This is a genomic window from Pedobacter steynii, assembly GCF_001721645.1.
GTDB lineage: Bacteria > Bacteroidota > Bacteroidia > Sphingobacteriales > Sphingobacteriaceae > Pedobacter > Pedobacter steynii_A.
On sequence record NZ_CP017141.1, the window covers coordinates 4,844,401 to 4,959,743 of the forward strand.

Below are 115,343 nucleotides of genomic sequence, written 5' to 3' on the forward strand. Positions count from 1 at the left end.
CACAATCCAGCTGATTTAACAATTGCCAGGAATCAGGGATCTTTGGAAGGTCACCAATCGCATACACAATTTCATTGGGTTTCATCCAGGCTTTCAGTTGTTCTAAAGGTTGTTCTGAATCAAGGTCAAAACCTATAAAAGGCAGGATTTGGGAGGGGTATCTTTTTGCGTATTCGTTGCCAAGCGCAAAACTGGCATGTTTACTGTTTAAGGCATTCCAGATGGGGCGGTCAAGCAGACTCACCTGATCTTGCACCTGATTTTCGTTTGTATCTGTATTCATTATTTTAAAGTATCATGAAATCTTCTGTAATATGATTTTTCATCTAAGGTTTGCTCAATGGCATCGAGTGTTTGAAGCAGCTGGTGTTGTTGTTCAAAAAGTTGCTGATTCAGCTGGCCAAGTTTTTCCCAGACCTTTTCAAAAGAAGGAAGGCTTTTTTTTCCTTTTGCGGATAAACGAAGCATCCGTTTCCGTTGGTCCTCAGGAGCAGTGATGGATTCAATATATCCTTTCTTTTCCAATTCTTTTGCCAGGTGAATAATGGCAGGGTGGGTAAGGCTTAATTCTTCTGCAATGTCCATAATTCCAATCTGTTTTCTTCTGCTGATCAGATAAAAAATAGGGAAGTATTTGATGTCGAATTGTAATTCATACTCCTCATATATTTTTGATGCATCTCTGGATAAAGCATCGTGAAGCCTACGCATTCGGCTTCCAATGGCTAAAGCGCCCAGTTCATTGATGATGTTTTGTTTCATATAGGTAAGTATTTACGTAAATATTTACCAAATGTAATTCCCTTATAGATAACCTCAAAATTAAAAATGCAATTCCGGGGAAATTATCGTAAATTAAACAGGTAAATGACAATACTTAACTGTGGTTTTTAAAGGAATTGCAATGAAAGATTTACAGGAATTTGCCGGCCTCCTAGAAGTCCATGATGTAGCAGGAATCCGCGCAAGTTTTACCAATGGACTTGACCCCAATTCATCTTTCACCGATGAACCTTTGATCTATGAATTGACCAGTGAATACACCAGAAGTCCTGCATTTAAATCCATCGTGAAGGTATTTGTAGATCATGGGCTTCAGTTTGAAGACAAGACACTCTTAGCAGTACTGCTGGATGATGCAGCCGCTCTTGAACAGGAGCTTAAAAAAGATCCGGGACTAACCTTTAAAAAATACAGTCTTCGCTGTGCCTATACTCCTTTATATGAAGCCTCTTTATTGCACATTTCCGCTGAATTTAACCATTGTGCAGCCGCAGAAGTCCTGCTAAAATTCGGAATGGATATCAATGTAAAAGCGGGGATTGATGAAAATGGTTTTGGCGGACAAACACCCATTTTTCATACGGTAAATCAAAATGGTCATCAATCAGCAGAGATGATGGATTACCTGATTTCCCGGGGAGCTGACCTTAAAATAACCCTTCCCGGACTGATCTGGGGGAAAGGCTATGATTGGGAAACACTGATTCCCGCAGTCAACCCAATCAGCTATGCCATGATGGGCTTATTGCCCCAAATGCACAGAAATGAACGGATTCAATCAGAGATCGTTATCAGATTACTGAAAAAAGCCTACGATATTGACTATGAGCCCCAAAATGTTCCCTGTAAATACCTGAAACATTAATGCAGACTAAACCTTTAATCCGTATTCTGCGAAAGCCAGACGCGTATTTTCTGTTGTCGTGTGATGAATCCCGGTAATGCCCAGCTGTTGCGCTGCCTGAATAAAAACCAGCCTGTCGTCCAGGTAAATAACTTCATCTGCTTTTACCTGCGCAAGGTCAAGGGCGATCGTATAAAAGTCTTTATCGGGCTTACGGGTGTGGACGAAGCAGGAAGAAGAAAAGATATCAAAAAAGCTTTTCAACTCAAACTTGCTCACCCGATATTCGTTTAACTCTCTGCCTTCATTATTCACGGCAATCACCTGTAAGCCATATTGCTGCTTAAGCTGTTTGATGAGGGCAATGGTTTCCGGATAGGCTTGTGATTGACCAAACATGAAGTCCTTAAATTCCTGCATGCTAAAATCTCGCTCCTGACAAAATACAAGCAGATTCAGATACTCATCCAAAGTCATTTTCCCCGATTCATAAGCATCAAAAATGATTCGGTGACGGTCGTTCATATCTGCAAAATCAATCGCAAAATGTTCTGCTGCAAGTCTTCTGGAAGCACTATCCCAGCCATTGGTTAATAATACGCCGCCAATATCCAGGAGTAAAGCTTTTGTGGTCATAGGTTTCATGTCCTAAAGGTATTAAAATTATAATTTATGATGCTGAATGTATAATTTTAACCCTAAAGGCTTTCAGACCGGAAAGCCCTACCAGATCCTCTACCTCTAAATGCTCGGTTTCAGCTGTTAACAAACCTTCTGCGCTTAAGGTATGGATATGTCGGAGGTATTCCTGTTCTTCTGAGTCATTGGAGTAAACAATGGTGACTTTTCCACTTGCTGTGATCCTTTCAGTTGTATTTTTGATATTGGCTTTATCAATTCTTTTTTTCGCGATTTCGAATCTGGCATTGTAGCTGCCGTCAACGTCAAATCTTTTTTCATCCATTCTAAAACGTATGGTAATGGCCGAATGGTAGCTGAGCAGGAGTGTGGTGACATCTAAAGGATAAGGCAGGCCTGCTTTTAGACGATTGTGGGCAATTTCCATTTGCATCAGTGTTCTGAGCTGCCATAGGCGGAGTTCATGGAGCTTTTCAAAATCAAAGTTCAGGCCTGGTGATATGGAAGAACCAATATATAAGTTATGTTCTATACCATCTGTTTTAAAACGTTCATAATAATGAGGAAATATTTGCTGCGCCCTGATCTGGCTATGGTCAAGGATTTTCGCCATTTCTTCATTAATCTGAGAAATGGTGTTCTCATATCGCCTTCTGCTGGTATGGAAATCTCCTGTTTCTTCGTTAGTCGATAAGAAATAATGTTGGATCAGTGGTAGCAGGGCAGGAGTCCTCGCCTCCCGAAAAAGGGGATGGATAATGGTTTCGATATAAGTGCTGATATGTTGCTCTGTACTTGCCTGAAGCGGAAAAGACAGTTCTTTAAGAAAAGCTTCAATTGATCTTTTTTCTTTTTGACTATTCTCAAAAGAAAGGGGGGCAGTCATTTGATCCAGAATAAACGTTATTCCGTTTAGCTGGGTTCTGAAATCCTGTTGAATGCTATGGTTACGTGCCTCCGAAGAACCTTTAATATCTACCTGACCATATAACGGATAAACTTCAGGAAAAATGATCTCTCTTACTGTTGCATCGAAACCCAGTTGCCGGTCGTAAATTAACCTTTGGGCCTCCGCATGAAATTTCCAGTAAACACTGGGATGAATCGTAGTGAACTTCTCCTGAATGACCACCTGGACCTGATTTTGAAGTTCAGAGATCAGTCGCTCGATGGTATCGGTCAGAAATGGGACCACCTCTTCTAACTTGTTTACATTGATGCTGTTAAAATCTTTTGAACGGGGAGAAACTACTTCTAACACCCCTAAAAGAGTTTCATTTTTAACGATGGGCATCAATATAAAACTCTTAATACCCTGTGCTAAAAACCGGTTGGCCAGGATATTATCCGGCTCGGATTCCTGGAATTTAAGGCTGTCAGAAATGACCACACTTGCTTTCTGCTCCACTATTCTACGGTAAGAATTCGGGCAAAGTACATCCTGATCAACCCTTTGCTGACGGTCAGGTAAAATGAAACTTTTTACAGGCTCCCCAATGGTGGTAATTCCAAATTTATGTTCCGCAGGATGGTAAAGTGTAATCCCAACCTGTAAGTCGGGGATTCTGTAGATCGATTGAAAAATAGATTCAATACTTGTTTGGAAATCATTGGCTTTGAGTTTTAACAATTTCTCTTTAAATATTGAAACCGCATTTTCAATGGTGGCATCAAACAATGTCATTAGCGCAAATCCTTTAAGAATCCAACTTCCGGATGGAAATTTTTCTCTCCATAATTCCAGGTCATCATAGCTGTTGATCAATAAATCAATTTCTTCCTGGCTCAGTTTAACTACGTTTTCCGTTGGTTCCACTTCCAGATAATCCGCATTGTACATGATTCTGTAGTGCTTGGCAACACCATTCTGCATGGGAATATCGTAGAATAAAGGCTTCCCAAAATCCAGTTTGGTCCCATAATATTGATTGAGAATAAGGCAGCAGCTCAGCACATAGAACTGATGCTCGTCAAAACCTCTGATATTGATCTGGAATGAATCGCCCGCTGCTTTCAAAATAGCCTTGAAGCGATCAGTATGATTAAAAATAGTTTCTGTATAAGGGATGCTGACTGCTTTAATTTCATTCAGGGATAACCCTCTTGGAAAAAAATCAGCCAGTAAACGGGAGATCAGCTCCTGGTGTTCCTCGATTACAGATAGCTCTGTCATACCTGTCCGGAGTTCCGGATATTGAGCCACTTCTTTTAACAATTCCCTGTGGTTTTCCTGAGTAGATGTTGCTATGGTCCCGATGTATTTATCGAAACTCAGTTTTACAGTAAATGGGGAGTCCTGAAAGGAAAGCAGCGTCATGTTTTTTTTAATTAAAAGTAAAGTATTTTTTGCTGTACTGCTCATACAACTCAAAAAAACTACCCGATTTTAAAATCCAAACTCCGAATAAGTGCTGCGCTGATAGACATTGTTGACAAATTCAAAGCTAAAAGTCGACCATAAACTACTGATTTCGTTATTGGTGCTGACATTGGCAATAAAGAGGTGCTGTAAAAAATAAACTCCTTCTATATCTAACTTCACCGTCAACATTCCCTCAGCATCAGACCTCAGTAGTTCACTTATGATATTTCCGGAACGGGCCTTAACATAGAGGATCACGGGCGCATTAGGAAGGGGTTTACCACGCATGGTCAGTACAGCGGTTAGCTGATCTCCGTAAGTGGCTCCAAAAGGATTGCTTTTGAGGGTGATTTCATGATCATTTGTAATGGGATCTTTTGAAAAAGGTTTCTTTTTATCTAATGAAACAAGTGATTTCGTGTAAAAAGTGGCACTGTCTTTTACCTTGTCCTTTCCATTGAGAATAGACTCCAGCTCCTTTGCAATCGGAACTAAACCTTGTTCCTTAAGATTGCTCAGGTATTCTTCTTTTGAATATTCCGCGAAACTCTTTTGAGAAATTTCCAATAAGGCCGGTCCTGTCAGTTCGGGTTTGTATTTTAGTATGGTATGATCTGCGGAGATAAAGGAATTGAGGTTTATCTTTTTTGATTTCTGGAACAGATTGATGTCGGTAGAAAGGGTAGTGGCAGAACGGGGGGCAGATTCGGATTGCAGGTGAACATGGCTGGATAGATTTGCCTGCAACGTATCTCCCTTTTTCAGGTTATATTGATCTAAAACAATTAACCGGATCTGGGAATTTGCCTGATAACCAGACAAAAGAAATAAGAGGATTAACAGAGGGTAAGTAGATCTCATAGCGACAAATCTATTTCTTATTCTTCATTTTTCTAGTACTTTTGCCACTATAAGACGATTTATAATTCTATGAACAACCTCACTATTGGCGCTTTAATCCTGACTGCTATTGTCATCCTACCTTATCTCTTCCTCTCTTACCGAAAGTTATCGGGACATCAGATGCCATTTTTTAAGGCATTTAATCCCTTCTATAACCTGAAACGTTACGAGGCCGATGAACTGAAAAAGAGCCTGAGCCCGATTGTAAAGGAAATGGAAACCAGACAGCTGTCTGATTTTATCAATTACTGGACGGAAAAATTTGAAAAAAATACCCTGAATGCAGAAGATGTAAAGCTGTTGAATGAACAACTTGCTGTAGGAAATACCGACCAGGTAAATGGAATTCTCGCCCTGCATCCCGAAGCTTTAGACAGATATAAAGCCATAAATAAAGAGATAAGCCTTGTTGATCAGGCCGAAAATCCTCATTATGAAAAGAGCTCCTCTGTTTATTAACCTTTTCTGTAGGGATTGGATCATTTAATTTGTTTTTCAAATACCGATCGGTATATTTGTGCCGTGGAATTTGTAGCAAAATCAGAAAGTACCCGTCAGTTTATTGTTGAATCCACTTCAGGGCTCTTCAATAAGAAGGGCTATGCGGGCACTGCACTTTCCGATCTTATCGAAGCAACGAAACTTAGCAAAGGAAGTATTTACGGTAATTTTGAAAATAAAGAAGCGGTAGCAATTGCCGCCTTTGATTATAATTTATCACAGGTAAAGCAATTGATCCAGGCAAAAGTAAGTCAGTTTCCGGGATATAAAGAGAAATTATTTGCCCATGCCCAGGTGTATCACAGCTTTGAACAGACTCCTTTTCCGGAAGGAGGATGTCCGTTGATGAATGCAGGTGTGGAGGCGGATGATACCAATGAAGTTTTAAGGGAAAAAGCTGCCGACGGGATTATGAGCTGGATGAGCAATCTGGCTACGCTGATTGAAAAAGGAATGGCAACCAATGTATTTCGTCCTGATACCAATAGTAATGAAACTGCAACCACCATTATCGCCTTGATTGAAGGCGGATTAATGATGTCTAAAGTTACCCGTAGTTCCGGAATGATGGACAGCATTGTCTCCGTGATCGGAGAATTGATCGAAAGAATTTCCAACCCTAATGAATCTTATTAATATGCTTAAACCATCAGAATTTTTTACGCAGAATATCGGCAAGGAGATGACAACATCACCTTCTCCGGTGCTAAATTGGTTAAAGCCTGTTATTCTGTCCGTAGAAAAAGGAAAGTTAATTTTGCAATATACCATCAGAAAAGAAATGACCAATCCAATGGGGATTCTTCATGGCGGGATGACGGCTGCCATCATAGATGATGCAATGGGGGCAACCTTATTCGGGTATGACGAGCCTCATTATTACGTAACTGTAAACCTGGCCATTGATTATTTTTCTTCTGCGAAAGAGGGTGACCTCATCGTCGCAGAAACAACTATGATTAAGAAAGGAAGGCAGATTGCAAATGTACAATGTGAAGTATGGAATGAGGGGCGTACAAGAATCATCGCGCGGGGATATAGTAACCTGTTGCGTACGGAAAAAAGACAGGCACCAGAAGCGCCTTAGTTAAATAGATAGACCGGTATTTTGCCACTAACAATATTAAATAAAAACAAATAAAATAGGATGAAAAGAGTAGTCGTAACCGGAATGGGAGTTATTAGTCCATTAGGAAATTCAGTTGATGAATTGTGGAAAAATATCCTTGCAGGTAAAAGTGGAGTAGGACCAATCACCAAGTTTGATTCTGCCAAATTTAAAACTCATTTTGCCTGTGAAGTCAAAGACTTTAATGCAGAAGATTACCTGGAGAAAAAAGAAGTCAGGAAATATGACGTTTTTACCCAGTTTGCTATTGCAGCAAGTGACCAGGCCATCAAAGATTCGGGCCTTGATTTCTCCACTATGGAGGAAGCAGACCGTTATGAAGTAGGTGTGATCTGGGCAACAGGAAACGGAGGAATAGGTACTTTTGAGCAACAACTGAAAGAATATCACCTGGGTGATGGTACCCCTAGATTCAATCCTTATTTTATCCCTAAAATGATTGTAGACATTGCTGCAGGTGTAATTTCCATTCGCAACCAGCTGCATGGACCTAACTACTGTACGGTTTCTGCCTGTGCTTCTTCCAACACTGCAATTATCAGTGCTTTCGATACCATCAGATTGGGGAAAGCAAATGTGATGATTGCCGGTGGTTCTGAAGCTGCGATTACTGATTCTTCAGTAGGTGGATTCAATGCTGCTCAGGCCTTGTCAAAAAATAATGATGATGCAGTACACGCTTCACGTCCTTTCGATAAAGATCGCGATGGTTTTGTCATCGCTGAAGGTGCTGCAGCATTAGTTTTGGAAGAATACGAGCATGCGATAAAAAGAGGAGCAACAATTTATGGTGAAATGGTTGGAGGTGGCATGGCCGCCGATGCTTACCACTTAACCGGTACCCATCCGGAAGGATTAGGTGCAATCCAGGGAATGAAAAAGGCATTGGCCGATGCTGGAATTCAACCGGAACAAATTGATTATATCAATGCACATGCAACTTCAACTGGCCTTGGTGATTTAAGTGAACTTAAAGGAATTAAGGCGGTCTTTAAAGATTCACAGGTGGCCATCAGTGGAACAAAATCTATGACAGGCCATTTGCTGGGAGCTGCAGGTGCGCTGGAAAGTGTGATCAGTATCCTTTCTGCAAAACATGATATGATTCCGGCTACTACGAATACAGTTACCCTGGATGAAGCTATTCCTGAAGGATTAAACATCGTCTTAGGTAAATCAATCGCTAAAAAGGTGAACTACGTGATGAACAATACCTTTGGTTTTGGTGGTCATACCGCAACTTCTATCTTTAAAAAATACGAAGCTTAAAAATCATAACATGAATAAAAAAGAGGGGCTTATCATCTGATAAGCCCCTCTTTTTTGTTATGTAGTTCTAAATTAAGGTAGCGTAACTACAATCTTGCCAATCGTTCTTCCGTTTTCAATATGCTGATGTGCAGCAGCCATCTGATCAAAAGGATAGCTTTCGGAAATATGTGATTTAATGCTTCCTTTTTCCAGTAGCCCGGCTATTGTTTTCATGTCTTCGCCATTCGATTCAACAAAGGTGGCATAACCGTTGACGCCTTTCGCGCTGGCTTTTTCTGCCACTTCATCATTTAGTCCGCTGGGGATGCTCACCAGTGTTCCACCAGTTTTGATGACTTTCAGAGAGCGGTCAATATATTCGCCGCCCATGGTATCCAATACAAAATCCAGATCTTTGACCTGTGTTTCAAATGCATGGGTCGTATAGTCGATATGCTCATCTGCGCCGAGTGATAAAACGAAATCTTTATTTTTTCCTGAAGAGGTGCCAATGACATAAGCCCCAAGATGTTTTGCCATCTGAACGGCAAAATGACCTACTCCGCCTGCTGCAGCATGGATCAGCACCCGGTCGTCTTTTTTAATCCTGCCATAATTTATCAATAGTTGCCAGGCGGTAAGTGCCGCAAGAGTAGCTCCGGCAGCTTCCTCGTGGCTAATGTTATCTGGTTTCAGCGATAAATGGGCAGCCGGAGCAGCCACATATTCTGCATAAGCTTTTCCATGTCCGGGGAAGTTAACCATTCCGAAAACCTCATCACCGACATTAAATAGGTCAGACTTTGATTCCTTTACTACCCCGGAAATGTCCCAACCGAGGATGATCGGGTTTTCCTCCTTTAGTTTTGCATAACGGCCTTTTCCCTTCCTGGTTTTGATATCAACAGGATTGATGCTGATCACTTTTACCTCAACCAAAATCTCTTCAGCCTGAATAGCTGGTATTGATATTTCTGAAATGACCAGCTGATCTGTAGTTCCTGGTTCTTTTAATACGATTGCTTTCATTTTGTTCTCTTATTTATGATAAGGCAAAGTTATACCAGATTTGTCGCTGTAAAATGGTATATGTTTTCTATAATTTGGTATTTTTGTAGCATGATCAAGGAAAACTTACACGAACCCTTTTCTATCACGTTTAAAAAGATCGGGGAATGTCTTAAGGACGACCACCAGCATAGCTTTTTTGAATTGATTTATGTCATTTCCGGTACCGGATTACAATCTATCAATAAAAATAATTTTTCTTATCATCCGGGGCACCTCTTTTTAATTACTCCGGAGGACTATCATTCCTTAGAGGTGGAGACCAGTACCGAATTCTTCTTTCTCCGTTTCAACGACATCTACATCCGTAACAATAGTCTCCTGGCCGAAAACGTTAAACGATTAGAGTACATCTTACATAACGCCAATCATCAGCCGGGTTGTATCCTTAAAAATAAAACCGATAAGGTGCTGGTTGGAGCAATGGTTGCAGCAATAGAGCAGGAGTTTCTAAATAAGGATCTCTATAATAAAGAACTCATTCAGCAACTAATCAATACTTTAATCATCGTTGTTGCCCGTAATATTGCAAAATATCTGCCGGAGCAGGTCAATATGAAGAATGAAGAGAAAGCATTGGATATCCTGCAATATATTCAGAGTAATATCTATGAGCCGGATAAGTTAAAAGCGGAACATATCAGTAATAATTTCGGTATTTCGAACGCTTATCTGGGCAGGTATTTTAAAAAGCACGCTGATGAAACCATGCAACAATACATCACCAATTACAAAATTAAACTGATCGAACATCGCCTGCAGTTCAGTGATAAAAGGATCAACGAAATTGCTTACGAATTTGGCTTTACTGATGAGAGTCATTTGAATAAATATTTCCGAAAGCAAAAAGGAGACAGCCCAAAGGAGTATAGAAAAAGAACTAGGCTTGCTACTGAAAATAGTAAGACAACATCTAAACCTAAAACCTCAGGTATAGCAGGTCCAACAAAATAGTGGAAGGCAAGCGCGGTATTAATAACAATGATTTGTCAAATAAGAGTAGGTAATGCAGGTTTGTAAAATTGAAAAGGGCCGCTAAACAACGGTCCTTTTCAATTTCTTATCAAATTTACTGCGCTCCAAGAGCTGGTGCGGGCGTATCGGATATCACATGGATCTCGCGCTGCGGATAAGGGATGCCAATATTGTTCTTATCCAGTTCCTGTTTGATCAATTGATAGTTCCTGTGGTAAGTTGGCCAGAAATTAGCATTTGCCGACCAGGCCCTCGTGGTTAAGTTAACCGCATTATCTCCCAGAGCGCTGACAAGTACTACCGGTGCCGGTTCTTTTAATACCAGTGGGTCAGCAGCTAAAACTTTGAGGATAACATCTCTTGCAACATCAATATCCGAATTATAAGATACGCCAATCACGTATTCTGCCATCCTGGTCTCATTATCAGAAACGTTGTTGATCACCGCATTTGCCAGGGGGCCGTTTGGAGCATATAAGGTTGTGCCATTTTTAGCCTTTAATGTCGTGTAAAGGATGTCGATCTTTTGAACCGTTCCTTCTACGCCATTACTGGAAGAAATGAAATGGCCGATTCTGAAAGGTTTGAATAACAGAATCAATACGCCACCGGCAAAATTGGAAAGACTGCCCTGCAGTGCAAGACCAATAGCCAGACCTGCAGCACCCAGAACAGCCACAAAAGAAGTGTTGGGAATGCCAAGGGTTGAGGTTACGGTAAGCAATAAAAGAATATATAAGATGGCTTTTAAAATGCTGAGGAGAAAATTGGTAAGAGAGCTGTCAATTTTTCCTTTGTTAAGGCGATTTGTTAAAACACGAAGCAGAAACTTGATCAGCCAGACGCCAATTACTAAGATGAGAATCGCAGAAACAAAAGAAGGGAGGCTGTCAACTAATCTGGTCATTAAGCGTTCTATAACGATTTCTAATTTATTCATATGGTATTATTTTTCAATTTTAATGCTGATTACACATTTATGGTGCCATTTATTTAGTAATAATGTATAACCTATCAGATGTTTTTCATTTTTTAAAATTCATAATGAACCTAGAGAAGAAACTGTAATTCTGCAACATTTTTGTAGTTCTCAGAATTTTATTGCATTTTGAAACCTCAGAATGATTGTCAGTTTGATGTTTGATTGTTTTTCCTGAAGGATAACTTCAGATTTCCTACAAAATTAGGACATAGTTTTGATTTAGAATTTTATGATGATGTTGAGATTGAGATGCGCCCTATTAATGATCCTGTGCTTCCCTTTTTTTAGCATGGCACAGCAAGCGGATTCTTTGGCAAAGAAAAATACTTTTCGCATAGCACCTTTTATTATACCTACCGTATTTATCAGCTATGGACTAATGGCAAAAGGTGATAATTTTATCAGAGATCTGGATCGTACCACACAAAGCGAACTTCAGGAGGATCATCCTAAATTTTCAAAAAGCGCAGATGATTTTATGCGTTACGTACCTGCTCTGGCTGTTTATGGATTAAATCTGGCTGGTGTAAAAGGGAGAAATAATTTGTTGGATGCTACAGGAAATTATGCCGTTTCCATGGGAATCATGACGGCTGTGGTAGCTATCGCCAAAAAACAATCACATCGTCTTCGCCCTGATGGAAGCAGCTACGATTCTTTTCCTTCCGGGCATGCTGCAGCTTCCTTTGCTTCCGCAGAATTTCTGAAGCAGGAATACAAAGATGTTTCGCCATGGTTGGGTTATGCAGGGTATGTGGTGGCTACTACTACCGGGGTTTTCAGGCTCTATAACAATAAGCATTGGGTAAGTGATGTAGTTGCAGGTGCGGGGGTAGGGATTTTGTCTGCAAAGCTGGGATATCTGGTATATCCTCCTTTGAAAAGGCTGATTATGGGAAGAAAGCAAACCAACTTCAACCTTATGCCTGCTTATCAGGAAAAAGCGCTTGGCTTTTCTTTTTCGGGAAGATTCTAAACGAAAAAATCAAAACATCATTGGCCTCATATTGTCTACAGAATTGCTACATATTTAGCGCATAACTTTGGACTGGTAATTCTATAATATGATAAAGTTACGTCTCCTTTTAATTGCGTGTTGTATCCCTGGATTAATGTATGCCCAGGTTCAGCAATCAGATTCTTTAGCAGTAAAAAATGCAGCCGGAAATTCACTAAAAATGAAGTCGTTAATTGTTCCTGCCATATTTATTGGGTATGGAGCGGTATCTTTAGGTAATAATGTGGTCAGAAATCTGGATAAGACAACTAAAAATGAACTTCAGGAAGATCATCCTTTGTTTGCAGCTCATGTGGATGACTATTCCCAGTTCGCGCCGGCACTCGCCGTATATGCCTTAAATCTTGCCGGGATCAAAGGCAGACATAGTCTGGCTGATGCGACCGGGATTTATATATTGTCTTCTGCGATTATGGGTGGAACGGTTTCTGTTTTGAAAAATACTTCATATCGATTGAGGCCTAATGGGAATGGATATCATTCTTTTCCTTCAGGACATACTGCAAATGCCTTTGCTGCTGCTGAATTTTTAAATCAGGAGTATAAAGATGTCTCTTCATGGTATGGTTATGCCGGATATACCGTTGCGGCGGCTACAGGAATCTTGAGAATGTACAACAATAAACACTGGTTTAGTGATGTAGTTGCAGGGGCGGGGATAGGAATTTTGTCGACAAAAGTTGCCAGCTACGTTTATCCTCATTTAAAGAAATTAGTGTTGGGTAAACAAAATGTGAATTACAACATAGCACCCTTGTATCAGGATAAAGCAATCGGACTTTCTTTTCGTGGTACACTTTAGCTACAAAAGAACAAGGGGTTGAACTTCCCGGAACAACCCCTTAATCGTCGACATCCATCGAGTCAGAATAAATTATATTCAAATATATCATCGGGCTAAAGTCAAAAAAATGATCTTCGTCACATTGTGATTTTCCGGTCATTACCAGGGAAAAAACTCTTTGCTTACAGTGGTGTAAATAATAAGATACCTATTCATACTGGAAGTCTGTTATCGCGGAAGATGATTCCGAAGCCGATAGGAGAGCGGAGTGTCGTGAAAAATATTACAATTTGCAATTGTAATAATATCTTGTAAATTTATTAAGATTACTTATTGAAATATTATGTATACTTCATGTGGTGATTTTATATCATTATTTGTTTTTATTACTTTTTTCGCTCTCTAATGAAAAAAACAGCACTCTATATTGCCGGATGTATAATTGCTGTATGCAGTATGTTTCTATCTACCTTCCTTATTTCCTTTTTTTCCGGAGATCCGATGCATTATAATTTTGATCGCTTCTTTTGGATCGCAGCTCTTTTTTTTGGGATATGTCTTGGATATTTTTTTTCAAGAGATAAAATTTCTGATTATTGGCACGAAGACTAGTTCATTTGCCTTAAATTTTCTTTGTTTTTCTTTTATAATGGTATTTGACTATTCTGTTCGTTGGTTGTAAGCATATTTTAAAAAGATAAATTGATATTTTATTTCTTATTATGTTAATACTTGGTTTTTATTGGTTATTATATTATACGTATATGGATTTTTTTGTTTCACATATTTCTTGTTGATTATGGTTTTGTTAAGTTTTAGTTGCATTAACAATTTTCATAATCTTAAATTTAGGTTGGGTTATTAGACCTGATGAATTGATTTGTGTAATATTTCCGGTATTTATCACCTCAAATTGGGGAACTATTTCCACTATGTTATTTGTATATTATCTTTTTTATATTCCTGTTGGTTTTACTGATCCGTTGTTTTTGTCGCTTTTGAGGCTATTAATAGCATATTTTGTGTTCTTTGTGATTGTTGGTCTGGTTTTTATTGAGAAATTTTCAATTTTTAGATATTTTTTAGTGTAATAATCAAAATTCTGAGTAATTTGGTAGCAATAAATATAGTTAATCTTTAAGAAAGTTTGCTGGGGGGCTGATCATCTGGAGAGATAAAAACATTCGTTTAATCGGAGAGTATCCGTTTTTTATGAATGCTCTTAAGGAGAATAAGCCTGTATGATCAACATTATGCTAAAAATGCGCTCACGTATTGCTCCATCATTATTTAAGAAATTACACTTTCTGTTTATATTTTGTTTATTGATTAATTTTTCTGCCGCGTATGCGGAGGGAAGTAAGGATTTATACCCTTCAGGAGCGAAAGGAAACAGGGCTTTTCTATATTGTAATACGAGCTCAGACGCTTCTGAATCCTGGCCTTTCAAAACTCCCGGAACACATTATATTTACGTTAAAGCGGGAGAAGTGATTGCAGCCGGATCGAGTGCGCAGGGGTATAGTAACGGAATTATTCGTTTTATTGCTCCAAATGGTGATATTTTTACTTCGACCAGAGGAGAGCGCACTATTGGCAGAATCAAAACCCGGACTGAGGAGCTGGCTGGTGCTAAAATTGGAAGTGCCGGAAATCCAACTGGTTATACTCCTTTTGAAATGGATGTGCCTGCCGGTGGGGAAGGTGTTTGGAAAGTTGAATTTATTTCTCCATTGGGCACCGGAGACAGTGATACGAATGTTCCTGATATATTGGCAGATGCTTCCTGGACTCAACCAAATTCCAATAATAGCTTAAACCGGAACTTAATTGCAGCATGGGATGTTTCAGTAAGGAAAAAGACGGCTACAGAATGGTTATCAGGAAGGTTGTTCGCCAACGTCCTGAACCTGCATTTAAGCGCGAACTTTTTAGAAGAACGTTCTTACTTTGCTAAGCATTATGTGCTGACTAAAGATGGGCGGGCTTACCGCGTGCAAACCAATGGAAGTAATGGAGTTGGTTTTACTTTTTTTTCCAATAGCAATGGTTTCGCTAAGAATTCTGTCCCTACCTATAAAAGTTTAAATAAATCGGCTTATGCGGATATTCTGGAATACACGCATAATCCAACCAGTCCGGATCAGGGAACAAATGTAACCCATAAAATCTTTTATAATAAACCAAACCCGGACTTACCTGCAAAGGCCTTTATAGCTGGGTCAACAGGACAGGAGACCTGGTTGAAAAATCAGGCCGAATTGCCGAAAATCAGCAATCTGATGGTAATTGGTGTAGAAGGAACTACCGGAATAGCAGGTAGAAATGGGGCATACATTAAGTTTAAGTCCAGCGCAGCAGGTACTTATCGGATTACCATACCTGTTTTAACCCCATCCGGCCCTGCAGACCGGGTCATTATTGGTCTGGCTAAAGAGGGAGATAATAGCGTGCTTTGGGATGGCAAGGATGGCAATGGTGCATTTTTGAAGGAAGGTACGCTGATCAGTAAGCTTAAAACCAAATTGCTGTCTGCCGAAGTGCATTTCCCATACATTGATATGGAGGTCAACCCCTTAGGTTTAATTATTGAACTTACAGACAATACGACTGATTATAATTTACTTGATCAGTCTAAAGATGAGTCTGTATACAGCGACCGGATTTATTGGGATGATTCAGATGTCACGGGAGCAGGAGTTTATGACGAATCTTCCGACCCATTTTACAATGCGATTAATGGACGCTCCAGTAAAGAAAATGGTCATAAATGGGGACGCTACAAGCCTACTGGTGGTTCAGGTAATTCAGGTACAGGCTTAAACAGTTTTGGAAATGTCAAGTCCATGGATACCTGGGCGTATATACAAGGAAGTGAGGAAGATACCCCGGTGGACCTGACCATAAAGGTCGCCGATTTGAAAATAGAAAGTATTGTTCCGGATGTGACCACATTACTTTCAAATCGTCAAATCACTTATACCATCAGGGTAAAAAACAGCGGTCCCAGTTCTGTAATAGGGTCCATTTTTGCCTTTAAAGCTCCTCCTGGATTTGAAATCACAGGGGAAAGCTATACGGTTGTTAGTGAGGTAGGGGTGGTTCGTAATATCCAAAAGACGGCAGGTGATTTTAATGCGGTTCTGGATATGAATAATGATGCTGTGATTGAATTTAAAATCATAGTTAAATCCAGCAGCTCATCATTAACCTATCCATTGGCGGTGGAGGCAAGTATTCTTCGCCCGGCGGATGTAACCGATCCGGATGCTACAAACCCAATTTTAAATCCCGATCCAAATCATATTCAGGCCCCATCGGACCCTCATTTGGAATGCCTTAACGGGACTTTAAATGAGTCCTGTAATAACATTAAATACAATGGTGTCATTGTTCAGGAGCTTTGTGCTGGTGCTGAACTTACACCAGTTGAGTTTATTGCCGCTGCTGGTGGGCAGGTTGAAATTATTGGAACTCTTCCTGCTGGTTTAAGCACAGTTTTCAGTTCGGGCAATAGTGTCCTGAAAATTATAGGTACCCCGCAGACTTCTGGTGTTTTTACATTGGGTACATTAGGTAATGAAAGAGAAAGGACCACTTATCTTATTCGTATAAATCCTATTCCGGAACTCGTTGTTCCCCTGGATAAAGTAAATGCCTGTGAAGGAAAAAACATCTCTGTTGCCGTGAGTTCCACTACAGAAGGAAATACCTTTCAATGGCAATATTTTGATAACAGTACTTCAGCATGGACTGATTTTGTAGCAGGTGGTAGCATTTCCGGAGAGAATACATCAACCCTAAATATTACGAGCGTTCCATTAAGCTTTAGTAATACAAAATTAAGGGTGCTTGCAACCTCTTCATCTGGTTGTGTTGGAACTTCTTCCGAAATCACCTTAATCGTAAATAAATTGCCTGATAAAGCGGTTGTTACACCGTCTAAACCGGCATTTTGCGTTGGTTTTTCGGTGAAACTGGTATCGAGCGTTGCTCATGGAAACCAGTGGTATAAAGACAATCAAATCCTGGAAGGAAAAACGGAGCAGTCTTATGAGGCCTCGGAAGAAGGGGAGTACTACGTGATTATCACCAATGATCAGGGTTGTGAAAGCGAACCATCCGCAAAAAGAAAAGTCACGGTTTACCCGATACCACCAACCCCTGTTATTAAAATTGAAGGAGGGACTTCTACATGCGTTGGAACACCAGTAAAATTGACTTCAGATGCGCTAACGGGCAATCAATGGTATAAGGATAATGATATCATTGAGGGAGAAGAAGGACCTACCTACTGGGTTACTGAAACTGGTAAGTACAGGGTCATGGTAACTAATGAAAATAAATGCGAAAAGTTATCTGACGAGATTTACATAACTGTAAATCCGATTCCGGAAAAGCCAACTATCAGCGCCAGTACTTCTACTGAATTCTGTTTTGGCGGTAGCGTGCTGCTGACTTCTTCTGCAGCTACCGGCAACCAGTGGTACAAAGATGAAGAGCTGATCGAGGGAGCCACGAACCCAACTTATCTTGCTGATGCGAACGGAAAATATAAGGTGATTGTGACACTTATAGGTTGCAGTAGTCCTGCATCTTTAGAAACAGAAGTAAAGGTTAACCCGATTCCGGAAAAACCAACCATCACTGCCAGCACCTCTACGGAGTTCTGTTTTGGCGGTAGTGTGTTGTTGACTTCCTCAGCTTTGAATGGAAATCAATGGTACAAAGATGAAGAGTTGATTCAGGGTGCAACCAATCCGACATACCTTGCTGATGCGAGCGGAAAATATAAGGTGATTGTGACACTTATAGGTTGCAGTAGTCCTGCATCTTTAGAAACAGAAGTAAAGGTTAACCCGATTCCGGAAAAACCAACCATCACTGCCAGCACCTCTACGGAGTTCTGTTTTGGCGGTAGTGTGTTGTTGACTTCCTCAGCTTTGAATGGAAATCAATGGTACAAAGATGAAGAGTTGATTCGGGGCGCAACCAATCCAACCTATTTAGCAGATGCGAGTGGAAAGTATAAAGTGATCGTTACCCTTGTTGGTTGCAGCAGTCCTGCATCTTTGGAAACGGAAGTAAAAGTTAATCCGATTCCAGAAAAACCAACTATCAGCGCCAGTACTTCTACAGAGTTTTGTTTTGGAGGCAGCGTGCTGCTGACTTCTTCAGCAGCTGCCGGCAACCAATGGTACAAAGATGAAGAGTTGATTCAGGGTGCGACAAACCCAACTTACCTTGCAGAAGCCAGCGGAAAATATAAAGTAATTGTGACCCTTATTAGTTGTAGCAGTCCTGCATCTTTAGACACGGAAGTGAAGGTTAACTCGATCCCTGAAAAACCAACCATTACAACTAGCACTTCTACAGAATTCTGTTTTGGTGGTAGCGTGCTATTAACTTCTTCAGCGGCTACCGGCAACCAGTGGTATAAAAACGGGAGCCTAATTCCAGGTGCAACGAACCCAACTTACCTTGCCAATATCAGCGGAAAATATAAGGTAATTGTTACGCTAAATACTTGTATTAGTCCAGCCTCTTTAGAAACAGAAGTAACCGTTAACCCAATTCCGGAAACTCCAACCATTACTGCCAGCACTTCTACAGAGTTCTGTTTTGGAGGTAGTGTGCTATTAACTTCTTCATCAGCCACCGGCAATCAGTGGTACAAAGACGGGAACTTAATTCCAGGTGCAACGAACCTAATTTACCTTGCAAATGTTAGTGGAAAATATAAGGTGATTGTTACACTAAACAGCTGCATTAGTCCCGCATCTTTAGAAACAGAAGTAACAGTAAACCCGATCCCTGAAAAACCAATCATTACTGCCAGTACTTCTACAGAGTTTTGTTTTGGTGGTAATGTGCTGCTGACTTCTTCAGCGGCTACCGGCAACCAGTGGTACAAAGACGGGAACCTAATTCCAGGTGCAACGAACCCAATTTACCTTGCTAACACCAGCGGAAAGTATAAAGTGATCGTTACCCTTGTTGGTTGCAGCAGTCCTGCATCTTTGGAAACGGAAGTAAAAGTTAATCCGATTCCAGAAAAACCAACTATCAGCGCCAGTACTTCTACAGAGTTTTGTTTTGGAGGCAGCGTACTGCTGAGTTCTTCAGCTTTGAATGGCAACCAATGGTATAAAGATGAAGAGTTGATTCAGGGTGCAACCAATCCAACTTACCTGGCTGATGCGAGCGGAAAATATAAGGTCATCGTTACCCTTGTTGGTTGCAGTGGCCCTGCATCCTTAGACACAGAACTAAAGGTTAATCCGATTCCTGAAAAACCAACTATTACTGCCAGTACTTCTACAGAGTTTTGTTTTGGAGGCAGCGTGCTGCTGACTTCTTCAGCTTTGAATGGCAACCAATGGTATAAAGATGAAGAGTTGATTCAGGGTGCAACCAATCCAACTTACCTGGCTGATGCGAGCGGAAAATATAAAGTAATTGTGACCCTTGTTGGTTGCAGTGGCCCTGCATCCTTAGAAACAGAAGTAAAGGTTAATCCGATTCCTGAAAAACCAACCATTACTACCAGCACGTCTACAGAGTTCTGTTTTGGTGGTAGCGTGTTACTGACTTCTTCGGCAGCTACCGGTAACCAGTGGTACAAAGATGAAGAGTTGATCCAGGGTGCAACCAATCCAACTTACCTGGCTGATGCGAGCGGAAAATATAAAGTAATTGTTACCCTTGTTGGTTGTAGCAGTCCTGCATCTTTGGAAACGGAAGTAAAAGTAAACCCGATTCCAGAAAAACCAACTATCACGGCCAGCACTTCTACAGAATTCTGTTTTGGTGGTAGCGTGCTGCTGACTTCTTCTGCAGCTACCGGTAACCAATGGTACAAAGATGAAGAGTTGATTCAGGGAGCCATCAATTCGACTTACCTGGCTGATGCGAGTGGAAATATAAAGTGATTGTGACCCTTATAGGTTGCAGCAGTCCTGCATCTTTGGAAACGGAAGTAAAAGTAAACCCGATTCCAGAAAAACCAACCATTACTGCCAGCACGTCTACAGAGTTCTGTTTTGGAGGCAGCGTGCTGCTGACTTCTTCAGCAGCTGCCGGCAACCAATGGTACAAAGATGAAGAGTTGATCCAGGGTGCAACCAATCCAACTTACCTGGCTGATGCGAGCGGAAAATATAAAGTAATTGTTACCCTTGTTGGTTGTAGCAGTCCTGCATCTTTGGAAACGGAAGTAAAAGTAAACCCGATTCCAGAAAAACCAACTATCACGGCCAGCACTTCTACAGAATTCTGTTTTGGTGGTATCGTGCTGCTGACTTCTTCTGCAGCTACCGGTAACCAATGGTACAAAGATGAAGAGTTGATTCAGGGTGCGACAAACCCAACTTACCTTGCAGAAGCCAGCGGAAAATATAAAGTGATTGTGACCCTTATAGGTTGCAGCAGTCCTGCATCTTTGGAAACGGAAGTAAAAGTAAACCCGATTCCAGAAAAACCAACCATTACTGCCAGTACTTCTACAGAATTCTGTTTTGGCGGCAGCGTGCTGCTGACTTCTTCGGCAGCTACCGGTAACCAATGGTACAAAGATGAGGAGTTGATTCAGGGTGCAACCAATCCGACATACCTTGCTGATGCGAGCGGAAAATATAAAGTAATTGTGACCCTTGTTGGTTGCAGTGGCCCTGCATCCTTAGAAACAGAAGTAAAGGTTAATCCGATTCCTGAAAAACCAACTATCAGCGCCAGTACTTCTACAGAGTTTTGTTTTGGAGGCAGCGTGCTGCTGACTTCTTCAGCTTTGAATGGCAACCAATGGTATAAAGATGAAGAGTTGATTCAGGGTGCAACCAATCCAACTTACCTGGCTGATGCGAGCGGAAAATATAAAGTAATCGTTACCCTTATTGGTTGCAGCAGTCCTGCATCTTTAGACACAGAAGTAAAGGTTAATCCGATTCCTGAAAAACCAACTATTACTGCCAGTACTTCTACAGAGTTTTGTTTTGGAGGCAGCGTGCTGCTGACTTCTTCAGCTTTGAATGGCAACCAATGGTATAAAGATGAAGAGTTGATTCAGGGTGCAACCAATCCAACTTACCTGGCTGATGCGAGCGGAAAATATAAAGTAATTGTGACCCTTGTTGGTTGCAGTGGCCCTGCATCCTTAGAAACAGAAGTAAAGGTTAATCCGATTCCTGAAAAACCAACCATTACTGAGAGCGCCTCTACGGAGTTCTGTTTTGGAGGCGGCGTGCTGCTGACTTCTTCAGCTTTGAATGGCAACCAATGGTACAAAGATGAAGAGTTGATTCAGGGCGCAACGAACCCAACTTACCTGGCAGACGCCAGCGGAAAATATAAGGTCATCGTTACCCTTGCTGGTTGCAGCAGTCCTGCATCTTTGGACACGGAAGTGAAGGTTAACCCGATTCCAGAAAAACCAACTATCAGCACCAGTACTTCTACAGAGTTTTGTTTTGGAGGCAGCGTGCTGCTGACTTCTTCAGCAGCTGCCGGCAACCAATGGTACAAAGATGAAGAGTTGATTCGGGGCGCAACCAATCCAACCTATTTAGCAGATGCGAGTGGAAAGTATAAAGTGATCGTTACCCTTGTTGGTTGCAGCAGTCCTGCATCTTTGGACACGGAAGTAAAAGTTAATCCGATTCCAGAAAAACCAACTATCAGCGCCAGTACTTCTACAGAGTTTTGTTTTGGAGGCAGCGTGCTGCTGACTTCTTCAGCAGCTGCCGGCAACCAATGGTACAAAGATGAAGAGTTGATTCAGGGCGCAACCAATCCAACCTATTTAGCAGATGCGAGTGGAAAGTATAAGGTCATTGTGACCCTTGCTGGTTGCAGCAGTCCTGCATCTTTGGAAACGGAAGTAAAAGTTAATCCGATTCCAGAAAAACCAACTATCAGCGCCAGTACTTCTACAGAGTTTTGTTTTGGAGGCAGCGTGCTGCTGACTTCTTCAGCAGCTGCCGGCAACCAATGGTACAAAGATGAAGAGTTGATTCAGGGTGCGACAAACCCAACTTACCTTGCAGAAGCCAGCGGAAAATATAAAGTAATTGTGACCCTTATTAGTTGTAGCAGTCCTGCATCTTTAGACACGGAAGTGAAGGTTAATCCGATCCCTGAAAAACCAACCATTACAGCTAGCACTTCTACAGAGTTTTGTTTTGGTGGTAGCGTGCTGCTGACTTCTTCAGCGGCTACCGGCAACCAGTGGTATAAAAACGGGAGCCTAATTCCAGGTGCAACGAACCCAACTTACCTTGCCAATATCAGCGGAAAATATAAGGTAATTGTTACGCTAAATACTTGTATTAGTCCAGCCTCTTTAGAAACAGAAGTAACCGTTAACCCAATTCCGGAAACTCCAACCATTACTGCCAGCACTTCTACAGAGTTCTGTTTTGGAGGTAGTGTGCTATTAACTTCTTCATCAGCCACCGGCAATCAGTGGTACAAAGACGGGAACTTAATTCCAGGTGCAACGAACCTAATTTACCTTGCAAATGTTAGTGGAAAATATAAGGTGATTGTTACACTAAACAGCTGCATTAGTCCCGCATCTTTAGAAACAGAAGTAACAGTAAACCCGATCCCTGAAAAACCAATCATTACTGCCAGTACTTCTACAGAGTTTTGTTTTGGTGGTAATGTGCTGCTGACTTCTTCAGCGGCTACCGGCAACCAGTGGTACAAAGACGGGAACCTAATTCCAGGTGCAACGAACCCAATTTACCTTGCTAACACCAGCGGAAAGTATAAAGTGATCGTTACCCTTGTTGGTTGCAGCAGTCCTGCATCTTTGGAAACGGAAGTAAAAGTTAATCCGATTCCAGAAAAACCAACTATCAGCGCCAGTACTTCTACAGAGTTTTGTTTTGGAGGCAGCGTACTGCTGAGTTCTTCAGCTTTGAATGGCAACCAATGGTATAAAGATGAAGAGTTGATTCAGGGTGCAACCAATCCAACTTACCTGGCTGATGCGAGCGGAAAATATAAGGTCATCGTTACCCTTGTTGGTTGCAGTGGCCCTGCATCCTTAGACACAGAACTAAAGGTTAATCCGATTCCTGAAAAACCAACTATTACTGCCAGTACTTCTACAGAGTTTTGTTTTGGAGGCAGCGTGCTGCTGACTTCTTCAGCTTTGAATGGCAACCAATGGTATAAAGATGAAGAGTTGATTCAGGGTGCAACCAATCCAACTTACCTGGCTGATGCGAGCGGAAAATATAAAGTAATCGTTACCCTTATTGGTTGCAGCAGTCCTGCATCTTTAGACACAGAAGTAAAGGTTAATCCGATTCCTGAAAAACCAACTATTACTGCCAGTACTTCTACAGAGTTTTGTTTTGGAGGCAGCGTGCTGCTGACTTCTTCAGCTTTGAATGGCAACCAATGGTATAAAGATGAAGAGTTGATTCAGGGCGCAACCAATCCAACCTATTTAGCTGATGCGAGCGGAAAATATAAAGTAATCGTTACCCTTATTGGTTGCAGCAGTCCTGCATCTTTAGACACAGAAGTAAAGGTTAATCCGATCCCTGAAAAACCAACTATCAGCGCCAGTACTTCTACAGAGTTTTGTTTTGGAGGCAGCGTGCTGCTGACTTCTTCAGCTTTGAATGGCAACCAATGGTATAAAGATGAAGAGTTGATTCAGGGTGCAACCAATCCAACTTACCTGGCTGATGCGAGCGGAAAATATAAAGTAATTGTGACCCTTGTTGGTTGCAGTGGCCCTGCATCCTTAGAAACAGAAGTAAAGGTTAATCCGATTCCTGAAAAACCAACCATTACTGAGAGCGCCTCTACGGAGTTCTGTTTTGGAGGCAGCGTGCTGCTGACTTCTTCAGCTTTGAATGGCAACCAATGGTACAAAGATGAAGAGTTGATTCAGGGCGCAACGAACCCAACTTACCTGGCAGACGCCAGCGGAAAATATAAGGTCATCGTTACCCTTGCTGGTTGCAGCAGTCCTGCATCTTTGGACACGGAAGTGAAGGTTAACCCGATTCCAGAAAAACCAACTATCAGCACCAGTACTTCTACAGAGTTTTGTTTTGGAGGCAGCGTGCTGCTGACTTCTTCAGCAGCTGCCGGCAACCAATGGTACAAAGATGAAGAGTTGATTCGGGGCGCAACCAATCCAACCTATTTAGCAGATGCGAGTGGAAAGTATAAAGTGATCGTTACCCTTGTTGGTTGCAGCAGTCCTGCATCTTTGGACACGGAAGTAAAAGTTAATCCGATTCCAGAAAAACCAACTATCAGCGCCAGTACTTCTACAGAGTTTTGTTTTGGAGGCAGCGTGCTGCTGACTTCTTCAGCAGCTGCCGGCAACCAATGGTACAAAGATGAAGAGTTGATTCAGGGCGCAACCAATCCAACCTATTTAGCAGATGCGAGTGGAAAGTATAAGGTCATTGTGACCCTTGCTGGTTGCAGCAGTCCTGCATCTTTGGAAACGGAAGTAAAAGTTAATCCGATTCCAGAAAAACCAACTATCAGCGCCAGTACTTCTACAGAGTTTTGTTTTGGAGGCAGCGTGCTGCTGACTTCTTCAGCAGCTGCCGGCAACCAATGGTACAAAGATGAAGAGTTGATTCAGGGTGCGACAAACCCAACTTACCTTGCAGAAGCCAGCGGAAAATATAAAGTAATTGTGACCCTTATTAGTTGTAGCAGTCCTGCATCTTTAGACACGGAAGTGAAGGTTAACTCGATCCCTGAAAAACCAACCATTACAACTAGCACTTCTACAGAATTCTGTTTTGGTGGTAGCGTGCTATTAACTTCTTCAGCGGCTACCGGCAACCAGTGGTATAAAAACGGGAGCCTAATTCCAGGTGCAACGAACCCAACTTACCTTGCCAATATCAGCGGAAAATATAAGGTAATTGTTACGCTAAATACTTGTATTAGTCCAGCCTCTTTAGAAACAGAAGTAACCGTTAACCCAATTCCGGAAACTCCAACCATTACTGCCAGCACTTCTACAGAGTTCTGTTTTGGAGGTAGTGTGCTATTAACTTCTTCATCAGCCACCGGCAATCAGTGGTACAAAGACGGGAACTTAATTCCAGGTGCAACGAACCTAATTTACCTTGCAAATGTTAGTGGAAAATATAAGGTGATTGTTACACTAAACAGCTGCATTAGTCCCGCATCTTTAGAAACAGAAGTAACAGTAAACCCGATCCCTGAAAAACCAATCATTACTGCCAGTACTTCTACAGAGTTTTGTTTTGGTGGTAATGTGCTGCTGACTTCTTCAGCGGCTACCGGCAACCAGTGGTACAAAGACGGGAACCTAATTCCAGGTGCAACGAACCCAATTTACCTTGCTAACACCAGCGGAAAGTATAAAGCGATCGTTACCCTAAACACTTGTAGCAGCCCTGCCTCTTTAGAGGCGGAAGTAATCGTTAACCCAATTCCGGAAACTCCAACCATTACAGCCAGCACTTCTACAGAGTTCTGTTTTAGAGGCAGCGTGCTGCTGACTTCTTCGGCCGCTAGCGGCAACCAGTGGTACAAAGACGGGAACCTAATTCCAGGTGCAACCAACCCAACTTACCTTGCCAATACTAGCGGGAAATATAAAGTGATCGTTACGCTAAACAGCTGTAGCAGCCCTGCCTCTTTAGAAACAGAAGTGAAGGTTAACCCAATTCCGGAAACTCCAACCATTACAGCCAACACTTCTACAGAGTTTTGTTTTGGTGGTAGCGTGCTGCTAACTTCCTCGGCAGCTACCGGCAACCAGTGGTATAAAAACGGGAGCCTAATTCCAGGTGCAACGAACCCAACTTACTCGGCTGATGCGAGTGGAAAATATAAGGTGATTGTTACGCTAAACACTTGTATCAGTCCAGCTTCTATGGAGACAGAAGTAAAAGTAAATCCGATCCCTGAAAAGCCAACTATCAGCGCCAGTACTTCTACAGAATTCTGTTTTGGAGGCAGCGTGTTGCTGACTTCTTCAGCGGCTACCGGCAACCAGTGGTACAAAGACGGGACCCTAATTTCAGGTGCAACGAACCCAACTTACCTTGCTGATGCGAGTGGAAAATATAAGGTCGTTGTTACACTAAACAGCTGCGTTAGTCCTGAATCTTTAGAAAAAGAAGTAAAAGTAAACCCGATTCCTGAAAAGCCATCCATTACAGCCAGCACTTCCACGGAATTCTGTTTTGGAGGCAGCGTGTTGCTGACTTCTTCAGCGGCTACCGGCAACCAGTGGTACAAAGACGGGACCCTAATTTCAGGTGCAACGAACCCAACTTACCTTGCTGATGCGAGTGGAAAATATAAGGTCGTTGTTACACTAAACAGCTGCGTTAGTCCTGAATCTTTAGAAACAGAAGTAAAAGTAAACCCGATTCCTGAAAAGCCAACCATTACAGCCAGCACTTCCACGGAATTCTGTTTTGGAGGCAGCGTGTTACTAACTTCTTCATCAATAACTGGCAACCAGTGGTACAAAGACGGGAACTTAATTCCAGGTGCAACGAATCCAACTTACCTTGCTAATACCAGCGGAAAATATAAAGTGATTGTTACGCTAAACAGCTGTAGCAGTCCAGCCTCTTTAGAGACGGAAGTAATCGTTAACCCAATTCCGGAAAAACCAACCATTACTGCCAACGCCCCTACAGAGTTCTGTTTTGGAGGCAGCGTGCTGCTGACTTCTTCGGCAGCTACCGGCAACCAGTGGTACAAAGACGGGAACCTAATTCCAGGTGTAACCAACCCAACTTACCTTGCCAATACTAGCGGGAAATATAAAGTGATCGTTACCCTAAACACTTGTGTCAGTCCGGCTTCTTTGGAAACAGAAGTGAAGGTTAATCCCATTCCGGAAAAGCCAACTATTACTGCCAGTACTTCTACAGAATTCTGTTTTGGAGGTAACGTGCTGCTGACTTCTTCAGCGGCTACCGGCAACCAGTGGTACAAAGACGGGAACCTAATTCCAGGTGCAACCAACCCAACTTACCTTGCCAATACTAGCGGGAAATATAAGGTTATTGTTACGCTAAACAGCTGTAGCAGCCCTGCCTCTTTAGAAACAGATGTAACCGTTAACCCAATCCCGGAAAAGCCAACCATTACTGCCAGTACTTCTACAGAATTCTGTTTTGGAGGTAGTGTGTTGCTGACTTCTTCATCAATCACCGGCAACCAGTGGTACAAAGACGGGAACCTAATTCCAGGTGCAACCAACCCAACTTACCTTGCCAATACTAGCGGGAAATATAAAGTGATCGTTACGCTAAACAGCTGTAGCAGCCCTGCCTCTTTAGAAACAGAAGTAACCGTTAACCCAATCCCTGAAAAGCCAACCATTACCGCCAGTACTTCTACAGAATTCTGTTTTGGAGGTAGCGTACTGCTGACTTCTTCAGCGGCTACCGGCAACCAGTGGTACAAAGACGGGAACTTAATTCCAGGTGCAACCAACCCAACTTATCTTGCCAATACCAGCGGAAAGTATAAAGTGATCGTTACGCTAAACACCTGTAGCAGCCCTGTATCTTTAGAAACAGATGTAACCGTTAACCCAATCCCGGAAAAGCCAACCATTACTGCCAGTACTTCTACAGAATTCTGTTTTGGAGGTAGTGTGTTGCTGACTTCTTCATCAATCACCGGCAACCAGTGGTACAAAGACGGGAACTTAATTCCAGGCGCAACGACCCCAACTTACCTTGCAAATGTTAGTGGAAAATATAAGGTCATTGTTAGGCTAAACAGCTGTAGTAGTCCAGCCTCTTTAGAGACGGAAGTAACCGTTAACCCAATTCCTGAAACTCCAACCATTACCGCCAGCACTTCTACAGAGTTTTGTTTTGGAGGCAGCGTGCTGCTGACATCTTCGGCCGCTACCGGCAACCAGTGGTACAAAGACGGGAACTTAATTCCAGGTGCAACTAACCCAACTTATCTTGCCAATACCAGCGGAAAGTATAAAGTGATCGTTACGCTAAACACTTGTATCAGTCCGGCTTCTTTGGAAACAGAAGTAACCGTTAACCCGATTCCTGAAAAACCAACCATTACCGCCAGTACTTCTACAGAATTCTGTTTTGGAGGTAGTGTGTTGCTAACTTCTTCATCAGCCACCGGCAACCAGTGGTACAAAGACGGGAACTTAATTCCAGGCGCAACGACCCCAACTTACCTTGCAAATGTTAGTGGAAAATATAAGGTCATTGTTAGGCTAAACAGCTGTAGTAGTCCAGCCTCTTTAGAGACGGAAGTAACCGTAAACCCAATTCCTGAAACTCCAACCATTACCGCCAGCACTTCTACAGAGTTTTGTTTTGGAGGCAGCGTGCTGCTGACTTCTTCGGCCGCTACCGGCAACCAGTGGTACAAAGACGGGAACTTAATTCCAGGTGCAACTAACCCAACTTATCTTGCCAATACCAGCGGAAAGTATAAAGTGATCGTTACGCTAAACACTTGTATCAGTCCGGCTTCTTTGGAAACAGAAGTAACCGTTAACCCGATTCCTGAAAAACCAACCATTACTGCCAGTACTTCTACAGAATTCTGTTTTGGAGGTAGTGTGTTGCTAACTTCTTCATCAGCCACCGGCAACCAGTGGTACAAAGACGGGAACTTAATTCCAGGTGCAACCAACCTAACTTACCTTGCCAATACCAGCGGAAAATATAAGGTCATTGTTACGCTAAACACCTGTATCAGCCCTGTTTCTTTGGAAACAGAAGTAACCGTTAACCCGATTCCTGAAAAACCAACCATTACTGCCGGTACTTCTACAGAATTCTGTTTTGGAGGTAGTGTGTTGCTGACTTCTTCATCAATCACCGGCAACCAGTGGTACAAAGACGGAAACCTAATCCCAGGTGCAACAAACCTAACTTACCTTGCCAATACCAGCGGAAAATATAAGGTGATTGTTATGCTAAACACCTGTAGCAGCCCTGTTTCTTTAGAAACAGAAGTAACCGTTAACCCGATTCCTGAAACCCCAACTATTACTGCCAACACCTCTACAGAGTTCTGTTTTGGAGGCAGTGTGATATTAACTTCTTCAGCGGCTACCGGCAACCAGTGGTACAAAGACGGGAACTTAATTCCAGGTGCAACGAACCCAACTTACCTTGCCAATACCAGCGGAAAATATAAAGTGATCGTTACGCTAAACACCTGTAGCAGCCCTGCCTCTTTAGAAACAGAAGTAACCGTTAACCCGATCCCTCAGATTCCTCAGATATCAGCCTCAGGACCAACAACCTTTTGTGTCGGCGGTAGCGTTATCTTAAGTTCCAGCCAAACTCATGGCAACCAATGGTACAAAGATGGAACCTTAATTCAAGGCGCAGTTGATCAAACCTATACCGTCAGAGAATCTGGAAAATATACCCTAAGCTTTACCGATAAAGGTTGTGTAAGTCCGGTTTCAGCCAGCCTGACCGTGACTGTCAATCCGCTTCCTCAGGTCCCCGTTATTACCGCTTCAACCCAAACCTCATTCTGCGAAGGCGGAAGTGTACTGTTAACCTCTTCCGCAACAACAGGGAATCAATGGTATAAAGACAATATCCTTATTCCTGGCGCTATAGCCAAGACCTATACTGCAAGCGCTTCCGGTATTTATACCGTTGCGGTAACCAATACCAATGGATGTATTAGTCCGGTTTCTTTACCTCTTACCGTTACCGAAAATCCATATCCTGTAACACCAGGTATTTCTCCCTCCAATACAACCACCTTTTGCGAAGGGGGAATGGTTACACTAACCTCTTCGTCTGCCAGCGGCAATCAATGGTATAAAAATGGAACTCTGATTCCAAATGCCATCCACCAGACTTACGATGTAAATGAGATTGGGGTATACACCGTAAAAGTGACAAGCAGGGCTGGTTGTACCAGTGCCAGTTCAACGGCAACCACAGTAACCGTAACCCCCGTGCCACGAGGATTTGACGATGAATTGAACACTTTAAGCTGTGCGCAGTCTTCATTTACTTATCACCTGCAGACCGGCAACATCAACAATACCGTAAAAGGAGGAAATGCAGTGCCATCGTCTTTTACCTGGACTGTAAATTCTCCACTGACCGGCGCCCGTAATGGTTTTGGAAATTCGATCGATGCCACGTTGATCAATACAGGAACAAGCCCGCAGGAAGTCATCTATACCGTAACGCCAAGAGCCCTTAACGGAGGCTGCAGTGGTACACCTTTTAAAATTAAGGTTCATGTTCCGGTATGTCTGGGAATTTCCATTATCAAAACCGCCGACCGGAATCTGGTTTCCTCAGTAGGAGATCGGATCAATTACACCATAACAGTCAAAAATACAGGAAATGCCAATCACCATCAGGTGTTGGTTAATGATGCCTTAACAGGTGGCCGTCTCCATAATCCTGCCGGCGATAATGGCAATGGTATACTGGAAAAGGGCGAATCCTGGATCTATACCACATCTTACATCCTTAGTCAATCTGATTTTGACAATAACGGTGTGCCGCTTGCAAACCTGGGGAAAGTGCAGAATATAGCTACCGTACAATCAACGGAATCTCCTTCACCAGTGCAGGCTTCTGCAGAGGTGGCCATCCGTCAGAATCCAATCATTCGTCTGGTAAAGACAGGAGTATTCAATAATGATTTAAAAACAATCACCTATACCTTCCTGATTACAAATAAAGGCAATGTAACCCTCAGGAATTTAGAGCTTAAGGATCCGAAAATACCAGGTCTTCTGGTTTCTAATGCAACGATACTTTCACCAGGTGCAGCTACAACCGTTACTGCAAATTATACCATTACAGAGCCGGAAAAAAAGATCGGGAATGTAAGGAATACCGCAACGGCAACAGGGGAGTATAGTCCAGGCAGCAGGGTTGCCGATATTTCAGGAACAAATGCCAATAATGACGACCCTACAGATGTTGATGTGATCAGGTATCCGCAGGCGATTGATGATTTTGCCACAACCAAAGCAGATGTGGAAGTCGTTGTGCGGGTTGCAGCCAACGACAGGGCAAGTTTATTTCCGCTGGATGTCAGTACGATAGAAGTGAAAACGCAGCCTGCAAACGGGGGATTACAACTGAATAAAGATGGCAGAGTGGTTTATCATCCGAATAAAGGTTACTCGGGAATAGAAAGGTTTACCTATAAGATCAATGATGCCAATGGACTGCATTCCAATACGGCGGTGGTTACCGTTAATGTTGTTCCTCCGGATCTGGATATCCCGAATACTTTTACCCCTAACGGAGATGGAAAGAATGATACTTTTCAGATTAAAGGAAGAGAAAACTATGATTCTATTGAGATTTCCATATTCAACCGCTGGGGTGATGAAGTCTATAAGAACAAAAATTATAAAGATGAATGGAGCGGGGAAGGCCTGAATGAAGGAACCTATTTCTATGTCATAAAACTTAAAAAGGGAGGACATGAAGAATCCCGCCGAAGTTGGGTGCTCATAAAAAGATAACAAAAATACTTAACAATGAAGCTAATCAGATATACAGTAGTACTTGTTTATATTTATTGCAGCTCAATAGGGCAGGCTGTTGCACAACAGAATATTCAGTTTTCCCAGTATATATTCAACAGCCTGAGTATAAACCCGGGATATGCCGGATATAAGGAAGAATGGTTTGCACAGCTGGGACTGAGGGCACAGTGGCTGGGGGTAGAAGGAGCTCCGCAAACAGCAATAGCCTCTATTGATGGGATCCTGGATCCAAGAGACCGTAAAATGGGACTGGGGCTGCAGATTACCACAGATAAAATCGGGGCACAGTCTGCCACCTCTGCAACAGCGAATTACGCCTATCGCCTGCAACTTAACGGAGAGGATACCGAACGTTTAAGCTTTGGTCTGGGGGTAGGGATTGCTCAATACAGTTTAAAGGGACAGTTACTCCATACCATCGACAATGGAGACGAGGCCGTACCGGTAGGAAACCAAAGCAATATCGTTCCCGATATGCGTTTTGGTGTATTCTATAATTCCGATTTCTGGTATATAGGAGTTTCTGCTCTGGATATCTTCTCCGGGCCAAAAGATAACCGCAACAGAAACCAGTCGGCTTATTTAAACATTATCCGGAGCCGTCATGCCTACCTGATGGGAGGTGGATTGATCAACCTTTCTCCCGACCTCAGGATCAGGCCCAGCATTTTAATTAAAGAGGATTTCAGAGGCCCGACAAGTGCAGACCTGAATGCAATGGCCATCATTAATGATAAAATATGGGTTGGAGCATCCTTGCGGACGGGCTTTAACCTCTGGAAAAAACAAAGTTCTGCCCTTTCTCTGAGTAAACAGAATTCCATTTCAGGGATCTTTCAGTTCTTCGTTAATGATCGCTTCAGAATCGGATATTCCTATGATCATGTAACCAGTAAACTGGGAAGCAATCAGAATGGCTCTCATGAGTTGACAATGGGCCTGGCCTTTGGCAGGGTCCCAAGGGCATTGATCTGCCCAAGGGTTTTTTAACAGCCATCCTGATCTGAATACCTTGCTAATGGGTCAGTGGCGAGAAATGCTGTCCTGTGTTTTTTGTACCGGATATCATTTTGCCGGGAATTCCTATATCTCCTGGCTGATTGCTGACCTGGCTCAGCAAATCATTGTGTTTCTCGAGCAAGGTGATGTATTTGCTCATCCAGTACTGAACCGAATTGTCGTAATGTTGCTGCTGATCAAGGTTTCCTGTGATCAGATCAGCCATAATCCTATTTTCGGCTTTAGCGAATTCCTCAGGAAACTCATTTGCAAAATCATGGCCTATCGCATGCCCGATTTTACAAACGATCTCGATGCTGAGGTATTCCTGCTCAAACCAATTGTAAATAGATGTTCTGCTCACATGTAATATCCGGGAGAGTTCGCTGATACCAATTTTGGTTCTTACGATGCGCTCAATCAAGCTGTCTTTGTTTAAAATCATAGAATAATAGATTACTTCCAGGTTTATAGGAAAACCAGCTCTATTAACTAACATACAGATCAGTGGGAACTAATCTTAAGAAAGGTAGGGAAATTAATTCTTAATTCCCAAAATGAATAAAGTAAAAATTTATTCCAATAGTATCTGGTCAAGGTCTTTAGTCGGGTTCAGTTAATTTGCGATATGAGTTCAAATTTTTTATATTAGGATAAGCCTAACCAAATGCTAATCTTAATATAAACGAGCGGAATCTATGTTTGATGAACTGAGCAAATACAAACAGGGGAATTTCTTTTTTCAGGCTACGGATAGCTTGGTGGAAGTTTGTAATGTGGACAGGAACAAATATGGACTTTATCTGGTCTATGCCCTGAGGAAGGGCAGGGTGGAGTTGATTTATATTAATAAATCAGGTCCACCGGAAAAGCCGGGCCTTGTGGCAAGCCCGGGAGATATTGCAGATGACCTTCGTGAGAATCTGCTGAACGGTTATCAGTTTGGTGAAATTGAACGTAAGAATTCCTGGCCGGTCCAGATGATGATTGAGGATATAGAGGCTTTACATGTACACTGGTACGTAACCTATGACGACAAAAACAAGGACCTGCCTGCAACAATGAAATCCAGGATACTACAAATTTATCAGGGAATATATAGTTGTGTTCCCCGCTGGAATAAAATTTAAACCGTCTTTATTTGAGGTAAACTGTTTTGATGTTTACAAATTCCCTGATTCCAAATGAGCTGAGCTCACGCCCGTAACCAGATTGGTTGATTCCTCCGAATGGTAGTCTCGGATCTGACTTAACGAGTGAGTTTACAAAACAAGAGCCTGCATTCAGCCGTTTCGCTGCCAGCTCTTCCCCATGTTGCTGATTACCGGTAAATACCGCTGCTCCTAAACCAAAGGGACTGTCGTTGGCAATCCGGATGGCTTCTTCCTCATTTTTTGCTGTAAAAATCAAGGCTACCGGTCCGAATATTTCTTCTTCGTAAGCCGGCATTCCTTTTTTGATTCCGGTTAATATGGTAGGGGTGTAATAAGCGTGTTTACCTTTAAGCCCGGGGATTTTTCCGCCGAGAATACATTTCGCCCCGGCTTTAATATTTTCCTCTACCTGCTGATACAATTCATCCCTCAGGTCTATCCTGGCCATAGGGCCAAGGTCGGTGAGCTCATCAAAAGGATCACCGGTTACTTTGGATTGCATTTTCTCCAGAAAGATCCTCGTAAATTCTTTTTCGATCTCTTTTACAAGAATAAACCTTTTGGCGGCGATACAACTTTGTCCATTGTTAATCAGCCGGCTTTGCATGCAGATTTCCGCGGCCTGTTCCAGATCTGCATCTGCTAAAACAAGATAAGGATCACTTCCACCCAGTTCCAGAACGGTCTTTTTTAAATTAAAACCTGCCTGCTGGGCCACTTGTTTTCCGGCTTCGGTGCTTCCGGTAAGGGTAACTGCCTTCACCAAAGGATGGGCAATTACCGGTTTCACCTGTTTGCTGCTGATGACCAGTACATGGAAAATATCTTTAGGGAAACCGGCTTCCAGGATGACTTCTTCAATGGCCAGGGCGCATCCGGTTACATTAGAAGCGTGTTTTAACAAAGCTCCGTTTCCCGCCATTAATGCCGGGGCCAGGAAGCGGAACAGCTGCCAGAAAGGAAAATTCCAGGGCATTACGGCCAGTACCACACCTAATGGCTGGAAACTGACATAGCTTTTTGATGCTTCTGTTTTGATCGTTTCGTCCTTCAGGAAATCTGCTCCGTTTGCTGCATAATAATCACATACAGCCGCACATTTTTCAATCTCTGCAATTCCCGGAGCAATGGGTTTCCCCATTTCTTTAGCCATCAATGTAGCCAGCTCCAGCTTGCGTTTTAACAGGATAACCGAAGTGTTCCTGAGCAGTTCCGCACGTTCCGGAAAAGAGGTGTCTTTCCATTTTAGCCATGCAGAATGTACTTTTTCTATTTTTGAAGAAACCTGTTTTTCGGAATCTTCTTTGTAGGACCGGATTAATTTACCGTTAGCCGGATTAATGGAAAGAATGCTCATTTTTAATTTCTATTGATCATCAATACAACACTTATTAGGGCTTCAGGTTTTCCTTAATAAAAACAAGTGGATTGAAAAAGCGGAGATCCAGCTGTTTTTTGTTCATGGTCAGCCAGCTGGCACAACCATAATCGTCAAAACTTTTTCTGATTTCCAGGTGTAAATGATGGTAATCACCTCCATATTTCTTTGACTCTACAGGAGTAAATAAACGGGCAATTTTTACGTTTTCGTCTACTTGCTGGCCATTGCTGACATAAACTTCTTTTAAATGCTTGTAAGAAGTAAACATGATTTTACCATCAGGCAATTTATGTTTAAGCACTACTGTGCGCTGATTTTCGCCAAGGTGTACGGAGCAGACAATGCCTTTTGCCATTGGATAAACGCTAACCAGTTTACTTTTAGGCTTTAAAGGATTGATGTCTATAGCGGTATGTACATGGCCTTTCAGGTAGCTGTCGCGATGGTCTCCGAAAATACTGACCACCCTGATTTGTCTGGCGTCTTTGCGGTTAGCCACATCAAAAGGGAGATACCATTTACTGGCTACTGCATTTGGGGCAGTATCGGTATAATAAGGTTTCCACCGGTCACGGTCGCGCTCAATGGTCATTGGCGGGTCCGGGGCCAGCCATAGCAATATCATGGGGAAGAGTAATAGTTTCATAGCTTTATTTTAAACGAGGTGTTTCAATGCCATAATATATCCAAGATGCATGCTTTCATGTAAGGGGAGATAGCTGAGGATGTCATTGATGTTGTTCAGTTCTAGTCCGTAGCTGTTTACCCATGCACTGTAATGGTCAAACTTAGGCGTGTTAAGGTCTGCTTCCAATTGTGCTGTAGTGCTAATCAGAAGTGCTTTAATGTGTTCAATCTCTTCGGCAGAGACCGGTTTTTCGGGTTTGCTGCCTGGTTTATAGGATTGGATAAAGGAATCAGGGACAAGAGCCTCCTGTCCGGATTTTACATAACAAAGGTTCTGCTGGCTGGCGATTAAATGAGCCACATTCCAGATGATATTGTTGTTAAAACCTTCCGGGATCCGGTTTAACTGTTCTGTATTCAATTGTTCCACACTTTTCAGTATGGCAGACCTTAATTTTGTTAAGGTGATGATCTGAGGGAAATTTTCGTTGGGCATAGTCATGTAATCACCTATTTAGAAATGAAGAATGGGCTGTCTGTAATTATTTTGAAAGATAGTTATTTTCTTATTTTTTTCGCTTTTTTCAGCTGGGTTTTCCTGGCAGATGTTCAAGCTTCAGTTTGAGTGCATTATACTCTGTTTCCAGGTTCCGGAAGGCTTTGGTGTTCAGTTCAGTAGTGATACGAAGGTCGATAATCCTGAAATATTCTGCGGAGATATGATCAAACCTGTTTTTTAGTAACTGATACTTTTCCTGTTGTGCTTTTTCTTCAGGACTGCCTGCCTCGCCATTGAAATTGCCCAGGTATACACTGTCAGAAATTTGCTTTCCATCAGCCGATTTAAAGCAAATATAGGCTTCCAGTTGTTGTGCCAGATCTTCCTTGGAAAGGGGGAAGAAATGGGCTCCTGCATCCCGCCGGCAGGCGTTAATGCTACCGCTGGATAAGCCTTTTAATGGATGGCAAATCAGCACCATGACCATGTCATCCCGTCTTCCATTACCGGTATCCCAGCTGATTTGCAGGCCGGTATCTGTCTTCTGCATTTTCAGGTTTTCTGCAACCGGTAAATTGCCATAACTCAGTACCACCTTGCTGTAATCCACTCTGATGTTGGGATATTCGCCTTTTAAGGCCTGTTTTTTATTGTAGGAAGTAGCCAGGTTGTGCTGATTTTTAACTGTTCCTCTTGCTTCAATTTCAAAACTGGAATTGATAAAAGCAGTGATGGGCCTTAACAGGTTCATCGTTACCGTCATAGCCTGATAATTGGCCAGCTGGTCTTTACTGTGTTTATTGCGTTTGTGGCCAATGGTGCGTGTAACGACCTGCCCGTTTAAGATATAGGAAACCAGATTTCCTACTTTTCCGATAACTGGTCCATGAGGACCATAAGGAGATAATGCCATAATCAATAGGTTAATTGTTTTAATCCAAGTTACTCAAAGTTCTCTGTAAAAACAATATGATGACGACCGGAATTTACCTTGCAGACGTACGTTGTTTATACCAGCTTTCCATTTATCTGAGTTTTTTTTCTACTAATAGTGTGCCATTAATCAGTGTTGAATTGGCTATCAGCTGTATTAAGGCCCTGTCAACCCTCAGCAAATATCCATTAAAAGCTCATATAAATAAAAGCCTGGTGCAAAGGAGAACCCAGCTGGTTTCTGGCCGGCCTGAAACTAAAAATGACAAAGAGATGAGCAAGAGGATGAGATAGGGTATTTCTATTCTATTTGTGAATATTACAGAATTGAAGGAAAGAAGGGTGTCAACATACGCAATAAAATTAGATGGAATGAAATTTCACCTAAAATGGGTATTGTGTTTTTGGATCCGTTCAAAAAAAGAGAAGAATAATTAGGAAAACATCTGATTTTTTGAAGTATTATTTGATTATGTATTGTATTTTTGCAAAAAAATTCAAATAAATGACTCGTAAGAATAGTAATTCGGAAAAAACTGCGGATGTGGTATTGATTGGAGCGGGGATAATGAGCGCGACCCTAGGGATGTTACTCAAAGAATTGCAGCCGGATATCACCATAGAAATTTTTGAAAGACTGGACGTCGCTGCTGCGGAGAGTTCTGATGCCTGGAATAATGCAGGTACGGGACATTCTGCCTTTTGTGAATTGAACTATACCCCTCAAAAGGAAGATGGTTCTGTAGAAACCGCAAAAGCAGTAGCCATTGCCGAATCTTTCGAAGTATCCAAACAGTTTTGGTCTTTCCTGGTTCAGCATAACCTGGTAGGATCTCCGGAAACATTTATTAAGAGCATTCCTCATATCAGCTTTGTCTGGGGAGAGAAGAATGTTGAGTTTTTAAAAGAACGTTATTCAAAACTTCAGCAAAGCCTCCTTTTTCAGGGAATGGACTATTCTGAAGATCCTAAGGTGTTAAAAGAGTGGATGCCATTGGTCATGGACGAACGTGATCCTGCCGAAAAGGTAGCTGCTACAAAAATGACATTGGGAACGGATGTGAATTTTGGTGCCTTAACCCGAATGATGTTCAATCACCTTCAGAAAAAAGAAAATGTAAACATGCATTTTCATCATGAAGTTAAAAAGTTAAAACAAAAGAACGGTCTGTGGGAAGTTAAAGTGAAAGATGAGGCAACCGGAGATAAAAGAGTAGTAAAAGCAAAATTTGTATTTATCGGTGCTGGAGGTGGTTCTCTTCCATTATTGGAGAAATCTGATATTCCTGAAGGTAAAGGTTTTGGTGGTTTCCCGGTAAGCGGGCAATGGCTGAAATGTATCAATCCGGATGTCATTGCACGTCATGATGCAAAGGTGTATGGTAAAGCCTCGGTAGGAGCACCTCCGATGTCGGTACCTCACCTGGATACGCGTATGATTGATGGCAAAAGAGCATTGCTTTTTGGTCCTTATGCCGGATTTTCTACCCGTTTCCTGAAACATGGTTCTTTGCTGGACCTTCCTCTATCCATTAAAGTAAACAATATCCGTCCGATGATTTCCGCCGGATTGGATAACCTGCCGCTGACTAAATATCTGATCAACCAGGTACGTCAATCTCCGGAAGACAGAATGGAGGCGTTGAGGGAATATCTGCCAACTGCTAAAATGGAAGACTGGGAGCTGGAAACAGCAGGCCAGCGTGTTCAGGTGATCAAAAAGGATGAAGAGCATGGTGGAATTCTGGAGTTTGGAACGGAAGTGGTAACCGCTGCTGACGGATCTATTGCAGCATTGCTGGGCGCTTCACCTGGTGCTTCAACTGCAGTATCAATTATGATTACCTTAATGGAACGTTGTTTCGGAGAAAAAGTGAAAAGCCCGGAATGGCAGGCAAAATTGAAAGAAATGATTCCTTCTTATGGACAGTTGCTCAGCAATAATGTTGAAATGACAAAAGTAATCAGATCAAATACAACAGAGACTTTAAATTTGCAGACTGCAGGGTAGTGTTGATGAAAACTTATAAAAATGGCCATGGTGTAAAAACTATGGCCATTTTTTTACAAGTTTCTCGTCTGGTGCTTTCTTATCACAAAACTGCAGATCAACAGCAGTATGTTTATCATAAGAATGATACCCATCATTCCAGCATAGTTCTCAAAAGCTAACGCGCCAAGGTAATGCATTTGAGGTATTCCCTGAAAAACGATATAAGTCAATGCAAAAAACAGAATTTCGAATAGTTTTTTGCTGCCGCTAATGATGCCAAGGCAGGTGCTGAGCAATATAATAAACAGGGATCCATTGATGACCTGGAGCATAACCATGTAGTTGGAGGCCAGTAACAGGCGACAGATGACCGGTAAAGCCAATATCAGCAATAAGCTGAAACCTGCAATAATTTGCGCCGGTAGCATTCTTTGCAGGGGTTTATAGGAGGCATAAGTGAAATAATGAATCCGGTTGGTTTTCTCCTTTGTGCTGAGGTCTGATATTCTGCTCACCTGAAGGAACAACAGTACCGGAAGCAGAAAGGAACAGGCAAATGTTAAAGGGACAAACAGCGTGGCGATCCACAAGCCGATATTTATCGCCCATAGCCATTTTGAATCTTTTCTGATCATGAGCAACAGCTCCGTTTTGAAGAATGGAAAAATGCCATAAGCCGGTATGATGGCCGGAAGCGCAGATTTATGAAAAATGGTTCGGGTAGCAATTGTTCCTGTTGAAGCTGTTTCTTCCTCTTTTTTTCTTTCTTTTTTCATCGCTTGTTTAAAATCGAACCGGTGGAAGAAAAAGGAGGACAGGTAGACCATTGAAAGTATAAACCCCATCCATAGCATCCTGCTGAAGAGGTAAAATCCAGTCCAGGAAACGCCTTCCCAAACAAAAGTTTTATAGTCATTTCTGCTATGAATCGTATAGCCAAGGGATATCTTTTCAATATGTTCATTGAAATCGGTATTCACTTTGTTTTTTACACTGTTGACTACCGTTCTTAATCCAAAAGCATCAGTAATTACCTCCACCTGATTTTCATTGTTGTTATTGACATTACTCATGATTCCACCGAAAAGCAGAATGTAGATGAGGTATTGCAGAATGCTTTTCCTACCCAGAAATACCTCGGCCAATATGGCGAGGCCGGAGACCAGAAACATCGCAGGAACGACCATCAGAAAGTAAGGCAACAGAAAATCACTGAGCTGAAAAGGATAACCATGACTTCGGACAAAAAACATCAGAATGGCCACTAAAAGTGCAAAACCGGAAATGGTAAGCAGGACCAGCAGATTACTCAGGAGTTTGCTGAGCAGGTAACCAAAATTTGAAATTGGTGTGGTGGCAATGATCAACCCAACTTCTGTTTCAATGTCTTTTTTTATCCCGCTGTTTACCAGGAAGAAACCACATAAGGAAAGGATAAGCGTACTCATCATAGCCGATACGTGGCCTACCCATGCGGAATTGTAGACTCCCCGATACCCGGCCATGGTAAAGGTGGTGTAGTTTGCATCGGGGGTTGGAACAAAAGACCAGGCGGCATAAATGGTTACGGCAAGCGTAATGAGGAAGGCATAACTACGGCTGCGTTGCAGGTAGTCTGCTTTAATGATGGGATATAGATAGTTCAAAGCCTTAATGCTGATTTTGGGTTAAAAATAAATAGACATCTTCTAAACCGGCGGTTACATTTCTGGCTCCGGCTTCCATCTCCGTAGCATTGGAAATGTAGCGCAGTTGTGTTTTTTCTGCCTGTCTGCTGGTATTGATCACCTGGTGTCTGGCTTTAAAAGCTTCCAGGTCAGTATGAGCAATGGTGGTTTCAAAAACCCTGTTTTCAATTCTTCCGATGATTGCCGAAGGGATGGCTTTATCAATCAGCTTTCCGCTTTTCATGATGGCCACTTCGTCGGCTATGGTTTCAATATCGGAAACAATATGTGAAGAAAGGATAACGATTGCCTCACTGGCCATTTCCGAGATCAGGTCACGAAAACGGACCCGCTCTTCGGGGTCAAGACCTACGGTAGGTTCATCAAAGATCAATACTTTCGGGTCATTGAGCAGTGTCTGGGCAATTCCGATTCTTTGCTTCATCCCTCCGGAATAACTTCCTATGGGGCGTCTGGCATCTGCCGTCAGGTTCACGCCATCGAGCAGCATATCAATCCTTTTGCGCAGGCCCGGTCCTCCGACACCTTTCATTGCGGCAATATATTCCAGGAATTCATAGGCATTCAGGTTGGGATAAACCCCGAAATCCTGTGGCAGATAACCCAGTATTTTTCGGATGCTGTCTGGATTTTTGGCGATGTCTTCTCCGTTCAGAAACAAGGTGCCGCGGGTTGGTTTGCTGATGGTCGCAATAATCTTCATCAGGGTGGATTTTCCGGCGCCATTCGGGCCAAGCAAGCCCAGTACCCCTTTATCAATGGTAATGGAAAAATCAGATAGTCCTGTTTTTTGCTGGTTGTATTGTTTGGTTAGGTTTTTAATCTCTAAGGTCATGGTTTTCGTTTCTATAGGCATGAGACGTAAGCATAGAGAAGAAGGTTACCGGCGGCAGGTTAATTAAGGCATATTTTTCGTATTATTGATTATACTCCAGCTTTATGCCGGTTTGAAAACAATTTGCAGCTCAAAAATGTTAGCTATTTAAATGGAAAAACTGCCTCGCTGGTCTAAAATAGCCCTCAAAATATTCGCAGGCCTCGTAGCCTTAGTCCTGATTGTCTTCACTGCACTTGGATTGTATGTCAATGCCAACAAGAAAGCCCTGCTGGAAACCATCACCAAACAACTGAACAAGAACCTCAATGGTAGTCTGACCATCGGAAATATGGAGCCTACTTTCTTTAAAGGTTTCCCCGGCGTTTCCATCAGTCTCAAAAATGTGGTGATGAAGGACAGTCTCTGGAAACAACACCAGCATACTTTACTGGATGCGAAAGACTTTGACGTTTCCGTAAATACCATGGCTTTGTTGACGGGTACGATTGAGATTAAGAAAATAGGCATCAGTAATGCCACCATTTACCTGTATACCGACAGCAATGGGTATAGCAATACGGCAATCTTCAGAAAGAAAGATAAAAAGAAAAAGCCCGAAAATGAGGAGGATAGTTCAGATGCAAGATTGAAAAAATTCAACCTGAGTAAGGTGAATTTTGTGGTGGACAATCAAAAAGGACATAAACTTTTTCAGTTTGATGTAGATGAGCTGAAGGGGGATATGGATTATTCCTTTTCCGGCTGGGAAGCAAAATTAAAGCTGAAGACCCTGGCCAGAAGTCTGGCTTTTAATACCAGGAGGGGAAGTTTTATAAAGGATAAACTGTTGGAAGGTCCTTTTAAGATCAACTATAATGAAGATAGCGGAATAATTGATGTGGCACCTAATCAATTGAATATTGGAAAAGACCCTTTCCTGATTGGTGCTAAATTTGATACCTCAAAAGAAAACACGGAGTTTACCATTAATATTAAAGCTCCTGGTATTCTTTGGAAGGATGCTGCGGCGCTATTGGCTCCGAATATCAGCGCTAAACTAAATATGTTTGACCTGAAGGTACCTATAGATGTCACCTGTACGCTTGCAGGAAATATGGGGCCGGGTGGTGATCCTGAGATTAATGTAACGGCATTGGTAAAGGATAATGTGCTGACTACCCCAGGTGCGGTTGTCGATAGCTGCAACTTTAAAGGGGTTTTTACCAATAATTATGAAAAGGGCAAGGGCTTCACAGATGCGAACTCCGCCATAAAACTCTACCAGTTTAAAGGAAGTTATAGTGAAATGCCTTTTTCAATTGATACCATGTTTATCCATAATCTGGATAAACCTATTGCTACAGGCGTATTCAAATCGAAATTTGAAATCTCTAAGCTCAATAAAGCTATTGGAGAAGAGACTCTGAAATTTACTAAAGGGGTTGCGAATGTGAGGCTGGCTTACCGGGCAGATATTGTAGACTTTAAATTGTCGAAACCCATTGTGACCGGGGTGGTAGACATTGTAAATGCAGATGTAAGCTATGTGCCCAGAAAGTTGAATTTTACGAATACCGCGATTTCACTTAATTTTACGAGTAAGGATCTTTTTATTAAAAATATCCGCTTGCAGAGCGGTAAAAGTGTGGTGTTGATGGATGGGACGATCCGCAATTTCTTAAACCTGTATTATACCGCTCCGGAAAAAATCCTGTTGAACTGGCAGATCACCAGTCCGGAACTGCATCTTGGGGAATTTTTTGGGTTTCTGGGCAGCCGCAAACCAGCGAGGAAAGCGAAGCGAAACACCAGGCACAGTAATTTTTCGGATGATATGAACGACCTCTTTGAAAAAAGTATGGTCGATATGCATTTAAGGGTGGCAAAAGTGTATTACAATAAGTTTGTGGCCACGGACGCTACCGCAGATCTTTTTCTTTCAGAGTCCGGAATAGGATTAAAAAACATCAGTGTTAAACATGGGGGAGGTTCATTGAAAGTAGATGGAAACATCTCTCAAAAAGGAGGTTTGAATCATTTTTCTATCAATACCACCCTAAGCAATGTAGACATTAAAAATTTCTTTTATTCTTTTGACAACTTCGGACTGAAAAGTCTGACCTCGAAAAACCTGAAAGGCTTTTTGTATTCCAAAACAAAGATTGGGGGATCGATTACCGATCAGGGTAAATTGGTAACCAACTCCCTGAGGGGGAATATTGCATTTGACGTTAAAAGAGGGGCTTTACTAAAATTCGATCCCATCAGAAACGTGGGTAAATTTGCTTTCCCTTTCCGGGATCTGGATAACATTACTTTCGAAAACCTGAACGGCAGATTTGACATCATGGGACCCCGGATTAAAATCAATCCGATGCAGATCAATTCGAGCATTCTCAATATGGATGTTGCCGGAATTTATTCGATGTCTACCGGAACGAATATAGAGGTGGATGTCCCACTTAGAAATCCAAAAAAAGACGAGGACATTACCGATAAAAAAGAAATTCAGGAACGCCGGATGAAGGGTATTGTACTTCATTTGCTGGCAACCGACGGGGAAGATGGGAAGATCAAAATCAAATTGGTACGGAACCACAATAAAGGGAAATAACCGGCCTTTTTTATACCTGTAATCAATTCCACAAAATATTTCATTAAATTTCAATATGCAGGCAACCTATTCCAGGTTGCCTGCGTACTTGTGTATATAATGATTTAACTTTTTTACGTGGACGACTCAATCATTCAGGATTTAATAGATGGCTGTAAAAAGAAAGACCGGAAAAGTCAGAAAGGACTTTATCAGGGATATTATAGCTATGCCATGAGGATGTGTATTCGTTACGCGAAGGATAAAGATGAAGCGATTGAACTGGTTAATGATGGTTTTCTGAGGGTGTTCATCAATATTCACCGGTATGATAAATCAAAACCATTTACACCATGGTTGAGTACCATTATGATCAATACTTCAATAGATCATTACAGAAAGCAAATAAGGCGTATGGAAATGGAAGAATTAAATGCAAAACATGAGATGGAGGATCAGGAAAGTATCCTTGCTCATATTCATTATGAAGAACTGATTAAACTGGTACAAAAGCTTTCCGTTGCATACAGAACTGTTTTCAATCTGTTTGCCATTGATGGTTATTCTCATGAAGAGATTTCTTCAATGCTTTCGATTTCCGTAGGAACGTCTAAGTCAAACCTTTTTAAGGCCAGAGAACAATTGAAAAAAATGCTTAAAACCACCTGATCAGATGTTGATCATAAAGTAAAATATAAAATAAACCAAGTTAAAACACCATTATGGAATTAGACGATAACGAGTTTGATGCCGCCTTTAGAAAAAGGGTGTTCGATGCTGATCCACAGTTTGAGGAAGCGGCATGGGACAAAATGGAACATAAACTCAGAAGAAGAGAACGTGTAGTTCTGTTCAGGAAGGGGAGTGTGGTGTTATCGCTGTTGCTTTTAGTTGGATTGATCGGATATTATTCTTTTGATAAATCAGGCCCGAAAAAAAATAAACCCGAGCTGGTTAAAGAAATAAAAGGAGTTCAGGAGAAAAAAGAGTCGATACCTGGAAATGAAGAACTGAGGTCTGGAAATAAAGAGGTATTGCCTGAAGATGATGGGTTAAAGATTGGAAATGAAAGTCTGTTGTCTGAAAACAGATCAGGAACTCAGCATCAGCTTAATGGAACAAGGCTTATCGAAGAAGAAATTGCTGCAAATGGTGCAGAGCAGGTTAACAGGGCAGGGCAAACTAAATATCTGGCTGAGCTGAAAAAAACGGATTTGAATGCTACCCATGTATTTGGAGAATCAAAACTTGCAGGACTTTCTTTAACTCCTTACGACCATACAGGCCCGTCCGGATTATCCAAACAAACTGAACCTGTTGTAAATAAAGCTGCGGAGGCCGACAAAAAGAAAATCAGGACAAATTTAAAAAGACCTGTTCCGATGAGCCTTGCTTTAAGCGCAGGACCTGAGTTTAACTCTGCTTCGTCACTCATTGGTGGTAAGGGAGGTTTTAATGCAGGACTGACTTTCAGTATGGGAATTGCAAAGAATTTCAGGCTTCAGACCGGACTTAAATATAGTGTTAAAGATTATGCAACGGATAGTTATGCCTATCGCATGAGAAATTCAAAAATTCCGGGATTGATATCCGGAATTGATGCTTCCTGTGCGGTGTTGGAAATTCCGTTGATCGCCTCCTATACGGTGGCAGAGAATCAGCAAAGGAGTATAGACCTGAACCTTGGGCTTTCCAGTTATCTGATGCTGAAAGAAGATTATACATTTAAATATACACCCGGATCGGGAATAGCAGATCGTCTGGTGGAGAAAAGGAATGCGAATCAACACCTGATGAGTGTGGTTGATCTTTCCGCTACTTACTTTATCAAACTGAAAACCGAGAAATTTAAAATAGGAGTAGAGCCTTTCGTTAAGATACCATTAACGGGGGTTGGTGAAGGTAAAGTGAACCTGAAATCAAGTGGGATTTCTTTAAAAATACGCTATGACCTGGATAAATAACATAAAAAGGCTGCTCCTTGCAGGAGTCTTTTTAGCCATTCAGCTAAATGCTACAGCACAGAACTTTCTCGGCAAAAATATTAAGCTGGCATTGTATTCCTCTACACCATTGGAAGACATCCGTGCAGTGAGTAATAAGTGTAGTGGGGTAATCATTAAGGAGCGAAGGGAAATCGCTTTTCAGGTACCGATAACGAGTTTTGAGTTTGATCGTAAACTAATGCAGGAGCATTTTAACGAGAATTATATGGAGAGTGAACGCTATCCACAGGCAAAATTTAAGGGGGTTATTGATCCGGGACCGGATCTGGGTAAAGATGGGGTGTATCAGGTAACGGCGACTGGAATATTAACCGTTCATGGCGTAGATAAAAAAAGAACAATTCCTGGAAAGATCAGCATCAGTAATGGAGAAATACAGGTTTCTGCAGCATTTAAAGTAGCCTGTGTGGACCATAAAATTAAGATTCCAAAGCTGATGTTCACGAAAATTGCAGAGCAGATCAATATCAAAGTAGAGGGTAAGTTTAATCAGTTAAAATAATAAGCATCATGAAAAAGTTTAGACGATTTCTGGTTCCCATATTGCTGATCGCTGCCGGTGCCCATGCACAGGATGCAGACTCGCTGTTGAAGACATTGGACAGTGTAGATAAGAAGGAAAAAATAGCCGCTACCTTCAAATCAACACATGTGGTCTTGTCTCATTCTACAGAAACGGAAAAGAAACATGACCTGGATTTACGCATCAGGCACCACTTTGGTGATATTGGCGGAAAATTTGGAAGTGCACATACCCTATACGGCCTGGATGTAGCTTCCGATTTGTTTATCGGATTGGATTATGGAGTGTCTGATCGTTTTACCGTAGGAGTGGGCAGAAGCAAACAGGAGGAAATGTTTAACTTCTCCGGGAAATATAAGCTGCTGCAACAGGATCTGGCCAAAACGATGCCGATAAACCTGACCCTGTTTGCACAAATGGGCTGGATTGCCCGAGAGCCGTTTAGCGAAAACGAGTTTTCTAAATATAGCGACCGTTTTTCCTGGATTTTTCAATCCATCATCTCCAGGAAAATTTCTTCCAGGCTTTCTTTACAGGTAATGCCGGGGCTGACGCTCAGAAAGAATGTCTCTGATACCAGAGATCCGGAAGCCCTGGTTTCTGTGGGGTTTGCCGGAAGAATGAAACTGACTAAACGTTTCTCTTTTGTAGCAGATTATACCCTGGTAAATGGCTTGTCGAGACCTACTGATCTGAGTCAGGCTTATTACAATCCGCTGGGGGTAGGGTTGGAAATTGAAACAGGCGGGCATATATTTTCCCTCAACTTTATGAATTCCGAATATATTCTGGAGAATAACTTTATCACCAATACTAAAAAATCATGGACCAAGGGCGGCGTCAGGTTCGGCTTTACGATCTCCAGGAATTTCACCTTGTTTAAATCTAAAAATAAAGACCCGGATAAACGGTCAGATATCTACTAAACTAAAAATTATGGAACGCGACGAATTTATCAAATCATTAGGATTTGGGCTGGCATTGGTATGCTCAGGATCCTGTTTTCAGGCATGTGGTGGCAAAGGTGATACTGGTACACCGGACCCCACTCCAAATCCACCAGGAGGTGGCGGAAATACCGCTTCTGTGAACCTGGCTTCTCAACTGTTAGCCGTCGGCGACCAGGCGACGGCAAATGGGGTGTTGTTCTTTAGAATTGCGGCAGGAAACACCAGCAGCTCTTTTGTAGCTACTGAAGCGCTCTGCCCGCATCAGCAAGGGGCATTGGTCTGGAAACAGAGCTTAAATAAGATCCAGTGTCAGTTGCATGCTTCAGAATATAGTACCAGCGGTGCCGTACTTCAGGGGCCACAGAATACAACCGGTACGACGAGGACGTTGAAAATATACGCTACGGTAATCAGCAACAATACACTAACGGCAACTATTGCCTAGGTTTTTAGGGGAGGGGGATTGGGAAGAGACTTACTGTCTCTTCCTTTTTTCTTTTATTTTCCCTCCACGGACTGTTTTTCCTCAATGGGAATCTCGAAAAGCGCAAGCTCAATGTCTTCATAATGCTTCGGCAATATGCTGGAAGCAGTAGGGATAATGTTTCCTAGATAACTGAACCCACATTTTTCATAATAGGCAATCAATCTGGGATTGTCGCCCCAGGTATCCATACGGATATATTCTTTACCCTTACCTGCAGCAAATACTTTTGCCCATTCCACAATTTCATTGACAAAATTGGCACCCCTGAATTTCGGATTGGTCACAATACGGTGAAGGTATATGGAAGGATCTGCGTCTTTCTCTTTCCAGATCAAAGGGTCATTGAAGTCTATGGCGAAGATACAGGCGATCTGTCCGTCGATGAGGATTTTCCATTGTCGCTGTTCGCTGAGTTCCCGCTCAATCAGGCTGCGCTCGAAACCCTGCCAGTGTTTATTAAATACGGTCTTCTGATAGGCAATAGCGGCATCGTATAATTCGAAAATCTGTTCTATGTCGTTTAAAGTAGAAGGAACTACCTGCATATTTTTTAACATGTTTCTTAAATTGAATTAATGACAAAAGTCGTAAATTTATTTTGAGGCAGACCGGTACAATTCCTGCTGATTTGAGCAGTACAGTTGTTCTTTTGTGTAGAACAAGGTTTTTTGTTTGCAAATGATAAATTTGATTTGAAACACCCTAAAAATAAATTGATATGAAACGTAATGCAACAGCCGTTTGGAATGGCACAATTAAAGAAGGTGCAGGTCACCTGAGTACGGATAGTAAGGTATTAGACCAGACGCAATACTCTTTTAACAGTCGTTTTGCAGATGGTATCGGTACCAATCCGGAAGAACTGATGGCGGCGGCACATGCCGGTTGCTTTACCATGAAATTGAGCCTGGATCTGACTGAAGCAGGTTTTACACCAGGATCTCTGGAAACCAAGGCGACCATATCCCTGGATAATGGTGTGATTACCAGCTCACACCTGGTTTTGAAAGCCAGTGTTCCAGGAATCTCAGAGGAGCAGTTTCAGGAAATTACAGCCGGAGCTAAAGCAAACTGCCCGGTAAGTAAAGCTTATGCCATGGAGATTACCCTGGATGCTTCATTGGTTTAAAACCAATCATGGTACCTGATCAGGGTACTTGTTAATGAATTCAGGTATTTTGAAACCCTCAGCTCCGGTCGTTTCGGGACTGACGGTTTTTTATTTGAAGTTCATTTTTAATACTGCTGTACCACAATGTTCCAATGCTGACTGCCGTCATGGTAAGAGCTGGCAACTTCAAATCCAGCCTTCTCATGTGATTTCATAGACACCAGATTTCTGGATACAATCTCTGTTACACATAGGGCATAGCGGTCTTCGACCAGGTTTTTTGTTTCCGCATATAAGCGATGAAGCAATCCCATTCCCCTGTAATCTGATGAAACACATACTTGTCCGCCGACGATATAACGGTACTCATTGAGTGCTTTGCCTTTATAACTGACTTTATCAAATTCATTGAACATGGGGATCAGCGAAGGTATTTTGTTCCGGAAACTCACTGGCATCGCTAAATTGTATCCAATCACTTTATCCTGATGCAGCGCGATTACCTGAGGCTCTTCGGCGGCCATTTCCTTCAGCAATTCCAATGTATGTTGTGCGAAGAGGAAACCCTGGTTTTCCTGATGCTCTTCAGGTACAGCAGCGAGGTGATTGGCCTTTTGCAAGGCCAGGATCTGTTCAAACTCCTGGTCAGTTTTTGCCGGCCGGAAAATGATCTCTATGTTGTTTTCTCTATTGGGCGTCATAATTCTTGTTTTTGCTTTTTATTCCCGAGGTAAAATAAAGAAATGCAAATCTTTTTGTACCATATCCGGACAAATTTTTGTTCAGATGATGATTTTGTTTTAAATGAGCGGGTTGATTGTAACGAAAATGATAAAAAATGCGGTGAATTGTCTATTTTAGGGTTTTTATCTAAAATAAACCTCAAACCCAAATAAAACTCAACCACAAAGAAATGAATAAGCCGATACTTGTTTTGAAATTAGGCACTGCTTCCATCACGACTTCAAAAGGAGAACTTGATGAGGGCGTCATTGCGGATGTTGCCGCTCAGGTAGCAAAGCTGGCTAAAGATTACCGGTTAATCCTGGTTTCTTCCGGTGCAGTTGCTGCAGGAAAGCAATACATCAGGAATTACAAAGGGAAAATCTCTGAAAGAAAGGCTGCGGCCTCGATAGGGAACCCCATTTTGTTAAATACCTATTCAAAACATTTTCATCCCTATGGCATTCAAATGGCCCAGAGCTTGTGCGAACGCCAGCATTTCTCTAACAGAACCCAGTTTTTGCAACTCAAAGATACTTATGAGGAATTGTGGAAGAACGGGCTGATCCCGATTGCCAATGAGAATGATGTGGTGAGCGACCTGGAGCTTAAGTTTTCAGATAACGATGAACTGGCCACACTATTGGGCGTTGGATTTGGTGCATCGCTGATTTTGCTGGGCACTTCTGTTCCCGGAGTATTGGATAAAGACGGAAAAGTAATTGATAAAATTGATTCCATTAATAATGATGTCTTTTCTCTCGCGGATAAGAAAACCTCCGACCTTGGACTGGGCGGAATGGTTTCCAAGCTTACATTTGCCCATCTGGCCTCTACAATGGGGATCAGGGTGGTGATTTTTGGCATCCGTACGCCAAACGGCATTCTGGATGCAGTAGAAGAGAAAACAGGAACGGTATGTACGCCTAAAATCTGTTCTATTTCTGCCAGAAATAAATGGCTGGCCAGCGGAAGTCTGGTTACAGGCAGATTGATGGTCGATGCTGGGGCCTGTGAGGCAATCAGGAAGCGCAAAAGTCTGCTGGCAGTTGGCGTGGTGGAAGTCGTAGAGCAGTTCGAAAATGGAGAAATATTTGAGATTGTGGACGACAAAAAAAATATTGTAGCAGTAGCCAGGGCAAAAGCATCTTCTGATGCGATCCTGAAAAATTTAAAACAACATAACCTCGAGATCGCCAATGCCAGCGATATCGTTATCCTGTAAAGCAAATGGAAACTATAGAAAATCAACTGATCAACGCTAAAAAAGCGAGGTATTCCATTGCTTCTTTAAGTGATGCCGGAAAACAAGAGGTCTTATTGCGTCTGGCCGCATTGATCTCCGGAAAATCAACGGAAATCATTGCAGAGAACTTAAAAGACCTGCAGAAAATGCCGGATACTGATCCTAAAAAGGACCGCCTGTTATTGAATGAGGCGCGTATCCTCGCATTGGTACAGGGACTTAAAGATGTGGCTGCTTTACCTGATCCGACTAATCAGGTGATCTCGGAACGGACGATGGAAAATGGTTTGTTTATTCAGAAAAAGACGGTCGCCATCGGAGTGGTAGGCGTTATCTATGAATCCAGACCGAATGTGACCATTGATGTGGCTTCTTTATGTATCCGGTCTGGAAATGTATGTCTGCTGAGGGGCGGACAGGATGCTTATCATACCAATCTTTTCCTGGTTTCCCTTATTCAGCAGGTACTGAAAGAATCAGGACTGGATCCGAATGTGGTACAGCAGTTGCCGGCAGAGAGGAAATATATTCTGGATATTCTGCAGGCCGAGAAATACATCGATGTGATCATTCCCCGGGGATCAAATGAACTGATTGAATTTGTCCGCAAAAACGCCCTTGTGCCGGTCATAGAGACAGGTGCAGGTGTATGCCATACTTATATCGAAAAAACCGCCAGACTGCAGACAGGGGCGGAGATCGTTGTCAATGCCAAGGTCTCCCGTCCATCGGTTTGTAATGCCCTGGATACGGTATTGGTGGATGAGGAGATAGCCGGAGATTTTCTGGAGATTTTATCCCCTTTACTGGCTGCTCATCAGGTTGAAATTTTTGCAGATGAACAGGCCTTTCATCTTCTGGAAAAGAGCGGTTATCCCCATTTGGTTCTGGCTGCGGCGGAAGATTTCGGAAGAGAGTTTCTGGATTATAAATGTTCAGTTAAAGTCGTGAAAAATACAGCCGATGCGCTGAATCATATTGCCGATTTCTCGTCGAAACATTCGGAAGCAATTGTGACTGAAGATTCCCTGCTGGCCACGCGCTTTCTGGAAGAAGTTGATGCCGCCGTGGTGTATTGGAATGCCTCTACCAGATTCACAGACGGACAGGTATTTGGCCTTGGTGCAGAGATCGGAATTTCGACTCAAAAGTTGCATGCCAGAGGACCTTTTGCCCTGGAAAAACTGGTAACAGAAAAATGGGTGGTAAGAGGCGATGGGCAAATCAGGAATTAACCTGTAGTTCCCCAATTCCCCACTTGGGAAAAAAGAAGGACATTTTTTTTAACTTAAATATCAGAAAATATCTGTATTCAAGTATTTATACCTGAATACAGGTATAAATACTTGTTATGGCTTGACTTTTGAATAAATCAGGAAAAAATTCATCTCCTGGTAAATGCAAAATAATTCAAGTAGTCCTCAGTCCTTACTTTTAAAAATGTTGGGAGAAATAGAGGATTACGCAATTCTGTTTCTGGATCAACACGGAAAGGTGGGCAGTTGGAATAAAGGTGCGGAAAAGATTAAGGGGTATTCTGCAGAGGAAATAAAGGGTATGGATTTCAGAAATTTCTATACGGAAGAGGCGAGGAAGAACAGGATTCCTGATCTTTTGCTGGAGAAGGCCACTCAGAAAAAAAAAGTGCAGCACCGTGGCTGGCGGGTCAGAAAAGATGGAGGGCTATTCTGGGCTCATGTGACGATTACCAGTATTTATGATGAAGATAATAAGCTGATGGGCTTTTCTAAATTCACCCGCGACCTTACTGATAAGTTAAACGCGGAGAAGGCGCTGAAAGAGTATGCCCGCTTATTGGAATTCAGAAATAAGGAGCTGGAACAATTTGTTTATGTCGCTTCTCATGACTTACAGGAACCATTGTTAACGGTAAACAATTTTATCGGCCTGCTGAAAAAGGAATATGCGGAACTGTTTGATGAGAACGGGAATTTATACCTGAAGTATATCTCTGAGTCTACAGAGAAAATGAAATATTTAATTAAAGGTTTACTGGATTATGCGAGGTTGGGAACACCTGCGCCCAGGGAACTGGTAAATTGTAACCTGATACTGGAAGAGTTGAAATCAGAACTTTCAGAGGAAATTGCAGCTTCGGGAATGGTGATAGAATACGATCATCTTCCTGTAGTGTATGGATATGGACAGGCGTTAAAACAGCTTTTTCATCACCTGATCAGCAATTCCCTGAAGTTCAGGAAAAAGGATGTGCTTCCTAAGCTTCAGATTACTGCCGTAGAGGATGAGCAGTACTGGAACTTTGATTTTGCTGATAACGGTATCGGGATAGAAGGAAAGTTTAAAGAAAAGATTTTTTCGATTTTCCAGCGTCTCCATAGTCATGAGGACTATGAAGGATATGGAATCGGATTGTCGCATTGTAAGAAAATAGTGGAGCTCCATGGGGGGGAGATCTTTGTTAAATCTGTCCTGGATCAAGGCAGTACGTTTTGTTTTAGCCTGAAAAACAATATATCCCAATGAAGAAATTTAAGGACCTTAACTGTGTGCTATTAGTTGATGATGATATCCCGACCAACTACATACACCGTAGAATAGTTCAAAACACCAATATTGAAGTCCATGTCAAGTCGATTACCTCCGCAAGGGAAGCCCTGGACTACCTCACATTTTCCGGTAAATATGAAAATGACGAAGACACCTCCAGACCGGGAATTATTTTCCTGGACATCAATATGCCAGGAATGAGTGGATGGGATTTTATGGAGGAATACAGCAAAATCGATGAGGCGCACAAGTCAAGGACAATTGTGATCATGCTGACCACCTCCCTGAACCCGGACGATGAATTAATGGCTTCTGCGAACAAAGAAATTGTAACTTATATGCATAAACCCCTCAATGAAGATGCTTTTGTTAAAATTGCAGGTAAATATTTTGAGGAGATTAACAATTAATTCTATAGATTGGCGGTAAATTAATTTACAAATGAAAGCTCCGTCTATTAAGGATATTGCAAAAAGAGCAGAAGTATCCATCACTACCGTTTCCTTTATCTTAAATGGCAAGGCCGAAAAGATGCGCATTAGCAAGGAGGTGATCCAACGGGTAGAAGAGATTATTAAGGAGCTTGGCTTTAAGCCAAACCAGGTTGCACGAAGCCTGAGGACTGGTAATACAAAAACCATCGGCCTGATTGTGGAAGATATTTCCAACCCGTTTTTCTCCGCTATAGCCAGGCTTATTGAAGATAAAGCTTATAAAAAAGGGTATAAGATCAGTTATTCCAGTACAGAGAATGATCCGGTTAAAGCCAGAGACCTGATCGAAATGTTTAAGTCAAGGAAAGTGGATGCCTATATTATTGCTCCTGTTCCGGGAATTGAAGAAGATATCAAAGAATTGCTTGCAGACCGCATTCCGGTAGTGATATTCGACAGGAACTTGCCTGATCTGGATGTGAACTATGTGGTGGTCGACAACTTTGAGGGTGGTTATTCTGCAACAGAATTTCTGATCAACAAGGGAAGAAAAAATATTGCTTTTGTAACGGTAGATGTGGAAGTTGATCAGATCAACAACCGTTTTCTGGGTTATGAGAAAGCATTGAGGGATCATGGAATCACTGCCAATGAGCGTACGCTGGTTAAAATTCCGTTCGACAGCACGGAAGAGGATACCAACCGAAGGTTAAAAGTTTTGTTTGAAGAGAACCCTCAGATTGATGCCGTATTCTTTTCTACAAATTACCTGGCCGTAAGAGGTTTATTTTTCCTTAAAACGATTAAGAAGCCGATTAATGATGGTTTTATGATTGTGGCTTATGATGACCAGGATGTATTCCGGATTCATACTCCTCCAATCAGTGTGGTTGATCAACCCATAGAACAGATCGCCGAAAAAATCATTGATATCATTCTTCAGGAACTTTCTGCGGATAGATCATTACCCCAGACTGAAAGAAGTAAGGTGATTTTACCTACTAAATTTATTGAAAGATGATTTAGAGGCTTAAGCCTCTAAATCATTCATGATCGCTTTAACCTTTTCGCTCAATCTGGCGTCAGTTTCTTTAAAGCTTGCTTTATCTTTTAGCGGTGCATTTACACTGCAATAGAACTTGATTTTAGGTTCTGTTCCCGATGGTCTTGCCGATACAATGCTACCATCAGCGGTGATGAACTGCAATACATCCGATTTAGGAAGTTCCAGTTTCTTTTTCTCTCCGCTGATCAGGTCTGTTTCTGTACCCAGCTCATAATCTTTCAGTGTTGCTACCTGAGCACCTCCAAGCGTTGCAGGCGGGTTATTTCTGAATTTCTCCATCATGGCTTTGATCTCTTCAGCTCCTGTTTTACCTTTTTTGGTAATGGACACCAGTTCTTCTTTATACAAGCCGTATTCTACATACATATCCAACATGGCATTGTATAAGCTGCTGCCTTTATCTTTATAGAAAGCAGTCATCTCAGAGATGAACGCACAGGAAACGACTGCATCCTTATCTCTTACCAATTCTCCGATCAGGTAGCCATAGCTTTCTTCACCACCTCCGATAAAGGTCTTTTTGCCTTGCAGGTTAGTCATCAGCTGGCCGATCCATTTAAATCCGGTAAGGGTATTGTAGAAGGTGACGTTTTTCTTTTTCGCAATTTCCTCAATCAGGTTACTGGTCACAATGGTTTTAACGATGTACTGATCGCCGGTAAGTTTTCCTTTTTCTTCCCATGCACTCAATAAATAGTTGATCAATAAGCTTCCGGTTTGGTTTCCGTTCAGCAATACAAACTGTCCGTCGTTATTTTTTACGGCGATACCCACTCTGTCTGCATCCGGATCTGTTGCCAATACCAGGTCGGCATCAATTTCTTCCGCTTTTTTAAGAGCCAGGGTTAAGGCTTCTTTTTCTTCCGGATTCGGATACACTACTGTAGGGAAATTTCCATCAGGTTTACTTTGCTCTTCTACAAGGGTCAGGTTGGTGAATCCAAACTGCGCCAATGCCTGCGGAACCAATGTGATTCCGGTACCGTGAATAGGAGAGTATACAATTTTAAGGTCTTTCTGACGGGCAATTGCTTCCGGAGATACCGATAATTCCGTGATTTTATCCAGGTAAAGCTGATCAATTTCTTCTCCGATCAGTTCCACATTCGCTTCAATGCGATCGAACTTCACCTCGTCAATGCTGCTGATTTTTGCCACCTCATCCATTACCATGGTATCGTCAGGAGCCGTGAATTGTCCGCCGTCAGCGCCATAGGCTTTATAACCATTGTATTCCTTAGGGTTATGCGATGCGGTTAACATCACCCCACTTTTGCAACCCAGTTCTCTGACTGCGAAAGAAAGTTCTGGTGTTGGTCTCAGTGCTTTGAAAAAATAAACGTGGATTCCATTGGCAGAAAACACGTCGGCAGTGATGCCTGCAAAATAATCTGAATTGTTACGGCTATCGTGCGCGATGGCCACTTTTACCTTTTCACCAGGGTATTTTTTCAGCAGATAATTACACAAGCCCTGTGTTGCAGTTCCGATGGTGTATTTATTGATCCTGTTGGATCCTGCACCCATGATTCCACGTAATCCTCCTGTTCCAAATTCCAGACTTCTGTAAAAGGAGTCTGTCAGCTCTGTAAAGGCTTCATTGTCTAAAAGCTGTTGGATTTCTTCTTTTGTTTTTGTGTCGTAATTACCATTAAGCCATTGGTTGATGGTGTCTAGGGTTGCGGCTTCTAATTGCATATGATTATGTTATAACTTTTGATCAGTTAGGGGATAAACAAAATTGCTTATACCATGTTTTGTGGAAAGACAAATAAATTGCATAATTCCAAATTTTATTTTGTGTATTTAGCGTTAAATATCAGCGATTTTTTTAATTTCACGCCCAAATACAAGTATATAGCCAATTTATCAAAAAATAAAATTCTTACCTCAATTAAATGAAGATATTAAAGTTTGGAGGAACTTCCGTAGGAAGCCCTGAGCGCATGAAAAAGTTGCTGGATATCATTAATCCGGCCGAAGAGCAAATTGTGGTCCTATCAGCCGTGTCTGGTACAACCAATAGTTTAGTGGAAATTTCAGGCAAACTTTTAAAGGAGGATAAACAGGTGGCGTTAAGCTTAATTAACGCATTGCACCAGAAATATAATGAATTTGTGGCTGAATTACTACCTGAAAACGAATTCAGGGAGCAGGGACAGGAAGTGGTAGACTATCATTTCGGTTTCTTAAGCTCATTGGTAAACGATCTTTTTACTCCGATAGAGGAGAAAGTTGTACTGGCACAGGGAGAATTATTGTCGACCACCCTATATCATATTTACCTGAAATCTATCGGTGTAGCATCAGTATTGCTTCCGGCCCTTGATTTCATGAAAATCGATGAAGACAATGAGCCTGATGTTCCTTATAGTACCAAACACCTGCAGCCTTTACTGGAGCAGCATAAGGGAAATAAGCTGTTCATCACTCAGGGATTCATCTGCAGAAACAGCTTTGGTGAGGTCGATAACCTCAGACGTGGCGGAAGTGATTATACGGCTTCCTTAATCGGTGCGGCGATCCTGGCAGAAGAAGTTCAGATCTGGACAGACATCGACGGGATGCACAACAACGATCCAAGGATTGTGAAGGGAACCAAACCGATCTCTCATCTTTCTTTTGATGAAGCTGCAGAGCTGGCTTATTTTGGGGCAAAGATTTTACATCCGCAGTCGGTATTCCCGGCTCAGAAATATAAGATTCCCGTTCGCTTATTGAACACGATGGAACCACAGGCTGCAGGAACCTTGATTTCTACAGACAGTGAAAAAGGAAAGATCAAATCTATTGCGGCAAAAGACGGCATTACAGCAATCAAGATCCAGTCGAGCAGAATGTTATTGGCTTATGGTTTCCTGAGAAGGGTATTCGAAATCTTTGAAAGGTACAAAACGCCGATCGATATGATTACCACTTCAGAGGTTGCCGTTTCTTTAACCATAGATTTCACCGATAATCTGGATAAAATCGTAGAAGAGCTTCATGCTTTCGGTTCAGTAGAGATCGATAACGATCAGAGTATTGTGTGTGTAGTAGGAGATTTCAGTGCAGATAAGCATGGTTATGCTGCCCGCGTACTGGATTCTATCAAACACATTCCGATCCGTATGATCTCTTATGGAGGAAGTAATTACAACATTTCCCTGCTGATCAATACCAAAGATAAAACAGAAGCTTTAAAGAGTTTACATAACCGTTTGTTTGAATAGGGAAGCTGCTTTTAGCGCTTTCTTAGCCAAACGATGATGGCAAAGATAATGATGACCAGTGCGAAGAAGAGCCTGACCCTGCGGTCGTACTCTTTACTGCTCATCTTATTGTTCTTGTAATCGAGATAATTGCCGAAATAGATTAAACTCAAAACAACGATAAAAAATATAATCAGATACTTGAACATTATGTTTTCCGATAAAGATATAGCACGTTTCGCGAATTTAGAAACACCCTTTTATTATTACGACCTTAGTTTGTTGCAAAAAACGTTAAACGATTGCGCAGCGGCCGCTAAGGTATATAATTTTCATGTGCACTATGCTATGAAAGCAAATTTCAATCCCGCTGTTTTACAAAAGATCAAGGCTGTTGGCTTTGGTGCAGACTGTGTGAGTGGAGGGGAAGTAAACAAGGCAATCGAGATCGGTTTTGATAAAAAGCAGGTTGTTTTTGCGGGAGTAGGTAAATCCGACCGCGAGATCAATGCCGCATTGGACCACGATATTTTTTGCTTTAATGTAGAGTCTATCCAGGAGCTGGAAGTGATCAACGAACTGGCCGGAAAGAAAGGAAAGCTGGCAAGGGTGGCGATCCGGATCAACCCCAATGTAGATGCACATACACACCATAACATTACCACAGGATTGGATGAGAACAAATTCGGGGTTAATTCCTGGGATTTACCTGCCTGTGCAGAAGTATTGAAGAAAAGCCCGAATCTTGAATTTATAGGGATTCACTTCCATATCGGATCGCAGATCACGAACATGGATGTATATAAAAATTTATGTGTGCGCGTTAACGAATTTGCCGTATGGTTTGAAGAACGTGGTTTCATCGTAAAAGTATTGAATGTGGGTGGTGGTTTAGGAATTGATTACCACAATCCTGAGCAACAGGTACCTGATTTCTCCGCTTATTTCAAAGTATTCCAGGAGTTTCTGGAAGTAAGGTCTAACCAGGAAGTTCATTTTGAACTGGGAAGAGCTTTAGTTGGTCAGTCTTCTTCATTGATCAGCAGGGTACTTTATGTGAAAAACGGAAAGAAAAAGAACTTTATCATTCTGGATGCCGGAATGACGGAGCTGATGAGACCGGCTTTATATCAGGCTTACCATAAGATTGAAAACATTTCTAAGCTTTCTGTGGCGGATGAACTGAAATATGATGTTGTTGGGCCGATTTGCGAGAGCACCGACTGCTTTGGTAAAGAAGTGGAATTGCCGGAAACTTTCCGTGGAGACCTGATTGCCTTACGCAGTACAGGTGCTTATGGGGAGGTAATGGCTTCGCATTACAATCTAAGAGAGAATGTAATGTCTGTTTACGATACTGAAGGATAGTCCTTTTTGGATTTTAGCAAAAAAGCGCCTGTAGAGATTTCTACAGGCGCTTTTTTGTTGTTGTTACTTTTTAGGGTATTCCGGCAGGGGTACAAATTCTATATCATCTCCGGGAATTTTAGGGAAAGATTGTGCTTTCCAGTCTTCACGGGCCTGGTTGATCATTTCTTTATCTGAAGAAACAAAGTTCCAGTTGATGTGACGGGGTTCCGGTAATTCTTCTCCACCAAAAATATAAAGGGTCGTGCCCGCTTCAATTTCAAATTCACACAATTTACTGTCCTGCGCCACCAACAGCTGTTTGGTTCCGAAAGAAGTTCCTTCGGCGTTGATGCTGCCATTTAAAATGTATAAACCGCTTTCTCCATAAAGGTGTTCTCCTATTTTCACATGTTGTGTGGTTTCAGATTTTATTTCAATGAAGTAGAGCTTACTATATACTGGTACCGGAGATTCTTTTCCAAAGGCGGAGCCGGCAATTAGTTTTATTTGCAGGTTGTCCTGCTCCCAGGTTGGCAATTCCGATTCCTCGACATGAACAAAACTGGGTTCAGTCTGTTCCAGTTCTTTAGGTAAAGCAATCCAGATCTGCAGGCCATGAAGGGTATAGGCCTTATTTTTTAAACGTTCAGGTCTTCTCTCGGAGTGAACAACGCCTTTTCCTGCGGTCATCCAGTTTACCGCGCCTGGTTTGATCTCTGCAACTGCGCCAGTACTATCACGGTGCATGATGGCCCCTTCAAATAGAAAAGTCAAGGTCGATAAACCGATATGCGGATGTGGCGGAACATCCACATTTTGTTCTTCGCTGATGGCAACAGGTCCCATATGGTCAATAAAAACAAATGGGCCCACATGACGTTTGTCAATGAAAGGGAGTAGACGGCCAACCATAAAATTGCCGATACTCGCTGCTTTTTCCGGGATAATGATTCCTATATTAGACATAATATTTTTTTAAACTAAAATACAAGATTGGGGAGGCTTAGTTCATTATCATATGTTAAGAAATAAACCGTGTTATTCTTCGAAAAAGTCAATCAGGCCGCCGAAGTAATATTCGGTTAGTCCGGATGTGAAATCTTCATAATCTTCATCAGGGATATTGGTTTGTACAAATTCCAGAGAAGTTCCTTTTTTGTCGGTATGGAGTTTAATGGTCACAATGGAAGGTTCATTATCCTCTCCGAAATACCATTGCTGAACAATCTTTTTGCCATATTCAAATTCCAGGTTTTTCCCTACAATATCGCCATCCCAAAAGGAAAATTCTGTATTTACCTCTTCTGTAAATTCCGCTTCTGAACCTGTCCACAGTTGAATGCTCTGTGCTTTTGTCATCGCCCAATACACCTCTTCAGGAGGGGCAGGGAGGTAATAATATTTTTTAAACGTTTTCATTGTCATTAGTTTTTTGTTGTTGGGCAGCGATTGCCTGATGATTGTAATGTTTAATCATTTCGGTGCGCCATTCTAATTCTGAGTAAGGAAAGACAAATGTTTCTTTTACGCGAACAGACTTCTTTAAATATAAAATCCATACAAAACACCAGGTTATGGAAATGAGTATGGAGGAAATTTCTTTCCCTACCACAAATGCTCCGATTTCGTGTTTGAGCAGGAGGTAAATACCGGAACTCAGAACTAAAAAGCAAATATATCCAAATAAGAGGGGAATGTAGAGCGCGGGAAAGTTTTTGCGCCTTTTAAAAAGCAGAAATATGCCTAAAATCGAAAAACAAAGTAATGCAGCAAAGCCGAAGGCTTGTAAGATCAGCATGATTTTTACTGTGTATGTTCTCCAGATACTTTCGATACTCAGGTTTTTCCAGACCTGATAATCCCAGATGCCGAAGGTGATGATCCTCCCGAATAACCCGATCGGAAGAAGTATGGCATGGATCGCAAGCACGATCAGCCAGCCCCGGATTGGTCTTGCCTCCTGTAATTGCTGTAAAGAGTATTCAGATTTAGCCTGGTAAATTCTGATGGCGTAGATAAACAAAATAATCAGGGTAATGATACTGATGACCGTTAAATAAGGATTCCCCCTGCCAACGGTATCTGCAGCTCCCCAGCTGATGTAATAATTGAGTTCATCGCTGACTTTCTCGCGGTCTTTTGCATAAGTTTTTACTGCAGCGCCTTCTATAAAGTTTTTCTTTCCCAAAAAGCTGTATTTGAGCAGAACTGTTTTTTCTTTTTGATGACTGGTTCTTTCAAAGCGGAAAAAGTCGTTTTCAAATTCAACCGGTTCTAATCCCAGGTCCCATTTTTCCGGGGTCGTGATCTCAATAGACTGCTCTATATTTACCGGCCATTTTAAGGATAATGGAGCTTTTCTTGCCTTTGCAGGGATATTTCTCATTTCTGACAAGATCAGATCCGCGATGAAAGAAACGTACGGGCGGCCATCTTCTGAATCTGTTGCCCAGATATCGCCGATCTCATAGCTTTCTGTAATTTCCAGTGTATTTGTTGCTTCGTTGTCTTTGATGGCCAATGGCTGGGCTTGTTCAATGCTGCTGTACATCTTGGAATAGTACTCCAGATATGATTTTTCCAGGTCATCAGTTCCTGTTTCCGCCAGTTCAGATCTGGTATTGTCGGCATAATTGCCCGTATAGGTCGTCTTAATGATCAGCTTCGCTTTATGCTCGGCAGTCGTATCCGGCAGCGTAAAGCTAAGTTTGGAAACCTGTTTTCCGGTTGGCTTGCTGATTACTTTCTCCAATGCATTGACCCCTTTTTTGAGGACAAGCGCATACCCATAATCCGGGAAATATATTTTATCTGCCGGCCCTCTCTGGTAAGAGATAGTCGGATCAATCCAGATTTTCTTTTGATGATGTTCGACTTGCACTACCACATGATTAAATGCAAAAGGACTGGGCAGACTTTCATTGGTTTTAATGGTGGTATAGGTATTGGCATAAGCCATATAAGCCTGGATATTCATTGGAGCCAGTAAATGGACCAGTAGGAGGGACTTGTCCTTACAGTCACCATAGCGCTGTTTCATTACCTTCTCCGGCGAGTTTGGTTTATGAGAATACTGTCCGACTTCAATTCCCATATACCGGATTTCGTCCTGTACAAATCTGGTGGCCAGTTCCAGGTATTTGTCGGCATTATTCCCTGATTTTGCTTTTAACTCCTGAACCTTTTTATCCAGTAATGGTGAGTTCAGTTTCGGATAATCGTTGATCGATAAACCCCAGTTGACCACTTCATTCCAGTTTTTATATTCTGTAAGCTGCGTGCTTTTCAATGGGCTATACCAGGAAGGTTCAAAATCGGCAACCCGATGGGTTTTTGTCAAACGGTCTTCCCATTCATATAGTTTAAGTCCGTCTTTCTCCGAGATCTTTGGCTGCGTATTGAAATTGAAGTTTTTCAGATTAAATGACCTGTTTTTGCCAAAGATGATATTGGTATAGAGCTGACCGATGCTGCTGGCCCCTTCAAAATAAAAATGAGTGGCATACTGCTGCCCAAAGATTGGATTCTGGCCTTTGAGCGTATAGGCATATTCAATCCGGTCTCCTTTTCTGACATCATCCAGTAAGAGGAAGGCGTTGTAAGTTCCGCTATAAATGAATTTAGAAAGGTCTTTTTCCGTTTGAAGTACTTTAAACTTATGGGATTTCAGGAGGTCTACCGATTGGTTGTTTCTCCATAACAGTACTTTATGGAAGATCAGTTTCTGGAAGCCAGGTTCATAGGTTACCGAGACTTCCGATCCGTTTTGTACCCCTGCGTCGGACACAATTTCCCGGATCACATGCGTAAACTCTTCCTGCAGCTCTATCTGGTTCTGGTTTTCGTACAGGGATAAGAAGTAACCATCGGAAATGTCTTTGGCGGGAGGGGTAGCTCCTTTGCTGTTTGTTTTGACAATCCATGAAGGATCTTTCGGGTCTATTGAAAAATTTTTCCCTTGTCCGAATGTGGTACCAATAGCTATAAAACATAAAAATGCCACTAGTGGCATTTTTATGTTTTTGTAAAATAGAGTAGAGCGCATCTATCTGAAATATGTGGTGTGTCTATTTGAACGCGTTTATTCCGGTTACGTCCATACCGGTAATTAATAAGTGGATGTCATGCGTACCTTCATAGGTTACTACAGATTCTAAGTTCATCATATGTCTCATGATCGAGTACTCGCCTGTAATCCCCATTCCGCCCAACATTTGTCTGGCATTGCGGGCGATATCCAATGCGATTTCCACGCTGTTTCTCTTGGCCATAGAAATCTGTTCGGCAGTGGCCCTGTTTTCACTCTTTAGTACTCCTAAGCGCCATACCAGCAATTGAGCTTTGGTGATTTCGGTAACCATTTCCGCCAGTTTCTTTTGTTGCAACTGGAATCCGCCAATCGGCTTGCCAAATTGAACGCGTTCTTTGGAATAGCGTAAAGCAGTATCATAGCAGTCCATTGCCGCACCCAATGCACCCCAGGCGATGCCATAGCGTGCCTGATTTAAGCAGCCCAATGGTCCTTTTAATCCGCTGATTTCAGGGAATAGGTTTTCTTTAGGAACCTTTACATTGTCAAATACCAGTTCGCCTGTCGCAGAAGCCCTTAAGCTCCATTTGTTATGCGTTTCAGGTGTGCTGAACCCTTCCATACCTCTTTCTACCACTAAACCTCTGATCTTGCCCGACTCGTCTTTTGCCCATACCACAGCGATATCAGCAAAAGGAGCATTGGAGATCCACATTTTAGCTCCGTTTAACAGGTAATGGTCGCCCTTGTCTTTTATATTCGTTACCATGCCACCAGGATTCGATCCATGATCCGGCTCGGTTAATCCGAAACAGCCCATGAGTTCTCCTGTAGCCAGTTTTGGCAGGTATTTTTTGCGTTGTTCTTCTGAGCCATAAGCATAAATCGGATACATCACCAATGATCCCTGTACGGAAGCGGTAGACCTGATTCCGGAATCTCCACGTTCAATTTCCTGCATCAGGATACCATAAGCAATATAGTCCAGTCCGGCGCCACCATATTCTACAGGGATGGTAGGTCCGAAGGCACCAATTTCGCCCAGTCCTTTGATCAGGTGTTTGGGGAATTCGGCTTTCTGTGCATAGTCTTCAATAACCGGGGTGACTTCTTTCTTCACCCAGTCTCTGGCCGCAGAGCGGATCAGCTTATGTTCTTCAGTAAGTAATTCGTCGAGTAAATAATAATCAGGAGCTTCGTAAAGGTCTTTTTTGGCAGATTTATTCATTGTTTACACTATATTTGGTTAAGTGATCAGCTGTCGCTTTTGTTTGAACATGGATTTTTCAGGTCCCGTTTGCTTCAAAGGTAATAATTTCGAGGAATGGCTGGTAAAAACCGTTCAAAAAATTAATTTTGCCAAATGAGCACAGCAAAAAGCTATATTCAAACCGTTGCCTTAAAAGATGTAAAATGTCATGCCTTCCACGGATGGTATCCTGAAGAGCAGAAAACAGGGATTTACTTTATGGTCGATGTAGAGGTTACTTTTGTCCATTCGGGAGACACAGAAAACTTAAACCATACTGTAAATTATGAGGTCCTGAATACCATCATCCTGGAAGAAATGAGTAATACCCAGAAGATGCTGGAGACCGTAGTGAGAAGGATTCTGGACCGCATCATTGCCAATTATCCTTTTGTGCTGACTGCGCGCACCGGAATCCGGAAAATGAACCCGCCAATGCCGGGAGAAATCGGGCATTCTTTTGTTCAGCTGAGTTATACTGCTCCGGAGCAAGTTTAATCTCTTTTTATCATCCTCTTTCTATCATTTCATTCTAAATCATTCTAAAAAAATACCAGTTTAAAGCCTAAAAAAACCAAATATATAATGGAATACACTAAAATAACTTCAGACCTACTGGAGCTGATCAAAGCAGCTGTTGGTGCAGAAAGTGTTTTTACGGATCAGGATTCGTTGAACACTTATTGTCATGATGAAACTGAAGATTTGAAATATTACCCTGAAGTAGTGGTTAAACCTAAAGATACTGCTTCGGTGGCCGCGTTATTAAAGTTATGTAATGAAAAACATGTTCCTGTAACCCCTCGTGGGGGCGGAACCGGATTGAGTGGTGGGGCATTGCCTGTTTTTGGAGGGGTGTTGCTGTCTATGGAGAAATTCAAACAGATCATTGACATTGATACTGAAAACCTGCAGGCGGTGGTTGAGCCTGGTGTGATTACCGAGGAATTTATGAATGCAGTTGCCGAAAAAGGATTGCTTTATCCGATAGATCCATCCAGTAAAGGGTCCTGCTTTATTGGCGGGAATGTTGCTCATGGCTCTGGCGGACCGAGAGTAGTGAAGTATGGCACCATCAGGGAATATATCCTGAACCTGGAAGTGGTTTTGCCTACAGGAGAAGTGATCTGGACCGGTGCAAATACCCTGAAATATGCTTCCGGTTATAACCTGACTCAATTGATGATCGGCTCTGAAGGGACATTAGGTGTGGTTACCAAGATTGTCACCAAATTGATTCCGAGGTCTGAGCACAGTGTGCTCATGATGGCTTCTTTTTCTGAAAATGAACAGGCCTGCGGTGCGGTATCCGCCATCTTCCGGGCAGGGGTGATTCCTTCTGCACTAGAGTTCATGGAACGAAGAGGAGTAGAGTGGGTGATTGAATATGACGACATTAAATTTGATTTGAAAGATGGGGTCAATGCCTTTCTTTTAATTGAATTTGACGGTGACGATATGGACAGCATTTTCAAAGACTGTGAAAAAGTAAACGTGGTATTGGAGGAATTTGGCTGTACCGATGTGCTTTTTGCCGATACTGCGGCACAAAAAAATGAGCTTTGGCGGATCAGGCGTACCATGCCGGAATCGGTAAAATCCAACTCGATCTATAAAGAAGAAGATACCGTAGTGCCCAGAGCGGCCTTACCTCAGCTGATTAAAGGGATTAAAGAAATTGGCAGCAGGTATGGTTTTGAAAGTGTTTGTTATGGACATGCCGGTGATGGAAACCTCCATGTCAACATCATCAAAGCCGGGATGAGTGATGAGGATTGGAAAAATAAGCTCAAAGACGGCATTGTGGAAGTATTCGAGCTGACCAGTGCATTGGGCGGAACGATCTCCGGTGAGCACGGTATCGGGCTGGTGCAAAAGGACTTTATGCCCATCAAATACAGTGAGATTAACCTGAACCTGATGCGCAGTATAAAGAAAGTGTTTGATCCTGCAGGTATTTTAAATCCGGGGAAAATCTTTTAGAAGCCCAGGGACAATATAAATCCATTTCTGTGGATTTTTAAGCCTTTGTGTGGGATAGTTTTTTGAACTGCCTACACAAAGGCTTTCTGTTAATTCCCTTCCAGTTGTTCAAAGGAAATCATTTTTTCTCTTTCATTTTCAGGTATGGGGGCTGCAGTTTTACTTTGATAATCGAAGGCTACACAAACTGTTTTTCCTTTGCTGCATACCACTTCTTTCCCGAGTACCATTTTTACCAACAGGTATTCCAGGTCGAAACTGCTTTTTCCGATCCGGGATGTTTTTACATACATGCTGATTTTATCGTCTATAAACACAGGGGTAATGTAATCCAGGCTGGCCTGCGCAATCACCACCCCGGTTTTTTTCCAGTCCCATTGAATGGCCATATTCCAATACTTGGACCGGGCAATCTCCATGTAGGTAAAGTAGACTGCATTGTTCACATGGCCCATCATATCAAAATCGGCAAAGCGGGTTTCAATCTCAGTTTTATACTTAAAACTGTCTAAATGGTTGATGATGTCTGCCTTTTTGTCTTGTATTTTTGATTTACTGCGCCAAAATGTCTTAAAATTCATAGAAAATAGGGTTGGTATAAGTGTTGATTAGATGCTTAGTATAAAATTAAAACTTAAATAATAGGAGAAATAAACAATGACACTAGTAAAATTTAACAACAGAACCAGAAACACTGCACCTTACTTTAACAACGTATTTGACTCTTTGTTTAGTGAGGCATTAAATAAAAATTTAACTGTAAACAAAGTTCCCGGAGTAAACATTCTGGAAACTGAGACAGATTACAAGATTGAATTGGCTGCTCCTGGTTTAACTAAAGAAGATTTTCAGATTAACCTGAAGAAAGATACCCTTTCTGTATGGGCAGAGAAAAAAGAAAGCGAAACTGAAACGAAAAAAGATTATACCCGTAAAGAATTTGATTATTACTCTTTCGCAAGATCATTCGTGTTGCCTGAAAGTGTAGATGCAGAAAAGATTGCTGCTGAATACACCAATGGAATTTTAAACATCACGATTGGTAAAAAAGACGAATCTAAGTCCTCTACAAAAGAAATTAAAGTTTCGTAAATAAGAATTTCATAATTGGTTTGGTTTAAGGTTGTAAGGGCATATCGAAAGATATGTCCTTATTTTTTTGTTAAGCAGAACAGAGTGGAGAGGATATTTGTTGCTATAGAAATCCCTTATTACATGAAAGCAATCGGAAAATTCATTTTACTGAAGCCCGAAGAATTTGATTCCTGGCTTGAGTTACAAAAGACCAGCAGAGCGATCAGGCTGGTTCAATTACATCATACCTATATTCCCGCCTATAAGCATTTTAAGGAGAACAATCATTTTGCGCTTTGTGAAGCTATGGAACAGGCCCATCTGGAGCGGGGTTTTGCAGAGATTGCACAGAACTTTACCACTTTCCCTGATGGGAAAATCATGGTTTGCCGGAGTATGAACATCATACCAGCCGGAATTAAAGGAGCCAACAAGAATGGAATCTGTATAGAGAATGTTGGAAATTTTGATAAAGGCAGAGATGTGCTCAGCGAATTACAAAAAGGCACCATTTTATCGATAACCAAAAGTTTACTGGCCCATTTTAAGCTGATTCCAAATGATCAGACCGTTGTTTATCACCATTGGTATGATCTGAATGCTGGAAAGAGAATCAAGGTGGAGGGGATCGGGGTGACTAAAAGCTGTCCCGGGACAAACTTTTTTGGTGGGAATACCGTAGCTGATTTTAATGCGTATTTGTTGCCTTTGCTGAAATAAAACCATGTCATCAACTCATTATTAAATTGGCAATATCAATTCGCAAAGAGTTGGATCTTGCTTTTAATTCACTGAGTTATATGTGCATATTTGTTGTACCATAATTTAAGCAGCAAAAATCTAAATCATTATTACGAACAACAACATATGAAACACGGACTTCTAATTGACATGGATGGTGTCATTTACAGCGGAGAAACTTTAATAGAGGGTGCGGATAGGTTTATTGCCAACCTGCTTAAAAACGACATCCCTTTTACTTTTATGACCAATAACAGTCAGCGGACCCGGCTTGATGTGGTTCGTAAGCTAAAACTTCTTGGTATTGAAGTGACTGAAAAGCATGTTTATACCAGTGCGATGGCAACCGGTAAATTTCTTGGCGACCAGGGCGAAAACGGAACAGCTTACGTATTAGGAGAAGGTGGACTGATTACCAGTTTACATGAAAATGGCATCAACCTCGTGAATACCGATCCTGAGTTTGTGGTATTGGGTGAGGGCCGGAATTTTACTTTGGAAATGGTGCAACGCGCGGTAGATATGATTCTTGCGGGAGCCAAATTCATCACTACCAATCAGGATCCATCTCCTAAAAAACCAGGATGGAATAATCTGGGTATTGCTGCAACTACCGCTATGATAGAAGAGGCAACAGGCAGGAAGGCCTTTGTAATCGGGAAGCCAAGTCCGGTAATGATGCGTTCGGCCAGAAAGTATTTAGGACTGGAAACCGCAGAAACCACTGTAATTGGCGATACGATGGAAACAGATATACAGGGAGGGGTGCAAATGGGGTACAAAACCATATTGGTTTTATCCGGAATCGCAAAAAAGGAAAGTTTAAGTGAGTACGCGTTTAAACCGGATTTGATTGTTGGCTCGGTGGATCAGCTTGAATTCCCTTTAAAATGGTGGTAAGTATTAGCTAAGAGAAAGAGGCTATCCCTTGTTGGAGATAGCCTCTTGAAATTATGTTTTGACCTAGCTGTAACCCAGGATTTTCAATACCTGTTTGCTATTTTGCTCTTCTCCGAATACTTCAAAGTTGAAAGTTTCATCTCTGTTTCTGCGGATGATCACATGTTTAGGACTTGGCAACAGACAGTGGTGGATTCCACCATATCCGCTTAGTACTTCCTGATAGGCTCCAGTATTGAAGAAACCCAGGTATTGTACTTTACGTGTTTTAGGCATAAATACACTATTCATATGCGCTTCCTGATTGTAGTAATCCTGGCCATCACAAGTGATTCCACCTAAGTTTACCCGCTCGTATTCTGCGTCCCAGTTGTTGATTGGCAATAAGATGTATTTCTGGTTTAGAGCCCAAACATCCGGAAGGTTGGTGATGAATGAACCATCCAGCATCAGCCATTTCTCTCTGTCGTTCTGTTGTTTGCGGCCCAATACTTTGTATAAGATACCAGAAGCTTCGGCAACCGTATATTTTCCGAATTCCGTAATGATATCCGGTTCTACCACGTCGTGCTCTGCACAGATCTCTTTAATCCTTTTTACGATTTCATTTACCATGTATTCGTAATCGAAATCAAAAACAAGAGAGTCCTTGAATGGCATACCACCACCGATATCTAAAGTATCCAGTTCCGGATTGATTTTTTTAAACTTGCAATACAAGGTCACGTATTTTTCCAGCTCATTCCAGTAATACGGAGAGTCTGTGATACCCGAGTTGATAAAGAAGTGTAATAATTTTACCCTGAAGTTTGGATTTGCAGAGATCTTATTGTTATAAAAATCAATTACATCTTCCATACGAACGCCCAGACGGGAAGTATAAAACTGTGAATCCGGTTGTTCCTCAGCCGCGATGCGGATTCCAAGGTTACAAGGTGTATCCAGTTCTACTTCATCATCAAAAAGATTAAATTCTTCTTTGTTGTCCAGTACAGGGATGATGTTTTTATACCCATCGTGCAGCATATCAATGATATATTGTTTGTACTGATAGGTCTTAAATCCATTACAGATCACGGTAATGTCTTTAGTAAGGGCACCTTTTTTCTCCAGTGCCTCAATCATAGGCATGTCGAATGCAGATGAAGTTTCCAAATGGATGCCATTTTTCAGGGCTTCTTCAACAATATGTCTGAAGTGTGAACTTTTAGTACAATAACAGTACTTATAATCCCCACGATAATTGTTCTTGATGATGGCCGTTTGAAATAATAATTTGGCTTGTTGGATTTTCTTAGTTATCATTGGGAGGTAAGTGAAACGTAATGGCGTACCATAGGTTTCAATCATCTCCATCAGATTGAGATCTTGAAAATATAATTCGTCGTCTATAACGCTGTAACCTTCCTGAGGAAAACCAACACTTAGATCAAGAAATTCGGAGTAACTCTGCATTTTTTATATTTTTGAACAATTATTTAAAGGAGTAGCAAATTAAGATGAGTTAATTTCGGTCCCAAAGATAAACACTTTATAAAATACACTTGTATTTTTTTTTATGACTAAGACTTTAAAAATTATTGAGGTAAAATCTGAGATTGGCGCCGGTACCCGCGGAGCCAGTTTAGGAGTAGATGCGATTAAGATTGCAGCATTGGATTTTGGGAGCAGATTTTTCAAAAAACACAAATCTGTTGAGGTGCCAAATGAGAACCATTTGTTGCTTGAAGGTACCGGTAGCCCCTATGCAAAGCGGATTTCCGGAATATTGACCATGGTAGAGCGGGTGAGTGAAATGGTGCAAAGCACCCTTGATGAGAAACAATTTCCGGTGGTTTTAGCGGGTGATCACAGCACTGCAGCAGGAACCATTGCAGGTATAAAAGCCGCTTATCCGAAGTCGAAATTAGGGGTAATCTGGATCGATGCGCATTCAGATTTACATTCACCTTACACAACTCCCTCCGGAAATATGCACGGAATGCCTCTGGCGATGGCGCTTGACGAAGATAATTTAGAGTCGAAAGTGAACAAGCTGGATCAGGAGACGATCAACTACTGGTATCAGCTAAAAAATGTAGGAAATATCGCACCTAAGATTAATTATCGCGATCTTGTGCTGATTTCTGCAAGGGATATGGAGAAGCCGGAAGAATTTTTACTGAAAAAGAATAAAGTGAAGATTTATACCACTGCTGATGTCCGGAAAAGAGGAGTAGAGCGGACAGTAATCGACACTTTGGTTTACCTTGACCATTGCGACCTGATCTATGTTTCTTTTGATGTGGATTCTATGGATCCAACTGCATCACGCGGAACGGGAACACCAGTTGCACAAGGACTGACTGAAAGAGAAGCAGGAAAGCTAATGTCCGGGCTGATCACCAATCAAAAGGTATGCTGCTTCGAAATTGTAGAAGTAAACCCTACTCTCGACAGAGAGAATCAAATGGCAGAACATGCCTTTGAGATTTTAATCAAAGCGACGAACGCTTTCAGAAACGAGTAAATTATGAACATCGAACAACATATTACCACTGCGACGATAGCTGCAGTAAAACATTTATACGATCAGGAGATTCCTGAAAACCAGGTTAGCTTACAAGATACCAGAGTAGAATTTGAGGGACAGATCACTATTGTGGTGTTTCCTGTGGTACGTTTTTCTAAAAAATCACCGGAAGTAACGGCTACTGAGCTTGGAGAATACCTGGTGGAACATATTGAAGAAGTGACTGCATTTAATGTGGTGAAAGGCTTTCTTAACTTAACCATTGCAGATCATTATTGGTTAAACCTGTTTAATCAGGATTTACTGAGCCCGGAATTCGGTGCGATAAAGCCGAACGGTAAAAAAGTGATGGTAGAGTACTCTTCGCCAAACACGAATAAGCCATTACACCTTGGACACGTTAGAAATAACCTGCTTGGATATTCGGTTGCCGAACTATTGAAAGCAAGCGGACATGAAGTGTTTAAAGTAAACCTGGTGAACGATAGGGGAATCCATATCTGTAAGTCCATGCTGGCCTGGCAGAAATGGGGAAATGGCGAAACTCCGGAAAGTTCTTTGATGAAAGGTGATCACCTGGTAGGAAAATACTACGTGATCTTCGACAAAGAATATAAAAAAGAAATCGATGTGCTGAAAGCTGAGGGACAAACCGAAGAGGAAGCCAAAAAGAATGCGCCGCTGATTAAGGAAGCCCAGAAAATGCTGCTGGATTGGGAAAACGGAGATGAAGCGGTGATTTCTCTCTGGAAAACCATGAATAGCTGGGTATACGATGGTTTTGCTGTGACCTATAAAACCATGGGTGTTGACTTTGATAAATATTATTATGAGAGCAATACTTATCTTTTAGGAAAAGGTAGCGTAGAGGAAGGCCTGGAAAAAGGAGTGTTCTTTAAGAAACCAGACGGTTCCGTATGGATTGACTTAACCGCAGATGGTCTAGATCAGAAACTGGTATTGCGTGCCGATGGTACTTCGGTATACATTACACAGGATCTGGGAACTGCTCAAATGAAATATGATGATTTCAAAATGGATGATTCGCTTTATGTAGTCGGAAATGAGCAGGATTATCACTTTAAAGTATTGTTCCTGATTCTGGAGAAACTGGGTAAAACCTGGGCTAAAGGATTACACCATTTGTCGTACGGCATGGTGGATCTTCCAAGCGGAAAAATGAAATCAAGAGAAGGTACGGTGGTAGATGCCGATGACCTGATGGCTGAAATGGTGGAAACCGCCAGACAGAAGACCGAGGCATTAGGAAAGGTGAATGACTTCTCGGAAGAAGAAAAAGAAAACTTATATCAGAATATCGGATTGGGTGCTTTAAAGTACTTCCTGTTAAAGGTGGAGCCTAAGAAACGCCTGTTATTTGATCCTGCAGAATCTATCGATTTCCAGGGTAATACCGGTCCTTTTATCCAGTATACCCATGCACGTATCAAGTCGTTATTAAATAAAGCCGGATATGATGCTACAAAAGGGGGAGCAGATCAAGTTGTTTTAACAGATACAGAACGTGAAATGATCATGTTGCTGGCGAAATATCCTGCTGAGCTGGTGGCTGCCGCAAAGGTGTATAGCCCGGCGAGTCTGGCCAATTACCTGTATGAGGTGGCTAAGATGTTCAACAAGTTTTATCATGAGGTTCCGCCGATCGTTAAAGAAGAAGATGCGGAGGCCAAACACCACCGTCTGAACCTGAGTGCGGTTACTGCAAATATCCTTAAATCCGGAATGAAGATTTTAGGAATTACCGTGCCTGAAAGAATGTAAAACGAAAAGTTTATTCTAAAAAAAGGGGGACTTATATAAGTCCCCTTTTTTTTGAAAATTTCTCATGATTTAGGGATTCTGAAATTTAGCAGCTGATTGTGGCTGTTTATTGCTGTAGTTCCAGTATCAACACGATGTCTGCAATATCGTTCATATTTTCATCTGGTTTAAAGGAAATATTTGTGCCCTCTACCTGAATTTCAACAGCTTTCGGCAGGCTGTCTTTTTCTGTATTTGTAAACGTATAGGCATGGCTGTCCGGACTTACAATCTCGGCATTGCGTGCAAAAAACGGCAATTTTTCTTTTGAGATCATCAGGTTTAACGCAGGTAAATCTGCGGCAGCTTTGTCCTTGTTCTGCAAATTATACTGATACCATTCATTAGAGAAGTGGTTTTTCAATGTCAGCATCACCGAATTCCGGCCTGAAGAAATCTTAAGTGCCTCCGTTTTTAATTGTGCACCGCCTGCTCTGGAGGTATATTTTAGGTGCAGAATCACATCAGATATGGTGTCGAAATTAAAGGCATTGGTGGTCGGAGGCAGGTCAATTTTCCAGCGGCTTATTGCGCCTGAATATTCAAAAGGCAGGTAACGTTCGTCGCGGAAATTCAACTCGAACATACCACTGTCGTTTTGGGCATGGCTTGTAGCAATGGATTGTATGGCTCCAAATTGAGCCTCGAAACGATCATCAGCTTCTGGATCTTCCTCATATTTACCTCCTTTTAATACATTCTTTACCCTCGTTTTGCTACTGAGTAAGCTTAATGTACAATTCACCGAAGTATAGGGACCAACTATACAAGGGATGGATACACTGATATTTCTGATTCTGCGCAGATACTGTCCCGGGTAATCTGCATCAAATAAAGCTTCAGGAAGTTCAATTATACAGGAACCTGTAGTTTTCAACTGTAGTAATGCCATAGGGAAATGTTGCATCAGAGAGATGTTTTTGTTCAGTTCATATTCCCGCCTGTTTTGGTCCATATACGCTTTTTCCATTTGTTTCAGCGACAAATACAGACGTTCTCCAGACATCAGGCCTTTCCGGAAGCTATCCCATATCCCGAATTGAATAAAATTAGATTCAGAAAGGCCCAGTTCATGACGATAGTTTTTTTCGGCTTTTTTAGCCAGATCGTAAGCCAGCTGATAACATTGAAAATATACCGTTGCAATTTCTCCTGTCATCCAACCATACAACTCCTCGCGGGTATATTTGTTTCTCATAAAATCTTCCACCTGTCTGCTGTGTTCGATTTGTTGTTCATGATTACTGAGCTCCTGAGCAGCCATTTGCTCCCTGATTTGCGAGGCCAGGATTTGTTTGTCAATCTGTCCAAGCTCTTTAGCTGCAAGTTGTTTCTGCAGTGACCATTCTTCTCTCCTTCGTTGATACCCCGCATTGGATTGCGCCATGTTGGCGGCGAAAGTAGTCATTGTAGATACGGAATTAAAAAAGCGGCTAATTGCGCTGAATGTGGCACCGGTTTTTGTACCTCCGCCCATATGGTTGAGGTTGATTGGACCACCAGAGATGCCGACCAGTGCACCCAGATAAAAGTCAGGGATAGGTTCTGATGCCGCAGACGCCATTTCCATTGCCTGCCCGCTGATCGACATGAGCATGCTGATTGTACTCATGAGCTGGTGCTCTTTCTCACTGGAATTTAACCCGTTTTCTATCAGCTGTGAATAATAAGTTTCCCGGTATTGGGTTACTTCTTTCGTTTTTTCCAGGCCTTCCCGGTTTCGCTGCGCTTCTTTGATTTGTAATGTTTTTAGGGTTTTAGAAAGGTTTAAAAGAATAGTTTCCTGCTGACTGCGTAACATGGACAAGGCCTCTCCGTCTTTTTTCTCGAGTACAGATAGCAAAGTATTGCCCATTGATTTAAGATCGGCACATAATTCTAATGCCTTTTGAACGATGTAACCAAAACGATAATAGGGAAGTGGTGCGTTCAGGTCTGCAAGAACACTATTGATAGAAATCCCTTTGCTCATTGCCTGAACCAAAAGTGCCGGATCTATTGGTGGTTCAAAAAGTGCCAGCTGTCGTTCCATTCCTTCAATGTTTTGGCAATGGCGGATCTTAAAAAGCCGATCTGCTACAAGGTCCCAATACCCCAATAATTTTTCATTCCCTGGTAAGCCAAAATAATTGGCGGGAACGGTCGTCGATAATATGGCTGAGGCTCCGGCTTGCCCCGCTGTTACACTTTGCAGGTTAAAGAATGGGAAGGTCGTTTCGAGCATAATCAGTGCATTAGAAAAAGTATTTAAGCCCGCATCCTCCAGCTCTTTGTAATTTTTCGCCTCAATATCTCCTCTGGAAGGCACTTTTTCAGGCCGTTTACCCAGCAATTCTGCGGCCAGGATATACAACTGTGTGGCTTCGTTTATTGTTTCAATGGTATCCTGACGGAATAAATTATCTGCCCACACGATCAGGTTATCCAGGTATCTCATCAATACATTTTTCTGATAAGCCACGAGGCGCATTCTTGCGATCAGATGCGGGTTAAAAGGATTTGCACGCCAGGATCTGATGACTTGTTCCAGTTCCAGACGTTTGGGATCGCCGGCGGGTTTATGGAGTTGTTGCATCAGCACTTCCAGTGTTTCTGCAGGAGTATTGCGCAACGGCAGAACCTGCCAGTAACGTCTGGAAGAAGTATTAACATCATTTGTTGTCGGGTTAAATATAAAATGATACCAATACCGCGCTTCCTCGAACTTCTGGTTTTTACTCAGACGATTGGCCAGTAACATTGGAATATGAAAAAACAGTTCCCAGTTATAAATGCTATAAGCGCCGGTGAGGCTAAAATCTACATCCTTCAGCGGAAATGGACTATGTACATGGCTTGAATCCGGTTTATATTTTGATTGAAAACTATTCGAGAAATTAGCCCCTGGAAAAAGTACATAGTCATTTTTCGTCTGATTGGTTAGCTGAAGCAGGCCATGAACTCCTTTTTCAGCAAGGGCGCTGATGAAATCACATACATAACCATGAAAAAATGGTTTGAAATCAAGTTTGGATACCCGCGAACCTGATTGTGAGCCTAAATAACGATCTAAAACCAGAGCGCCGGTATAATTGTACTCCAGACTGGCCGACATTAAAGTCGTTTTTTGCTGCTCCTGTCCGCGCAGTTGCATTGCCATATTTGCGCTGATATTTTCCCGCTCAAACAAGACGGTAAGTTCTTCATCGGAGATCCGTTCCAGCACATTTGGTCGTTCAGCTATCGGATCCGGCTTTTTAGGGAATTTGTTCGTTTCCGTGTACAAATCTGGTGGAACGAAGGGAATAACTGTTTTGTCCCGGTTTCTTACACCTTCCACTAAGCGGAAAGGCCATTCCCAACGGGGCTCCACATAATAAGCCCGTTCCTTATCCTGATAGAAGAAGGCAGAAAGGCTGTTCGCACGAAACTGGTGTGCAGAAGAGTAAATGATTTTGTATTCCCCAATGCTGCCTTTTAAGATGGTTTTATTTTTTTTTCCATAGTCTGTGAGGATCAGCGGAACGGATTTGTCGGTATTGTGTTTGATGGCTCGTCCACTGTTGACTGCCGATAACAAACTTTGGTAGTAATTTACCTGAGTAGGACCTAATGCCTGAATCATTTCGGGAGCCAGGTCTGCTTCAGTTACAGATACTTTATGGTCACAATTGAATTTAAATTCGCCAATGTAGAATGAAGACAGTGGATTGTGGTGCATACGGATGATCAGGCTTGCACCGGGAATAGCAGAGAATTTATAAAATAAAGGCTTAGAGGCACCATGCCGGTCGCTTTTTGTCGTTATGAACGTATTGGATATTTTTTTAGTAGACCAGCGTTTTTGTTTGTATTCGCTCCAGGCCATCCTTACTTCCCAGTAACTCCATTCATACTCTCCTTCATCTTTTCTGTTTCTTTGCGCCTCATCTGTTTTTTTAGTAAATATTGGCCAGAAGAGATACAGACGCCGGTTCCAGACTACAGGGATCAGGTGTACACCAGAAGATTCTCCTTCTTCGTTGTTCTGGATATCAACTTCTACTTTGTCCCATGGTGTCCACTCGTGAGTTGCAAGATTTAGTTTCCTGTAATAGTACTGCGTCGGACCGCTAAAGGTGCGGCCAAAAACATGAATTTCGTTGGCTGTGGGATCCTGAAACATCCCATAAATATCTAAACGTCCCACCTCGTCTAATTTATGCAGGTAATTCATTAAAGCTGTTTCTACGCTTTCTGCTGTGACCTCGGATTGTAGCAATTCGCTTTCGAGTGCAGTGAAAAACGGGCTTTTATTGTCGCGTAACTCTGGTTCGATCCAATTTTCAGGATACAAGAATACTTTCCGGTTGGCTTCCCAGACGCGATAAAGCTTCATCCATTCCCATTGTCCGGCATCAATCAGGGGGGGAGAGACATTTTTTTCCAGATTGAGTAAACAGCGTTGTACAAATAATTGCACCGAGGAGATCGCCTGCTTGAGCCGGGAAGTTTTTGTGCAGGCATTCATTTCCACATCGATCATGAAATACCCGTAAAGGTCATTCGGTTGTTTAAGGCCTATTGTCCGGATCTCTGGTTTTTGAAGTAAATATGCCACCAAGGCATCACGTTGTTTATTGCGGAGCCGATTGTGAATCTTGGTAGAAACCTCAATCCAGGAGGCTTCATCATAGTTGGCTTTCAGGGTTCTTTTGATATCCTGCGACTGGTTGAAGCCTACTTTTTCAGTTCCTAATTGTTGGAGTTTTTCCACTGAAATCCCGATAGACAAGCTCAGTGCCTGCTGTTTTTTCAGTATTAATAGCATCTGTTCGTTTACGAATTCAGTGGCAGCATGTTGATCCACAAAATAAGCTACCGTTTCATTGTTCCAACCGCTTAGCTCAACAATTGCTTTTCTGATGTCGCCGTTTGATACTGCAGCTTTAAATATAGCCATTAGGTTTTGGCCGGGCTCAGGAAAGGCATTACGCAAAGACAGGTAGTCTAATATACTCATCCAGGAAGAAAATTGAGTTTTCGATAAATCTGACCAGTTGAAGCCATTAAAGTGATCAGGATGTGATTGAAACCAGTCTAGTTCTTCGGCAGATAATTTAAGTTTATTAACGAGCCAAAGCAATTTGAAGATCTTTATATAATCCGTTTCAAAGGCTGTGAAATTTGCTGGTGTATCTTCTTCAAGTAACAGCGCCGTACCGCTCAGCTCTTTCATGACAAAAGCAATCAGGGCAGCCTCTGTTTTAAAATGGGCTGTAAGGTATTGAATAATGAAATTGTTTTTTAAATGCGGTATCAGTTTTTCCGAGACTTTTAGCCAAAACAGTTCAATACGTGCAACCGCAGTTTGTGCATTGCTGATTCCTGTCAAATCTGCCAGCGTCAGATAACCGGGTAACAGTAGCTGATATTCCTTTGCCAGGGGAGGTTGCTCCAGGAAGCTGAGATCTGCAGGGAGCAGGGGAGGTAAGGGGTGGTCCGGATCCGCTTTCACATTTGAACCTTCCAGAATCCCTATGATCTGACTAGTTGTCTTTTCATCGCAAAAGAGCCCCAGTTGTGTCTTTAAAAAATCGGCAGTAATGGTACCACTCGCAATCTGTGCAGCCTGACTGATCTTTGTGAGGCCTTCCCTGATGTCCTGGGCGGCTTTACTGATTACGTCTTTTTTTGGCGGGAATGTGCTTCCTGTTTCTATTTGATTATCAAAAAGATATGCTATCTCAGCTGCATTTAGTCCATTGCTTTTGACCTGGTTAAACCAGGACCGGTTTTTTTTGAATTCCTGTAAACTGCTCCATGCTGGGTAGGGAGCGAAGGGCATCATCAGAAAGAGCTCGTGGATCTTTAATTTCGTTTTTTTGGCTGTGAGTACAATCCGATAGGTTGCTGATAAGTTGGACAAGGTTAAAGTACCCGCAGCAGTCATGTCGATTCCTGCCAGTTGCAGCACTTCATTTAACTCCTGTTCTGAAATGCGAAAAGCCGCGCAAATTGCGGGTTGATGGTCTTTTATGGTCTCCGACGCGTACTTCAACTCTTTCCGGTCAGGATTCAATTCAAATTTATCGTCGATCTGTAAAATTGCTCTATTGAGAAATAGGTGATCATAGTAGGAGTTGTTGCCGAATGCCGGGATATCGGCGATAAGAACAGCGGCCTGTGCTGCCGGAAGATTTAGTTCTGCCATCAGCTGCCATAAAATGGAAAGCTGGGAAATCATATCAGCTGTAAAATCATCCCCACAGCTCATCAGCATTACATCCAATTCAGGAATGGTACATCCCATTTTTTTCCATAAACGAAGAAAACGGTTAAAACGTCCCAACTCTTCATCTGTTAACACAGACAGATCCTGATGAATTAGCCTGGTAAACTCCAAATCACAAGCATGCGCCGCTTGCCAGGTTGCCTTATCTTTCTCCGCAACGTCTGAAGGGACGGCGAGCGCCAATACGATCTGCTGATCAGGGTTTAGAAATTGTGTTTCTACCAGGGCTACTAAATCCGTATAGGCTATGGTAGTGCGCGATATGAATTCCCTTACTTTACTCAGTTTTTCCCCCAGGTTTCCGGACAATTGGCCCGGAAAATACCCATACAGGTCGAGGCCAATGTCCCAGTTTTGCACTGAAGGAGCCGGGCCTGCAATTATTTTCTGATCGATCAGGATATTGAATTCCAGTTCAGAAAGTCCAAGGCCTTCCGATAATGCTGCGAAAGAGCCAGCAGGAGCAAAGGTATCGATCAGTTCATACAAACTGCTGTTCTGCTCCTTTAAAAATTCTCGGGCGGTTTCCAGCGACAGATCAAAGGGTAGGGTAAGTGGAAAAACAGATTCGGACAGCAACTGATAGGCGATAGTCGCATTCTGATCGGCCACGGGATTGGGATGTTGTGGATTAGCAGATAGTTCATTGGCGGTTAACCCGGAAGTGTCATTGCTGGCCAATGCAGCATGTTGTTCTGCATTTGTGTTTCCGATATTGTCCTGTGCAACATAGGTTTCCAGTATTTCATTAACAAGATCTGTATACGAAATGAGGGTATCTGTGTGTTCACAGCTAAGTTTGGTGTATTTTAAATCTGGCCGGCGGCGGAAAAGTTCTTTCCTTGCTTTGCCATTTTGTTGCCCCAACAAAATATGAAGGAGGTCTACAAAATAGGCTGCCGGACTGTATACTGATTTGCAATGCTTACATTCACAGGTCTCCACCTGTCCGAAGAGATTTTCCCAGTTGGGAATGACCGGAAGCTCCGGAAGCAGCTGATGACCCAGGATATCCGGCCTCAGGCGGTTGGTGATGCTGTCCAGCTGCAGGTAGGTCATGGCGGCTGCCTCAGTAATTGCCGTTGCCTTATGGAAATAAAGCGTTGCATCTGCTTCGTTAAAGTTGCCTTTGCTCAGGTTGAGGAAGTCGTCAAAAGACATTTTTGAGATTTGCAGCGCGCTGTCTACCCCCATTTTCATGAGCGCAAGGGTATCTTTCGCTGAAGCCGTTACTGCATACAACCGTTGGGTTAACCTCAGTTCTTTGATCACTTCCGTTTTGTTTTCTATACCCCTCCAGGCCGCCTCTCCTTGATCCTGCAGATAAATTTCGGCCGGGGTTCGGGTAAAATCAAAATCAGGATTTACTTCCAGAAACTGTCTCAGCGGGGCAGTTGCAACCGTATTTTTGATCACTGCAGTAGGAAAAGTCATTTCTACGATCGTCTGTAATTCTCCCGCATAGATCATTGCCCGTTCCCGATCTGTGTCGGCGACGATATGTTTGGGGATGCCTTCAGGGTATTTCGAAACCAGGGAGACCCAATCTTCTTCAGAGAGATCTGCCAGCTGAAGCGTATCCCTAAGCCCATTTGCCTGTAATGCCAATACCAGTTGATGATTTCCCATTGTAACCTGCGATAACTGAAGGCTGAGCTGGATCGCAGGCAGTTCATTTCCGAAATGCTCCTGTTGCTCCATTTGTTTCCAGAAATCTTCGATTTCACCGTCATGCCTGATATACAGATCCAAAAAGGACTCCATTCTCTCATCAGACTGAAATATGGGTTTTAGCAGTTCATTGACGACCGCTTTATGCGCTGAAACTTGTTCAAATACCGTGTTTTCCCTTGCATATTCCATGAGTTTTTTTGCGAGTTCGCCCAGATCTGAGTCCCGGCTTTCGCTGGCGGGCTGTAGCATTTTAAGGCGCCTGGCAAAGTCGCGGAGCTCCTGTTGCGGCCAGAGTTCCGGCGCCAGTGGAATGGTTGCGAGTCCAAAAAATGCCCATGCCGGTAAACCAGTTTTATCCTGGTTGATGAAAGCCGATTTAAGCGATGTAATTTTTTCCTCATCAAGGCCAGTTTCGCCGGCACTGAATGCAATGTCTGCCGTTGTTAGCTGCTCCAGCGGAACTTCACCATCTAACAATGGCAGAATCTGATTTAAATAATAATCGTATAACAGCAGGCTACTGTTGAAGGAGATTTCTATTTCGAAATTCTGCGTAGCATTGAAATAAACCGGGGTAGTATACAGAAGTTCTTCTTTTCTTCCTGATACCGTAAGTACCAGATCTGCCGATCTGTTTTCTGCATTTTTAAATTCTGCTGCGGTGTAAGCAATAAAAAATCGTCCTTCCCGGTCGGTAACTGCATATTTTCCCAACAAACATCTGGGAATTCTTTTGCCAGGCAAGTCCTGGTCGTAGGCCGTTACCACAAGGCCGTTAGCAAGCATCCCATTCTCCAATACCTGGCCGCTTACTGTATAACCTTCTTGTTCATTGTCTTGTGTACCGTTTACAATGTGTCCGCTGATGATGATTGTTTTTGTAGACATGGTGCTATGCTTTAGAGGTAAATGTTCTTTTATGGTCTTGGGTTAAGGTGTCTGAATAAAGGCGTTTCTTTTAACACAGTCTGACAGCCATAACACCCTCTTGGGTAAGTGCCGATCAATCCCGATGTATATCCCACAGCTATGGCATAGTCACGGCCAAGCATTTCAGAATGCACTGTTTTGCCAAGCAGCTTCATCGGAGCAGGGCCAACCACTTCGTAAGATCTCAGGTAAAACTGACCAGAGTTTAGCGCTTGCCATGCATTTTTATTCGTGTGTGTAATGATCCATGCGTCCCCAACATCGATCACAGAGGCTGAAGTGTATCTTGTAGCCTGAGTGAAAGACAATGTTCCGGAAGTATAAAGCCGGTATTGAATATCTCTGGCCCGCATTTCTAGGTCGCTTCTGAAAATGGGTACCGGCATCAGCGGAGCTTCCACACCTAAACTCACCGTGAAGCGTTTAACCGGATTCTTAAGGTAGGCGTAGACTGCAGCCCGGGTCGATAAAGATAAGCCGAAGTCGAGCATGCTACCCGCTGCGGCTCCCGTTTCCAGGCCTTCTTCGGGATTCTTATAAAATGGCATTGCCAGCGATCCCCCTAACAGTGCTGCCGGATTGGAAAGCATTAATGTTTTGCTGGTAGCGGCACTCACTTCCAGATCCTGTTGGTAAGATGTTTTGCCAGAATAGGAAGTGCCTAGTTGGACCGCGCTAACGCTCGTGGTGGCCACTCCGCCGGCCGTCAACATCCCCGCACCAAGCAGAAACCATGTGCCACCTCCGGTAAAAATCCCACCAATTCCGAGTACTGCTGCAGTTCCACCCATCATCAAACCACCACCACCACGGTTCCAGAAGGTCCTGTTTTCCGGAATTCCTCTGGATTGAAGTAAGGACAGACTGAAGTTGGCTTTGTATCCTGGACTTTCTGTTTTTTTGAGGGCCTGACTGACGTCTGCCTGCCATTTTTTTGTGTCAAAAGGGGCGGCGGGGGGGGATGTTCGGAGCGCTTCCATAGCTGATGCATTTTCGGCGTTAAGTTCATCCACCTGTCTGGCCATTGTGCTCGAAGCCTTCCCTTCAAGTTCCAAAGACTTAGATGAAAGCGTCTGGTCAGGGCAGGAGGTCAGACCATTGCATTGAGTACCAGATGGATCATTCCCTCCCGCAGGATTTGCCCTGCAATAAATATACACATTGACACCATCTCCGGGGCCTATAGGATCAGCAGCGGTCCAACGGCATAACCAGGCTGCATAATAGCGCGCACCATGGTAATTGAGTCCGGTTTCTTCATCGCGTTCCATCCCCGTATACCGGTAACGTTTGGCTGCTGCCTTAATGTCTTTATTCAGATTTTGATAAGCTGTTGTTCCATAGGGATGGTACTCCTCATAACTGATGACCCTTGGAGCTGCTTCATCTGTAAGTTCCAGACCAGCAGAGCCCAGGTGATTACTGTACTGATACCGGCAACGCACTTTGTCTTCTGTACTTTCCGGAGGCGTAACGGTTAAGGATTCTATCAGCGCAATCCGGCTTTTATCATCTACAACATGCAGACTTTCACGTTCCATTAAAACCAGATTTCCCCTCTTTTTACGAAAGATTTCAAAACCATTCAAGTAGATTCTTTCCTCTTTTATATCTCCTTTCGTTACCACTTTCCGAACGCGCTGACCACTGGAATCATAGCTATAAAAAGCACCGTCAGAAAGGTCATTATCTGCTCCGGACTGAATTTGAATGCGCTGTAGCTGGTCCTGGAAGTTCCAGCTCATGGACGTTAAATGGGGCATAGACAAGATACTTCCATGTTCATCATAAGTATAATTGCTGCCTTCTGACGTTGCCCCGATTTTTGTAGAAATCAGACGGTTGTTATGTTCTGCGTTATTGAACTGTCGTGTCCAGTTTCCTCCATTGGCAGCGGTATGTTTCAGCTCTCTGAGGTTACCTACCGCGTCGTATTGATATCGTTCAGCATAATTTCTCAACGCATGATTACCAGCTGGAATAGAATCATTGAACATCCGGTGCCGATCGTAGGAATTTCCAGCTTTTCCTTGTCCGATATGCTCCCTGCCTCTAGCCTCAATGAGCCGGTAACTCGCATCGTAGCGGTAACTGTTTACCGGTTGGACAAAAGCATTGCTGAAGAACAGCGATTGCTGTGCTTTATCCTCTATATGGATCACATGACCACAAGGATCATAGGTATAGGTCAGGTCCTGGAAAAGATGGCCGGCAGCAGATTTGGTTTGTAACCTCCTCAGCCGAAAAGTTGCCGGGTCATAGGTGTATTGAGAATAGGTTTCATTACCATAGGTGATTTTACTGCGTTGTCCTCTAGCATCGTGTGTAATGCCTGTCACAAAAGCTTTTTCAGGCTCTTGTTTCAGTTTCAGTAGCACCTGATTCAACAAGTTGCCTTCATTATAAACCGGTTTAACTATCGAAGGTTTATGCAGCGGATTGCTTGGGTCATGCGGGCTTCGGCTTTCGACAGCCCGTCCCAGTGCATCAAATTTTGCGCTGCTCAGGAACACTTCCTTGCTCAGATCATCCCAATCCGGAAACTCTTCCAGTTTAGCACAGAATTGCATGCTGCTTTGCCGTACTGTTCCTTTGAAATCAATTTCCAGTTTTCTTGAGACACCGGCAGTATCGTAATGAACAACAGGGACCCCATTTTCATTCTTTAGCTTGTCACTGCCATAGGTAATCTTGTCGAAGATAAACGTTTGACCTTCTTTTTGCACCTTACTCATTACCGGTCGGTGTAGCAGATCATAAACGGTCTCAAAGCGGTAGTTTCTGTTGTCCCATACAAAAGCCGATTTTCCCAGGCTATTGTCCAACATCAGGCGGTTTCCGGAATCCATGCTTTGTATATTTACCTGTTGGCCAAGCATATTATAAGCATAAGCAATTACCTCATTGTCTCTTGCATCAATTACCTTATGTGTACGGCCCTCGATGTCCAATACCATCCTGGTGACATAAAACTCTTCGAAAGTTTTGGTTGGCGTAAGTGTTTCTGTAACTTCCCACTTGTTCTGAACTATCGTGCAGAAAGACCTTCCAAGGCTATCGGTAATGAGTATTGCCGGGGTATTGGCATGAACCATTGTTTTTGTTAATGCTTCTTTTTCTTTGTCTATATCGCCACCGTATTCCTGAAGCTGCTGCAGGAATAGAATGTCTGGATTTTCCCTTTTCAGGCGCCATTCGCAATCTGCTTCTGCAACTGTGTCATTTTGGTCAAATACTTTCTGCTGCCAGCTGTCATATTCCATCCGGCTGATTGTTCCATCCGGAAAATCGGTACGCAGCATCCTGCCCGAAGCATCGTAATGCAGTACAGGAGTTACGCCCGTTTCCCGAAGACTTGTTTCGTCTTCATATAAATGAGTCGTTGAAAAATATGGTTCATACGTTTTAATCGGGTTTCCTTTATTATTGAGGATGGTTCTTCCGTTACCCAGCCATCTTGGATCAGCCATGACGCTGCGCACAGTACCATTTTCAATTTTCAATGCTTTTCCGGCTTCTGCCCGTACTTTCTCCAGCAACATATTACCCATGCCTCCTGTATACTCAAAAGCATATTGTAGCGGCGCTTCAGGATTCAGACTACCATCGTCGTTTCTAACATGTGTTTCTCTAGTGATATTCCCTTTTTTCAGGGGAAAGGAAGAGTAATCATAGATACTGCGGGAGGTCGCATTTTTGAGCAGCTGACGGCCTGTAGTCAGAGGATCGTTGAAGAACCCACTGATTTCTTCTGCGGTCAGGTCCGATTTGAAGTCAATGAGGTCATCCGCCTGTGCACCTTTACCCAACAATGCCATGCCCGAAACCATACCCAAAGCATCAAAGCTTGCCTGGGAGATATTGTCGTTTACATCTTTGATCGTCCTGGCTGATAAAACCCGGTAATCGAATTCTGTGATGCTACTTTCGTTGCCCATCTCATCAATTGTCTTTTCTGTAAACAGGAAAGTTTTATTGGCTGGATAACTCACTTTTGTAACCTGGTTAAACGGGTCCTTAAAGGATATCGGTTGGTAAAATTGCTGCGCAGCAGTTTCGGGACTTTCCCCCAAATTCCGATCAAAGAATTGAACCGTACCAGAACGAATCCACCAGCTTCCGGCCCTTTCGACATATCCGCAGTTCGACATCATGGCACCGTCAACCCGTTTCGGGTTTAGTGTTAATCCATTAGCATCCGTGTTAAAGCGTAAATCCAATAATTCCGGAGTGTACGCCAATTGATAAGATTCAAAGTTAATGCCCAGTGCACCGTGTTTTCCCAACGGTAAAGGTGTTTCCAGATCATAGCTCAGAAGGAGGGCAGCTGTTTCCCCCAGCCGCCGCAGACAAGGCCCCTCTGCAGCAACTATTTGTTCATGATTGTCTTTTAATGTTACATTTCCTGAAAGCAATGCCTCAAAATCAGTGATCTGATACAGCGTTTTGGATTTGCTAAAGCCAGTCGCCTCATGGGTTTTTACCGAATATGATGCAGGCGTCCGGTAATATATCAGTTGTTTGTTGTTGTGCTTTTCCAGCGCATCCGTTGTCATTTTAGTCTCCGTGTAAATGATATGCGTTTGCGTTTGCGCGGTTTTGATGAAATCCTTGTGTGTTTTTAGCGAGAGATTCATCAGGTTGACTGCCGCCGTTGCAGCTTCATCTTTTCTGCCATAAACCACCGCTAAGGATTTCAATACATTTCCAAAACCATCAATTTCCAAATTGAGTGAATGACCGATTCTCGGGTCCTCTGGATTGCGTTCATACTGATAAGAAAGGGATTCACTTTGATGTGCAATAAAAACGGCATGTTCATTACCTGCTTTCTCCTGCAGTAGTTTAATGTGACAGTTACTGAAGGAAACTGTGTAAGGGATTTTTTCTTTTTCCGAGCCGTCCAGAGCAAAAGTTTCTTGCCGGAGCAGCATTCCTTTACAGGCACGGTATGCTTCCCTTAGTTCTTCTATCGACAGCTGTTCAGGTATTTCTGCGTCCGGCAGCCTTTCTTCGTTCAACTGTTTACCTGCGAAAACGGGATCATTATACCAATAATCTTTCTCGAAGTGATCCAGAATTTTTTTTTCCAACAAAAAGGCTCCGGTATGATACCAGCTTCTGCTGAGGATTGGAGCTTCATGGAAAAGTATATCTGGGGCATTTGCTGCCTGTTGTTTTTTTAAGTAACCGTACTCTTCCGTATCTTCCTGTTCCACCAGACCGAATCCCCTAAATTCCCTTTCCTGTTGGTCATAATAACCATGCCGGTACCGGTATTTAGTTGCAAACCTCAGTTCTGATGTCAGATCAACTATTTCTACCTTGCTGACGCATTGTACCGGGAAGGGCAATTTTGTAGCCCAAGGTTTATTATTCTTAGTGTCTTCCAGATAATATTCAACTGAACTTTTGTAGCTGATCGCGGTTTCCTTCCCCATTCCGTTCCGATGTTTGATCATCAGGTGTGGTTTGCGTCCGTTCACCAGGTCTATGTATTGCATCGGTGTTCCTGCATTAGCCGGTAAGGGAGATGACCATACAATACAGCCAGTTCCTTTACCCAGAAGATCCATTACCGACACTTGATTGGGATGCGTCACATCCCAGAATGGATCAATTTCAAACGGATCGCTTAATGCATTTCCACTCAGGTTGATATACGCTTTGAACCGATGTTTTCCAAGATAGATAATGTCTGTCGTTCCTGTTCCGCTAACATCAAAGAGATGGAGGTAGTCTGGATTGAAGCGGTCAGGGTGATCAAAATTTTTAACATTATCCAAACTCACTTTCGGGCCAAAGTTTCCATAGCCAAGATTCGGCCAATAGCAGATACTTTCATTTTTGATCCGCAGGATATCTGTCAGCCCGTCGCCGTTCATGTCTGCCAAATAAATACATTGCTCAGGGTCTGAAAATACGATTGCAGGTCCTTTATCTTCATCTACGGGTTTGGGGGTAAATTCAGGACTATCAAAGCCTGCGGTTCCCATAGAAGGAAACCAGATAAACATTTGTTCTTCCGAAAGCACCAGTTCCGGGATCCCATCCCCATTGAGATCCAGGAATTTTACATTCGGATCGTTGTTATTTAGATTAGGGGTTTGAGGAAAAGGCTTAAATGGTAGCCATTCGTCTGTGTCTGTTTGTTCAAAATAGCCTTTGAGTTCCTGCGATTGACTTACAATATATTTTTTGCCATTGTTGTCCAGGTCCTGAATGGAAAGTTCGCCTGTTGCGATACCCATCAGAGATGGCTTCGGGGAAATGACGGCAGCGTTCGAAAAATGGCCATTTCCAAGGTTACGTTTGTAATGCCAGGCAGCCGCCTGTTCCGTGAGGAGGCCAGAGATTCCTTCACCGAAGAAATCCACCCACTGGTAGTTATTCCCAATTCCCTGTGGCGCATGGATCAGGTCCTCTTTACTAATGTCGTTTATCTTTGTGTTCCATTGCAGCGGTTCATATTCAAAGGTGATTGCAGGGAGGGAATTGCTATGACCATCTGTGTTAAAGCCGGTTTGGATAATACTGGTCAGGTAGCTCAGTTCTGTATTTTGTGTCGTTCCTTTAACCGGGCTTTCATATCCGAAATTTAACGATCTTACCAGCAGAGGTTGGGTGCCGAGTTCGGCAAATCTGTGAAACATCAGTATTCGCTCACATTGTCTGTAGTTGCGGATTTCAAATCCAGCTCTGTAATCTGAATAAGCGTCCTTTCTTGCTTTCCACAATGCTGACGCTTCGCATTGGTTGGTGGTATGTTCACCATAGTCGAATACCAGTTCAAACATGAAACCGCCTACTGGCATACTGATACTGTAAAGTGCATCCGCATTAGTAGGGTCAGACAGCGCATTCGGGTAGTAAGGGCTACGATTCCCATAGCTGACTTGTTTAAGATGTCTATTGGTTATGGTAACGAGGCCATTCATTCGGTTTTTCTCCGAAAGAATGGTTGGAACATTGCTCAGGTCTTCGGGCTGGTAGCTATAGGTTAAACAATTTCCCCTGTCGTCGAAGCTTAATACCGGAAGCCATTTAAAAATTCTTTCTGGTTTGGCGGGATCTGCAATCCTGCTGTTGCTGTCTGTGCCATAGAAGGTGGTGGTATTGTCTTTTGTGGTCACTTTCCAGAAAGAAAAGGATTCCGCTTTGTGTTGAATCTGTTCGATCTTTGCAAAAAGTCCTTCGATACGGGGGCGGTAGGAACGGACTTCGTACGGACCATACACGTCGACTTTTAGCTCACGATTCGCGTCCAAAATTGGCACCAGGTCTTCGGCCCCTGAAATGATAAAAGTATCGTTGTCCCTATAACGCGGTAGTTTACGTTCCGTACTTCGCTGAATGGCCGGCAGATCGATGTTCCACCCAAGACCAAATGAGCTATTGCCTATTCCAGAATTATAAGACAATTGGAGGGCTGGTTGAAATCCTTCTCTAGAAGGAGAAACAGGAATTGGGATGGAAAAGGAGGCCGTTCCATTGGAGGAGTTGACCTGAAATTTCTCGTCGATTCCTTTTAGGGCGCCACCACTTTTTGGAAGTGAGATTTTTGGGATTTGAATTGCATTAGCGACAGTAGTCTGACCGGTATTCATCCTGGAGGGGACATCTGTTTCGTTTTGAGAGGAGATGCCAGGTTTATCCTGAAGCTGCGTCATAGTCTATGAAATTTGTAATGCCAATATTTACAAAACAAAATACAGTTTTTTTGCAGTTTAAACTAATCGAGATTAGTTGTATTTTGCTTATAGTCAGCTCTTTTCTATAACCTTACCAGGCGGTAAGGAGATGAGCTTAGCAAAAAAAAAGCAGCGCTCACGTTATATGATGGCGCTGCTTTTTTCTATCGAAATTAATTTTAGATATTCGGAAACATGGTTTGCGCTTGTTTACCAATTAAAGGAATCTCTTTTTTAACTCCCTGAATCGCTCCGATCAAACCAATGATCCATAAAATAAACAAGCCGATATAGGCAATATTGAATACCAGATTTATCGTTAGGGACGGTACTACAGAAAGGAAAATACGCTGAACGATCTGTAAGATAAAGCCAATAATAAACAGCAATAGTGTTTGTCTCAGATGATAACTACCCAATTCTGTTCTTTTGTCTTTGTGTAAGGCAAAGTAGGAAACGAGCCAGCCGATAATGGTGATGTAACTGACAACAGCTACTGTTTTTCCGTCTTCTGTTGATTGTGCGTTAAAGTTAGGTTCCATAGGTTTGAATTTGTTTATTTAGTTAAGTTGTTGATTAACAGCTAATTTTTAGTGTTAATGTAGTAATTTATATTTTATAAATCCTCATTTCTGATAGGAAATAGATTTATTTGTTAACTCCGGTTTCTGTAGGAATTGCTTTTTTCTTCCTGAAGGATGGGAAGGTCATCGGGCTTTTTGCAGGTCTTTCATCACCCAGAAGCACACCCCACTGCTTGAACATTTCGGTCCTGTCAAATATAACTTTTAATACTGCAATGATTGGCATAGAAAGAAACATTCCGGAAACTCCGGCGATGCTTCCTCCGATTATGACTCCGAGGATTGCAAACAAGGCGTTGATCTTTACTTTTGAACCTACAATTTTTGGCATCAGGATATTGTTGTCCAGAAACTGAACTACGGCAATTACTCCCAAAACAGTGATTACCGGCCACAATTCTGTAGAAGAGGTGAGGGTTAACAACACGCCGATGATGTTTCCGATTAAGGCACCTACATAAGGGATGAGGTTCAATATGGCGAAGATGACACCGATTAGTAATGCATGTTTGATACCGATCAATAATAAGATTCCCCCCAATAGGATGGTCATGTAAGTCACCTGAATCAGTAATCCTACCAGGTAGTTTTTGATGATGGCTTCTGTTTCGTAGATCGCTTCTTTTACTTTTGGATGGTGGTCCGGTTTAAACCACATGAAAATGAAACGCAGTAAGATGTCTTTGTAAAAGAGCATCAGGTAGATGTAGATCGGAAGCAATCCTACAAAAACAAAGATCGAACTTAGGGTAACTGCGGCGCCGCTAGCGGCTTTTCCGGCCATTCCCAGTAAATCATCACTTTTCTCGGTAATGAATTTCATCTGCTCGGTGGTAGAAACATGACTGATGTTGCTGAACCATTCGCTGAGTGATTTTAAGTGTGAGTTTACATTGCTTTTGATCTGCGGAAAATCTGCGGCGAGTACGCCAATCTGTGCTGAGAAGAACCAGACTATTCCACCGACAAAAATGACCACCAACAGGATGGGCAGGATGATGGCGACAATTTCAGGGAACTTATATTTCCGTAAAAAACGGAAAATGGGAAGCAGCACAATGCTAATGAAGAATGCCATGATTACAGGCATGATGATGTCTTTTCCAATGACTAAAAGGGCGCCAACGAGGACGATTCCGAGGAGTTCAATGGATCTTTTTACGGTTAGGGGCATGTCTTTCATAAGAGGCTGAGCTTTTAGAGCGATAATATGGGCAGATTTGTCGTTTATTTGTTTTTTCAAAAGGTAAACACAGTAAGGTATGAAATGTTTGGCTAGTTTTGTAATTAATCAACACACAGTATATTTCTTTTTATGATCAGTAATGAAACTATAGTTGCCTTATCTACGCCACCGGGAGCCGGTGCAATTGGTGTAATCCGTCTTTCTGGTAAGGATGCAATTACCATCACCAATTCCGTTTTTAGTGGAAAGGATTTACTAAAACAGGATTCTCATACCTTACATTTTGGCCTGATTAAAGATGGGGATATGGTAATTGATGAGGTGGTGGTGAGTTTGTTCGTTGCGCCTAAATCATATACTAAGGAGAATGTGGTAGAGATTTCCTGTCATGGGTCGAATTATATCATTCATCAGATCATTTCTTTACTGATCAGAAAAGGGGCTTCGGCTGCTAAACCTGGAGAGTTTACTTTAAGGGCGTTTTTAAATGGAGGATTGGATCTTTCTCAGGCAGAGGCTGTAGCGGATCTGATTTCTTCGGATTCTCAGGCTGCACATAGTGTGGCGATGAATCAGTTAAGGGGAGGTTTTAGTACCGAGCTGAATTTGTTAAGAGAGCAGCTGATCCACTTTGCTTCCATGATTGAACTGGAACTTGATTTTTCTGAGGAGGATGTGGAGTTTGCAAACCGGGACCAGTTACAGGATCTGATCAACAAGATTACTTTGGTGATCCATAAACTGATCCGTTCTTTTGAATTGGGGAACGTGATTAAGGAAGGGATCAATACGGTAATCGCCGGCAGACCGAATGCAGGTAAATCAACTTTACTGAATGCGCTGTTAAATGAAGACAGGGCGATTGTAAGTGAGATCGCAGGGACTACGAGGGATACGATTGAAGAGGTCTTGAATATCAATGGGATTAATTTCAGGTTGATCGATACCGCAGGGATCAGAGAGGCTACGGATACGATTGAGGCGATAGGAGTAGAGAAAACGATGCAAAAGATTAGTCAGTCTGCGGTGTTGGTGTATTTGTTTGATGTGGTGAACCTTTCTGCTACGGAGATTAAAGAGGATATTGTTAGTTTATATAAACCAGGGGTTTCTTTTGTTGCAGTGGCAAATAAAATAGATCTTTCTTATAATGACAGGATTAAGGAGTTAAACCTTCCTGCTGATATCAATTTTATCTCTATCTCTGCGAAGGAGAATCAGGGGATTGAGGAATTGAAGGAGTTGATATATAATACTGCAGTAGGAGATAAGTTGTCGGCAAATCATACGATGGTTACGAATATCAGACATGTGGAAGCGTTACAAAGGACGCAGACTGCGTTAAGCAGTGTAGCGAATGGATTGGCGAACCCGGTAACATCGGACTTTTTGGCTATGGATATCAAGCAGGCGCTTTATTATCTTGGAGAGATCACAGGGGCTGTTACGACTGATGATTTGCTGGAAAATATTTTTAGCAAGTTTTGCATCGGCAAGTAAGAGGGCAATATTGTCACAAAGTAAAGAAGGTTAAAAACATAGTAAACCGCTGTAATTCTAATGATTACAGCGGTTTTTTGTTTGTGGTGTTTTGTGTTCTTTTTTTTTGTTTTGGTATAATTTGTACCTCGTGTGTACCTCGAATTGAAATTTGTACCTCACCAAAATCTAATGGGGAGATTAGTAGCCTTATTTACCCTTAAAGACACTTAAATACCCGTAATTTACCTTAAATGTGGGAGAGATTATGAGCTCGAATATTTTGATTGAACGAATTTGTCAGCATTGCAGTTTAACCTTTATGGCTAAGACCACGGTGACGAAGTATTGCTCTATGACATGTAATAGAAGAGCATACAAATTAAAAGTTAAACTGGAAAAAATAGAAAAGAGTCATCAGGAGGTTAAAACCATAAAAGCGGAGCGTTTCCAAACCACTGTTGCACATATACAGGTGATTAATGTATTAGATCTTTTAAGTGTAAAAGAGGCCGGTGTATTGCTTCGCTGCTCAGTTAAAAGCATTTATAAAATGTTCGCCGATGGCAGGTTAAAATCAATTAAATATAGTCCAAGAAAAACAATGGTGCTGAAATCAGAGATCAATAAAATCCTGGTTCCAGGTCCTGTTATTGAAATGACCTATCAGCTACCTCCTAAAAGGTTTAGCATTAAAGATTATTATACAATGGAAGAAGCCATGAAAATATCTGGTTTAAGTAATGGCGCTCTCTATAATTTCGTCAAACGGCATGATATAAAGAAAATCCAGAAAGGAAAGTGGGTTTATTACCCAAAAGTTGAATTAAATGATTGGTTTAAAAAGGAGGATAAGTTATGAATGTTACATTGAGAAAGAAAAAGATTAGTGGAGGAAGGAAAATTTCACTGTACCTGGATTATTATCCACCTATCCTGCATCCTGAAACCGGCAAATTTACCAGACGGGAGTTTTTGTCTCTTTATTTGCTCGTTAGGCCTAGAACAGAGATGGAACTTGAACTTAACAGGAAGACTTTAACTCTGGCAAAAAATATCTGTGCAGACCGGCAAATTGAAATTTCATATAAAAGGTTTGGATTCCTTGAAAAAGACAACAGACTGGGTAGTTTTGTCCAATTCTTTAAGGATCTAGAGAAGAAAAGTGGGGACAAAGGTTTCGAAATGGCTAGAAGATACTTTGAAGCCTATGCAGGACCGGATATACGATTTATCGATGTCGATGAGGAATTTGCAGAAGAATACCGTGATTACCTATTATCCAAACCGAAAATTGGCAAAAATGCTGTTAAAGGAATTAGTAATAATTCTGCAAAGACCTATTTTGGCAAGTTCAGAACAGTATTAAAAGCAGCTTTCAAGAAGAAACTGTATGATACCAATTTGTACGACGAGGTTGATCCAATTAAGGAAATTGATTCAAATAGAGAATGGCTGACATATGATGAATTTTTATTATTAGCGAATACTCGCTCACATTGTACATTTCGGTGAATGTGGCCCCATTGTTTCGGGGCAAAGTGGCCGCAAATTAGGCTGCCGAGTGAGTCCATAAAGTTCCCTTCTCCTGAACGAATATAGCCAACACCCTGGATTTTTCATCCTTAGCAACAAAAGCTATCCTCATTCTACTCCAGATTGTATTTTCGGATCAAAACATGCTCCTAAACCACCTCCAACCGACCCACTCCAGCTCCACCTCAAAATAAAGCGATTTAAGGCGAGCTGACACCTCGGATGACAAACATCCCAGACCAAGGAATCTGGCGTAAGCAAGCGGCCTCAAACAGGCCTATTTTTAAAAAAAGAATTTACAATGCAGGGAATAAAATAATGCCCTAAACCTAAAATAACGGCCACTTTGCCCCGTAATACCTGGTCAGTTTAGCGCGGAATTAAGTGTCAGTTTAAATGCGGAACCAGTGGCCACTTTTGGCGAAATACCCAATAAAGCCTTCAAACCTGCAGATTTCACCTTCATTTGGTAAAAAGCTCTTTTTTTAATAACCTTAGGCTGGAATAAGCTGCAAACCTCTTCCGTTTCCTCTGGAGAAAGAGAAATATGCTGCGATATATCTTGCGTTAAAAGATCCTTCATGGGTCTGAATAATTAGCCTATTACTATACTAGTTGCCTGTGACCTCTTTTCTATGAGCGGCCCCCCAGGCAGATAATTCTGCAATAACCTTATCCAGTGTTCTGCCATGCCTGGTAAGCGAATATTCTACTGTCGGTGGAAATGTGGGGAGAACAGTTCTTTCGATGAGGCGGTTTATTTCGAGATCTTTCAGTTCTTTGGAAAGCATTTTATCCGTAATACCCGGGATTTCATTCGCAATCTTTCGAAATCTGATTGCACCAATAGAAATCGCCATCAATATTGGGAGTTTCCACTTTCCAGTTAATACATCTAGGGCATCCCGCACAGCGCGGGAACTACTGCCTGCACATGCTGATGGAGTTTCATTTTCTGCTGTCATAATATCACGTTACTATCATCAATGGTAGTGCTATCCTTTAGTATAGTACTATAAAATAGATAGTAAATGTGCGTAAATTTACCCTATTAAACAAGTTATTCACAGATAAATACAATAAGATATGATTTTAATTACAGGGGCAACAGGTCACTTGGGAAATGCAACTATTGATTCTTTGCTAAAAAAGGGGATTAACCCTAGTATGGTTTCTGCATTCATTCGGGACGAAGCAAAAGCTATTTCACTAAAGGAAAGAGGAATAAATCTTGTAAAAGGAGATTTTGAAGATTACCAGTCTTTATTGCTAGCTTTTAAAAATGTTGACACTCTTTTCTTTGTGTCGAGTAGCGATATTTTTAAACGCCAAGAGCAACATGAAAATGTCATCAGGGCAGCCAAAGAAGTCGGTGTAAGACGTATAGTTTTTACCAGTGTTACCAGGAAAAGTGAAGACGGTTCTTCAGCGATCACAGCACTTACCTCATCTCTGATAAGCACTGAAAAGATGATCAAGGAAGGCGGGTTTACCTATACATTGTTGAAAAATCCTTTGTATGCTGATGTGCTTCCTCTTTTTTTAGGGGCTGATGTACTGACCAATGGTGTATTTCTCCCTACAGAAAATGGTAAAGCGAGTTTTGTCACCAGAGAGGATCTGGGAGAAGCTGCAGCTGAGGTATTAATGGGAACAAGTCATGATGGCAAAGAATATATCCTTGCTAATGAAGTGAATTATTCTTTTCAGGATGTAGCAGATATATTAAGCAGCCTGTTAGGTAAAACAATTTCCTACAACAGCCCATCTGTTGAAGCCTATACGCAGATCTTGGTTCAGGCAGGAGTTCCTGCTGAAAATATCATTGGTTTAGTGTCATTTTTAAAGGCCATCAAGCAGGGAGAGTTTCAGACTGACCATACAGATCTTCCTGTTCTGTTAGGTAGGAAGCCAACCTCACTTAGCTCGTATTTAAATACAGTGTACTTCAAGGATAAGAATATTTAAAAATAAAAAAAGGAGTATTCTTGATTAATCCTATGAAAATATCATTAAGCCTTTTGCTGACAAGTCTGTTTTTTTTCACTGCTTGTGCACAAAAGAAATCAGATAAATTAACTATAAAAGTTATGACAACAAATAAAATGAGAGTCGATATATGGAGCGATGTAATGTGCCCTTTTTGCTACATAGGTAAAAGAAAGTTTGAAACAGCTTTAGCTGCATTTCCTGACAGGAAATCAGTTGAAGTGGTATGGCACAGCTTTCAGATAAACCCAACCTTAGCGCATCAGCCTGACAAGGATTTTTACACGTATGTCGCCGAATTAAAAGGACAGAGTAGAGAATGGTCAATCAGAATTCATGAATCTCTGATACAGACGGCAAAAAGCGTAGGTCTTGATTATCGACTCGATCAGGCAAAGATCACGAACTCTTTCGATGCACACCGCGTTATTCAGCTGGCAAAGAAAGATCATCTCACCAACGAAGTGGAAGAACGCTTCTTCAAAGCATACTTCACTGAAGGTGCGCTGATGAGCGACCATGCAACACTTATTAAATTGGCCGTAGAAGCAGGCCTTGCGGAACATGAAGTAAGGCAGGTACTAGATTCAGACCGGTATGCAGATGATGTGAAAAAAGACGGGGAGAAAGTAAAAAGTCTTGGAGCCAGCGGTGTTCCGTTTTTTCTAATGAATCAAAAATATGCTGTAAGCGGTGCTCAGACATCCGAGTTTTTTACTGAAACATTGACAAGAGCATTTAAGTCCTGGCGTGCTGATAATCCGGCTTCTCTGGAAATCAATAATGGTCCTATTTGTACACCCGAAGGCAAATGTGAATAAATATATAACGCTTAAGCTAAATAAAAATGAATGTTAAAGTTGTAAAAATAATATATTGGACATCGACAATTTTTGTCGCATTGGTCGGACTTTTAGGCATCCTGAATATACTTCAGATTGATGCTTTGGTAAAAACGAACCGGGAACTTGGTCTTCCCCAGTACCTATTGCCCTTTCTAGGGACTGTAAAAGTCCTCGGAGCAATAGCTATTCTGGTTCCGTCCCTGAAGAAATTTCACGAAGCAGCCTATGCGGGCTTTATTTTTTATTTTATCGGAGCCACCTATGTGCTAATCGCTAATGGTGCAGGAATTGATAAATATGGTGTAACACTTTTAATCACAGCAGCTACAGCAGTTTCTTATATTTCTTATTTGAAACTAAAAAAATAAAACAGGAATATTTTTCTTCCGCGATGCGCGATAGAAGCTATTCAACTCACTATAAAATATGATATCATATTTCATAGTGAGTTGTTTGCTTTATTTAAAATTAGCTCCGAAGAGATCTTTGGTTATTAGCGAAATTAGGAACAGTGACTAAACTAAGTCTGAGTCAGATTTTTGGATATCAGCACTAATGGATAGAGGGTGTCAGCATTGGTATATGACACCCTCAATTCCATGTCATAAATGGCAATTGGTTTTGGTTAGTCACCAAATAATTCTTTCATTTTTTTATTGAGCTCCTCACCCCTGAGATTGGAGGCAACTATTTTACCGCTGGGATCGATCAGGAAATTTTGAGGAATACCCTTAATCCCATATAGTTTGGCCGCATTATTATTCCAGAACTTGAGGTCAGATACCTGGGTCCATACCAGGCCATCTTTTTTAATAGCAGCGAGCCAATCCGCTTTTTTCCCTGGCCTGTCCAGTGATACACCCAAAATATCAAAGTTTTTATTTTTGTATTGATGGTAAGCCTTGACATAGTTCGGATTTTCTGCACGGCAGGGGCCGCACCATGACGCCCAAAAATCTAATAAGACGTATTTACCCCGGAAATCGCTAAGTTTAACCGGCTTGTCATTGATGTCATTTTGAATAAAATCTGGGGCGATGTTTCCGATAGCAGTCAGCTTTGCAGTGAGGATTACTTTTTCAATTTGCCTGCCAATCTCTGTATCATGCATTCGAGCTGACAGGCTTTTAAAAAGTTTCTCAGCCTTTTTAACATCCATATCCATTGAAGTGAATCCACTCATAGCTCCAAGACTTACATACGAATCCGGGTGATCAGTGATATATTTCTCGTCAATCACTTTAATTTCATTTGATATTTTGAAATACTTCGCCATAAAAGCATTCATGAATACAGTATCCTTTTTTTTTGCGTCCGAAATTATTGAATAATCGACCATTAATGCGGCTAAATCTGCCGTTTGGCGAGACTTTAATTTTTTATAGGCTAGATATTCGTTTGACAGCGCAGAACCACTAATGACTGCTGATTTTATGGAATCTTTGGTAGTGATGACGATTGTGCCCTTTTCCAGGTAAAAGTTAAAAATATCGCCTTTCCCATATGGGATGTTATCTGCGCCAATGCCCTGGCGATCTATAATTAAATCTGCTTGTTTTGGCTCAGATACCAATCCCCGAAACTGTACTGTTCCGTTACTGAAAATTGCAGAGTCTTTAACGCGATTTTCGCCATCCTTGTAAGAAAGATACGCCCTGGCCGGTGCAATTAAATCACCCGCTTTAATTTTAATCGTAAAGCTGTTGCTTTGTGCCCATCCCATTACAGGGACCAACACTAAAGACCAAAATAGTTGTGTTTTCATTTTTCTATAAAATAAAATTGATTAGAAGGATGAGCAGCCGCGCTGCCCATCTTTTTTAAGTATTTTTAGGCGTTGCTGTATCGCTATTTGTATCCCTCATTTTGAACCAAACTGCGATTTGTTGAAATAGCGGATTGCGGTATCGGATATAGAACATCCGTGGATTGCCAGCTGGTCGGCTTTTGTGCACCAATAACAGTATTGGCACGGTTTGTTCTTTTCAGATCAAGCCAACGGTGTCCCCATTCAAAGCACAGTTCAACCTGCCTTTCCCGCTCAATCGCCAATAATAAGGAGGCTTTATCGGATGCTGTTGTTTTGAGTAACCCTGCCCGGCGACGGATTACGTTTAAATCGTCTTGAGCCCTGTCCGTATTGTTCTGCTGGGTACGGGCTTCAGCCCTGATCAGGTATTGTTCTGCCAGTCGCAACACCATTTCAAACTCGGTATTGGTCTTTGTATTTGTTTTGTACTTGTAAGGGTAAGTATAGAAAGTTCCTGATACAGATAGACTATTAATCCAGTTGGATTTACGGGTGTCACCATTTTCAAATGCGTTATACAAAACACTATTAACAGCATATTTCGGTACAGCCAAGCCGGTTGGAATTAATTGTAACGCAAAATAGGTGCACCTGTAAGCATTTGTATAAAACTGCCAGATCGCCTCCTTACTGTTTGCCAGAAATACATTATTAGGATTAAGAACGATATCATAAAGACTAGTTTGATTGATCACTTTGGTTGCCTCTTCTTCGGCAAGTGCCCATTGTCCGGTATACAAATAAACCCTGGCGAGCATAGCCGATGCAACAAAACTGTTTACTCGTGTACGATTGCCTCCGGACCAGCTATAATCTTTAGGCAGCGCATCCCTTGCCTCAGACAAATCGGCTATGATCTGGGTGTAAACCTGGCTTGTGGTTGAGGCTGGGGCCGTATTAATGACTTGTAGATCACTGGTCGTTAAAAGTGGTATACTTCCAAAATAATTGACGAGATAGAAGCTGCAAAATGCCCGAATGAACTTGGATTCAGCAGTCAGCTGTTTTTTTAACGACAGCGAAAGTGACTCCGAAGCATTGGCGCCTTCTATAATTTTATTGGCCTGGTAAATGATATTATAGCTGTTGGACCACCAATCCTTTATATTATTATCAGTCGCTAGTAAGCTATTGTTGTAAAAGTCATCGAATGTGTTTTGTACAGGGATCAGTTCATCCGCCGATTCCGCAGGTAGCAGACTGCTACGGTAGGCATAGATACTCAACCCTGATCTGTTGTACAATTCCGAATACATCCCGTTTAAAGCTGCATGCGCAGTAGTAGAGTCAGCAAAGATGGAGGAAGTCACCAATGTCTCGCCGGCACCTTTTACATCAATCAGTTTTTTGCAGCTGCATAAGGTAAGCAGCACAAGACAGTAATATATATTATTTTTAATCAGATTTTTCATGATAATTAGTTAATATGAAAATTGAATTCCAGCAGTGAACGTTTTTAGCGAAGGCATAGTTGGTGTACTTAAGGGAGAAATAAACGGGTTATTTACTCTGCCGGGAGTAATATTAGTTTCGGGATCAAACCCTTTATAGTTGGTTATTGTCAGCAGGTTTTGCCCACGGATATATAACCTGCAGTTAGCCATGCCCATTGCTTTTTTCCAGCGATCAGGAAGTGTATAGGATATAGAAACATTCTTTAATCTGATAAAGGAGGCGTCAGCAAACGCAGCGTCGGAAGTCAGGTAATAATTGACATATGAATTGTAGGAAGCTGACGATGATTGCGTACTTGGGGTAAACTGGCTATTTAGCACATCTCTATACTGATTAGACAACAGCCCTGGAAAACTGGTGATACCGTATTTTTTTTGTTTCACAAAATTGAACAGAAAGTCAAGCTGAAATTTTTTGTAACTGATACTATTGCTCAATCCGCCGTAATATTTAGGATCATTGCTCCCGGCGATTATATAATCCCCCAATCCGTTAGCCATTAAACCCCGGCTGATTACACCGTCGTTATTTGCATCCTGCACGGTAGCCTGGCCGTTTGTAAAGCCCGTGGAATGGTACAATGCGATCAAACTTAGTGGCTGCCCAATTACGTAAGCGTTCGCATAAGTTGAAGTTAACAGATCAGGAAAGGCCAGCAACTTGTTTTTGTAAAATGAAATATTGAATGATGTATTCCAGCTGAAATCCTTTTGCGCAATGGGATTTGCCTTTATCTCTAACTCAAATCCTGTATTTTGTATCATGGCATCAATATTGGCAGTATAGGAGGCGAAGCCAGACTGTGGTGAAAGGGGATAAGCAGCAAGTAAATTACCTGAACGGTTACGAAATATGGCGCTATTAAGTAATAATTTATTGTTCAAAAAGCCCAAGTCTAAACCAGCCTCCAGTTTATAGGTGCTCTCCCAATGTAGCTGTTCATTGGCAACTCCTGAAGGGACATAGCCAGATGCGGTACCATAGGGAAAATCAGAAGATCCATAGGTATTCTGATATTTGTAATTCCCAATCTGATCATTCCCCACAATCCCATAGCTACCTCTTAGCTTTCCATAGCTAAGCCATTTTGAGTTTTTAATTACAGATTCCTCAGAAAATATCCAGCCAGCACCCACAGAACCGAAGTTTCCGAATCGCTTATCAGGACCAAATCTGGACGATCCGTCTCTTCTGAACGTCCCGTTCAGGATATATTTTCCATCCCAGGTGTAATTCAGTCTGCCAAATACAGACAAATACTTATACTCAGCGCTGGCGCTTTGATTGATGAAAATAGTGCTTGCCGATGCATGGTTCTCCATTAATGATTTGGATGCAAAGCCCCGGCCGATAACATATAAAGGCTGATTATATTGAGTGTATTGCCAGGTGCCGCCCAAGGTTGCGCTTAATTTACCCTTTTTTATAGCGACGTTATAATCTAATTGCGGTTCAGCTATGTAGGATTTGGTATTGTTGATGCTGTACATTCCTGTTGCCGGAGCGCGGTATGCGGGGTCGTATGCGTCACCTGGAATGATCATTTTCTGATCGAAACCTATGCCATTGTGGCCCAGACTTGTTTTAATCTGCAAATCCGGTAAGATTTTGTAACTAATCGCAGCGTTTAGTATCAGATTATCGGTAGCAGTTTTAAGATATTTCCTGACTTCGGCTAAAGGATTGCTGATACCCGATCCCCAATAAAGTTGCCCGTTAGCATCGTAAAGTGGATAGTTATTGGGATAAGTTACGCTGCTGCCGGTAAAATCACTACCATAAATCAGGTTATTATCTTTGGCATATATGGTACTTAGATCAACCTTTAACCGACCGTCGGCAGAGGTATGATTCACTTTCATATTTACAGAACCCCTCCGGTAACGGGAATCCCCGGGCATTACTGTAGTTTCGTTATGAAAAGTACCGCTCAATAAAAACGTAGTCAGCTGATCGCCTCCGGAAATGGAGGAATTGATATCAGTAAGGTGCGACGTACCTCCAATTAACATCTTTTGGTAATCGGTATTTTGATCGGGTTTCCATTGGAGAAGATCTGGCGCATTCGCCGCAGTTGGCGTAATGTTGTCATTGGCAAAAGCTTGTCGGCGGATAGCCAGGTATTCTGAAGTGCTGAGTGTTGGCAGCATCCTGGTTACCTTTCCGACACCGCTATAAGCGTTAAAATTTAAGCGGGCCTTACCTGATTTTCCTTTTTTTGTGGTGATCAATATTACACCATTGGCGCCTCTTGAACCATAAATAGAAGTTGCATCGGCGTCTTTAAGTACATCAATACTTTCAATGTCGGTAGGATTGATGAGATTCAGAGGATCACTGCCGCCATTTGCTTGTCCGCCGAAACCTGTGGCTCCTGTGTTTTGATCGGCGACTGGCGCTCCGTTGAACGGTACACCATCAATGATATATAGGGGATAGGTGCCAGACTGCATAGAGTTGGTTCCACGCATCTGTACCTTGACCGGTGCTCCCGGCAGTCCTGATGACTGCTGTATAAAAAGTCCTGGTACTAATCCTTCGAGGGCCAAAAGTGGTTGTGATACTGGCTGCTGTTCCAATACTTCAGCCTTAACAGTAGATACATTACCTGTATTCAAGCGTCTGGTAGTTGTTCCGTAACCGATTACCTGCACATTATCCAAAGTTGAATTACTGAGCTCCAGGCGAATGGCACTTAAGTTTTCGTTGGCCTTAAGTTCTTTAGTCTGATATCCAACGTAACCTATTGTGAGTAACGCCTGTTCATCTACACCTTTTAGGAAAAAAAATCCGTTAGCATCAGTTGTTGTTGTTTTCTTCAGATCATTTTTGATACGAACTGTGGCTCCGGCAAGTCCCATGCCTTTTTCATCCGTTACCCTCCCCCGGATATCTATATTAGCGAAGAAGTTTGTGATCACATCGAAAATCCCCTTTTCTTTGGCCTTCACCACCACTATTTTGTCTTTAATCTGGTAAGTAAGGGGCAGTCCCGAAAAGCAAGCGATTAATGCATCTTCGATAGTCGCATTTGTTACATGTAAGCTAATGGGTTTTACGTTTTGCAAGACAGTTTTGTCATATACAAAATCATAACCACTTTGTTTGAGAATCTCTTTGAAGATGATCTGCATTTTTGCATGTTGCTTGTTGAGCGTTATTCTTTGCCCAAAACTACTGGCGCTAACCTGCATTATAGAGACCATCAACAGCATACTGGTTAGTTTCATAACATGCGTTATTTTTTTGACGCAACCCGGCGGGATACATCTTTTCAAGTTGTAAATTTTGTACATTTGTTAGGTTTGGTTTACAGCGGTTGTCTTCACATTGTTCAGATGCGACAATCCACTTCGGTTGATATTTTAATAGAATTCGAGAAGATCATACTAAACTTAGCTGGCCCGATCCGCATTGGGTCAGCTAAATTATTAGCCTGTTTTGTAATTGATTTAGTCTATAACGGTCACCCTCCTTCCTTCAATTTTAAAGTGAACTTTTCCTGTTTCCTGAAGTGCATTGAGCACCGCAGATAATTTTCTGGCACGGGAAATTCTCCCCTCTAATCGTAAGCTTCTAGGCATGGACTCATAGACGACCTCCACATCATACCATCTGGATATTTTATTCATGACGCTCTGAAAATTGTCATCATCTAATAAAAAATAACCATTCTTCCAGGCAATTGCCTCTTCCGGATTTACTGTTGCAATTAGCAGCTTTCCATCGTGATTAAGCCGGGACTGCTCACCTGGTTTCAGGATGGTTTCGACCTCCCTGGCTCCATGTAATGAAGAGACCTTTACACGACCTTCCAGCAGTGTGGTAGTAATTGTTGGCTCATCTGTATAGCTGTTGATATTAAAATGGGTACCCAATACTTCAATTGTTTGTCCGGCACTTTTCACAAGAAAGGGATGTTGTTTATCGTGAGCAACCTGAAAGTAACCTTCGCCAGCCAGCTCAACAGTTCTATTGACTAATCCTTGAAATGTTGAAGGGAATTTGAGGGTGCTGGAGGCGTTTAAGGTCACAGTTGTGCCATCCGGCAGTTCTATGCTATATTGTCCGCCGCGTGGTGTGGCTATAACCGAGATTTCAGAATTTTTCACTTGTATGTAATTTATAGCGGTGCCGTCGTTATAAGTCAGTCCGGTGGCTTTGATTACAATGCCGGATTTGGAATCACTCAAGTTGATCGTTTTGCCATTGGCGAGTGTTAGGATCGCCTTGTTACCTCCTGGTGTAAGGTCATTTGACAGGCGAATAGCATCACTATTAAACCTTGTTTTACTACGATAATTGAAAAACAGTATTACTGAAACAATAACCGCAAGAATTGCTGTAATTCCAGCGATGAGCGGCCAAAGTTTAATGGAAGGTTTTAATGGGCTAACTTTATTTAAATTAGCAATGCTATTCTTCAAAATCTTAAAATCGTGGTCAATTACCTTCTCTCCAGCTGGTATAGGCAAAAGCAAAAGAGTGGTCTTTATTTCTTCAACCTGATCTTTATGTTGAGGATTTTCCTTTAACCACTTTTCCCAATAAGTAACATCGTTAGTATTGCTTTTGAAACAATAGTTCAGAAAACTCTCCTGGCTAACAAGCTTGCTTAGGTCTGATTCCTTCATATTAATAAGGGTTTAGACAATAGAGCAAGTAAGCCGAACTTTTTACTACGTTTTCTATTTTTTTATGATATTTCGATATTTGAACTAACTGTAAAGTATTAAAAATAGCAGAGATAAGGTTGCGATTGCTGTGATAAGACTGGCAGCTTTATTGTCTCCGATGTGTTTTCGCAACTTATGAATAGCTTTAAAGATGGTATTATAAGCTGTACGTACGGTGATTTGGTGTGTTGTTGCAATTTCTTCATAACTTAAACCCAAATAGAATTTCTCATAAATCATTCTGGCTTGGCTTACCGATAGTTCATCTATGTAATGCTGGAGGATAAGTTTAACCTGATTACCTGTATCCGTAGTCATTATCTGCTCATCTGAAGCGGGTACAATCAAAATCTCTTCTAATGATGCTAATTCCTGAGTTTCTTCGGAACTGAAATGATCTTTTTTGAACAAGGCACGTAAAAAGGAAGTGAGTAGATAATTATGATGATCTCTGATACTGGAGAGTTTATCCCGGTTTTCAAAAATATAGAGGAAAAGATCGTGTACACAATCTCCGATTTTTTCAGATAGAGCTCCCTTTTTTACCCCTATATAAAAAAAGTACTTGTGGTAATGAGCATAGAGTTGATAATAAGCAGATTCGCTAGCATTGTTGATGAAGTTGTTCCACTCGTTTTTTAAGTCAGTTCCCCTTTTCACTCTACTCGTTTTGATGATTAAATATAAGAAATTGCGACTAAAGTAACCAATTACTTTAATTCAAAGCAGTTAATATTGGAGTTATCCCTGGAAGGGCCCGGCTAGGTCGGTTAAGACTGATTTTTTTTAAACTCACTTGGCCGCATTCCATATTTTGATTTAAAGACCGTAGAAAAGTAATTCGGTGATGAAAAGCCGACCATATAGGTGATTTCCGCGATGCTATACCTTTCATTGATCAGCAGGTATTTTGCTTTTTTTAACCTCCTGTTCATGATGTAGTCTGTTACACTGCAGTCCAGCAAGGCTTTAACCTTCCTGTATAACTGAACCCTGGAAATACCGATCTCTCTACTGATCTCATCTACGCTAAAATTCTCGTTGGCCAGGTTCTGCTCTACAATTCCTGCAAAGTCATTCACGAATTTTTTGTCCAGGCTTCTTGAAATGGGTTGTTTTCCTGGAGTACTGATATCGCTAACATAATGACTTTTGAGCAGGGAGCGGTTCTTCAACAGGCTCTTTACAGTTGCCACCAGGTATTCGTAATTAAAGGGTTTTACAATATAAGCATCAGCCATGCTTTCCATACCATAGATCTGCTGCTCCAGGCTGCCATGGGCAGACAATAGTATAATCGAATATGTGAGGTCCGGACGTCAGATTTTAATCTTTCGGTGATCGATCGCCCGGATGACCCCGGAATCCTGGATGTTGCATCCGCAGAACTTTTTGCTGATGATGGGCTAACAGTGATGACGGATGTGTTTTTCCCTAAAAGTTTAATAAACAGAATTAAGCTATCCGGAAATGGAACTCAGGTAATAAACAATCTGGTCATATCTGCTGTTCCATCATTCCAATAGTTAGTATCTTCATTCATCATTGCAAATGCTTTCCAAACCTACAATACTATCTCTATGGTAGTATAGTAGGTTTGATTGAACATTCACAAAGTCCATTTGATATGTCAGCGGTAAGTCATACAATTAGAGTTTTCCCCATTCCAAAATTAATGCGGATATTGCATCTGGATTCTACTTGGCATATCCGGATGATAGAGAACAATGAAAATGAGTATATATATTGGATCAATTTGTTGCGAAGGGGTGATGACCAGGCTTTGTCACATTATTTCCAGCTTCATAACAAATCCCTGCTCTATTTTGCGACCAGGTTAATAGAGAACCCAGAAGAGGCGCAGGATATTGTAGCCAATTGTTTTGTGGCCCTGTGGGAAAAAAGAAGTGATTTTGAAGCAGATGAAAATGTGAAGGCCTTTCTATATATCAGTTGCCGTAATGCCTGTCTCAATTTCCTTAAGCACATCAAAATTAAGACCAGGGTTCAGGAATTGTTTTACAAGGAGCTGGTGCAGAATGAGGATACCGTATTGTACCACATCATGCGCTCGGAAGTACTGCAAGCGTTGCGCATGGAGATTGAACTTCTTCCTGAAAATTACCGGGAAGTGTTTAAGCTGATTTACTTTGAACATAAAAGAACAGATGAAATCGCCGGGCAGTTGAATCTTTCTGTTCAGACCGTACGAAATTATAAAACAAGGTCAGTAGAACTATTGAAAACCGCTATGCTTAAAAAAGGTTTTTCAAATGCTTTAATGCTGACGATCTTGTTAGCATTGGATGGTATATAAAAGAATCAAAAATAATTTGCTTTTTTTGAGTTGTTTGATTTCCTGAGTTGTTTCTATATTAAATTGGCATGAAGCCTATGTTAATGTATCGTTATGCTGGAAAAACAATTCAATATATCTAAACTGATTACTGCGTATTTGCAGGGTAGGCTAAGTGCATCACAACAGGCAGAATTGAATACCTGGCTTGCTGAAAATCCGGAAAACAAGGCTTTTTTCGACAGTTTCAGTGATGAGGAGCTATTGGGAAGAGAATTAACGTTGTTTGAAGCCGGCGATGAGCAGGCCACCTGGTCTAAAACCCAGGCGATACTGAATAAAAAATACCAAACTACGATATTGTGGCCGAAGCTTGCTGTAGCGGCCGCTGCAATTGCAGCAATTGCTTTTGGACTTTGGTTTTTTAATAAGCCACATTTCATGAAGGCTACTTCAGAATCCAATTACGCCAGGGATATCAAACCTGGAGGTAATCGTGCCACAATAACACTTGCCGACGGAAAGGTGATTAACCTGGATTCGACAAGGTCAAATGTAGTTGTGCAAGATAGTGTGAAAACCGTTAGAGCAACGACACTCATTGCCAGCACGCCAATGGGCGGTACCTATAGTTTTACCCTTCCAGATGGTACAGTAGCGTATCTGAATGCTGCATCCAGTATCAAGTTCCCTTCAAGGTTTACTGAAAAACAAAGAATCATTCAGATTGAAGGAGAGGTCTATTTTGAAGTCGCTAAAGACAAAGCACATCCATTTATCGTGGAGAGCGAAGGTCAGCAAGTGGAAGTTTTGGGTACCCATTTCAACGTGAATAGTTATGCGAATGAACCTCTCATCGCAACAACGCTAATTGAGGGATCTGTGAGTGTGACAGCTGGAAAGAATAAAAGAATTATCAGACCTGGTGAACAAGTATTAAATAATGGTACAAACATCAGGGTCGCTGAGGCAAATCTCGAAAATGTAATGGACTGGAGAAACGGTGATTTCTTTTTGAACCATGTAGACTTCAAGACGGCCATGCGGAAAATTGCACGCTGGTATAATGTGGAGGTATTTTATGACGAAACCGTGCCAGATAATATAAAATCCGGTGGATGGATATCCCGGGATAAGCCTTTATCAGTCGTTCTTAAATCAATCGAAGATTCAGGTCTGGCCAAATTCCGCATAGAAGGGCAAAAAATTTATGTGTTCAGGTAATAGTATCTGAACAGCCAATATCATCAACTAATACAAACCTAAAACCAACCACTATGATCAGAAAACTACGAAAGAACAGCTAAGGGCCTGTAAGAAAAGAAAACCAGGAATGCTTTTGGCACGCCTGGTTTCAGTTTGAGTCAATTTATTAAATTTTTCATTACAGCAGCCTGGTCCCTGGAAAGTAAAGGCTTGCTGCAAAAACCAAACTAAACAAATGTATAAAATTTATACCATGTATAGGGATATGCCTATGTCCCTGTATTCCAAAATACTACTGATTATGCGATTGACCACCATAATGCTATTGGTATGTTTTCTTCAGGTGAGCGCGTCAACTTTTGGCCAGCGGATTACTTTGAACAAAAAGAATGCGCAACTAGAATTGGTTTTAAGGGAAGTCCGGAAACAGAGCGGTTACGATTTCATTTACGATGGGAATATCTTTCCAGCCGGCAAAAAAATTAACATCGCTGTCAATAACGCAAATATTGATGAGGTGATGCGATCTGCATTACAGGGTCTGTCCCTTAGTTATAGCATAGACATAGATGGGAAGATTGTATCTATCAGAAGACGGGAAGCACCATCACTGATAGAACGGATCATTTCGAAATTCGAACGTATCGATGTACGCGGCCGGGTTTCGGATTCCGATGGAAATCCGCTTGGTGGCGCGAGTGTCAGGGTTAAAGGTAGTAATGTTAAAGTAAATACTGATGAAAAAGGAGCGTTTTACCTCCAGGGTGTAGAGGAGAATGCCATTATTCAGATTACCTATATAGGTTATCTAGATAAAGAGGTAAAAGCCGCAAAAAATCTTGGAAACATTACGATGGAGATTTTGGATAGCGACCTAGAAGAGGTAGAAATCAAATATTCTACAGGTTACCAGAAAATCTCCAGGGAGCGAAGTGCGGGTTCCTTTTCTAAACCCGATTTAGACATTATGAAGAATCGGTCGGGTAGTGCTAACATTCTTTCTCGATTAGATGGATTGGTCCCCGGACTTGTCGTAAATAACGCGCCAAGTTCGACTCAGAATCCTTTTTTGGTACGGGGATTGGCTACGATTGGTTTACACGATAGTTTTGGTAATCCTACCCGTGGTGGGGCTGCCCGAGGTCCGCTCATTGTGGTTGACGGGGTTCCCCAGGATAACATCAACGCCATCAATACACAGGATGTGGAAGACATTACGGTATTGAAGGATGCAACTGCAGCCTCTATTTGGGGTACCAGGGCAGCTAATGGTGTAATTGTAATTACCACGAAGAAGGGTAAAGCCGGTGATAAGCTGCATATTGAGTATGATGGCTTTGTGAATTTTCAGGGTAAACCGGATCTTGATTATATCCAAAGGCTGAACAACCGTGCATTCATAACGGCCTCGAACGAGGTGTTTGAGCAAAACAAAGCTTTCAACCCTGTCGGCCTAGCGTCGTCTCTGGCAGCACTGCGTCCTCATCAGGTTATCCAATATAACAGAGATGGGGGGCTGATTTCTGAGGCCCAAGCCAATAAAGGACTCGACAGTCTGGCTGCGATAAACAACAGGAGTCAGATTAAAGATCTTTTTTACAGGAATGCCATGCTCACTAACCAGACCATTTCTGCCTCCGCAGGTGGAAAGGCCTATTCTTTTTACGGATCTGGTGCTTATACCGGAACAAAGTCAAACCAACCAGGCGAGCGAGATGATCTTTATAAAATTAACCTCCGGCAGGACCTGATCCTGAACAAGCGTATTTCACTGTTCCTGATTACCGACATTAGTAATAGCGTGCGCTCATCTCTCGACGACATTAGTGATAAGGACGATTCCGGTGTCAATAATATCATTACAGTCCCAACAAAGCTGGTGCCTTATCAGCTGTTCAAAGATGGTAGCGGGAACCCCTTAACTATTAATCATATGGGTGAATACGAGGGTGGAAGTTTTAGTGAGGCGAGGCGACTGGAATATCAGAATGAGAGCGGAATCAATCTGGACTATAACCCATTGAATGAACGCAACCTGCGTTACAACAAAAGTGACCAAATCTATAGCAGGATCGTAGGCGGGGCTACGGTTAAGATTTTGAAAAGCCTGCGTTTTGAAGGGAACTATGGTTATAATGTTATGTCTGCCAGCGGCAAAGGCTTTTTGGATGCCCAGAGTTATGCGGTGCGTAGGGAGTTGCTGCGCTACACTGTCGCGCAACCAGGAGAGGATCCTACCTATTATTTGCCAAATGAAGGTGGGAAATTAACACAAACAAATTCAACGTTGAAGGACTATTCCTTACGTAACCAGTTTATTTTTGATCAGGGCTGGGGCGAACATCAGGTAACCGTACTTGCCGGCCAGGAGGCGACTTCTCAGTTCGGAAGATCAACGCACATTGTTGTAAGAGGCTGGGACGATAAATTGCAAGTGGGAAGGCCAATAGATTATGTTACTTTAAGCAAGGGGCTTGACGAATCGATAACCGGGGGAGCGCCAGCTTTAAATGACAATTTTACAGGAGGTGATATTCCTGTAGTTAGAACCAGCTCTTATTATACAAACCTGGCTTACAGTTTTATGCGAAAGTATACGCTGAACGGTAGCTGGAGAAATGATCAGAGCAATTTGTTTGGTAAAGATAAATCTGCGCAAAACAGGCCAGTGTGGAGTATTGGTGGAAAGTGGATGCTCGGTGAAGAGAAATTTATGTCGGACATTGACTGGTTAGCCAGGCTCGACCTAAGAGCTACTTATGGTGTTGCCGGTAATGCCCCGCAACCAGGTACTGCGGCATCTTACGATATTTTAACCGCTGCTGTGGGACCCTGGTACGTGACAGGAAGGGGACTGGTTATCGCAACCCCTGGTAATGATAAGCTAAGCTGGGAAAGTACAGTAATCAAAAACGCCGGAGTGGATTTTGCTTTGTTCAAAGGAAAGGTAAGCGGATCGATTGATGCTTATATCAAAAATACAACCGATCTGCTGGGAAATCTCCCTGTCAGCAAATTCTCAGGCTATGAAAGTGTAATTGGAAATCTGGGTGCTGTCCAAAACAAGGGATTTGAAATTAGTTTGAACTCGGTGAACGTAGCGGCCAGAGATTTCTCCTGGAGCACTAGTTTTACGCTTGGTTACAATAAAAATAAGGTTCAGGAATTACAATCACTGGGTACGATTGCCTCAGGAACTGAAATGATCCGACAACCATATGTAGCTGGCTATCCGTCATTTGCATTGTTCGCATTCGACTATGCCGGACTGAATAGCTCCGGTGATCCCCAGATCAGATTGGCAGATGGTACTATTACTAGTGATCCTAATATTTCGAAGGTAGAAGACGTAAAGTTTATGGGTACGAGGCAGCCAATCTGGGCTGGTGGATTGGCCAATAGTTTTAACTACAAAGGCTTTTCGCTAAATGTCAACCTGGTGTATAACCTGGGGCATGTGATGTCCAGGGATGTGAATACTTTTTGGACAGAAGCCATGTATGACAATGTGCATGCTGAATTTGCTAACCGCTGGAAAGTTGCTGGTGACGAGAAGAGAACAGATATTCCTCGTTATATAGGTGACAACTCGCTCAATAGTGACAGAAATACGCTGTACTATACTGCCGCAAACAGTAATGTGTTCAAGGCCTCCTTTGTTAAAGTAAGAGATATCACGCTGGCTTACAGTCTTCCACAAAGGTTAACTGAGCAGCTTAAGGTTCAGGGAATAACTTTACGTGCACAGGTATCCAATTTGATGCTTTGGAAAGCTAATAAACTGGGTATTGATCCCGAGTTTCAAAACTCAGGAATATATGGAGGCGACAGATCCTTACGCACTGGGCAAGGGGCAATTACCTTTGGAGCACATGTTTCATTTTAAGTCTGATAAAATTTAAATTATGTATATTTCAAATAAACGATATATTTTACTGTTCCTCACTACAGTAACTTTAATCTTAACTTCTTGTAAAAAGGACTATCTGGAAGTAGAACCCAAAGACGTCATCGTTGCAAAGACAACTCAGGATTACGAAGCGCTATTGAATACGACTAAAGTTGACCCTTCAGAAGCTGCGCGGTTTTTGGGAGACGAAGTTGGCGCCCAGAGGGATTATTTTAGTGGAGCCTCAATATACAGGCAGCGCTTGTTCAAGTATGTAGGCGATGCCTTACAGCCGGATGATTTTCCTGAAATGGGCTATCTTCAGTCGAACTATGTCTTTAATAAAATCATTAATGAGATAGGAGCTTCCACTGGTGGTACGGAACAGCAAAAGGCACAGATCCTGGCTGAAGCAAAGGTGGGAAGAGCGGTTTGTCATTTACTCTTTCTAAATGATTTTGGAAAGCCTTATAATAAAACAACGGCTGCCGCTGATTTAGGTGTTCCAATTATTACCAGTGCTGATGTTATAAAAACAGACTATAAAAGAGCAACTGTGCAGGAAGTTTATGATTTCATCATTAAAGACATCACTGAGGCCTTGCCAAACTTGTCAAAACCGTTTTCCAGTCCCCTTAAAATATCGAAAGCTGCCGCTGAAGGCATTCTTGCCAGAGTTTATCTTTATATACACGATTATGCCGCTTCCAGCGATCACCTGGATAAAGCCTTTAGCGCTTTAACAGGAGCGACGAGACCAGTGGGTTTATATGATTATAATGAGACACTTAGTCCGGATGGATCCTGGCAGCCTTCAGATCCCCAGGCTTTTGGCCCCGCGGGTATGCCGTTTGAATCCAATGGGGGAAGTGAAGAAAGTGTGCTAACTATGTATATGCCCACTTTAACGCTTTCTTCTGCAAATTCATTCGTTTTCAATCCCGAAACCGCAGCACTTTATGATCCCTCGGACTACAGGTTGCAGATTTACTCAGATACGGAAATTTTTGGGACGGTGATTTTTAAGAACGGAATGAGACGTTATCCTAGATTCGGAGCTGAAGTGGGTATTTCCCTTCCCGATATGTATCTCATGAGAGCTGAGTTAAAGGCACGTGCGAATGATTTGGGCGGTGCAATAGCCGATGTGCAATTACTAAGGGCTAATCGAATGCCGGAGTCCGAAGTTGCAGTTCCTGCACTTGTTGCGGGTAATCAGCAGAGTTTGGTTCGCTTTATCCTGGAGGAAAGGATCCGGGAATTTGCTTTAAAGGGGATGAGATGGTATGATATGCGCCGTTTGTGGAACGATCCTTTATATGGCAATACAATCAATAAAACCCATAAAATTTATTCAGCTAGCGGCGCTGAAGTTGAAACGTATCCGCTAACGCCGGATCGCCTGGTATTGAAGTTCGGTAAAAAACTCGTTTCACAGCATCCTTTACTGATTGATAACGACTAACAAAAAGATT

81 protein-coding genes (1 of these 81 running past the window's edge) are annotated in these 115,343 nt (G+C 42.1%); 45 read left to right on the top strand and 36 right to left on the bottom strand.

The annotated features are described in order from the left end of the window. Together BFS30_RS20110 and BFS30_RS20115 are read right to left on the bottom strand one after the other, a co-directional pair. Window positions 1–283, bottom strand: partial view of a GNAT family N-acetyltransferase gene (locus BFS30_RS20110; protein ID WP_083252133.1) — the beginning only. The gene continues 434 nt to the left of window position 1, outside the view; the window shows 283 of its 717 coding nt (coding positions 1–283); it begins with the start codon at window positions 281–283; the stop codon falls past the left edge of the window. Next, on the bottom strand, window positions 283–762 hold the full coding sequence (locus tag BFS30_RS20115) for a MarR family winged helix-turn-helix transcriptional regulator (protein ID WP_069380931.1): 480 nt from the start codon (window positions 760–762) through the stop codon (window positions 283–285). The genes BFS30_RS20110 and BFS30_RS20115 overlap by 1 nt, the downstream gene beginning before the upstream one ends. Before the next feature lie 142 nt (window positions 763–904). Here BFS30_RS20115 and BFS30_RS20120 point away from each other — a divergent pair, with 142 nt between their 5' ends. Continuing rightward, window positions 905–1,648: an ankyrin repeat domain-containing protein gene (locus BFS30_RS20120; protein ID WP_069380932.1), complete on the top strand. Its 744-nt coding sequence runs from the start codon at window positions 905–907 to the stop codon at window positions 1,646–1,648. Window positions 1,649–1,654: 6 nt separating this feature from the next. Here BFS30_RS20120 and BFS30_RS20125 read toward each other — a convergent pair whose 3' ends face one another. From BFS30_RS20125 to BFS30_RS20135, 3 genes are read right to left on the bottom strand one after another with little or no spacing between them, the layout of a single operon-like run. After that, window positions 1,655–2,272: an HAD family hydrolase gene (locus BFS30_RS20125; protein ID WP_208602990.1), complete on the bottom strand. Its 618-nt coding sequence runs from the start codon at window positions 2,270–2,272 to the stop codon at window positions 1,655–1,657. 25 nt (window positions 2,273–2,297) lie between these two features. Further along, entirely contained in the window at window positions 2,298–4,628 is a 2,331-nt protein-coding gene (locus BFS30_RS20130; RefSeq protein WP_237028617.1) for a GAF domain-containing protein, read from the bottom strand. Window positions 4,629–4,652: 24 nt separating this feature from the next. After that, a complete protein-coding gene (locus BFS30_RS20135; protein WP_069380934.1) occupies window positions 4,653–5,489 on the bottom strand; it encodes a DUF4198 domain-containing protein in 837 nt (278 codons plus the stop codon). Window positions 5,490–5,558: 69 nt separating this feature from the next. On the opposite strand from BFS30_RS20135, the gene BFS30_RS20140 reads away from it, so the two are divergent. From BFS30_RS20140 to fabF, 4 genes are all read left to right on the top strand, one after another. After that, entirely contained in the window at window positions 5,559–5,990 is a 432-nt protein-coding gene (locus BFS30_RS20140) for a hypothetical protein (protein WP_069380935.1), read from the top strand. Window positions 5,991–6,053: 63 nt separating this feature from the next. Next, window positions 6,054–6,668 carry a TetR/AcrR family transcriptional regulator gene (locus BFS30_RS20145; protein WP_069380936.1) on the top strand — a complete coding sequence of 205 codons (615 nt, stop codon included), beginning with the start codon at window positions 6,054–6,056 and terminating at the stop codon, window positions 6,666–6,668. A gap of 1 nt (window position 6,669) precedes the next feature. After that, window positions 6,670–7,119: a PaaI family thioesterase gene (locus tag BFS30_RS20150; protein WP_157262980.1), complete on the top strand. Its 450-nt coding sequence runs from the start codon at window positions 6,670–6,672 to the stop codon at window positions 7,117–7,119. A 60-nt stretch (window positions 7,120–7,179) separates the two neighbouring features. After that, on the top strand, window positions 7,180–8,430 hold the full coding sequence (fabF, locus tag BFS30_RS20155; RefSeq protein ID WP_069380938.1) for a beta-ketoacyl-ACP synthase II: 1,251 nt from the start codon (window positions 7,180–7,182) through the stop codon (window positions 8,428–8,430). Between the two features lie 72 nt (window positions 8,431–8,502). Here fabF and BFS30_RS20160 read toward each other — a convergent pair whose 3' ends face one another. Further along, entirely contained in the window at window positions 8,503–9,441 is a 939-nt protein-coding gene (locus BFS30_RS20160) for an NADP-dependent oxidoreductase (RefSeq protein ID WP_069380939.1), read from the bottom strand. 90 nt (window positions 9,442–9,531) lie between these two features. Between BFS30_RS20160 and BFS30_RS20165 the strand changes: the two genes are divergently transcribed. Continuing rightward, window positions 9,532–10,434, top strand: coding sequence for a helix-turn-helix domain-containing protein (locus tag BFS30_RS20165; protein ID WP_083252134.1), 903 nt, complete (start codon window positions 9,532–9,534; stop codon window positions 10,432–10,434). Window positions 10,435–10,549: 115 nt separating this feature from the next. Here BFS30_RS20165 and BFS30_RS20170 read toward each other — a convergent pair whose 3' ends face one another. Further along, window positions 10,550–11,395, bottom strand: coding sequence for a mechanosensitive ion channel family protein (locus BFS30_RS20170; RefSeq protein ID WP_069380940.1), 846 nt, complete (start codon window positions 11,393–11,395; stop codon window positions 10,550–10,552). A 331-nt stretch (window positions 11,396–11,726) separates the two neighbouring features. Here BFS30_RS20170 and BFS30_RS20175 point away from each other — a divergent pair, with 331 nt between their 5' ends. The 5 genes from BFS30_RS20175 to BFS30_RS20200 all read left to right on the top strand — a co-directional run bounded on the left by BFS30_RS20175 (window position 11,727) and on the right by BFS30_RS20200 (window position 32,749). Further along, a complete protein-coding gene (locus BFS30_RS20175; RefSeq protein WP_237028618.1) occupies window positions 11,727–12,413 on the top strand; it encodes a phosphatase PAP2 family protein in 687 nt (228 codons plus the stop codon). 88 nt (window positions 12,414–12,501) lie between these two features. Beyond that, window positions 12,502–13,257, top strand: coding sequence for a phosphatase PAP2 family protein (locus BFS30_RS20180; protein WP_069380942.1), 756 nt, complete (start codon window positions 12,502–12,504; stop codon window positions 13,255–13,257). 1,307 nt (window positions 13,258–14,564) lie between these two features. Continuing rightward, entirely contained in the window at window positions 14,565–20,171 is a 5,607-nt protein-coding gene (locus BFS30_RS20190; protein ID WP_157262982.1) for a hypothetical protein, read from the top strand. 2 nt (window positions 20,172–20,173) lie between these two features. Continuing rightward, window positions 20,174–31,735 (top strand): DUF7507 domain-containing protein, encoded by an 11,562-nt coding sequence (locus BFS30_RS20195; protein ID WP_157262984.1) that lies wholly within the window; start codon window positions 20,174–20,176, stop codon window positions 31,733–31,735. A 15-nt stretch (window positions 31,736–31,750) separates the two neighbouring features. Continuing rightward, complete coding sequence (locus tag BFS30_RS20200) at window positions 31,751–32,749, top strand: type IX secretion system membrane protein PorP/SprF (protein ID WP_069380946.1); 999 nt, start codon at window positions 31,751–31,753, stop codon at window positions 32,747–32,749. Window positions 32,750–32,774: 25 nt separating this feature from the next. Here BFS30_RS20200 and BFS30_RS20205 read toward each other — a convergent pair whose 3' ends face one another. Beyond that, window positions 32,775–33,257 carry a hypothetical protein gene (locus BFS30_RS20205; RefSeq protein ID WP_069380947.1) on the bottom strand — a complete coding sequence of 161 codons (483 nt, stop codon included), beginning with the start codon at window positions 33,255–33,257 and terminating at the stop codon, window positions 32,775–32,777. A 199-nt stretch (window positions 33,258–33,456) separates the two neighbouring features. Here BFS30_RS20205 and BFS30_RS20210 point away from each other — a divergent pair, with 199 nt between their 5' ends. Then, window positions 33,457–33,888 (top strand): hypothetical protein, encoded by a 432-nt coding sequence (locus tag BFS30_RS20210; RefSeq protein ID WP_069380948.1) that lies wholly within the window; start codon window positions 33,457–33,459, stop codon window positions 33,886–33,888. A gap of 7 nt (window positions 33,889–33,895) precedes the next feature. On the opposite strand, the gene BFS30_RS20215 is transcribed toward BFS30_RS20210, so the two are convergent. The 4 genes from BFS30_RS20215 to BFS30_RS20230 form a co-directional block, all read right to left on the bottom strand. Next, window positions 33,896–35,269 (bottom strand): NAD-dependent succinate-semialdehyde dehydrogenase, encoded by a 1,374-nt coding sequence (locus tag BFS30_RS20215; RefSeq protein WP_069380949.1) that lies wholly within the window; start codon window positions 35,267–35,269, stop codon window positions 33,896–33,898. Between the two features lie 34 nt (window positions 35,270–35,303). Beyond that, complete coding sequence (locus BFS30_RS20220; RefSeq protein ID WP_069380950.1) at window positions 35,304–35,939, bottom strand: M23 family metallopeptidase; 636 nt, start codon at window positions 35,937–35,939, stop codon at window positions 35,304–35,306. Between the two features lie 9 nt (window positions 35,940–35,948). Next, window positions 35,949–36,422 (bottom strand): DinB family protein, encoded by a 474-nt coding sequence (locus BFS30_RS20225; RefSeq protein ID WP_083252135.1) that lies wholly within the window; start codon window positions 36,420–36,422, stop codon window positions 35,949–35,951. Window positions 36,423–36,504: 82 nt separating this feature from the next. Further along, on the bottom strand, window positions 36,505–37,332 hold the full coding sequence (locus tag BFS30_RS20230; protein WP_069380952.1) for a DUF6266 family protein: 828 nt from the start codon (window positions 37,330–37,332) through the stop codon (window positions 36,505–36,507). Between the two features lie 525 nt (window positions 37,333–37,857). Between BFS30_RS20230 and BFS30_RS20240 the strand changes: the two genes are divergently transcribed. Continuing rightward, window positions 37,858–39,363, top strand: a complete 1,506-nt coding sequence (locus BFS30_RS20240; RefSeq protein ID WP_069380954.1) for a malate:quinone oxidoreductase — start codon at window positions 37,858–37,860, stop codon at window positions 39,361–39,363. Between the two features lie 53 nt (window positions 39,364–39,416). Here the strand turns inward: BFS30_RS20240 and BFS30_RS20245 are convergent, their stop codons facing one another. Together BFS30_RS20245 and BFS30_RS20250 are read right to left on the bottom strand one after the other, a co-directional pair. After that, window positions 39,417–40,991, bottom strand: a complete 1,575-nt coding sequence (locus tag BFS30_RS20245) for a hypothetical protein (RefSeq protein ID WP_069380955.1) — start codon at window positions 40,989–40,991, stop codon at window positions 39,417–39,419. A 4-nt stretch (window positions 40,992–40,995) separates the two neighbouring features. Next, window positions 40,996–41,889, bottom strand: a complete 894-nt coding sequence (locus BFS30_RS20250; RefSeq protein WP_208602991.1) for an ABC transporter ATP-binding protein — start codon at window positions 41,887–41,889, stop codon at window positions 40,996–40,998. 130 nt (window positions 41,890–42,019) lie between these two features. Between BFS30_RS20250 and BFS30_RS20255 the strand changes: the two genes are divergently transcribed. From BFS30_RS20255 to BFS30_RS20280, 6 genes are all read left to right on the top strand, one after another. After that, the gene (locus BFS30_RS20255) at window positions 42,020–44,464 is read left to right on the top strand and encodes an AsmA family protein (RefSeq protein WP_237028619.1); all 2,445 of its coding nucleotides are present in this window, start codon (window positions 42,020–42,022) and stop codon (window positions 44,462–44,464) included. 117 nt (window positions 44,465–44,581) lie between these two features. Next, window positions 44,582–45,112, top strand: coding sequence for an RNA polymerase sigma factor (locus BFS30_RS20260; RefSeq protein ID WP_069380956.1), 531 nt, complete (start codon window positions 44,582–44,584; stop codon window positions 45,110–45,112). A gap of 53 nt (window positions 45,113–45,165) precedes the next feature. Continuing rightward, window positions 45,166–46,407 carry a hypothetical protein gene (locus tag BFS30_RS20265; protein ID WP_069380957.1) on the top strand — a complete coding sequence of 414 codons (1,242 nt, stop codon included), beginning with the start codon at window positions 45,166–45,168 and terminating at the stop codon, window positions 46,405–46,407. Beyond that, a complete protein-coding gene (locus BFS30_RS20270) occupies window positions 46,391–46,951 on the top strand; it encodes a YceI family protein (protein WP_069380958.1) in 561 nt (186 codons plus the stop codon). Before BFS30_RS20265 ends, BFS30_RS20270 begins: the two co-directional genes overlap by 17 nt. A gap of 8 nt (window positions 46,952–46,959) precedes the next feature. Then, entirely contained in the window at window positions 46,960–47,898 is a 939-nt protein-coding gene (locus BFS30_RS20275; protein WP_069380959.1) for a DUF5777 family beta-barrel protein, read from the top strand. A 10-nt stretch (window positions 47,899–47,908) separates the two neighbouring features. Then, window positions 47,909–48,367, top strand: a complete 459-nt coding sequence (locus tag BFS30_RS20280; protein WP_069380960.1) for a ubiquinol-cytochrome c reductase iron-sulfur subunit — start codon at window positions 47,909–47,911, stop codon at window positions 48,365–48,367. 53 nt (window positions 48,368–48,420) lie between these two features. On the opposite strand, the gene BFS30_RS20285 is transcribed toward BFS30_RS20280, so the two are convergent. Next, complete coding sequence (locus BFS30_RS20285; protein ID WP_208602992.1) at window positions 48,421–48,966, bottom strand: GNAT family N-acetyltransferase; 546 nt, start codon at window positions 48,964–48,966, stop codon at window positions 48,421–48,423. Between the two features lie 161 nt (window positions 48,967–49,127). On the opposite strand from BFS30_RS20285, the gene BFS30_RS20290 reads away from it, so the two are divergent. Further along, complete coding sequence (locus tag BFS30_RS20290) at window positions 49,128–49,538, top strand: OsmC family protein (protein ID WP_069380961.1); 411 nt, start codon at window positions 49,128–49,130, stop codon at window positions 49,536–49,538. A gap of 107 nt (window positions 49,539–49,645) precedes the next feature. Here BFS30_RS20290 and BFS30_RS20295 read toward each other — a convergent pair whose 3' ends face one another. Next, entirely contained in the window at window positions 49,646–50,221 is a 576-nt protein-coding gene (locus BFS30_RS20295; RefSeq protein ID WP_069380962.1) for a GNAT family N-acetyltransferase, read from the bottom strand. A 212-nt stretch (window positions 50,222–50,433) separates the two neighbouring features. On the opposite strand from BFS30_RS20295, the gene proB reads away from it, so the two are divergent. The 5 genes from proB to BFS30_RS20320 all read left to right on the top strand — a co-directional run bounded on the left by proB (window position 50,434) and on the right by BFS30_RS20320 (window position 55,473). Continuing rightward, window positions 50,434–51,468, top strand: a complete 1,035-nt coding sequence (gene proB, locus BFS30_RS20300; protein ID WP_069380963.1) for a glutamate 5-kinase — start codon at window positions 50,434–50,436, stop codon at window positions 51,466–51,468. A gap of 5 nt (window positions 51,469–51,473) precedes the next feature. After that, complete coding sequence (locus BFS30_RS20305) at window positions 51,474–52,724, top strand: glutamate-5-semialdehyde dehydrogenase (RefSeq protein ID WP_069380964.1); 1,251 nt, start codon at window positions 51,474–51,476, stop codon at window positions 52,722–52,724. Between the two features lie 163 nt (window positions 52,725–52,887). Beyond that, window positions 52,888–53,994, top strand: coding sequence for a sensor histidine kinase (locus BFS30_RS20310; protein WP_237028620.1), 1,107 nt, complete (start codon window positions 52,888–52,890; stop codon window positions 53,992–53,994). Continuing rightward, entirely contained in the window at window positions 53,991–54,428 is a 438-nt protein-coding gene (locus tag BFS30_RS20315) for a response regulator (protein ID WP_069380965.1), read from the top strand. The genes BFS30_RS20310 and BFS30_RS20315 overlap by 4 nt, the downstream gene beginning before the upstream one ends. Before the next feature lie 31 nt (window positions 54,429–54,459). After that, on the top strand, window positions 54,460–55,473 hold the full coding sequence (locus tag BFS30_RS20320) for a LacI family DNA-binding transcriptional regulator (RefSeq protein WP_069380966.1): 1,014 nt from the start codon (window positions 54,460–54,462) through the stop codon (window positions 55,471–55,473). Window positions 55,474–55,482: 9 nt separating this feature from the next. On the opposite strand, the gene BFS30_RS20325 is transcribed toward BFS30_RS20320, so the two are convergent. Then, window positions 55,483–57,216: a phospho-sugar mutase gene (locus BFS30_RS20325; protein WP_069380967.1), complete on the bottom strand. Its 1,734-nt coding sequence runs from the start codon at window positions 57,214–57,216 to the stop codon at window positions 55,483–55,485. Window positions 57,217–57,416: 200 nt separating this feature from the next. On the opposite strand from BFS30_RS20325, the gene BFS30_RS20330 reads away from it, so the two are divergent. Further along, window positions 57,417–58,730: an aspartate kinase gene (locus BFS30_RS20330; protein WP_069380968.1), complete on the top strand. Its 1,314-nt coding sequence runs from the start codon at window positions 57,417–57,419 to the stop codon at window positions 58,728–58,730. A gap of 11 nt (window positions 58,731–58,741) precedes the next feature. Here BFS30_RS20330 and BFS30_RS27800 read toward each other — a convergent pair whose 3' ends face one another. Beyond that, window positions 58,742–58,918: a hypothetical protein gene (locus BFS30_RS27800; RefSeq protein WP_157262985.1), complete on the bottom strand. Its 177-nt coding sequence runs from the start codon at window positions 58,916–58,918 to the stop codon at window positions 58,742–58,744. Window position 58,919: 1 nt separating this feature from the next. Between BFS30_RS27800 and lysA the strand changes: the two genes are divergently transcribed. Further along, window positions 58,920–60,077, top strand: a complete 1,158-nt coding sequence (gene lysA / locus BFS30_RS20335; protein ID WP_069380969.1) for a diaminopimelate decarboxylase — start codon at window positions 58,920–58,922, stop codon at window positions 60,075–60,077. Between the two features lie 63 nt (window positions 60,078–60,140). On the opposite strand, the gene BFS30_RS20340 is transcribed toward lysA, so the two are convergent. The 4 genes from BFS30_RS20340 to BFS30_RS20355 form a co-directional block, all read right to left on the bottom strand. Continuing rightward, window positions 60,141–61,025: a pirin family protein gene (locus BFS30_RS20340; protein ID WP_069380970.1), complete on the bottom strand. Its 885-nt coding sequence runs from the start codon at window positions 61,023–61,025 to the stop codon at window positions 60,141–60,143. Window positions 61,026–61,097: 72 nt separating this feature from the next. Beyond that, complete coding sequence (locus BFS30_RS20345; RefSeq protein ID WP_069380971.1) at window positions 61,098–61,478, bottom strand: SRPBCC domain-containing protein; 381 nt, start codon at window positions 61,476–61,478, stop codon at window positions 61,098–61,100. Next, complete coding sequence (locus BFS30_RS20350; protein WP_167353173.1) at window positions 61,465–64,062, bottom strand: DUF3857 domain-containing protein; 2,598 nt, start codon at window positions 64,060–64,062, stop codon at window positions 61,465–61,467. The genes BFS30_RS20345 and BFS30_RS20350 overlap by 14 nt, the downstream gene beginning before the upstream one ends. 64 nt (window positions 64,063–64,126) lie before the next feature. Next, the gene (locus tag BFS30_RS20355) at window positions 64,127–65,317 is read right to left on the bottom strand and encodes an acyl-CoA dehydrogenase family protein (RefSeq protein WP_069380973.1); all 1,191 of its coding nucleotides are present in this window, start codon (window positions 65,315–65,317) and stop codon (window positions 64,127–64,129) included. Window positions 65,318–65,452: 135 nt separating this feature from the next. On the opposite strand from BFS30_RS20355, the gene BFS30_RS20360 reads away from it, so the two are divergent. Next, the gene (locus BFS30_RS20360) at window positions 65,453–65,836 is read left to right on the top strand and encodes a dihydroneopterin aldolase (RefSeq protein WP_069380974.1); all 384 of its coding nucleotides are present in this window, start codon (window positions 65,453–65,455) and stop codon (window positions 65,834–65,836) included. 87 nt (window positions 65,837–65,923) lie between these two features. Beyond that, window positions 65,924–67,321: an FAD-binding oxidoreductase gene (locus tag BFS30_RS20365; protein ID WP_069380975.1), complete on the top strand. Its 1,398-nt coding sequence runs from the start codon at window positions 65,924–65,926 to the stop codon at window positions 67,319–67,321. 89 nt (window positions 67,322–67,410) lie between these two features. On the opposite strand, the gene BFS30_RS20370 is transcribed toward BFS30_RS20365, so the two are convergent. Beyond that, window positions 67,411–67,902, bottom strand: coding sequence for an acyl-CoA thioesterase (locus BFS30_RS20370; protein ID WP_069380976.1), 492 nt, complete (start codon window positions 67,900–67,902; stop codon window positions 67,411–67,413). Window positions 67,903–67,978: 76 nt separating this feature from the next. Here BFS30_RS20370 and BFS30_RS20375 point away from each other — a divergent pair, with 76 nt between their 5' ends. From BFS30_RS20375 to BFS30_RS20385, 3 genes are all read left to right on the top strand, one after another. After that, window positions 67,979–68,413, top strand: coding sequence for an Hsp20/alpha crystallin family protein (locus BFS30_RS20375; protein WP_069380977.1), 435 nt, complete (start codon window positions 67,979–67,981; stop codon window positions 68,411–68,413). 84 nt (window positions 68,414–68,497) lie between these two features. Continuing rightward, window positions 68,498–69,115, top strand: coding sequence for an N-acetylmuramoyl-L-alanine amidase (locus BFS30_RS20380; RefSeq protein ID WP_208602993.1), 618 nt, complete (start codon window positions 68,498–68,500; stop codon window positions 69,113–69,115). Between the two features lie 147 nt (window positions 69,116–69,262). Next, window positions 69,263–70,036, top strand: a complete 774-nt coding sequence (locus BFS30_RS20385; protein WP_069380979.1) for an HAD-IIA family hydrolase — start codon at window positions 69,263–69,265, stop codon at window positions 70,034–70,036. Window positions 70,037–70,099: 63 nt separating this feature from the next. On the opposite strand, the gene BFS30_RS20390 is transcribed toward BFS30_RS20385, so the two are convergent. Continuing rightward, complete coding sequence (locus tag BFS30_RS20390; protein ID WP_069380980.1) at window positions 70,100–71,491, bottom strand: arginine decarboxylase; 1,392 nt, start codon at window positions 71,489–71,491, stop codon at window positions 70,100–70,102. Between the two features lie 103 nt (window positions 71,492–71,594). Between BFS30_RS20390 and BFS30_RS20395 the strand changes: the two genes are divergently transcribed. Beyond that, entirely contained in the window at window positions 71,595–72,545 is a 951-nt protein-coding gene (locus tag BFS30_RS20395) for an arginase (protein WP_069380981.1), read from the top strand. Window positions 72,546–72,548: 3 nt separating this feature from the next. Continuing rightward, the gene (gene argS, locus BFS30_RS20400) at window positions 72,549–74,330 is read left to right on the top strand and encodes an arginine--tRNA ligase (protein ID WP_069380982.1); all 1,782 of its coding nucleotides are present in this window, start codon (window positions 72,549–72,551) and stop codon (window positions 74,328–74,330) included. A gap of 106 nt (window positions 74,331–74,436) precedes the next feature. On the opposite strand, the gene BFS30_RS20405 is transcribed toward argS, so the two are convergent. The 4 genes from BFS30_RS20405 to BFS30_RS20420 all read right to left on the bottom strand — a co-directional run bounded on the left by BFS30_RS20405 (window position 74,437) and on the right by BFS30_RS20420 (window position 92,684). Continuing rightward, window positions 74,437–83,184, bottom strand: coding sequence for a neuraminidase-like domain-containing protein (locus BFS30_RS20405; RefSeq protein ID WP_069380983.1), 8,748 nt, complete (start codon window positions 83,182–83,184; stop codon window positions 74,437–74,439). A gap of 29 nt (window positions 83,185–83,213) precedes the next feature. Then, complete coding sequence (locus BFS30_RS20410) at window positions 83,214–90,896, bottom strand: SpvB/TcaC N-terminal domain-containing protein (protein WP_069380984.1); 7,683 nt, start codon at window positions 90,894–90,896, stop codon at window positions 83,214–83,216. 200 nt (window positions 90,897–91,096) lie between these two features. Next, a complete protein-coding gene (locus tag BFS30_RS20415; RefSeq protein WP_069380985.1) occupies window positions 91,097–91,459 on the bottom strand; it encodes a DUF4870 domain-containing protein in 363 nt (120 codons plus the stop codon). A 106-nt stretch (window positions 91,460–91,565) separates the two neighbouring features. Beyond that, window positions 91,566–92,684: an AI-2E family transporter gene (locus BFS30_RS20420; protein ID WP_069380986.1), complete on the bottom strand. Its 1,119-nt coding sequence runs from the start codon at window positions 92,682–92,684 to the stop codon at window positions 91,566–91,568. Window positions 92,685–92,816: 132 nt separating this feature from the next. On the opposite strand from BFS30_RS20420, the gene mnmE reads away from it, so the two are divergent. The 3 genes from mnmE (at window position 92,817) to BFS30_RS20435 (ending at window position 95,681) form a co-directional block, all read left to right on the top strand. Next, window positions 92,817–94,187, top strand: coding sequence for a tRNA uridine-5-carboxymethylaminomethyl(34) synthesis GTPase MnmE (gene mnmE, locus BFS30_RS20425; protein WP_069380987.1), 1,371 nt, complete (start codon window positions 92,817–92,819; stop codon window positions 94,185–94,187). A gap of 301 nt (window positions 94,188–94,488) precedes the next feature. Then, the gene (locus tag BFS30_RS27960; RefSeq protein ID WP_208602994.1) at window positions 94,489–95,028 is read left to right on the top strand and encodes a helix-turn-helix domain-containing protein; all 540 of its coding nucleotides are present in this window, start codon (window positions 94,489–94,491) and stop codon (window positions 95,026–95,028) included. Next, window positions 95,025–95,681 carry a phage integrase SAM-like domain-containing protein gene (locus BFS30_RS20435; protein ID WP_069380989.1) on the top strand — a complete coding sequence of 219 codons (657 nt, stop codon included), beginning with the start codon at window positions 95,025–95,027 and terminating at the stop codon, window positions 95,679–95,681. The genes BFS30_RS27960 and BFS30_RS20435 overlap by 4 nt, the downstream gene beginning before the upstream one ends. Window positions 95,682–96,066: 385 nt before the next feature. Here the strand turns inward: BFS30_RS20435 and BFS30_RS20440 are convergent, their stop codons facing one another. Together BFS30_RS20440 and BFS30_RS20445 are read right to left on the bottom strand one after the other, a co-directional pair. After that, window positions 96,067–96,285 carry a hypothetical protein gene (locus tag BFS30_RS20440; protein WP_069380990.1) on the bottom strand — a complete coding sequence of 73 codons (219 nt, stop codon included), beginning with the start codon at window positions 96,283–96,285 and terminating at the stop codon, window positions 96,067–96,069. 28 nt (window positions 96,286–96,313) lie between these two features. Continuing rightward, the gene (locus tag BFS30_RS20445) at window positions 96,314–96,667 is read right to left on the bottom strand and encodes a winged helix-turn-helix transcriptional regulator (RefSeq protein WP_069380991.1); all 354 of its coding nucleotides are present in this window, start codon (window positions 96,665–96,667) and stop codon (window positions 96,314–96,316) included. Between the two features lie 121 nt (window positions 96,668–96,788). On the opposite strand from BFS30_RS20445, the gene BFS30_RS20450 reads away from it, so the two are divergent. From BFS30_RS20450 to BFS30_RS20460, 3 genes are read left to right on the top strand one after another with little or no spacing between them, the layout of a single operon-like run. Next, window positions 96,789–97,670, top strand: a complete 882-nt coding sequence (locus tag BFS30_RS20450) for an SDR family oxidoreductase (RefSeq protein WP_069380992.1) — start codon at window positions 96,789–96,791, stop codon at window positions 97,668–97,670. A 32-nt stretch (window positions 97,671–97,702) separates the two neighbouring features. Then, window positions 97,703–98,512: a DsbA family oxidoreductase gene (locus tag BFS30_RS20455; RefSeq protein ID WP_157262986.1), complete on the top strand. Its 810-nt coding sequence runs from the start codon at window positions 97,703–97,705 to the stop codon at window positions 98,510–98,512. Between the two features lie 26 nt (window positions 98,513–98,538). Continuing rightward, window positions 98,539–98,904, top strand: a complete 366-nt coding sequence (locus BFS30_RS20460) for a DoxX family protein (protein WP_083252137.1) — start codon at window positions 98,539–98,541, stop codon at window positions 98,902–98,904. 257 nt (window positions 98,905–99,161) lie between these two features. Here BFS30_RS20460 and BFS30_RS20465 read toward each other — a convergent pair whose 3' ends face one another. The 6 genes from BFS30_RS20465 to BFS30_RS20490 form a co-directional block, all read right to left on the bottom strand. Further along, complete coding sequence (locus BFS30_RS20465; protein WP_069380994.1) at window positions 99,162–100,301, bottom strand: TlpA disulfide reductase family protein; 1,140 nt, start codon at window positions 100,299–100,301, stop codon at window positions 99,162–99,164. A gap of 83 nt (window positions 100,302–100,384) precedes the next feature. Then, window positions 100,385–101,758, bottom strand: a complete 1,374-nt coding sequence (locus BFS30_RS20470; RefSeq protein WP_069380995.1) for a RagB/SusD family nutrient uptake outer membrane protein — start codon at window positions 101,756–101,758, stop codon at window positions 100,385–100,387. A 9-nt stretch (window positions 101,759–101,767) separates the two neighbouring features. Next, on the bottom strand, window positions 101,768–105,031 hold the full coding sequence (locus BFS30_RS20475; RefSeq protein ID WP_167353175.1) for a SusC/RagA family TonB-linked outer membrane protein: 3,264 nt from the start codon (window positions 105,029–105,031) through the stop codon (window positions 101,768–101,770). Window positions 105,032–105,253: 222 nt separating this feature from the next. Next, complete coding sequence (locus BFS30_RS20480) at window positions 105,254–106,435, bottom strand: FecR family protein (RefSeq protein WP_069380997.1); 1,182 nt, start codon at window positions 106,433–106,435, stop codon at window positions 105,254–105,256. Window positions 106,436–106,519: 84 nt separating this feature from the next. Further along, window positions 106,520–107,137 (bottom strand): RNA polymerase sigma factor, encoded by a 618-nt coding sequence (locus BFS30_RS20485; protein ID WP_069380998.1) that lies wholly within the window; start codon window positions 107,135–107,137, stop codon window positions 106,520–106,522. Between the two features lie 110 nt (window positions 107,138–107,247). Next, complete coding sequence (locus BFS30_RS20490; protein ID WP_069380999.1) at window positions 107,248–107,766, bottom strand: helix-turn-helix domain-containing protein; 519 nt, start codon at window positions 107,764–107,766, stop codon at window positions 107,248–107,250. A gap of 126 nt (window positions 107,767–107,892) precedes the next feature. On the opposite strand from BFS30_RS20490, the gene BFS30_RS28220 reads away from it, so the two are divergent. The 5 genes from BFS30_RS28220 to BFS30_RS20515 all read left to right on the top strand — a co-directional run bounded on the left by BFS30_RS28220 (window position 107,893) and on the right by BFS30_RS20515 (window position 115,333). Further along, window positions 107,893–108,003, top strand: a complete 111-nt coding sequence (locus tag BFS30_RS28220) for a hypothetical protein (protein WP_420488426.1) — start codon at window positions 107,893–107,895, stop codon at window positions 108,001–108,003. A gap of 188 nt (window positions 108,004–108,191) precedes the next feature. Next, window positions 108,192–108,794: an RNA polymerase sigma-70 factor gene (locus BFS30_RS20500; RefSeq protein WP_083252331.1), complete on the top strand. Its 603-nt coding sequence runs from the start codon at window positions 108,192–108,194 to the stop codon at window positions 108,792–108,794. Window positions 108,795–108,887: 93 nt separating this feature from the next. Beyond that, window positions 108,888–109,997, top strand: coding sequence for a FecR family protein (locus BFS30_RS20505; RefSeq protein ID WP_069381002.1), 1,110 nt, complete (start codon window positions 108,888–108,890; stop codon window positions 109,995–109,997). Between the two features lie 217 nt (window positions 109,998–110,214). Continuing rightward, entirely contained in the window at window positions 110,215–113,865 is a 3,651-nt protein-coding gene (locus BFS30_RS20510; RefSeq protein ID WP_083252139.1) for a SusC/RagA family TonB-linked outer membrane protein, read from the top strand. A 19-nt stretch (window positions 113,866–113,884) separates the two neighbouring features. Then, a complete protein-coding gene (locus BFS30_RS20515; RefSeq protein WP_069381004.1) occupies window positions 113,885–115,333 on the top strand; it encodes a RagB/SusD family nutrient uptake outer membrane protein in 1,449 nt (482 codons plus the stop codon). The last annotated feature ends 10 nt before the right edge of the window (window positions 115,334–115,343 follow it).

Bases quoted from the DNA above. Each gene is read 5' to 3' on its own strand.
- proB (WP_069380963.1), top strand. From the start codon at position 50,434: ATGAATAAGCCGATACTTGTTTTGAAATTAGGCACTGCTTCCATCACG.
- BFS30_RS20210 (WP_069380948.1), top strand. From the start codon at position 33,457: ATGTTTGATGAACTGAGCAAATACAAACAGGGGAATTTCTTTTTTCAG.
- BFS30_RS20465 (WP_069380994.1), bottom strand. From the start codon at position 100,301: ATGAAAACACAACTATTTTGGTCTTTAGTGTTGGTCCCTGTAATGGGA.
- BFS30_RS20240 (WP_069380954.1), top strand. From the start codon at position 37,858: ATGACTCGTAAGAATAGTAATTCGGAAAAAACTGCGGATGTGGTATTG.
- BFS30_RS28220 (WP_420488426.1), top strand. From the start codon at position 107,893: ATGACGGATGTGTTTTTCCCTAAAAGTTTAATAAACAGAATTAAGCTA.
- BFS30_RS20435 (WP_069380989.1), top strand. From the start codon at position 95,025: ATGAATGTTACATTGAGAAAGAAAAAGATTAGTGGAGGAAGGAAAATT.
- BFS30_RS20280 (WP_069380960.1), top strand. From the start codon at position 47,909: ATGGAACGCGACGAATTTATCAAATCATTAGGATTTGGGCTGGCATTG.
- BFS30_RS20415 (WP_069380985.1), bottom strand. From the start codon at position 91,459: ATGGAACCTAACTTTAACGCACAATCAACAGAAGACGGAAAAACAGTA.
- BFS30_RS20500 (WP_083252331.1), top strand. From the start codon at position 108,192: ATGATAGAGAACAATGAAAATGAGTATATATATTGGATCAATTTGTTG.
- BFS30_RS20390 (WP_069380980.1), bottom strand. From the start codon at position 71,491: ATGCAGAGTTACTCCGAATTTCTTGATCTAAGTGTTGGTTTTCCTCAG.
- BFS30_RS20140 (WP_069380935.1), top strand. From the start codon at position 5,559: ATGAACAACCTCACTATTGGCGCTTTAATCCTGACTGCTATTGTCATC.
- BFS30_RS20360 (WP_069380974.1), top strand. From the start codon at position 65,453: ATGAGCACAGCAAAAAGCTATATTCAAACCGTTGCCTTAAAAGATGTA.
- BFS30_RS20305 (WP_069380964.1), top strand. From the start codon at position 51,474: ATGGAAACTATAGAAAATCAACTGATCAACGCTAAAAAAGCGAGGTAT.
- BFS30_RS20310 (WP_237028620.1), top strand. From the start codon at position 52,888: ATGCAAAATAATTCAAGTAGTCCTCAGTCCTTACTTTTAAAAATGTTG.
- lysA (WP_069380969.1), top strand. From the start codon at position 58,920: ATGTTTTCCGATAAAGATATAGCACGTTTCGCGAATTTAGAAACACCC.
- BFS30_RS20330 (WP_069380968.1), top strand. From the start codon at position 57,417: ATGAAGATATTAAAGTTTGGAGGAACTTCCGTAGGAAGCCCTGAGCGC.
- BFS30_RS20375 (WP_069380977.1), top strand. From the start codon at position 67,979: ATGACACTAGTAAAATTTAACAACAGAACCAGAAACACTGCACCTTAC.
- BFS30_RS20175 (WP_237028618.1), top strand. From the start codon at position 11,727: ATGGCACAGCAAGCGGATTCTTTGGCAAAGAAAAATACTTTTCGCATA.
- BFS30_RS20320 (WP_069380966.1), top strand. From the start codon at position 54,460: ATGAAAGCTCCGTCTATTAAGGATATTGCAAAAAGAGCAGAAGTATCC.
- BFS30_RS20445 (WP_069380991.1), bottom strand. From the start codon at position 96,667: ATGACAGCAGAAAATGAAACTCCATCAGCATGTGCAGGCAGTAGTTCC.
- BFS30_RS20505 (WP_069381002.1), top strand. From the start codon at position 108,888: ATGCTGGAAAAACAATTCAATATATCTAAACTGATTACTGCGTATTTG.
- BFS30_RS20385 (WP_069380979.1), top strand. From the start codon at position 69,263: ATGAAACACGGACTTCTAATTGACATGGATGGTGTCATTTACAGCGGA.
- BFS30_RS20265 (WP_069380957.1), top strand. From the start codon at position 45,166: ATGGAATTAGACGATAACGAGTTTGATGCCGCCTTTAGAAAAAGGGTG.
- BFS30_RS20255 (WP_237028619.1), top strand. From the start codon at position 42,020: ATGGAAAAACTGCCTCGCTGGTCTAAAATAGCCCTCAAAATATTCGCA.
- BFS30_RS20275 (WP_069380959.1), top strand. From the start codon at position 46,960: ATGAAAAAGTTTAGACGATTTCTGGTTCCCATATTGCTGATCGCTGCC.
- BFS30_RS20325 (WP_069380967.1), bottom strand. From the start codon at position 57,216: ATGCAATTAGAAGCCGCAACCCTAGACACCATCAACCAATGGCTTAAT.
- BFS30_RS20365 (WP_069380975.1), top strand. From the start codon at position 65,924: ATGGAATACACTAAAATAACTTCAGACCTACTGGAGCTGATCAAAGCA.
- BFS30_RS20340 (WP_069380970.1), bottom strand. From the start codon at position 61,025: ATGTCTAATATAGGAATCATTATCCCGGAAAAAGCAGCGAGTATCGGC.
- BFS30_RS20410 (WP_069380984.1), bottom strand. From the start codon at position 90,896: ATGACGCAGCTTCAGGATAAACCTGGCATCTCCTCTCAAAACGAAACA.
- BFS30_RS20220 (WP_069380950.1), bottom strand. From the start codon at position 35,939: ATGAAACTATTACTCTTCCCCATGATATTGCTATGGCTGGCCCCGGAC.
- BFS30_RS20270 (WP_069380958.1), top strand. From the start codon at position 46,391: ATGACCTGGATAAATAACATAAAAAGGCTGCTCCTTGCAGGAGTCTTT.
- BFS30_RS20470 (WP_069380995.1), bottom strand. From the start codon at position 101,758: ATGAAAAATCTGATTAAAAATAATATATATTACTGTCTTGTGCTGCTT.
- BFS30_RS20420 (WP_069380986.1), bottom strand. From the start codon at position 92,684: ATGAAAGACATGCCCCTAACCGTAAAAAGATCCATTGAACTCCTCGGA.
- BFS30_RS20125 (WP_208602990.1), bottom strand. From the start codon at position 2,272: ATGAAACCTATGACCACAAAAGCTTTACTCCTGGATATTGGCGGCGTA.
- BFS30_RS20345 (WP_069380971.1), bottom strand. From the start codon at position 61,478: ATGAAAACGTTTAAAAAATATTATTACCTCCCTGCCCCTCCTGAAGAG.
- BFS30_RS27960 (WP_208602994.1), top strand. From the start codon at position 94,489: ATGGCTAAGACCACGGTGACGAAGTATTGCTCTATGACATGTAATAGA.
- BFS30_RS20130 (WP_237028617.1), bottom strand. From the start codon at position 4,628: ATGAGCAGTACAGCAAAAAATACTTTACTTTTAATTAAAAAAAACATG.
- BFS30_RS20200 (WP_069380946.1), top strand. From the start codon at position 31,751: ATGAAGCTAATCAGATATACAGTAGTACTTGTTTATATTTATTGCAGC.
- BFS30_RS20315 (WP_069380965.1), top strand. From the start codon at position 53,991: ATGAAGAAATTTAAGGACCTTAACTGTGTGCTATTAGTTGATGATGAT.
- BFS30_RS20295 (WP_069380962.1), bottom strand. From the start codon at position 50,221: ATGACGCCCAATAGAGAAAACAACATAGAGATCATTTTCCGGCCGGCA.
- BFS30_RS20455 (WP_157262986.1), top strand. From the start codon at position 97,703: ATGAAAATATCATTAAGCCTTTTGCTGACAAGTCTGTTTTTTTTCACT.
- BFS30_RS20475 (WP_167353175.1), bottom strand. From the start codon at position 105,031: ATGAAACTAACCAGTATGCTGTTGATGGTCTCTATAATGCAGGTTAGC.
- BFS30_RS20165 (WP_083252134.1), top strand. From the start codon at position 9,532: ATGATCAAGGAAAACTTACACGAACCCTTTTCTATCACGTTTAAAAAG.
- BFS30_RS20285 (WP_208602992.1), bottom strand. From the start codon at position 48,966: ATGTTAAAAAATATGCAGGTAGTTCCTTCTACTTTAAACGACATAGAA.
- BFS30_RS20370 (WP_069380976.1), bottom strand. From the start codon at position 67,902: ATGAATTTTAAGACATTTTGGCGCAGTAAATCAAAAATACAAGACAAA.
- BFS30_RS20355 (WP_069380973.1), bottom strand. From the start codon at position 65,317: ATGAATAAATCTGCCAAAAAAGACCTTTACGAAGCTCCTGATTATTAT.
- BFS30_RS20150 (WP_157262980.1), top strand. From the start codon at position 6,670: ATGCTTAAACCATCAGAATTTTTTACGCAGAATATCGGCAAGGAGATG.
- BFS30_RS20160 (WP_069380939.1), bottom strand. From the start codon at position 9,441: ATGAAAGCAATCGTATTAAAAGAACCAGGAACTACAGATCAGCTGGTC.
- BFS30_RS20395 (WP_069380981.1), top strand. From the start codon at position 71,595: ATGACTAAGACTTTAAAAATTATTGAGGTAAAATCTGAGATTGGCGCC.
- BFS30_RS20290 (WP_069380961.1), top strand. From the start codon at position 49,128: ATGAAACGTAATGCAACAGCCGTTTGGAATGGCACAATTAAAGAAGGT.
- BFS30_RS20170 (WP_069380940.1), bottom strand. From the start codon at position 11,395: ATGAATAAATTAGAAATCGTTATAGAACGCTTAATGACCAGATTAGTT.
- BFS30_RS20215 (WP_069380949.1), bottom strand. From the start codon at position 35,269: ATGAGCATTCTTTCCATTAATCCGGCTAACGGTAAATTAATCCGGTCC.
- BFS30_RS20205 (WP_069380947.1), bottom strand. From the start codon at position 33,257: ATGTTAGTTAATAGAGCTGGTTTTCCTATAAACCTGGAAGTAATCTAT.
- BFS30_RS20180 (WP_069380942.1), top strand. From the start codon at position 12,502: ATGATAAAGTTACGTCTCCTTTTAATTGCGTGTTGTATCCCTGGATTA.
- mnmE (WP_069380987.1), top strand. From the start codon at position 92,817: ATGATCAGTAATGAAACTATAGTTGCCTTATCTACGCCACCGGGAGCC.
- BFS30_RS20450 (WP_069380992.1), top strand. From the start codon at position 96,789: ATGATTTTAATTACAGGGGCAACAGGTCACTTGGGAAATGCAACTATT.
- fabF (WP_069380938.1), top strand. From the start codon at position 7,180: ATGAAAAGAGTAGTCGTAACCGGAATGGGAGTTATTAGTCCATTAGGA.
- BFS30_RS20230 (WP_069380952.1), bottom strand. From the start codon at position 37,332: ATGGCATTATCTCCTTATGGTCCTCATGGACCAGTTATCGGAAAAGTA.
- BFS30_RS20480 (WP_069380997.1), bottom strand. From the start codon at position 106,435: ATGAAGGAATCAGACCTAAGCAAGCTTGTTAGCCAGGAGAGTTTTCTG.
- BFS30_RS20515 (WP_069381004.1), top strand. From the start codon at position 113,885: ATGTATATTTCAAATAAACGATATATTTTACTGTTCCTCACTACAGTA.
- argS (WP_069380982.1), top strand. From the start codon at position 72,549: ATGAACATCGAACAACATATTACCACTGCGACGATAGCTGCAGTAAAA.
- BFS30_RS20120 (WP_069380932.1), top strand. From the start codon at position 905: ATGAAAGATTTACAGGAATTTGCCGGCCTCCTAGAAGTCCATGATGTA.
- BFS30_RS20225 (WP_083252135.1), bottom strand. From the start codon at position 36,422: ATGACTATGCCCAACGAAAATTTCCCTCAGATCATCACCTTAACAAAA.
- BFS30_RS20460 (WP_083252137.1), top strand. From the start codon at position 98,539: ATGAATGTTAAAGTTGTAAAAATAATATATTGGACATCGACAATTTTT.
- BFS30_RS20250 (WP_208602991.1), bottom strand. From the start codon at position 41,889: ATGCCTATAGAAACGAAAACCATGACCTTAGAGATTAAAAACCTAACC.
- BFS30_RS20405 (WP_069380983.1), bottom strand. From the start codon at position 83,184: ATGTCTACAAAAACAATCATCATCAGCGGACACATTGTAAACGGTACA.
- BFS30_RS20135 (WP_069380934.1), bottom strand. From the start codon at position 5,489: ATGAGATCTACTTACCCTCTGTTAATCCTCTTATTTCTTTTGTCTGGT.
- BFS30_RS20440 (WP_069380990.1), bottom strand. From the start codon at position 96,285: ATGAAGGATCTTTTAACGCAAGATATATCGCAGCATATTTCTCTTTCT.
- BFS30_RS20115 (WP_069380931.1), bottom strand. From the start codon at position 762: ATGAAACAAAACATCATCAATGAACTGGGCGCTTTAGCCATTGGAAGC.
- BFS30_RS27800 (WP_157262985.1), bottom strand. From the start codon at position 58,918: ATGTTCAAGTATCTGATTATATTTTTTATCGTTGTTTTGAGTTTAATC.
- BFS30_RS20510 (WP_083252139.1), top strand. From the start codon at position 110,215: ATGTATAAAATTTATACCATGTATAGGGATATGCCTATGTCCCTGTAT.